The sequence below is a fragment of the Pseudomonas sp. S12(2018) genome (genome assembly GCF_024355235.1).
Classification (GTDB): domain Bacteria; phylum Pseudomonadota; class Gammaproteobacteria; order Pseudomonadales; family Pseudomonadaceae; genus Aquipseudomonas; species Aquipseudomonas palmensis.
Map to the genome: position 1 here is coordinate 423,095 of NZ_QLAD01000004.1, position 115,343 is coordinate 538,437.

Genomic DNA, 115,343 nt, shown 5'->3' on the forward strand with positions numbered 1-115,343 from the left:
CTGGTGGCTGCCCGGAGATCACCATGAGCACATTCGCAGTCTTCGGCATGACCGCCGACGTAGCGCTGGCCGAGGCCAGGAAGATCACCAAGACGACCAGGCCGAGCGGGAAAGCCGGCGCCCCCCCTGGAGCTGACCCTTGCTGAGTGGAATGAGGCCGTGGAGCAGCGCGCCGCAGCGATCATGGCCAGCGAGAAGGTGAAGCAGTTGAGCCAAATGTTCGACGCACCGCAGTACGCCCAGCAGTTCATTGAGCTGGCCAGGAAATCAGGCCAGTGCCGCGATCTGCGCATCAGGGCCAAGTGCGAGATCACCGACGCCAAAGGCAAACCGGTGATCAACCAGAAAACAAAGTTACCGAAAATTGGGTGGTCTGATTACTGCTTGGCTAGCCCGCCTCTTCAGCTTCAGCAGCCGCTACTGCAACAATTTCCATCTCAAATATGAGCGAGTTTGCCAACTCGATAACAGCGTGAACTTCTGCCAGGCTCGGCGCAACATCGTGGTGTGCATACTTGTTGCGATAGACCCCATAAAATCCGCTTAACATATTCCTGTAAGCGGTTTTCTTGGCCCCTTCTAAGTTGGTAACAGCAGAGCCACCACCAAATATATAGTTAACTAACTCATCGCCATCAATATTCTGTGAAACAAGGAATCTCTGCCGAAGATAAGTCGAGAGAATCGGGAACACCTCACGGATAGCAGCGCCTAAGTGACCACCATCTAGAAGCGGAAGAACACTTTCCCTAAACCTACCGTGAAGGTGAGACGTTTGCTCTTCCAAAGCTAGTAGCGACGTAAATCCCGATGGCAAGTCATTATAAATTATGTCTTTAATATCATCGAAACATGCGCTCTTAAATCCTTGCCGAAGCCTTAGCTCGATGAACCAGAGGTGGCGCTTTAAATTTCCGAACGCCCCAGCTTCAACTCCATCAAAGCTCAGCAGTCTTTCAACTTCAGCATCGAGAGCTTGATATTTTTCGTAAAGCTCCTGTGGCTCGGAATGCTCCCAAATTCGATGCATATCCAGTACGACCTCATACGCCACCTGGTATTGCCTTACCGCCGCCGCCATGACGCTCATGTCTATTCCCTTTGATCTGAATGGCCAATCCAGCATAACTTAAGTAGGTATCCCCATGCCCACAGAAAACCGATCCAGCAACACCGAACAGATGGTCAGCGTGTCACGAAGAATCTGCCACGTCTGCGTGTCCGAACCACGCGATACGTATTGCTCTGTATGCGACGATGCCATTGCCCAGCCAGCCGCCCAGCACCAGAGCGAGCCGGTGGCGCTACCTGAGCGAAAGTCCTACGAGGAGTCTTTCTCCGTGCATGGACAGGGGCAGATCATGGGCTGGAACGCCTACCACGACGAGGTGGCCAAGCTGGGCCCGCTGTACACCCACGCCGACGCTGGTGAGGTTGAGCGGCTGCTGTGCATTCGGGAAGTAGAAAACCGCGACCTGGCAAAGGGCAACCACACCCTGCGCGCCCAGCTAGGCGAAGCGCATGCGCTACTACGTCGCTGCCTGCTGGCAGTTCGAGAGCAGCATTGCGATGAAGGGGAAGCTGACTTCGACCTGCCAGTGCCGCTGCTGTCCGATATCGACGCCGCCCTGTCCGCCCAGGGCTGCCCCGCCGACGCTGGCGAGGCTGAGCAGGGCTACCATAACTCCGTGGTGGAGGGGCTCGTGAACCGACAAAACGAGCTGCGGGAAGAACGCGACACCCTACGAGCCCAGCTGGCCAACTGGCAGGCCCTTGCAGCAGAGCGCCTGGAGATGATTACCAGGCGGGATGCGCTACTCGGTCGCGCCCGAAGCTTCGTCGCTTTTGTCCACAAGTGCTGCCGTAAGAACAAGGAGTACGCACCACTTCACTGGCAGGAAATGGTCGAGTTAGATCGCGACCTATCCGCCAGCACAGAGCCGATCCCGTTCCCTGGCTATCCTCCCGTACCGGAAGATCGCAAGCTACCAGCAGAGCCGAGCGCTCCGGTTGAGCGGGATGAGCTGGAAGCTGAAGCGCAGCGGATTTACGAAAGCTGGTCGGATCAGCGAGGGTATGTACCATGGGTGGCCAGGGGAAATTCGCTGAAACAGGATGAGGCTCGGCGGCAAGCCCGAGCCGCCCTGGAGCGCAAGCCATAGCAGGAGAACATTTGTACTCCACCCGACGAAGCGCCATCGACGACCGCGCGAAGCGGGCACAAAATACTGTTTATTTGAACAGTACCATCTATGCACTTCCTCATCGTTCCAATGCGCGTGCGCGGCGTGCCCCGCAGCAAGAAAGAGATCAACAGCGCCGTGCCGATTCGCGGCGACGTGCACCTATGCGTCGATGCGTTCTCACCCATGGGCCGGCCTTCCAGCTCTGCGTCGATCCTGAAGATTCACCCGGGCGAGCCGCTTCTGCCGCCGCTGTATGAGGCGGTGATGACCGGCATGTCGACCATGGGCGCCACGTTCACTGGCATCGAGTTCATCGACGGCGTGGCCTACGCGCAAAGCTGGTGGGTCCGCGTTCCGTAGCAACCCCCCTACCCATCTCCTCTCTATTCACTGCCGCGATATGGCGGCCAAGGAATTCCTGTGTCCGAAAAAATTGAGTTGGACCTCGACGCGATTGAAGCAGCGGCCAAGTCTGCAACACCTCAAGACTTCGTCAGCGCTCAAGTCGCTGGGGGCGAAGAAGGCTGGATGGAATGCCCGGGGCGTGGCGGTGAAGGCGCCGTAGAGCTGACGGCCGACTACCTGAACTACGACGGGGTGGCCTTGGGTGTGCAGTTCTACGGGATCGGCGAGCCACACGTCCATGCTGAGGCTCACTACCGGGAAGCCCGCCCCGCCGTGGTGGTCGCGATGGTCGAAGAGATCCGCGATTTGCGCCGCGCCCTGGGCGGCATGCTGTTCGCCTTCGACGACGGCGTGGGCGAGGACTGGTCGCGGGGCGTGCTCGACTTTGCCCGCCAGGTCACGCCACCAGTCGAGTACAAACCATGACCCGCCTCGCCCTCTGCCTCCTGCTGCTGGCCACCACCGGCGCAAGCGCAACCGAGAACGTCATCGACGTGCAGCACGACAGCCAGCGCGGCGTCACCTGCTACCTGCTCAACGGAGTCGGCATCAGCCGCATCCCCGATAGCCAGCTGCAGGCCGGCAACGAGCGCCAGCTCTCCCCGCACGAAACACAACCCGAACCTACACCCGCACTGGCGCCTGGGCGCTGGAATAACGTGAGGTATTCGATGTGAGTGAAATGATTGAAGTCAGAGCCAGGGAGCTGACCGGGCACGCGCTCGACTACTGCACCCTGGTGGCAAACGGCAAGCAGGCTCGGATGACTGAATCCGGGGTTCGACAGGCAATTGGCGGAAGCGTTTTCAAGCGCTTCAGCCCCACATCTGACAGCCGATTGGCCAGCGAGCAAATCCTCAGCCATCGAGTGCGCTTCGATGCGCTGCTTCCCGGATTCGCGTTCTCGGCAAGGGTCGGCGACGTGGTCTGTGGCGGCGACACAATCGACATCGCCGCATGCCGCGCGATCGTCGTAGCAGAGCTTGGCGAGGCATTCGCTTTGCCTCGGAATGTGGCGCCTGGGCGCTGGATTGATGAGAGGTATCAGCTGTGAACAAAGCCCCGCGCAAAGACGTGCTCGACGAAATGACCAAGGAAGACTTGGTGGAGTGGATCAGGTCGCAGCATTTCTTCATCAAGCCCAAGATGAGTGATGTGCTGTACCTGCGCTGGAATCGGCAATCTGCCGCCGTAATCGCTGAGATGGAGAAGGAAAACCGGGCACTTGACCACCTCGACTTTGGCGAACGTGATCTCCTGGCCAAGCAGTTTAACGAGTCGAAAGACCCGAACGAGCGCCTTCGGCTGATCGAGAAGATCGAGCCGTATGACAAGGCCATAAGGGACCACCTGAGCCGCTCCGAGGCAATTAACCGAAAGCAGAAGCGAGTGGATGCTCTGTACGAGCAGATCGAGGTAGAGCGTCAGAAGGAGCGGCGGGCATGACCGACCTGATCGAAGTGAAGACGGCAGACCTGGTCGGCGAGCAGTTGGCCTGGGCGGTCGCCAAGGCCGAGGGGCTGGATGTGCATGTGGCCAAGCCGCACTACGGCGCGACGGCCAGGGTGTTCGTCCAGTACCGCGGCGAAGCAACCGAACGCTGCGAGCGGTACAACCCGCAAGAGAACTGGGTGCTTGGAGGGCCGCTGAAGACAAAGCATCAGATCGGCGATGGCCCAGTGCGGGGTGGCTGGACGGCCTACCCCAGCAGGCCGAATGAGCCCACCGACTGGCTAATGGGCCCGACTCCACTCGTCGCGATCTGCAGAGCCGTCATAACCAAGGTGAACGGTAACGTGATACAGGTGCCCGGGGAACTGATGCCAGTAACACCCGTTGAGCCCTGCTGACTACTGACGTCAGCGCAGCGAATCTGCAGACCTGGTCAACGCGCAAATCGCGTTTTCCTAGTTAAGTGCCATAATGTCCTGTTGCAACATTCACCGGCCATTAGAGGTGCCTCTCAGGAATCTATCAGTGCTTGAGTTGCGAAACATTGTTAAGGAGTAAGGATGAAAGTATGTACTAGCAAGGCTGCTATTTTTTTTATTGTCACAGCGAGCTGCGCCACTGCTGCGGCGCAGTGGCAATTCGAACCCACGACGTTCATGGGAATTACTCTAAGTGAAGATGTTTTGGCCCAAGTGAGCGAGTGCACTGAGCCCCGGCCACCGACGCTCTGCCGCCAAGCAACAGCGACAAATGGTGAGTACGTGTTGTTCGGGCTACCGTACATCGGCGTAACTGGGAATCAGAGCGCTACAGTTATCTTGGATGAAGGGAGGCTGCAATCGATGTACCTGGCGGGAGATGCAGACAGTTTCCACGGACTCGGGCAAGCTCTAACCACGCATTATGGCATGCCCACAGAACGAGAAAATCAGCTACTTGAAATGTCACCCGGGATAATGTTCGGCAGCGAAGTAATGACTTGGACGGGGCAGTCGATGAACATGCAGCTTCGGCGAGACCCTGGCGACCCGAGAAAGTACACCTTGTCGATTACCATGCTCCAAACTGCATCCGAGTTTAACGCAACGGCTGAGTCGCATCACTGAGCGCCCCGCAGCACAGCCGATACCCCGCCTGCGATAGCGATAAAGCCTAATCCAAAACTCTCCGCGCCGTAACTACACCGGCGCAGAGTTGATCCCCTGTGAGTCTCAACTTAAAGCATTTCAGTCATTACGGCAGGTTTGGCGATGCTGCGCGCCTACTGACTCGCCATTGAGCACGAGCACAAACTTTTCCACCCCCTACAACTCAAGCCCGCCGACATGCGCGGGCATGGAGAGCTATTGCCGCCAATCTGCGGCTTGGAGCCTACCCATGGAAACCGAGATCCTTTCGGACGAAGAGCTGGCTGACCTGACTGGCTACAAGGCCAGGGGCTGGCAGCGTCGCTGGCTCACTGATCGCAACTGGCACTTCGTCGAGAGCCGCGGCGGTCGCCCCCTGGTGGGCCGCCAGTACGCGCGCATGAAGCTTGGCATCACGCTCGGCGTTCTGCCTGTTACACCCCCGCCCCTGCCGACCGCGGCGTGGACACCTGACTTTTCCCGAGTGAAATGAAATGCGCCCCAGAAGTACCGAGAATCGCGACCTGCCGCCTGGTGTTTACCGGCGCAAGCGCACTAGGAAGAGCGGCAAGGAATGGGTCGGATATTACTACCGAGACCCCGTCGGTAAGGAGATTCCCCTCGGCACGGATCTGACCCAGGCCAAACTCAAATGGGCCGAGCTGGAGGCGAAAACCATACCGGCCGAACTCACGACCATGAAAGGGATCTTCGATCAGTACGAACGACACATCTTGCCTAAGAAAGCGCCCCGCACCCAGAAGGACAACATCTACGAACTGAAGCAACTGAGGATGGTGTTCGATTCGGCGCCTATCGATGCCATCACACCAGCCATGATCGCGCAGTACAGGGATAGTCGATCCGCGAAGACCAGGGCCAATCGTGAGATCGCGCTTCTGTCGCACGTATTCAACACGGCTCGCGAGTGGGGGCTGACGACGCAGCAGAATCCATGCCTGGGGGTGAGAAAAAACAAGGAGAAGCCCCGCGACTACTACGCTAACGAGGCAGTATGGCGAGCGGTGTATGAAGAGGCCCCGGTGGAGCTGAAGGACGCGATGGACCTGGCATACCTGACCGGCCAGCGGCCAGCGGACGTGCTGTCCATGCGAAAGGACGACTTGGAAGGGGCCTACCTGCTGGTCAGCCAGGGCAAAACCGGTAAGCGACTGAGGATCATCTTGGAAGTTAATGGGGTGAACAACAGCCTGGGCACACTTCTGGATCGCATCAAGCTTAGGAATCGAGAGCATCTGTCGCCATTCTTCATCCTGAGCGCCAGCGGCAAACGGCTGTCTTGGGAGATGCTGCGCAACCGGTGGCAGGAGGCACGGGAGTCTGCCCGACTGAAAGCCATCAGCGAGAAGCAGCCTGAGCTCGCCAACCGAATCGCGCAGTTTCAGTTCCGCGACATCCGCCCCAAGGCGGCTTCGGAGATCACAGATCTGGGCGATGCCAGCTTGCTGCTTGGCCACTCGAAAGAAGGCATTACCGAGCGCGTTTACCGCAGGATCGGCGCTATCGCGAAGCCTTCTAAATAGAAAAGTTTCGGAACTCCACCCTCAAAGTTTCGGAACTCAGGCCTTTTCTTTCGCCCAAAGAAAAACCCCGCAGACGTTTATCTGCGGGGCTTTCAATAATGGAGGCCGAGGTCGGAATCGAACCGGCGTAGACGGATTTGCAATCCGGAGCATAACCACTTTGCTACTCGGCCTCAAATGACTGAACCCTCTGAAGCAGCTCAATCACGTACAAACTGTAGAGATTTGCATCTCATTGAAAACGTTGAGATTTTTATTTCTCGTCGCTTTCGATGGACGCCATTATGTCCGCATTCGGGAGGGCTTGCAACCCCCTGATTTAAAAAAGATTTGGGGTGGGTTTTCGCCAACGGGGTCATGCGGCGGCAGGCTCTCCTGCCCCGCGGCTGACTTCGAACACGCCCACCAGCTTCTGCAGCTTGTTCGCATTCAAGCGCACGGTCTCGGCACTGGTGTGCAGCACCGTCACGGTCTGGCGCATTTCCAGTGACGCCTGATCGACCTCCTTGATGGTGCGCCCGTACTCGAGGCTGCGCTGGTTGAGCTGCTGGATGATGCCGAACATGTTCTCCACGGCCCGGTGCAATTGCACGTTCTCGGACGAGGCCTGCTCGGCCAGGCGCAAGCTGTCATCCACGTCCTGCACGCCGCTCTGCATGAAGCCCACGGCCTGCTGCGTCTCGCTGTGCAAACCGTCGACCATCGTACGGATATCGTCGGCCGCCCGTGCCGTGCGCGCCGCCAGGCTGCGCACCTCGTCGGCCACCACCGCAAAGCCGCGACCATGCTCGCCGGCACGCGCCGCCTCGATGGCGGCATTGAGCGCCAGCAGGTTGGTCTGGCTGGTGATGTCGCTGATCAACCCGGTGATGTTGCCGATCTCGGCCATGCGGCTGTCCAGCAGCCTGACACTGGACGATGAGCGCTGCACCACATCGCGTATCGACTGGGTGCCCGCCTGCACGGTCAGGAACTGCTCCCGCGCCCGGCTGACCACCTCGTCCATGGCCTGCTTCATCTGCTCGGCGCCAGCCGAGGCCTGCTGGATCTCGCCCAGTTGCTCCTCCACGATCACCATCATGCGGTGCACGGCATCGGCCACCTCCCCGGAGGTGAGGCTGGCGGCCTGGCTGCGCCCCAGCATCATCTGGTTGGTGGTGCCCACGCTGTGGCTGGCCTTGATCACCTGCCCCACCACCGCGTCCAGGTGGTCGATGAAGCTGTTGATCCAGCGCCCCATGTCGCCGGTCTCGTCATTGGCCATGCGCGTGGTGTCCAGGCGCTGGCGCAGGTTGCCCTCGCCTTCGGCGATGGCCCTGATCACGCCGGTCATCTCGCTCAGGCGCGCGGCGAGGCGCCGCGGCCCCAGCACGCTGAACACCAGCGCGGCCAGCAGCAGGCTCACGCCCTCGCACGCATCGATCAGGCCCTGGTCGAGGCCGCTGTAGTGCTGCACCAGGTAGTTGCTGACGAACAGGCCGAGCATGGTCGCCAGGTACGGCTTCATCAGGCCGTAGCTCAGCGAGCGCCGCCGGTACACCTCCTCCAGGTCGGCTTCGCACATCATGCCCCAGCGGTCCGGCGAGCCGGGCAACTGAAAGGTCACGCCCTTGCCCACCACGGGAATGTGGCGGTAGTCCGAATAGCCGGGGTAGCTCACGAACAGGTTGGCGCCGGTGCGGATGGTTTCGCGCACGCCGGGGTGCAATTGCCCGGTGGCCGGGTCGGTGAAGCGCAGCTCAAGCTCGGTGTGGCGCTGCACCTGCACGGTTTTCCACGGGGTGTGCACGCCGCTCTTGAGGTTCTCCCCGTGGCTGAAGGTGCCGTCCTCGAAGCGCGAGCGCGACAAGGCCACCCCCGGCTGCAGGCCGGGGTCGAAACGCGACTGCACCATGAACAGGTAGTTGTCCCCGGACTCGGCAAAGATATGCCCGGCCTCGCGCTGGATCAGGTCGCCCAGTACGTCGTTGGGCACCCGTGCACACAGGCAGCCCACCACCTGGCGGTCGACCTTGATCGGCTGGTAGAACATCAGCGTCACTTCATCATGAAAGCTGGAGGTCGACGGGCCGATCGCCAGGGTCAGCGGGTCGCTGTAGGGCCCATGCAGAAACGGCGCCTTCAGCCCCTCGGCCAGCGGCCGTGGGTCGATGCGCGGGCGCGTGCCCTGGCCGCGCCAGGTCGAGGCAAGCACCTCGCCCGCCGCATCCACCACGAACAACTCGGAAAAGTCTTCGGCCTGGGCCAGCTTCTGCTGCAATACCTGCCCATCGAGGCTGCGGATGTCGCTGCCGGCACTGGCGGCCAGCTCCGCCAGGTGCTCCCACTGCTCCTGGGCCCAGCCCTGCAGCAACTTGACGCGGGTTTGCGCAATGGCTTCGAAGGTCTGCCCGATCACCGGGTACGCCGATCGGTTGAGGCGGCAGGCCCAGCCCATGGCCAGTTTGCCGGTCTTGCCAAACCATGGCAGCCAGCGCTTTTCTGCGGCGGACAGTTGCATGCAATTGTTCGATAGCGACATTTACATCTCCCGATACGACATTCCTTTGTCCATTCGGCAGGCAACTACCAGGCCAACGCAAAAAACCACCTTGAAAACCGACGCGCAAGCCAGCCAGATAGCACTCTGCCAGCCCCTTCCATGCCCCCTGCGAACCCACCTTTTCTGCGCCCCGAAACGGCGCATGAACGCGCTTGTGTGCACCGCAGGAGTGCGCAGATGAAATGTCCTACAATCCTTGCCTTTGCTGCTCAAGCGGCCGCTCGCCACGCCGATAACCCGACCAGACGAAACAACAATTAAACGGCGTCAGCGGAGCGGATATGAACATCAAACAGAAACTCACGTGGGGCTTCGCGACCATCGCCTGCGTACCGATACTGGTCGTCGCTACGCTGGTGATACTCAACATCCGCCTGGAGGCGCGGGACAACTTCGTCGACGGCAGCGACCGCGAGATTCGACAGGTGGCCAATGCCATGCAGTTGTTCTTCGACGGCATCAGCCAGAACATCGAATTTCTCAGCAAGCTGCCCATGCTGCAGAACACCGACGCCAGCCTGAAGAAGTACATTTCGCCCGACGCCCCCACGCTGCCGATGGGGCCGCAGGACAAACCGGTGTTCGACTACTTTGCCCGCCTCGGCGCCAGCCACCCGGCCTATGGCTACATCTCCATCGGCACCACCGAGGGCGGCTACATCTCATGGCCCGAAGACCCCAGCCTGGCCAACTACGATCCGCGCCAGCGCCCCTGGTTCAAGATGGCCCAGGCCAACCCGGGCAAGACCCTGCGTACCGCCGCCTACTACTGGGCCAACGACGACGCGGTGCTGGTCAGCACCGTGCGCAGCCTGCCCAACGCGCTGGGCGCCAACGGCGGCGTGGTGAGCGTGGATGTGTCGCTCAAGCAACTGACCGAGATCATCAAGCAGCTCAAGCTGGGTGAAACCGGCTACGTGATGCTGCTGGAGCAGAGCGGCAACATCCTGGTCGACCCCAAGCAGCCGGCGCACAACTTCAAACAGCTCGACAGCCTCGGCCAGGGCTATGCGCAACTGGCCAAGACTACCCAGGGGCTGGTGGAGATCGAGCTTGACGGTGAGCGCTACATGGCCAACGTGTGGCCTTCCGAGCAACTGGGCTGGTGCTTCATCGGCCTGGTCAAGCAGAGTGAAGTGATGGCCTCGGCCACCCGCCTCACCTGGCTGATCGTCGGCATTGCCGCCGCGCTTGGGCTGCTGTTCGCCTTCGTCGGTGCCAGCTTTGCCAAGGTCATCGTGCGCCCGATCAACGACGTGTCCCACGGCCTGGAAGGCATCGCCCAGGGCGAAGGCGACCTGACCCGCAACCTGCATGTGCGCGGCAACGACGAAACGGCCCAGCTCTCGGGCTGGTTCAACCAGTTCCTGGGCGCGATCCGCAGCCTGATCCAGCACATCATGCACGCCGCCGATGGCATCCTGACCAACTCCCACAGCGCCACCAGCGTGTCCAACGAAATGGCCGACGCCGCCAGTCGCCAGCGCGAGGCCGTGGACATGGTGTCGACCGCCTTCCATGAAATGGTCGCCACCGCCAACGAGGTCGCGCGTTCGTGCAGCCAGGCCGCCGAGTCGGCCGACAACGGCCAGCGCCAGGCTTCCGAGGGCCAGCAGCAGATCGACGCCGCCGTGGGCAGCGTCGACCAGCTCAGCCAGGAAATTGCCCAGTCGGCGCAATCCATGCAGCAGCTGGAGCGCGACAGCAACGCCATCCAGTCGATCCTCAGCACCATCCGCTCGATTGCCGAGCAGACCAACCTGCTGGCCTTGAACGCGGCCATCGAGGCGGCGCGGGCCGGCGAGCAGGGTCGCGGCTTTGCCGTGGTGGCCGACGAAGTGCGTGCGCTGGCCAAGCGCACAGCCGACTCCACCGCCGAGATCGACGGCATGCTCGCCAACCTGGCCCGCGGCACCAGCCAGGTCGCAGCACAGATGAACACCAGCCTGAGCCTGTCGCAGGACTCGGTCAGCCGCATCGGCGAGGCACGCACCCGCTTTGGCCAGATCCGCGAGTCGGTGGACATGATCCGCGACATGAACACCCAGATCGCCACCGCCGCCGAAGAGCAGCACCAGGTGGCCGAAAGCATCAACCAGCACATCAGCCAGATCCACGGCGATGCGCAGCGGGTGGCGCAACTGGCCAGTGAAGCCAAGAGCGATGCGTTCAACCTGACCCAGCTGTCCAACGAAATGAACACGCTGGTACGGCGCTTCAAAACCTGAAAAAAAGGCGCTGCACGATTTATTTTGCAGCGCCTCTGTCACTTTTTGTTTCTCGTGCGGCAACAGGGTTACTGAGAACCATTCACATCAGGAACCTGACCCCATGTCCGTTGCCGCCCCTACGCCCCGCCCTCACCTGCTGGCGCTTGCGATTGCCTGCGCCGGTATCGCCACGCCGCTGCTGGCCGCCGATGAACAGGCTGTGCCCCAAGCCCGGCTGAACCTGCCGCAAACCGACGTCAACGCCACCCGCATCGCCGACGGCAGCGCCGAAGCCGGCTACCTCACCGACTCGCTGAAGAACGTCGGCGCCCTGGGCGGCATGGCCCTCAAGGACACGCCCTATTCGATCAGCGTGGTGTCCAGCGAGCTGATCCGCAACACCCAGGCCACCTCCACCGACGACATCTTCAAGCTCAGCCCCTTCACCCAGTTCACCTCGCCCTCGGGCGCCGGCTATGCCAGTTCGGTGGCGATCCGCGGTTTCAACGACCTGGGCAATCTCAACATCGCCAACGACGGCCTGCGTTTCAGCAATGGCTCCGACAGCGGCAACTTCGTCGAGGAGATGGAGCGCCTGGAGATCGTCACCGGCCTCAGCGGCTTCCTGTATGGCCCCGGCAGCCCGGGCGGGCTGGTCAACTACGTGCTCAAGCGCCCCACCTACGAGCGCTACAACAGCGTGACCCTGGGCAACGCCGGCGGCGAGAACGCCTATGTGCACGGCGACTTCGGCGGCCCGATCGACGATCAGGGCGTGCTGGCCTACCGCGTCAACGTGCTGGCCCAGGACGGCGAGACCGCCATCGACCTGCAGAACCGCCGTCGCAAGATGGTCAGCCTGGCGCTGGACTGGAACGTCAGCGACGACCTGCTGGTGCAGTTCGACGCCTCGTACAAGAAAAACCAGACCCACGGCCTGACCAGCTACTGGTACTTCGCCGACCAGCGCCTGCGCCCCGACGCCGATCAGTTGGACAACGACAAGCTCTACAGCCAGCGCTGGGCGTTCTCCGACAGCGAGCACGAGCGTGTCGGCAGCCGCTTCAACTGGCGCCTGAACGAGGTGTTCAGCCTGCGCGGCGCGGTGGCCCACGACCGCAACCGCACCCAGTACGCCTACACCGGCCCCACCGTGACCTCGCCCGGGGTCTACAGCCAACCGCTGTACGCCTTCGCCCCGGTCGAGCGCGAGGAAACCTCGGCCTACCTGTTCGCCGACGCGGCCTTCGACACCGCCAGCATCGGCCACAAGGTCACCTTCGGCTACCAGGGCAACGTGGCGCGGGTACGCGACTACACCGACTACATTCCCTTCCCGGGGCCGCAGTACCAGCCGGTGGGCGGCAACGGCTCGATCCCGCTGGATGAAACCCCGCAGTACGCCAAGCCCGACTACTCCATCGGCCACGGCGACCAGCGCCTGTCCTCGCGCACCCAGGCCGACAACCTGCTGCTGGGCGATGTGATCACCTTCAACGAACAATGGTCGACCATCCTCGGGGTCACCCGCAACCGCATCAAGACCTTCAGCGACAACTTCCTGTGGGCCGAATCGTTCGGCACCCCGAGCCAGATCGACAACTACAACCAGAGCAAGACCTCGCCCAACGTCTCGCTGATCTACAAGCCGCTGCCCTGGCTGACCACCTACGCCACCTACATCGAAGGCCTGCAGGCCGGCGGCATCGCGCCCAACACCGCACTCAACGCCGGCCAGGCCATGGCCCCGGCCATCAGCGAGCAGTACGAGGTGGGGGTCAAGGCCGAAGTGGGCGAAGCCCTGCTGACCCTGGCACTGTTCAACATCGACAAGCCCAATGGCTACACCAACCAGCAGCAGATCTACGTGCAGGACGGACGCCAGGAGAACAACGGCCTGGAGTTCGGCATCACCGGCAAGGTCACCCCGCAGCTGACCCTGGTCAGCGGCCTGACCCTGCTCGACCCCCAGGTGAAGAAGGCGGCCAACGCCAGCATCGAGGGCAACAAGCCGGTGGGCGTGGCCAGCCAGCTGGCCAAGGTGTACGCCGAATACGACCTGAACGGCGTGCCCGGATTCGCCGTGACCGGCGGCGCCTATTACACCGGCAAGCAGTACGTGGATGAGGCCAACCACTACAGCCTGCCGTCGTTCACCACCTTCGATGCCGGTGCGCGTTATCGCCTGCCGCTGGCGGAAAACGCCCTGACCCTGCGCGCCAACGTCAGCAACCTGACCAACAAGGCGTACTGGCTGAGCGACCACTTCCTGGGCGCGCCGCGTACCCTGACGTTCTCGGCACAGCTGGAGTTCTGAGCCCCTTCGCCGGCATTGCCGGCTCCTGCACGGGCGCACGCAGCCTGCAGGAGCCGGCGTTGCTGGCCAAATGCCCACCTCGCGCCGCGCAAATCCCTGAGCGCCGCCAAAATCAGTACCAAAGAACCATTGCCGTTCGCATCCGGCCCTGATATTGAGTGTGCCGCTTTGCGCACCCGCGCCTTTCGTTTCCTCTTGCCCACCCCGCTGGCTTCATCCCCACGCGATCCGAGATGCCGACATGATTGAAAACTCCGATGTAATGTATCGCCTGCTGGTACAGAGCGTGATCGATTACGCGATCTACATGCTGACCCCGGAGGGTGTGGTCAGCAACTGGAACGCCGGGGCGCAGCGGGCCAAGGGGTATACCGGCGAAGAGATCATCGGCGAGCATTTCTCGGTGTTCTACAGCGCCGAGGAGCGCGCCACGCAGTTGCCGCAGAAAAACCTGCAGACCGCCCGCGACCAGGGCCGCTTCGAGGCCGAGGGCTGGCGCCTGCGCAAGGACGGCAGTGCGTTCTGGGCGCACGTGGTGATCGACGCGGTGCATGACGACGACGGCCACCTGGTCGGCTTTGCCAAGGTTACCCGCGACTGCACCGAACAGCGCCGCGCCCTGCTCGAACAACGTGAACAGGAGCGCCACTTCCGCCTGCTGGTACAAGGCGTGAACGACTACGCCATCTACATGCTCGACCCGCTGGGCCATGTGATCAACTGGAACGCCGGCGCCGAGCGGGCCAAGGGCTACACCCACGACGAGATCGTCGGCCAGCATTTCTCGGTGTTCTACACCCCGGCGGACCGCGCCGCCGGCCTGCCCGCCCAGTGCCTGGACGCCGCACGCCAGACCGGCCGCTTCGAGGCCCAGGGCCTGCGCCAGCGCAAGGACGGCTCGCACTTCTGGACCAACGTGGTGATCGAAGCCATCCACGACGACGATGGCCAGCTGCTGGGGTTTGCCAAGATCACCCGCGACATCACCGAGCGCCGCCAGTACGAACTCGACCTGCTGGCAGCCAAGGAGCTGGCCGAGGCGCAGAGCGAGAAAATGGCCGCGCTGTCGCAGTTTCTCGACTCGGTGATCAGCAACATCCCGTCCAGCGTGATGGTGCTGGACGTGGCCTCGCGCCAGATCCTGCTGGCCAACCCGCAGGCCGAGAAGCTGTTCTCCAGCCAGCAGTGCGCCCTGGTCGGCAGTACCCCGCAGCAGAGCCTGGTGCCGGTGATGGCCGGCTACCTCGAACACCTCACCGAGCATTGCCTGAACCACAACGGCCTGCACCTGACCGAAGACCACCTCGACACCCCGCTGGGCCGACGCACCCTGCGCTCACGCACCCTGCTCAGCCGCAACCCGCAGGTGGGTGCGGGCCACTATGTGCTGCAGATCGCCGACGACGTCACCGACGAGATCGCCGCGCACGCGCAGATTCACCACATGGCGCACCACGACGAACTCACCGGCCTGCCCAACCGCACGCTGTTCCACAACTGCCTGGAAGAGGCGCTGGCCGACGGGCAGGCGCGCCAGCACATGACTGCGGCGCTGTGTCTGGACCTGGACAATTTCAAGAACATCAACGATGCCCTGGGGCATGCCTTCGGCGACCGCCTGCTGCGTGCTTTGGGCCAGCGCCTGCGCAGCGTGCTGCGCGACCAGGACACCCTGGCGCGCCTGGGCGGTGACGAGTTCGCCGTGGTGCTGCCGCACCTGGCGCGCCTCGAGGATGCCCAGCGCACCGCCACGCGCCTGATCGAGGCAGTGGCGCCGGCGTTCCTGATCGACGGCCACAGTTTCTCGGTGGGCCTGAGCGTGGGTATCGCCATCGCGCCGGTCGACCACCACAAGGCCGACCAGTTGCTGCGCTACGCCGACATGGCGCTGTACGAGGCCAAGCGCAACGGGCGCAACCGCTACGAGCTGTTCCACCCCGAGCTCGACGAAGCCGCGCGGCGCCGTCGCATCATGGAAACCGACCTGCGCACCGCGCTGCACCTGGGCCAGCTGCACATGCACTACCAGCCGATCATCGGCAACGACGGGCAGATCACCGGCTACGAGGCGCTGATGCGCTGGCAGCACCCGGTCAAGGGGCAGGTCATGCCGATGGACTTCATCCCGATTGCCGAAGAGACCGGGCTGATCCACGAGGTGGGTACGCGGGCGCTGAACCTGGCCTGCCAGGAGGCCGCCAGCTGGGCCACCGAGCAATCGGTGGCGGTCAACCTGTCGCCGGTACAGTTCAAGAACAGCGACCTGGTGGAAGTGGTGCAGCTTGCGCTGACCGACGCCAGGCTCGACCCGTCGCGCCTGGAACTGGAGATCACCGAATCGGTGCTGCTGGAGAACAGCGACGGCAACCTGCGTACCCTGCAGGCGCTCAAGGACATGGGCGTGCGTATTGCCCTGGACGACTTCGGTACCGGCTACTCCTCGCTGGGCTACCTGCGTTCGTTCCCGTTCGACCGGATCAAGATCGACAAGTCGTTCGTGCACGACATGGGCGAAAGCCGCGAGGCGATGTCGATCATCCGCGCCATTACCGGCATGAGCAGCAGCCTGCTGATCAACACCACCGCCGAGGGGGTGGAGACCGAGGCGCAGTTCAAGCAGTTGCAGGCCGAGGGTTGCTCGCATTTTCAGGGGTATCTGTTCGGGCATCCGCAGCCGGCTGACAAGCGCCAGAAGGGAGGCCGGTAGATCAGCGAGCGCGCAGGCCGTTTCGCCGGCAAGGCCGGCTCCTACACGACAGGTGCGGGAGCCGGCCCTGCCGCCACCTGATCGTACAGCCGCCGCAGCCGCTGCACCGCCGCCTCGATCTCGCCCACCTTGACCCCGCCGTACCCCAGCACCAGCAGGTTGTCGTCATCGGCGTCGGGCTCCACGCTGTAGCCGCCGCGCAGCACCAGCCCATGTGCCGGGGCCTGCGCCAGCATCTTGCGCGCCGTGCCCGGTGCACCGATGCGTACCGCCAGGTGCAACCCCGCCTGCCCCGCCGAGTACCCGATCAGCGCCCCGAAGGCCTCGTCCAGGCACTGCTGCAGGCAACTGCGGCGCTGGGCGTACTCGGCGCGCATCTTGCGGATGTGCCGGGCAAAATGCCCTTCCTGGATGAAGTCGGCCATCGCCGCCTGAATCGACAGGTACCCTGGCCGGTACAGCTGGATCAGGCCCTTGCCGAAGGCCTCGGCCAGCCCCTCGGGCACCACCAGGTAACTCAGGCGCAGCCCCGGGAACATCACCTTGCTGAAGGTGCCCAGGTAGATCACCCGGTCTTCGCCACCGAGCCCCTGCAGCGACGGCATCGGCTCGATGTCGTACCGGAACTCGCTGTCGTAGTCATCCTCCACCACCCACAGGTTGTTGGCCTGGGCATACGCCAGCCAGTCACGCCGGCGCTGCAGCGACATGATGTTGCCGGTGGGGTACTGATGCGACGGCGTGACGAACGCCAGCCGCGGCGCAGCAGCCGGCACTGCCGAGGGCAGGCAGGCGCCCTGTGCATCGATCGCCAGCGGCGCGCAGTGCAGCCCCGCCGCCGAAAACACCACCGGCGCACCCCAGTGGCAGGGGCTCTCGACCCACACGGTGTCCCCCGGGTCGCCCAGCAGCTTGGCCACCAGGTCCAGCGACTGGTGGGTGCCCTGGGTCACGATCACCTGCGCCGGGCTGCAACGGACTGCGCGGGCCGCATACAGGTAGGCACTGAGCGCCTCGCACAGCGGGCGGTAGCCGCCCTGATCCACGTAGCCGGCCAGGTGCGCCTGGCGCTTGCTCAGGTAGCGGTTGTGCAGGCGCTTCCAGATATGAAACGGAAACAGGTCGGCGTCCGATACGCCGCCCACGAAGGCGCCCTCGGCCCGCGCCACTGCGCCGAAGCGCGCGTTGATCGCCTTGCCCCGGGCCGACAGCGGCGCCTGGTCGGGCGTATCGGGGGCCGGCACGCCGGTATTCACCTGGGGCAAGGTGTCGGCCACGAAGGTGCCGCTGCCGGGCCGGGCGTACAGGTAGCCTTCATCGAGCAGACGGTCGTAGGCCAGCGACACGGTCAGGCGCGAGACCAGCAACTGCTCGGCCAGCGCCCGGGTGGAGGGCAACTTGTGGTTGACCGGCAGGCGCCGCTGCAGGATCGCCGCCTGGATCGCCTGGTACAACTGGCGCTGCAGGGTCACGCCGCCGTCGCGGTCCAGCGTGCCGACCAGCAGGTCGTGGAGAAGCGATGCCATCGGGTGCCTCACTGCAGGGGCGGGATCGGAACCGCGAGCATACAAGTGGCCTTAACAACTGATCAACTCTGGATATAACCGATATAGCCAAACAGGCCTATGTTCGAACCAGTGCTGGCCTGACACCCCAGCTTTCCCGGCAATCGACAGAGTGATGTTCAGTGACCCTTCACACACCCCCTGCCTTCGACGCATTGCTGGTCGCAGCTCCGCCCAAGGTTTCGGCCGAACAGGCGCAGGCCGTGGCAGCGCAGTACTTCGGCCTGCACGGCGCGTGCCGCCTGCTCACCGGCGAGCGTGACCTCAACTTCCAGATCACCTGCGCCGACGGCGCCCAGTACCTGCTCAAGGTCTCCAACGCGGCCGAAGACCCGCAGGTGGCCGACTTCCAGAACCAGGCGCTGCTGCACATCCAGCACTGCGACCCGACCCTGGCGGTGCAGCGCATCTACCCCAACACCAGCGGCAGCTACCAGATCCCGCTGATGTTCGATGGCCAGCCGCTGCTGGTGCGGCTGTTCTCGTTCGTCGACGGGATCTGCCTGCACCGCGTCGAACACCCCGACGTGGCGCTGCGCAGCAGCCTGGGCGAGCACCTGGCCCGCCTGGGGCTGGCCCTGCGCGGCTTCTTCCACCCCGGCGCCGGGCACGAGCTGCTGTGGGACCTCAAGCACGCCTCGCGGCTGAGCGACAAGATCGGCCTGATCCAGGACCGTGAAGAGCGCCAGCTGGCCCAGCACTTTCTGGACAACTTCGAGCGCCACGCACAACCGCACCTCAAGGGCCTGCGCGCCCAGGTGATCCACAACGACCTGAACCCGCACAACGTGATCGTCGATGCCAGCCAGCCGCACCCGGTGCGCAACATCCTCGATTTCGGCGACATGGTGCATGCCCCGCTGGTCAACGACCTGGCCGTGGGCGCCGCCTATCAACTGGGCAGCCAGGGCGACCCGCTGGAACACGCTGCACCGTTCATCCGCGCCTACCACCGCATCGCGCCGCTGGAGCCGCTGGAACAGGAACTGCTGGTGGACCTGATCGCCACCCGCCTGGTGCTGACCGTGACCATCACCAACTGGCGCGCTGCGCTGTACCCGGAAAACCGCACCTACATCCTGCGCAACGCGCCGTCTGCCTGGCGTGGCCTGAAGGCCCTGGCTGACGTGCCGCGCGAGGTCGCGCAGCAACAGATTCGTCGTATCTGCTCCGAGGAGACGCTGTAAATGACCATGATCAATGGCTTCACCGCCGAAGATGCCGCACGCCTTAGCGAAACCGAACGTGCCCTGATCGAGCGCCGTGCGCGCGTGCTGGGCCCGGCCTACCGCCTGTTCTACGAACACCCGCTGCACCTGGTCAAGGGTGAAGGCGTGTGGCTGTACGACGCCGACGGCAAGCGTTACCTGGATGCCTACAACAACGTGGCCTCCATCGGCCACTGCCACCCCAAGGTGGTCGAGGCGCTGTACGAGCAGGCCAAGGTGCTCAACACCCACACCCGCTACCTGCATGAAGGCATCCTCGACTATGCCGAGAAACTGCTGGCCACCTTCCCGCCCGAGCTGGACCAGGTGATGTTCACCTGCACCGGCAGCGAGGCCAACGACCTGGCCCTGCGCATCGCCCGTCAGTACACCGGCGGTACCGGCCTGATCGTGACCCAGCTGGCCTACCACGGCGTGACCGACCAGATCGCCGCCGCCTCGCCTTCGCTGGGTGCGGGCGTGCCGGTGGGTGACTTCGTGCGTACCGTGCGGGCTCCCGACGCCTACCGCCTGGGCGCCGAGAACGTGGCACAGATCTTCGCCGACGACGTGCGCGCCGCCATCGCCGACCTGCGCCGCTGCGGCATCAAGCCGGCAGCACTGCTGCTCGACGGCATCTTCGCCAGCGATGGCGTGCTGTCCGACCCGGCCGGCTTCCTGCAACAGGCGGTGGCCGTGGCCCGCGAAGAGGGCCTGCTGTACATCGCCGACGAGGTGCAATCGGGCTTTGGCCGTACCGGCTCGCACATGTGGGGCTACCAGCGCCATGGCGTGCAGCCCGACATCGTCACCATGGGCAAACCCATGGGCAACGGCCAGCCGATTGCCGGTGCGGTGTTCCGCGGCGAGGTGCTCGATGCGTTCGGTCGCACCGCCCGCTACTTCAACACCTTCGGCGGCAACCCGGTGTCATGTGCAGCAGCCAACGCGGTGCTCGACGTGATCCAGGGCGAAGGCCTGATGGCCAACTGCGCGGCGGTGGGCGAATACTTCAAGGCGGGTCTGCAAGGGCTTGCCGAGCGCTACCCGCTGATTGGCGACGTGCGCGGGGCCGGGCTGTTCGTGGGGGTCGAGCTGGTGACCGATCGTGCCAGCAAGGCGCCGGCCACCGAGGCAACGGCACGGGTGGTGAACGGCATGCGTGAACGTGGCGTGCTGATCAGTTCGGCGGGGCCGGCGGCCAACATCCTCAAGATCAGGCCGCAGTTGATCTTCCAGCGCGAGCATGCCGATCTGTTCGTGCAGACGCTGGAGGCGGTGCTGAAGTCGCTGAACTGACAGCGAGAGGCATTGACGGTTGTGGCCCTTTCGCCAGCAAGGCTGGCTCCTACAACGATTGGTGCAGGAGCCAGCCTTGCTGGCGAAGGGGTTCACTCACTTGGTCTTGGCAACCCAGGCATTGAAGCGCTGCTCGAGGTCTTCGCCGTTGTTGACCCAGAACTCGCTGTCCATCGGGATGGCCTGTGCCAGGTTGTCCGGCGCGGTGTTCAACTGCGCCGCCAGTGCAGGGTCAAGCAGCCCGGCGGTATGCAGGTTGGTCGACCCATAGCCCAGCTTGGTGGTGTGGATCTTCTGGTTTTCCGGGCGCAGCGAAAACGCGATGAAGTCCTCGGCCAGGGCCTTGTTCTTGCTGCCCTTGGGGATCGCCCACGAGTCGATGGCGTAGATGCTGCCATTCCATACCGTGTGCACATTGGCGCCGGCCGCCTGTGCGGCGAACACCCGGCCGTTGAACGCGGTGCTCATCACCACGTCGCCGCTGGCCAGGAACTGCATCGGCTGCGCACCGGCCTCCCACCACTGGATGTCGGGCTTGATCTGGTCCAGCTTGCGGAATGCACGCTCCACCCCTTCCGGCGTCGACAACACCTTGTACACGTCGGCATACGGCACGCCATCGGCCATCAGTGCCGCTTCCAGGGTGTACTTGGCGCCCTTGCGCAGGCTGCGCTTGCCCGGAAACTTCTTGGTGTCCCAGAAATCGCTCCAGCCGGTAGGCGCCTGCTTGAGCTTGTCGCCGTTGTAGGCCAGTGCCATCGACCATACCAGCAGGCCGCCGCCGCAGTCCGACAGGGTGCCGGGCACGAAATCCGCTTCCTTGCCGATACGGTTGAGGTCCAGGTGTTCGAACAGGCCCTCCTCGCAGCCACGGATCAGTTCGGCGCTCTCGACCTGCACCACGTCCCAGTTGACGCTGTTGGTGTCGACCATGACCTTGATCCGGCCCATTTCGCCGTTGTATTCACCCGCTACCACCTTGCTGTGGCTGGCGGCGGCAAAGGGGGCGTAGAAGGCCTCGGTCTGTACATCCTTGCTGGCACCGCCAAACGAAATCACGGTGATTTCGGCAGCAAGGGCGTTGGCGGCAAAAGCACTGAGCAACACGGCGGCAATGGTGGTTCTTTTCATGTCTACCTCTGTAATTTATTGGTTTTGGCAGAGTTGATACACGCTGGGCGTCCTTTCGGGTGGTCGCACTTCAGCTTCGGTAATCCACCTGATCACCACTGATCAGGCGCAAGGCGGCGGTCCAGGCCAACAGGTGAAGTTGCTGATCGAATTCGGCGTCGGACTGCTGCGCGGTCAGTTCGCAGACCGCTTCGTCCGGCAGGCGCAGCGGCGAGTTGCCCGCCAGTGCCTGTACCTGCGCCTGGCAGGCGCGCTCCAGGAAGTAGATCTGGTTGAAGGCTTCGGCAATGCAGCGCCCGGCGGCCAGCAGGCCATGGTTGCGCAGGATCATCGCCATGTGCGGGCCCAGGTCCCTGACCAGGCGCTCGCCTTCGGCCGGGTTCAGCGCAATGCCCTCGTAGTCGTGGTAACCCAGGCGGCGATAGAACTTCAGCGCATGCTGGGTGATCGGCAACAGCCCCTGCTCCTGGGCCGACACCGCCATGCCGGCAGCGGTATGGGTGTGCACCACACAGGCCAGGTCCGGACGTGCGGCGTGGATCGCCGAATGGATGTTGAAGCCGGCACGGTTGACGCTGCCGGCGTCATAGCCAGGGTCGATGGTGTTGCCGTGGTGGTCGATCTTGATCAGGTCCGAGGCGCGCATCTCGTGAAACAGCACGCCGTAGCGGTTGATCAGGAAATGCCCCGGCTCGCCGGGGACACGGGCCGAGATGTGCGTGTCGATCAGATCGGTCATGCGAAAGTGGGCCAGCAGCCGGTACAGCGCTGCCAGGTCGCAACGGGTCTGCCACTCTTCGGGCGAAACCTGCTGCGCGTCGATCCGCGGGGTGTTGGGGTGCATCGCGCCTCCTTGTTCATGGTATGTTTCGGGCACTTGGCCCGCCGGCATGCAGGGATGTTGCAGCAGCCCCCGGCGGCCCACCATGCACAGAACGCGCTGGTTGTGCCGGCCCTGTTATGGTGTTTTCACCAGTACACCCACCGCCACACCCTCGCCTGACGGATGTTTTCTATGATGTTGTTGGATGCCAGCTCGTCGCAGTCGCTGGTCAACCAGATCGTTGCGGGCATCACCCTCGCGATCAACGAACAGCGCTTGCGCCCGGGCACCAAGCTGCCCTCCATCCGCAAGTTCGCGCAAACCCATAAGGTCAGCCATTTCACCGCCGTCGAGGCCTATGACCGGCTGGTGGCCCTGGGTTACCTGACGGCGGTGCGCAATGCCGGCTTCTATGTACGCAGCGCCCCCGACACCCCCGCCCCGCCGCCGATGCCCAGTGCCAGCGACGATGCCTTCGACTTCGACGCCTACCTGCTGCTGCAGAAGGTGTTCCAGCCGCTGGGCATGGACCTGCGCCCGGGCATCGGCCTGCTGCCCGAGCCCTGGAGCGACGATGACGGGGTGCAACGCAGCCTGCGCGCCCTGAGCCGTCGCGACCCGAGCGAGTTCACCGGCTACGGCCATGCCAAGGGGTGCGCCAACCTGCGCGCCCGGCTGGTGGAGAAACTGCTCGATACCCGGGTCAACGCCCACCCCGAGCAGATTCTGCTGACCAGCGGCGCCAGCCATGCGCTGGACCTGCTGGTGCGCTACCTGGTGCACCGCGGCGACAGCGTGCTGGTGGACGAACCGGGCTACCACAACCTGTTCCTCAACCTGCGCCTGCAGGGGGCCCGCCTGCTGGGGGTGCCACGCACCCGCGACGGCATCGACCTGGACGTGCTCGAGGCGCAGATCCGCGAACACCGGCCCAAGGTGTTCTTCACCAACACGCGCCTGCAATGCCCCACCGGCACCAGCCTGACACTGGCGGTGGCCCACCGTCTGCTGCAACTGGCGGAAAAGTACGACTTCCTGATCGTGGAGAACGACATCTACGCCGACCTCGACCCGTCCGACCAGCAGGCGCTGGCAGGCATGGACCAGCTGGCGCGGGTGATCTACGTGGCCAGCTTCTCCAAGAGCATCGCGCCGTCGCTGCGGGTGGGGTTCGTTGCCGCGCACCGCGACCTGATCGACGAACTGGTGCCACTGAAGATGGCCAGCGGCCTGACCACCTCGGCAATTGCCGAGGAACTGGCACTGGAGGTGCTGCTGCAGGGGCGCCACCGCAAGCACGTCAAGCAGTTGCAGGCCAACCTGGCCCTGGCCCATGAACAGGTGGCGCGCAAGCTCGAGGCGGTGGGCATGGAGATCTTCGTCAAGCCCCATGCGGGGTTGTTCCTTTGGGCCCGTCACCCCCAGGTCGAAGACGCCACGGCACTGGCCATGGACGCGCGCGAACACAAGATTCTGCTCGCGCCCGGGCAACTGTTCATGCCCGATGCACGGGTGGTGCCGTGGCTGCGCTTCAATGTGGCGCACGCGCAGGATGAGCGGATCTACCGGCTGTTGGAGCAGGCCGCGCACTGACCGGATTCGACTCGCCTCTTCGCCAGTAGGCGCCGGCCTTGCCGGCGAAGAGGCCCGCCCGGGCGACACCCCCGCAGGTCCGGAGAATCAGGCATGACACGCAGAGGAATGCCGGTGGGCACGCCCGGTGCCCGCGCGGACAATGCGCCGCCTCTACCGTCATTGCTTTTGCGAGGTTCCCCCATGTACACCGCCATCGGCTACGCCGCCCAGTCGGCCACCACGCCCCTCGCCCCCATGACCTTCCAGCGCCGCAGCCCACGCCCCGACGACGTGGCCATCGAGATTCTCTACTGCGGCGTGTGCCACTCCGATATCCACCAGGCCCGCAACGAATGGGGCATCGCCGTGTACCCGCTGATGCCCGGCCACGAAATCGTGGGCAAGGTCACTGCCGTGGGCGCCAGCGTCAACCGCTATCAGGTGGGTGACCTGGTGGGTGTGGGCTGCATGGTCGACTCCTGCCGCCACTGCCAGGCCTGCGCCGCCAACCTGGAGCAGTACTGTCTCGAAGGCCCGACCATGACCTATGCCACCCCCGACCGGGTCGACGGCAGCAACACCATGGGCGGCTATTCCAGCAGTATCGTGGTCGACCAGCATTTCGTGGTGCGCATCCCGGCCGGCATGGACCTGGCCAGCGCCGCGCCGATCCTCTGCGCCGGCATCACCACCTATTCGCCGCTCAAGCACCACGGGGTCAAGGCCGGGCACAAGGTCGGCATCCTCGGCATGGGCGGCCTGGGTCACATGGGCATCAAGCTGGCCAAGGCCATGGGCGCCGAAGTCACCCTGTTCACCCGTTCGGCCAGCAAGGCCGAGGAAGCCCGCCGCCAGGGCGCCGACCATGTGGTGGTGTCCACCGATGCCGCGCAGATGGCCGCCGTGGCCGGGCACTTCGACTTTCTGCTCGACACCATCCCGGTGCAGCACGACCTCAACCCCTACCTGGAAACCCTGAAGTTCGACGGCGTGCACATCCTGGTGGGCCTGATCGAACCGGTGGAGCCGCCCCTGCACGCCGCCAACCTGGTGCTCAAGCGCCGCGTACTGGCCGGCTCGCTGATCGGCGGCATCGCCGAAACCCAGGAGGTGCTGGACTTCTGCGCCGAGCACGGCATTTGCTGCGACATCGAGATGCTCGACATCCAGCACATCAACGAGGCCTACAGCCGCATGATCGCCGGCGACGTGAAGTACCGCTTCGTGATCGACATGGCCTCGCTCAAGGCCTGAGCCCCCGCCTCACAGGTTGAAACGCCCCAGCAGGTGGTGCTGTTGCCCCACCTGCTCCACCATCACCGCACACTGGCGCACCTGCACCTGGGTGCCTGCGGCCACTTCATGACTGATGTCGCGAATGGTCGTGGTGTTGCGGTTGATCTCTTCGCTGGTGGCGCTCTGCTGCTCGGCCGCGGTGGCGATCTGGGTGTTCATGTCGTTGATGCGGGTGATCGCCTGGCGAATGCGCACGAGCCTGTCGTTGGCCGCGCCCGCCTCCTCGGCGGTCTTGCCGGCGCTGTCGCGGTTGTGCTGCATGCGCGACTCGGCGTGGCGCACCCCGGCCTGCAGCTGGTCGATCATCTGGCGGATCTCCTGGGTCGACTGCTGGGTGCGCGAGGCCAGCGTGCGCACCTCGTCGGCCACCACCGCGAAACCTCGCCCCGTCTCGCCGGCACGCGCAGCCTCGATGGCGGCATTGAGCGCCAGCAGGTTGGTCTGCTCGGCAATGCTGGTAATCACCGCCAGGATCGACTCGATGTTGTCGCTGAGGCGCGACAGGTCATTGATTGCATGGCCGGTGTCGTCCATTTCGCTGGCCAGTTGCCGGATCGCCGCGGTCGAGCGTCGCACCACGTCCTCGCCGCCGTGTGCTTCCTCGTCGGCAATCACTGCGGCCTGCGCCGCTGCCTGGGCGTTGCGCGCAACGTCTTCGGCGGTGGAGGCCATCTCCTGCATGGCCGTGGCCAGCTGGTCCAGCTCCTGCAACTGGCGCTGCAGGCGTTCATCGGTCCGGGTGGCTTCGGCCGACGTCAGGTGGGTGCTCTCGCGCACCTGGTTGGAGGTGCTCATCACCTGATGGATCAGGTTCTGCAGGTTGCCCAGAAAACCGTTGAACTCGCGCGACACCAGCGCCACCTCGTCATTGCCGCCGTCGGGCAGGCGCCGCGTCAAGTCGCCGTCGCCCTGGTTGACCTCATGGAACGAGCGGTGCAGCAGGTCCAGCGGCTTGAGCAGGCGCCCGAGCAGCAGGCCCAGCACCACGAGGCTCACCAGCACGCCGAGCAGCGTGGCCAGCACTGCACGCCAAGTCAGGCTGTCGGCCTCGGCCATCACGATGCGCTGGTCGAGCACCACGCCGATCAACCAGTCCATGCCCTCCAGGTAGGTCAGCGGGGTGAAGGACACCAGTGAATCGTGATCGCCGGTTCTAACCGTCTGCAGCTGGCTGTCCAGCGCCGGGTGCTGGCCATCGAACAGGCTGCTGTAGGGCTTGCCGTTGTACTGGCTGTCGGGGTGGGAAATGATCGTGCCGTTGCGGCTGAGCAGAAAGGCATGGCCGGCGCCGTTGAAGTCCAGGGTATTGATGGCATCGGCCACGCTCTTGAGGCGGATATCGCCGCCCAGCACGCCGGCGAAGGTAGCGCCATCGTGGAGGCGCGTGACCGCCGAAATCAGCGTTTCGCCAGTGGCCGAGTCGATGTAGGGCTCGGTGAGCACCGCCTTGTCGGCGCCCTTGGCGACGGCATACCAGGGCCGTGTGCGCCCGTCCCAGCTCGCATCGGGGCGCCAGCTGGGCGTGTTGGTGAGGGGTTTGCCGTCGCGTTGCAAGGCGCCGAATATCAGGATGAACTCGTCCTTGAGCATCGGGCTGTCGATGATGCGCTGGGTGTTTTCAGGGCTGTAGCGGCTGTCGATGACCTGCGCCACCAGGCCCATGAGCTTGAGCTTGGCGTTCAGCCAGTTCTCGATCTGCCGGGCCAGGGCACCGCTGGACTCGGCGATGCCGGCAGACACTTGCTTGTGCAGGGCCTCGCGCACCTGGCTGACCTGCGTGACCGACAGCAATCCGGTGGTAATGAACAGCAATGTGGCGGCCGCCAGGCCAGCCTTGTGAACGATCTTCATGCCTGCACTCCGTGCCGAATCGAGCAAACGGGCATGCTAGGCAGGCGTACTGGCACACTGCAATCAACGTTGCGATGATTGCCCGGTGCCGTAATGGGGATTGTTTACCGGCATCACGGCCACTGCTTGTAGGACGAACCCGGCGGGCGGCATCCGCGCCGCGGGCAGGCAAAAAAAAACCAGGGCCGTTTGCGGCCCTGGTCTTTTTCGTCATGGTGCCTGTCAGCCCTTGAGCTGCCTGGCCGCACGCACGTGCATGAACACGCCCATCAGTGCCACGATGGCCGCCGCCGCACCGGTGGAGAACACCAGTACCTGGTAGTCCGGCACAAAGGCCATGGTCACCAGGCACCCGATGATGAACACGATCACCAGGTAGGTCAGCCACGGGAACAGCCACATCTTCAGGCGGATTTCCTTGCCCTCGGCTTCCAGCTTGCGGCGCATCTTCAGTTGCGAGAACGCGATCACCAGGTACACCAGCAAGGCGATCATGCCGGTGGTGTTCATCAGCACGTCCAGCACGTCTTTCGGGCGCAGGGTGTCGCTGAAGTTGATCAGGGCGACGAACACCGCCACCGAGCACGAACCGATGATGGCGAACACCGGCACACCGGTACCGGCGCGGGTGATCTTGAAGAACGACGGTGCATCACCGCGGGTCGACAGCGAGAACAGCATGCGCGAGGCGGTGTAGTGCGCCGAGATCAGGCAGCTGCTCACCGAGGTCAGCACCACGAAGTTCATCACGAACTCAGCGCCCGGAATGCCCAGCAGCTCCAGGGTACGACGGTACGAACCGTAGCCCGACTGGCCCATCAGCGGGTCGTTCCACGGCACCAGGGCCACGATCAGGAAGATCGAACCCACATAGAACAGGCACACACGCCACACCACCGAGTTGGTGGCCTTGACGATCTGCTCGGACGGGTTCTTCGACTCGGCGGCCGCGATGGTCACGATTTCGGCGCCCAGGAAGGCGAACATCACCCCCAGCATGGCCACCACCACTGCCTCCACCCCATTGGGCATGAAGCCCTGGGCCGTGAGGTTGCTGATGCCGTGGACCTCACCGGTGGGCCACAGGTTGGCCACGGCCAGCCCGCACACCACAAGGAAGCATATGATCGCCACCACCTTTATCAGCGCGAACCAGAATTCGAACTCCCCGTAGTGCTTGACGTTGAAGAAGTTGACGCTGATCAGCACCAGGGTAGTGGCCAGCACGAACACGTTGACGCTGATGGAGGGGAACCAGCCGTGCAGGATCTTGCCCGCCACGTAGGCTTCCCAGGCCATCAGGATGACCCAGAACCACCAGTACAACCAGCCGATGGTGAAGCCTGCCCAGCGCCCGATGGCGCGCTCGGCGTAGGTGGAGAACGAGCCGGTGTCTGGCGAGGAGGTGGCCATTTCACCCAGCATGCGCATGATCAGCACCACCAGGATGCCGCCGGCCAGGTACGCCAGGATGGCGGCCGGCCCGGCGCTGTGGATCACACTCCCCGAGCCCACGAACAGCGCACCGCCGATCACCCCGGCGATGGACATCATGGTCAGGTGGCGCGATTTGAGCGAAGCGCTAAGCTTGCTCTCGGGCTCCACCTTGGAGGATGTGGAAGTCGATGTAGCGTCCATCAGTTGTCTACCCCTTGTTTTTCTTTTTCCAGCGAACACGCAAGACCGGCGAATGCCGGGCTTCATTGCTCGTCAGTGTCTGATTGTGTACGGGATGGATCGCAAACCCGGCGGGCATCCATGGCCTTGAAGGTCGGCAATCGTGCTGTGCACGCCCGGGGGCTTGCCCCTGGCGGTAGTGATCGGGCCTCTCAACATGCTTTAGCTGGCGAATACAGACCCCTAATGTAAAAATGTACGACACAGAGAGCCATGCACAGCGCCGTGAAATATGCACTGCACTGTACAGGCCGCCAATGCAGTACACCCCCGTTCCCTGCAGGCGCCAGGCGTTACGCACCCTGAAGGCACAGCCCCAACATGCTTGAATTACGACCCGACTCCGCCCCCCCGCTCGTCAACCAGATCATCAACGGGTTGCGTGAGTTGATCGAGAACCAGACCCTCAAACCCGGTGCCAAGGTACCGTCCATCCGCGCCTTCGCCGCCACCTACTCGGTCAGCACCTTCACCGTGGTCGAAGCCTACGACCGGCTGGTGGCCCAGGGCCTGCTGGTCAGCCGCGGCAATGCCGGCTTCTTCGTCAACCGCTCGGTGAACGAGCGCATCGAAAGCCAGGCCAGCGACGCCGAGCCGGGCAAGCCGGAGTTCAACTCCGAGTGGTACCTGCAGAACATCTTCGAAAGCCGTCAGCTGGCCTTCAAGCCCGGCTGTGGCTGGCTGCCCAACGAGTGGATGTTCGAGGACGGCCTGCGCCGCGGGCTGCGCCAGGTGGCCGGCAGCGTGATGGAACTGAGCGGTTACGGCGACCCCATGGGCCTGCTCGAGCTGCGCACCCTCACCGCGCAGAACCTGGAACAGGACCAGCGCATCGTGGCCAACCCCAACCAGCTGATGCTCACCCACGGCGCCAGCCAGGCGCTGGACCTGGCGGTGCGCACCCTGGTGCGCCCAGGCGATGTGGTGCTGGTGGACGACCCGGGCTACCCCAACCTGATGAGCATCCTGCGCTTTCAGGGCGCCACCCTGATCGGCGTGCCGCGCACCCCGGCCGGGTACGACCTGGAGCATCTCGAGCGGCTGCTGGCCCACCACCGGCCCACGGTGTTCTTCACCCAGCCGCACCTGCACAGCCCCACCTGCTCGCGCACCCCGCTGGCGCAACTGCACCGCCTGCTGCAACTGTCGGCGCAACACGGCTTTCGCCTGGTGGAGAACAACCTGTACGCCGACATGGTGGCCGAACCGCAACCGTGCCTGAGCAGCCTGGACCACCTGCAGCAGGTGGTGTACGTGGGCAGCTATTCCAAGAGCATCTCGCCGAACGTGCGGGTGGGCTACATGCTGGCCAACCCCGAACTGATCCAGAAGCTGCTGCAACTGAAGATGCGCTCGGGCCTGACCACCTCACAGGTGATGGAGCGCGTGGTGTATGCGGCCATCACCGACGGGCGCTGGCGCAAGCACCTCAAGCGCCTGCGCCAGCGCCTGGCCGAGGCGCAGCAGGAGGTCAGCCGTCGCCTGAACCGCCTGGGCTTCGAGATTTTCGTCGAGTCCGACGAGGGCATGTACCTGTGGACACGCCACCCGCAGATCGCCAACAGCGCAGCGCTGGTGGACGACGCCCTGGAGCGCGGCATCATGATCGGCCCCGGCCAGTTGTTCATGGTCGATGCCCAGGCCACCGGCTGGATGCGCTTCAACGTGGCGTTCAGCACCGACCCGGCCTTATGGCAGCAACTGGAAAAGCTGTTCGCCCGTCACGCCGCCTGAACCTGCGCAATTTTGTTCAATACGCCGCCCCCGGCCCCGCCACACACTTCCTGGACCCACATCCATAGAAGTGAAGGTTACATGGAGCAGTTCCTGATCATTGCAGCAGCGCACTTTCTGGCGCTGCTGTCACCCGGGCCGGATTTCTTCCTGGTGGCGCGCACCTCCCTGGCCACCAGCTGGCGCGTGGCCAGCGGAGCCTGCCTGGGCATCGCACTGGCCAACGGGGTGTTCATCGTCGCCGCCTTTACCGGCGTGTCGGTGCTGCAGCCGCACAGCACGCTGTTCATCGTGCTGCAACTGGCCGGTTGCGCCTACCTGCTGTACCTGGGCTGGCTGTTCATCCGCCATGCCGGTGCCAGCACGCTGGAGGTTGCCCCGCAGGGGTCGCCGGCACCGTCGCCCGCGGCCACCACCTGGCTGGGCGCCGCCGGCATGGGGGTGGTGTCCGGCATCCTCAACCCCAAGAACGCGCTGTTCTACGCCAGCCTGGCGGCCATGCTGAGCGGGCCGCAGGCAAGCCCTGGCTGGAAGCTGGCCTACGGCCTGTGGATGTTCGGCGTGGTGCTGGCGTGGGACCTGCTGGTGGCGGTGGTGATCGGCAACCGACACGTGCGCCGCCGCTTCGCCCGTGCCCTGCCGTGGCTGGAGCGGGCCACGGGGGCGATGCTGGTGCTGCTGGCGCTGGGCGTGATCGCGGTAATGGCGCTGGGCTAGCACCGGGGCGTGGGGTAGGCTATGAGGCTTCTTTTACCTGTTTTCAGGGATACCTATTGGCCGCTGCATGGGGCACAGTCGCCCCCACCGCGCGCCCGAGACTGCCCATGCCTATCCAGACGACTGTTCCCGAACCCACGCTGCTCGCGCCGGTACTGCTGGTGGAGGACGAGCCGCTGATCCACCGCCGCCTGGAAGCCCTGCTGCTGCAACTGGGCTACCGGCCCGAGGCCCTGCTGTTCGCCAGCTCGCTGGCCGAGGCCCGCGCCTGCCTGGCGGCGCAGCCGGTGGCGCTGGCGCTGGTAGACCTGGGCCTGCCCGACGGCAACGGCATCGAGCTGATCGAAGAGATGCACGCCACCGACCCCGGCCAGGCGATCCTGGTGATCTCGGCATGGAGCACCGAAGACACCCTGCTCGCGGCGCTGCGGGCAGGCGCCACCGGCTATGTGCTCAAGGAACGCGACGACCTGGAGATCCTGTTGTCGCTGCGCAGCGTGCTGCGCGGTGGCGCCCCCATCGACCCGTTCGTGGCCCGGCGCATCATCGAGGAACTGCGCCCGGGGGCCGCCCAGCCGGTCGACACCGCCGATGGCGAACGCCTGACCCCGCGTGAAGACCAGATCCTGCGCCTGGTGGCCGAGGGCCTGGGCAACCGCGAAATCGCCGAACAGCTGAACCTGTCGCGCTACACCGTCGAATGCCACGTCAAACGCATCTATCGCAAGCTGGCGGTGTCTTCGCGCACCCGCGCCATCCATGCGGCACGCACGCGTGGTCTGCTCGATTGAGAGGCCTGATGGCGTGCTGGCTGCTCGTCCTGTGCCTGTCGGGTGCAGCGCAGGCTGCAACGCCGGACGGTGCAAGCTGCACCGTGCAGGTGCTGTCGGTAGCCGCCGCCCAGGGTGATGACCAGGGCAACCGCCCCGAGGCCGGCCCCTGGCAGGCCGTGACCCTGCCCGACGACTGGAGCCGACGCTGGCCGCAGCACGACGGCACGGTGTGGTACCGCCTCCAGTGGCAGCGCGACTGCGCGGCCGGTCAACGCATGCCGGTGGCACTGACGCTGCGCTCGGTGATCATGGCCGGCGAAGTGTTCGTCAACGACCAGCGCCTGTGGCGTGACAGCCAGCTGAGCGAGCCGCTGTCACGCAGCTGGAACATGCCCCGCTACTGGCACCTGCCCGAAGGCCTGCTGCACGAAGGCGTCAACACGCTGTGGGTACGTGTGGTGGGCCTGGCGGTACAGTCACCCGGGCTGGGGCCGGTGTACCTGGGGGATGAGGCCTCGGCACGCCAGCTGTATGAAGAGTTGCTGTGGACCAACCGCTCGTTGTTCGTGCTCAACCTGACCGTCTCGGCGGTGCTGGGCGGGCTGTTCTTCTGTATCTGGGTGATCCGCCGCGAGCAACGGATCTTTGGCTGGTATGCGGCCATGGCCCTGTGCTGGGTGCTGTTCATCGCCAATATACTGATGACCAGCCCCTGGCCCTTCTCCACCACCCTGATGGCTGCGCGCTTCAACGGCATCGCGCTGGTGATGTACGTCACCTGTTTCTGCGTGTTTGTCTGGCGCTTTGGCGGGCAATCGCTGCCGCGCCTGGAGAAGGCACTCTGGCTGCTGACTGCCGCACTGGTGGCCTTGATGGCACTGGCCCCGGATGCCCGCGTCGGCAACGCGCAACTGGTGGCGGTGCTGAGCACGGCGACGGTGTTTTTCCTCAACTGCCTGCAGTTTCAGCTGCATGCCTTGCGCACCCGGCGGCCCGAGCATGTGTGGCTGGCCGCCAGCCTGCTGGTATTCATGCTGGCCGGGGCCCATGACCTGCTGATAATGCTGAAGCTGATCGGCGAAACGCCCGCGTGGACACCGCTCACCAGCGTGGTGACGACCCTGTGCATGTCGGTGGTGCTGGGCTTGCGCCATGCGCGCAGCGTGCGCCGCATCGAGCGCTTCAACCTGGAGCTGGCCGAAGGCATCGAGCGCGCTCGCGGGGAACTGGCCACCACCCTCGAACGCGAACACGCCCTGGCGCTGACCAACTCCCGCCTGCAGGACCGCCTGCAGATCGCCCACGACCTGCATGATGGGCTGGGCGGCTCGCTGGTGCGCATGATGGCCATGGTCGAGCAGGCCAGCACGCCGCTGCAGGGCCCGCAGTTTCTGTCGATGCTCAAATTGCTGCGTGATGACCTGCGCCAGACCATCGACAATGGCTCCAGCGCCGGCATCAAGGTGCCGGCCACGCCGCAGGAATGGATCGCCCCGCTGCGCCATCGCTTCACCCAGCTGTTCGACGAACTGGATGTGGCCTGCACCTGGCACTTCGCCGCGCAGTGGCGCACACCGCCCAGCGCCTTGCAGTGCATGGCGTTGACCCGCCTGGTGGAAGAGTCGCTGACCAATGTGGTCAAGCACAGCCGTGCCCGGCATGTGCAGGTTGAGCTGCAGCAGCCGCAGCCCGACAGCCTGGAGCTGAACATCGAGGATGACGGTATCGGCTTCGACGTGCTGGCGGTACAGCGCGCCGGGGTGAGCGTGGGCATGCGCAGCATGAATGCGCGCATCGCCCGGGTGGGCGGTCAGCTGGAGGTGGTTTCGCTGCCGGGTTGTACGCGGCTTGTTGCACGCCTTGCGCTGCAACGGGAGGTGCCGGCCAGCGTGTGAGCCGGTACTGCAGGCATTCGCTTGGCCGGCAAGGCCGGCCCCTGCAGGGGTTGTGCTGCTCTGCAGAGGCCGGCCTTGCCGGCGAACGCGCTACTTCACATCGAAACGGTCCAGATTCATCACTTTGGCCCAGGCCGCCACGAAGTCGCTGACGAACTGCTGCTGCGCATCCGCACTGGCATACACCTCGGCCACGGCCCGCAATTGCGCGTTCGAGCCGAACACCAGGTCGACCCGGGTGGCGGTCCACTTCACCTGCCCGCTTTTGCGATCACGCCCTTCGAACGCCTGAGCGGCCTCGGACACCGGCTTCCACTCCACGCCCATGTCCAGCAGGTGGGTGAAGAAGTCATTGGTCAGCGCCTGCGGCCGCTGGGTGAACACGCCATGGCTGCTCTGGCCCACATTGGCCCCCAGCACCCGCAGGCCGCCCACCAGCACCGTCATCTCCGGTGCACTGAGCGTCAGCAGTTGCGCCTTGTCGATCAGCAGCGCTTCGGCCGGCACGCGGTAGTGCCCCTTGAGGTAGTTTCGAAAACCATCGGCAATGGGTTCGAGAAAGCCGAACGACTCCACGTCCGTCTGCTCCTGGCTGGCATCGGTGCGCCCCGGCGTGAACGGCACCGTGACCGTATGCCCGGCGTTTTTCGCAGCCTGCTCGACACCGGCGTTGCCCGCCAGCACGATCAGATCGGCCAGGGAGATCTTCTTGCCACCGGCCTGCGCCCCATTGAATTCGTTCTGGATGCCTTCCAGGGTCGCGAGCACGGCGGCCAGCTGTTCGGGCTGGTTGGCCTGCCAGAACTTCTGCGGGGCCAGGCGCAGCCGCCCGCCATTGGCACCGCCGCGCTTGTCCGAACCCCTGAAGGTGGAAGCCGCCGCCCATGCGGTGGACACCAGCTGCGCCACCGACAGGCCCGAGGCCAGTACCTTGGCCTTGAGCGCGGCGATGTCGCCGTCATCGACCAGCGGGTGGTCGACCTTGGGAATCGGGTCTTGCCACAGCAGCTCCTCAGCGGGCAGTTCCGGGCCCAGGTAGCGCGACAGCGGGCCCATGTCACGGTGGATCAGCTTGTACCAGGCGCGGGCAAAGGCATCGCTCAGCTGGTCGGGGTTTTCCAGGTAGCGGCGCGAGATCTTCTCGTAGATCGGGTCGAAGCGCAGCGACAGGTCGGTGGTCAGCATGGTGGGGTTGCGCCGCTTGGACGGGTCGTGGGCGTCGGGGATGATACCGGCGCCGGCGCCGCCCTTGGGCGTCCACTGGTGGGCCCCGGCCGGGCTCTTGGTCAGCTCCCACTCGAAGCCGAACAGGTTCTCCAGGAAGTTGTTGCTCCAGCGGGTCGGGGTGGTGGTCCAGGTCACTTCCAGGCCGCTGGTGATGGTGTCCGGGCCCTTGCCGGTGCCGAAGCTGTTCTTCCAGCCCAGGCCCTGTTCCTCCAGGCCTGCCGCTTCAGGCTCGGGGCCCACGTTGTCGGCCGGGCCGGCGCCGTGGGTCTTGCCGAAGGCGTGGCCGCCGGCGATCAGGGCCACGGTTTCCTCGTCGTTCATGGCCATGCGCCCGAAGGTCTCGCGAATGTCCTTGGCGGCGGCGACCGGGTCGGGGTTGCCTTCGGGGCCTTCCGGGTTCACGTAGATCAGCCCCATCTGCACTGCGGCCAGGGGGTTCTCCAGGTTGCGGCCCTGCTCGGTACGGCTTTCTTCATTGCCGTGCTGCTCGGGTTCGGCCACCAGGGTGCCCTCGCCCGGCGGCTGCATGGCTTCAGGGTCTTTGCCGTAGCGCGTGTCGCCGCCCAGCCATTTGTTCTCCGAACCCCAGTACACGTCCTCGTCCGGCGCCCACACGTCCGGGCGACCGCCGGAAAACCCGAAGGTCTTGAAGCCCATCGACTCCAGCGCCACGTTGCCGGTGAGCACGATCAGGTCGGCCCAGGAAATCGCCCGCCCGTACTTCTGCTTGATCGGCCACAGCAGCCGCCGCGCCTTGTCGAGGCTGACGTTGTCGGGCCAGCTGTTGAGCGGCGCGAAGCGCTGCTGGCCGGAGCCGGCACCGCCGCGCCCGTCGCCGGTACGGTAGGTGCCGGCACTGTGCCAGGCCATGCGCACGAACAGTGGCCCGTAATGGCCGAAGTCGGCCGGCCACCAGTCCTGCGAGTCGGTCATCAGCGCGGTGAGGTCCTGCTTGAGGGCCTGGAAGTCCAAGCTCTTGAACGCCTGGGCATAGTCGAAGCCCTCGCCCAGCGGGTCGGCCTGGGGCGCGTGCTGATGCAGGATCTTCAGGTTGAGCTGGTTGGGCCACCAGTCACGGTTGGTGGTGCCACCGCCGGCGGCATGATTGAACGGGCATTTCGATTCAGTTGCCATGTGAGAGCTACCCTTGGTCGAGTTCATGTCGCCAGGCAGCCCTGCCAGGGCGCCGTGGCAACGTGCGAAATCAGTTACACAGGTTGCATCGTCAACGACTCGAACGGCTGAGCGCCGCGATCTTGTCTCTTCATCAGGATGGGTCGGCCAGCTGGCACCGGCACCGAACTAAGGCTAGTTCGCCGCCCCCGAGTCGGCAAATAGCCGCAGTATTGGTGGGTGATAGCCATAATCTCTTATACGGAACCCGCCAGGGAGCAGAAGGTAGGACAAACGCTCGCTGAGCCGTGCACCGATAACGCAGGCGTAGTCAGGGCGAGCGACCACCCCACGGGAGGCTCGCCCCATGGACATGCGCCCGCGTTCAACCGCCATCCACGAGGCCGGTCACGCCCTGGCCGTGTGGTGGAACGGCCAGCCCATTGCACGGGTGACCGTGCTGACCCACGCCCAGGCCGCCAGCGGCCCGCTGATCGACCTGAACGGGCGTGCGCACTTTGCCGAGGGGCTGGTGGAGGCGGACTATCTGATCGTGCACCCGGCCTTCGCCGCCCGTGGCATTGCCGAGTACCTGCCCTCCCTCGTCGAACCCATCGAGCGCGACCTGCTGCACTGCTTTGCCGGGCCCGTGGCCGAAGCCATCCACCGGCACGCACGCTATGACCGGATCTTGCGCGGCAGCGGCCGTGGCGACCGCTGCCGCGGGCATGAACTGATCAGCCTGTTGCCCGCGCACAAGCTGCTCGATGCCGAGGCCCTGGCCATTGCCCGGTCCGGCTGCCTGGTACGCCGGTACTGGGCGGGGCTGATGGCGGTGGCCGACCTCTTGCAGGCACGGGGCGTGGTGGACGGCGAGCGAGTCAGCGCGTTGCTGTGCCAGGTGACTGGTGAATCACCGGCACAAGGGCCCGCAAGCCTGCGCGAGCTTGACCCTGAGGGCGGGTCCGACCAGAGGCAGGCAACCCGGCAAAAGCGTTAGCGCTTTTTGCAATAGCGCAAAAAAGCTGAGCTACAGTCGTAAAAGGCGTATCTGATACGTATTTATCAGGAGAAACTGATCTGTATCCACGGATGTTCACATCATGCAGGGATGAGCAACGATGGATCACTGGACAACGGAGCAACTGCGTCAGCTGGTGTGCTCGAAGGACTTGGACAGCCAGTTGGCGCAATTGGAAAAGCTGCTTCGGTGCCTGGGTTTCGACTGCTACGCCTTCAGTTTCACCACCCCGACGTTTTCGATCACACAAAGCAACTGCCCCAACCCATGGGGCGAGCGCTACCGTCGCCATGAGCCTGCGGTCGTTGAGCCCCTGCTTGCGCACAGCCGGCACTCATCCTTCCCGTTGCTGTGGACACCAGAGGCTTTCACCAGCCCCCCCGAGTTGTGGGCAGGCGCGCAGGATCACGGCGTTTGCCTCGGCTGGACCCAACCCTTTCACGATGAGCACGGCAGGTTCAGCAGCTTGAGCGTGGTACGCCAACACCCGCCCGTGACCGTCAATGAGCTTTACAGCAAGGGGGCCGCGGTGCTGTGGCTGGTGCAGGTGCTGCATGCGACGGCGGCCGCTCTGGTGAATGACCCGCAGGGGCGGTCATCATCCGAGTGACCCGCAACGGGGTTCGTCAGCGCCACATGGGATATCCTCGCTACCTGGCCCGTTCAAAGATCGAGTGGAAGACCCATTGAAACTGCTGAAGGAAAACAGAGAAATCCTCCTGTCTGGAGAAGAAGCCATCCACCTTGTCGCCGATATCGAATACATGCTCATTTCCCTGAGAGACATTGCCCGCCATTACTACAGGGATGTTGATGGCGACATCAGCCCAGGCGACAGAGCGCTGTATTGCGAAGAGACGACACGGTTCATCGATGAAAACCAGATCACCCGTCGACTGGCCGCCATGCGAAGAACAATCACTGAAAAGTTCGACCTCGCGCTGGGCTGCGACGACATGGATGACATTGAAAGAGCGGTGGCCGAGATGGACTACTGGAAGCCCAAACAGGCAACGTAGCCAGCTACGTTGCTTGCACAAAGGCAGGCATGAACCCTACTCGACCATCAACCCTCGACGCACCCGCCCCGCCCTTTTGTAGGCCCTGACCACCGTGTTGGTCTCACACGAGATGATCCCCTCCAGGGATCCCATGCGGGCGGTCGAGACGGTCCATAGATCATGGATATCACGGCACAGCACATGCCAGAACAGCTGCGAGCCGCCACTGGTGCCAAACAGGCAACGCGTGTGTTCATCCTTCGCCAGTTCCTGGGCAATGCCCTCCGCCGCACCCGGTCGAGTCTGCAACGACACAATCGCCTCTACCCCATAGCCCACCAGCAACGGCTCGAGCTCCACACGAAATGTCAGGGCATTGCTGTCGACGAGCCCACTCAGCATCCGCTGAACCTTCGGCTCACTGACTCCACATGTCTCGGCAAGCACGCCCAGGCTGGCCCTTCCATCCAGGGTCAGGGCGCCGAGTAACCGCATTTCGTCAGCACTCAGGCTCACAGGCCCGGCCAGCACCGGCTCGGTAGGCACCGAACCATCAATACGCCAGCGGCTGGCTCGTCGGAACGACCTGAGCACCACCTGCGTCTGAACCTGCCTAACCCCCGGCACCAGCGGCAACTCCCGCACCACCATGTCAGAAAGCGCTTCCACGCTGGGCAGGTTGATCTCGGTGAAGATGTCGAACTCGCCCGTTGTCGCCATCACAACCTGCGTCTGTGCCCACTGCGCCAGGTGCTGCGCCACTTCGCTCTGACGACCGTCTGCTACCCGAATCCAGGCATGCAGCACCGGGCCACTCCCCACCACAACCGGGTCGAGCTCGCCGATCACCCGGATATACCCGTTGTCCATCAAGCGTTGCAGGCGACGCGAAAGCGTACGCTCCGCCACATCGCAGCCGGCGCTCAGATCCCGCCAGGTGCCGCGAGGGTTCGCCTGCAGTGCAATCAGGCAGGCCAGATCCGCGTCATCCAACGCAAAATGTCTTTTTTCATCCGAATCAACGGTTGACGAGACCATATCCTTACAATACCTTCGCTCAAGTGGCCAAATTAATACAAAACAACGCCGCATATGTCTAAAAACAATTACAACTCAAACCCAAAGGCACAAGCCAATGAATTATGCGACTCAAACGTCCGAAGCGGCAAAGCCGCAGGTATCAACCGCGCGCAAAATTGCTGCTGGCAGCATTGGCAATGCGGTGGAGTGGTTCGATTGGACGATCTATGCGTCGTTCGCGGTGTTCTTTTCCACACAATTCTTTCCAAAAAATGACGAAACGGCGTCCCTGCTGGCGACCTTCGCGATTTTCGCCGTGGGGTTCTTCATGCGCCCGATCGGTGGCTGGGCCCTGGGGATCTACTCTGATCGCTATGGCCGCAAATCGGCACTGGGGGTCACCATCCTGCTGATGGCAGGCGGGTCCCTGATGATCGGCATCACCCCCACCTACGAGAAGATCGGCCTGCTCGCGCCGGTCTTGCTGGTGATCGCGCGCCTGATGCAAGGCTTGTCGCTGGGCGGTGAATACGCTTCAGCCTCTACCTACCTTGCCGAGTTGGCGCCGGACCACCGTCGCGGGTTCTTTTCGAGCTTTGTGTTCTTCAGCTCCGCCGCGGGCATTCTGACCGCCTCGGCGATCGGTTGGGCGCTTACCACCCTCCTCACCGAGGAACAGATGAGAGAGTTCGGCTGGCGCATTCCGTTCCTGCTCGGCGCCCTGGGCGGTATCGCAGGCATCTGGCTGCGTATGTCGGTACCTGAAGCAGAAGCCTCCACGCCGCCAACCGCAGACAAGGTAGAGAAGCAACCGCTGCGCACCCTGCTGCGCGATTATCCGCGCGAGACCCTGCGGATCGTGGGCTTTTCGATCCTGAGCACCTTTGCCTTCTACCTGTTCGTCATCTACATCCCGACCTATGCCATCCGTGCGCTGCACGTGGAGTCCTCGACAGCGTTCGCTGCAAACACGGTTGCAATGGTCGCGTTCATGCTCGTGCACCCACTCTTCGGCATGCTCTCTGACAAGTTCGGGCGCAAGCCGCAACTGATCGTGTTCGCCCTGGGCTACCTGGTGTTCTTCTACCCGATCATCACCAGCATGCAGCCGACGTTCTCGTCGATCCTGATGGTGGAGCTGTTCGGCCTTATGCTCTACGCGCTCTATACCTCCATCGCCCCGGCAATCATGTCCGAACAGTTCCCCAGCCGCGTTCGCGCCGTCGGCATTGGTGCTCCCTACAACCTGATGGTGGCGCTGCTGGGCGGTACCACGCCGTATCTGCTGACCTGGCTGCAGAGCAACGGTCAGGAGAGCTGGTTCTTCTACTACGTGCTCGCAGGCGCCGCGCTCACGCTTGTGACCTTCATCAAAATGCCGGAAACAGCCGGAAAGCCACTGAAATAGTCACTGGCTCGAACAACGCCATGCAATCCCCGTCAACGAGTATCGGATACGGGGATTACCGACCCACACCGCTTAGAACCTAGAACCCATGCTCGAACGATCCGAAGCCCTATGTTTCCAGTCTGCCCTGCAGATTGCCCATCTGATCGCTACCCGGCAGATCACCTCGCGTGCCGTCACGCACTACTTTCTGGACCGCATTGCTCGCGGCAGCGAGCTCAATGCCTTTACCGCAGTGTTCGCAGAGCAAGCCCTGGCGGCAGCCGATGCCGCCGACAGTGCGCTCGAGGCAGGCCACCCATCGAGCGCTTTGCATGGCGTACCGGTCGCCATCAAGGACAACATCGAAATCGCCCATACCCCGGCATCGGCAGGTTCGTTGAGCCGCCTGAGCATTGTCAGTGCCGTGACCAGCACCGTCGCGCAACGATTGCAGGCGGCAGGAATGGTTATCCTGGGCAAGACCCAGATGACCGAATTTGCGTTCGGCCTGTCCGGGCAGAACCCGACCCGAGGCACGCCCTGGAACCCGTGGGACACAACGCTGCATCGCGCCCCGGGCGGTTCCTCTTCAGGTGCGGCGGTTGCTGTTGCCGCAGGGCTTGTACCTGTTGCAGTGGGGGGCGATACCGGCGGATCGATCCGAGCCCCCGCATCGCTCAATCATCTGGTCGGCTTCAAGCCGTCCAGCGGGGTCATCAGCGTGCACGGTGTGGTTCCGCTTGCGCCCAGCCTCGACGTGCTGGGCCCGATCGCCCGTGATGTTGGCGACGCCCATGCACTCACGGCCATCCTTGCCAGCCCGTCTACCGGCAGTGGGTCGAGCGTTCAGGCCGACCTTGCAGGTGAGCTGGTACCAGCCAAGCCGGGCACGGTGTTCGTACTGGACCAGAGCGCGTTCCCAAGTGCGCTGTCCGTGGGCGCTCGCCGGGTTTGGGATCAGGCCCTGGTCACCCTGGAAAAGGCCGGCTGGACGCTCCAGAGCTGGGTTCCAGAGGATGAGTTGAACATCGGCCGGCTGTCCGAGTGCAACTCGATGATCATTGCCTATGAGGGGTATCGCGAGTTCGGCCACCTTGCACATGACCCTGCGCAGCCGCTCTGGGGGGTGGTGCGCAATCGCATCCTGGCCGGCGCGGCCATCAGCCGTGACGACTACGAACACGCCGTTGCACAGCGTGCCCACGTCGCCGAGGCCTTCAGACGAGCGATCGGCTCATCCGGTGTTCTGCTGATGCCGGTCAGCGGTCACGGGGCCCTGCCTCTTGATGACCAGGACGCTGCTCACGTGAGCATCGGCACGTTCAGCCGCGCCAGTAACTACCTCGGCACCCCGGCAATCGCCCTACCCGCCGGATTCGATGAAGCACAGATGCCGATTGGCGTGCAGTTGCTGTCACCGGTATCTACCGACATGCACTTGCTGAACATGGCGAGCGCCATGGCGCCTGCACTGCTGCTTGACGAGCGCAAGCCCGAGCTGGGGCGGTGGGGGCTTTAAGCCCGGAACAACACTCGCGTAGCACCTGGCGCAACGTCTTCAGTGATGTTGCGCAGGTGTCATCCAGGCAGACCATCGCCGTGCGCTGCGATCGTCAGGCCGTTGCAATGCGAAGACTTTTCTACCCATCTCCGGTACTGGCGAGTGCGAAAGGCCACGGCGGCCTGTTGCAGGATCAGCGCGAACAACGGTGAAACACTCGGGTCGGGATTTTTATTGCGACTGAGTTTACGCAGTTGAAACTTCACTACAGCCATGTTCGCCAAGGCCGCCATGGCTTTGTTTTTCCAGGTGATCGGCGGCAATTGAGGGGCATTGTCGTTGCCCGCCAGCCACTGGCGAGGCAGGTGCGGGTCGATAGCAAGGGCGGTTCCGATGCCCACCATGTCCACACCGCTCTGCACGACGCTGTCGGCCACCGGGCGGCGGCGTATACCGCCAGTGACCATCACCGGCATGTTGGCGACGGTTTGGATATCACGGGCGAACTCGACGAAATAGGCTTCGCGCGCCAGGGTGCGACCATCGCGCGCATCACCCTGCATGGCGGGTACTTCGTAGCTGCCTCCCGATAACTCCACCATGTCCACGCCCAGGTCGTTGAGCAACTCAACCACCTTTTTCGCGTCATCGGCGGTGAATCCTCCGCGCTGGAAATCGGCGGAGTTCAGCTTGACCGCCACTGCAAAATCCGCAGAAACCACAGCCCTGACCGCCTTGACGATTTCTAGCAACAGGCGCGCCCGGTTTTCCAGAGGGCCACCCCACTCGTCCGTCCGCTGGTTGGTCAACGGCGAAAGGAACTGGCTCAACAAATAGCCATGGGCAGCATGAATTTCCACACCAGTGAATCCGGCCTGCTCGCCGAGGCGTGCGGTATTCGCGAAGCGCTGAACAACCTCTTCGATCACGCCTGGGGTCATCGCATGAGGTGTGGCAAATCGCCTGGACATTTTGCCGAGATCCAGCGGCACGGCTGACGGGGCCCAGGTCTTTTGCCCAAGGTTGGACTGCATCTGGCGACCGGGATGATTGATCTGCAACCAGAACTGCGCACCACCAGACCGACCTGTACGCGCCCAGTGCTTGAACTTGTGCAATTGCTGATCGTCTTGCAACACCACGCCACCCGGTCCGGTCATGGCGCGGCCGTCGACCATAACGTTGCCGGTAATGATCAGGCCGGCACCACCGTCGGCCCATGCTTGATAGAGACGCAGCAAGTCCTTGGAAGGCGCCTGATCGGCGTCCGCCATGTTCTCCTCCATGGCAGCTTTGGCGATTCGGTTCTTGATGGTTGAACCGTTGGGAAGCATCAGGGTGTCGAACACATTCATGGAGCAGCCCTCAACTGAAGAGGAGGCCACCTTAAGATTAAAGTCAACTTTAAGGTCAATACCCTTTTGCGCAGTGCAGCAATGGAGTTTGACCTTAACGCACCGCACGCTTGCCCGGCGCTTTGCCAATGCCTTCTTCACGCAGGCGATTGATCAGCATTTGCGCATTTTCCGCGCACGCCATGCTTTCGGGCTTATCCTCGATGCCCTTGATGACGAGCAGAAGCTGCGCTTTGTTGTGGGCTAGCCGTTGCTGTAGAACAGCGATTTCCTCAACCTTTTGCTTAAGCCCGCTGAGCAATTCATCGTGCTGCCAACCGCTGGCATTCATCGGCATCAACTGCCGAATTTCTTCCAATGAAAAACCCGCCGCCTGCGCTGCGGTGATGACCTCCAACACCCACTTGGTATCAGGCGCGTAGTCCCTGTAACCATTTGCTTTGCGCTCGACAGATTTGATCAAGCCGCTCGACTCGTAGAACCGGATGCGTGAGGGCGCCAAACCACTGATTTTCGCCAGTTCGCCTATTCGCATAACCCACCCTGAACACTCTGTTGACCTTGAAGTTGACTTTAAACCTAAAGCCATCGGGGCGGCCAACCATCACGCATTGAATTCAGGCTCGACCACTGTCTACGCCACTGGCATCAGCGCTTCGTCACACCACTGTTGATGCAACAGTTCTGGAACGCCAGCCATACGCCAACACCATCAGCAGCCCTAGAGCACCCATCGACGCTCCGGCCAGGGAAATGGCCGGATAACCCAACCCGGCGTTGATCACCGCTCCGCCCAGCGCTGCGCCAATCGCGTTGCCAAAATTGAAGGCGCCAATGTTCACCGCAGAGGCAAGATTGGGCGCGTCCTTCGCTGCTTCCATCACACGCATCTGTAGTGGCGGCACCAGGGCGAAACTGGCGATACCCCATATCAGGATGGCCAGAGCGGCCGGCACCGCCCAACGCATCAGCAGAGTGAACGCCAGCAAGACGAGAATCAGAACGCTTAGCGAGACGATCAAGGTGCGATCTATCGAGCGGTCGGCGGCCTTGCCGCCCCACAGGTTGCCCAGCGTCAACCCCACCCCGAAAAGAACCAGCATGCCAGTGATATAGGCGGTGGAACCATTGGTCTCGCTGCTGAGGATCGGCGCGATGTAAGTGAAGACAGTAAACATCGCGCTCGACCCGACTACGGTCAGGGCCAACGCGCCCAGCACCGGACCGCGCCCCAGTACTCGAATTTCGGCCATTACACCGACGCTTTGCGACGTCTTCAGGTTAGGCAGGGCGAACCATAATGCGGCCATGGTCACCACGCCGAGGCCGGTAATACCCCAGAAAGCGGTGCGCCAACCGAACAGTTCACCAAACCAGGTGGCCAGCGGCACACCGCCGATGGTCGCCAAGGTCAGGCCCATGAACATAGCCGCCACCGCCCCGGCACGTTTTTCCGGGGCGACCACGCTGGCGGCGACGATGGAGCCAACGCCAAAAAATGCACCATGGTTCAGTGAGGTCACCACCCTGGCGACCATGAGGCTGTAGTAATCGGTGGCCAGGGCTGACATCAGATTACCCAAGGTGAAAATCCCCATGAGCCCGATCAGCAGATAGCGTCGGGGAATCCTGCCGGTGGTCAGGGTCATCAGCGGTGCGCCGAGCAATACGCCCAGCGCATAGGCGCTGACCAGCAAACCGGCAGCGGGAATCGAAACGCCCAGATCCTGAGCGATGCCCGGCAACATGCCCATGGGGGCGAATTCTGTTACGCCGATGCCAAAGGCACCGATGGCAAGTGCGACAAGTGGTGGATTGATACGCATGGAAGGCTCCTTATCTATGCCGCCAATGCTACGATGCAGTTTTTTAACGCGGTAGATAGCATTTTTGGCAATCACCTTTGCGCAGGAGGCACAAGTGGACTTCAACGGCAGGTCAGGTGAAATGAGCGTGTTCACCACCGTGGCGCACGAAGGCAGCCTGTCGGCCGCGGCACGTGCACTGGGCGTGACACCCTCGGCAGTCAGTCGGGTCATCGCGCGTACCGAGCAACGCCTTGGCACCCGCCTGCTGTTGCGCACCACCCGAGCGATCGCCTTCACTGCCGAGGGCGAAGCGTTCCTGCGCGGCGCCCGGCGTATCCTGGCCGATATGGACGAGGTCGAAGCAGCGATCGCTGACCAGGGCGTGCCCAGGGGGCGATTGCGGGTCAGTGCCGCCCTTGGCCACGGGCGGCTGGCCATCGTCCCGCTGGTGGCAGCATTCAGCGCCCGTTACCCGAACATCGTCGTCGACCTTACCCTCGGCGACGAAGTGGTCGACATTCTCGGCGGGCAGGCCGATGTCGCGATCCGCTTCGGCCATCTGCCCGACAGCCCGCTGACCGCGCGCAGGATCGGCGACACCGGCCAGGTAGTGGTGGCATCGCCCGATTATCTGCAGCGCGAGGGCATCCCCACGGAGCCGGAAGACTTGTTTCAGCACAATTGCCTGCGCTTCAACTTCCGGCGTGCCGAACCCAACTGGCCGTTCATCCGCGATGGAAAAGAGTTTTCCCTGAAGGTCAGCGGCAACATCGAATGCAGCAGTGGTGAAGCGCTGGCACAACTTGCGCGAGTAGGCGCCGGCATTGCACGTATCGGTGAGTTCAGCGTGCGCGAGGATCTGCAGCGCGGCGCCCTGATTCCGCTGCTGGAAGCCTGGAACCCTGGGGACCAGGAACCGATCCATGCTGTGTTCGTCGGCGGGGCGGCAATGCCGGCGCGGGTGCGACTGTTCGTGGACTTCTTGCTGGAACATCACCGGATGTAAGCGCTTGATCTGAAATTCCGGGTGCTTTTGGTGTTGAAGTCTCCAAAATGTCGTTACCTCACCAGCATCAATGCTGAAACGGTAACCCCTCCAGCTTCCCCACAAGCCAGAACCTTGATGTAGTGGTCACTCCATTACTGATGAGCACAGCGCTCAGGCAGGTTTCGACCTGTCCCTTTCGAAAGACGGCCAGTAGCCCCGACTACACAACAGTCAAGGCCATGGTCTGCTTCTTACATCAGAAACTGTATTTGACCGTAAGCATCAGGTTGCGCGGGTCGCCGTAGATGTTTTCGGCGCGAGCTGGACTGTCGGTGATGCTCACGTAGTATTTTTTGTTGAACACGTTGTTGAGGTTCAGGCGTGCGTCGATATGCTCGGTGGGCTTGAAGCCGACCATCAGGTCCAGCAGGGCGTAGGCATCCTGCTCGACCTTGTAGCCACTCCCCTTGTTGTACACGGAGTTCTGACCATAAGCGGTACCGCCGATGCGCCAGCGTTCAAGATCGCCTGGCAATTGATAGCTGGTGGTGAGCTTGACCAGGTGGCGCGGCAGGTCCGTATCGAAACCGCGGCCGACGTTGGCGCGGTTGGAATCACTGAGGTACTTGACCTCGGTGTAGGTATAGCCTGCGCCAACTTGCCAGCGAGGCGTGATTGCGCCTTGCAGTTCCATATCGATACCTTGCGAGCGCACTTTACCTGCCGCTTCATAGCACGTTACGGCAGTCGGGCAGCCGTCGGCGACTCGCGCACGGTTTTCCTGATCCATCCGGAACAACGCAATGGAGCCATTAAGTGCACCGTTGAAGTATTCGCCCTTGATACCGATTTCATAGTTCTTGCCCACGATCGGGGCCAGCAGGCCGCCGCTGGCATTCAGATTATTCTGCGGTTTGAAGATATCGGTATAGCTCACGTAGATCGAGTGATTATCGTTCAGATCGTAGATCAGGCCTGCGTACTTAGTGACGTGTCGTGTGACCTTGTAGTCCACCGTCCCGTATTGAGATTCGGCGTCATAGTCGTACCAGTCCAGGCGACTGCCGAGGATCAGGTGCAATGGGTCTGCCAGGCTGAAACGCCCGGTGACGTAGGCGCTCTTCTGGTGGATATCAATGTGTTGCCAGAAGGTGGAGATCAGCGACGACGGTTTGGGGCGAAGGCTCGGATCCCAATTGTAGATGTCGATGTCGTTGTAGATGGAGTTGTCGGTGTTTTCTACCACCTTGATCTTCTCTTCCCGGGCACTGGCACCGGCCACCAGTTGGTGTTCGCGGCCCAACAGCTGGAACGAGCCGCTGGCGAACGCGTCGACGCCGGTCTGGTCGTCATCGTATTTGTAGCCACCAAAAATCTGGCGATAGACATTGTTGGTGTTGTAGACCTTGCTGGCGAGGTGATCCAGCTTTGACCAGGTCTTGTTGCCGGACAGGGTGAGCCTCCAGTCGTTGGCGAGATTGTGTTCAAGCTTGGCAAAGGCGATGGTGGTGTCTTTGTCCCAGTAATCCCAGTCGTTGCCCAGATAGGTCGAGCGGGGCAGGTTTAGGTCGCTGCCATCCGCCGCCACGGGAATGCCGCCCCATGGTACGTGGTTGTTGTCGTCCTGATAGGACGCGCCCACGGTCAACAAGGTGTCGTCGGTCAGGTCTGCCTCCAACACGCCATAGTAGACGCCGCGTTCGGTCTGGATATTGTCCTGGAAGCTGTGGTTGTTCTGGTAGGCACCCACCAAGCGTCCACGGACCGAGCCCTGCTCGCTGAGAGGACCACTGACGTCCACCTCCGAGCGATAGCGGTCCCAACTGCCGGCGCTGGCGGTAATGCTTGCCTGGGTTTGTGCGGTGGGCTTCTTGCGTACCAGGTTGATCGAGGCTGCCGGGTTACCGGAGCCCTGCATCAGGCCGGTCGCGCCACGGACAATTTCAACGTGGTCGTACATCGCCAGGTCGCCCGACGCGATGATGTCGGCGGCGTTGGCTCCGACGTTGGTCGGGATCCCGTCGTACATGATGTTGTCGACCTGGAACCCGCGGGAGTAGTAGCGCTGCCTGTCTGGGCCGAGTTTCTGTGAACTCATGCCGGGGGTATTGCGCACCACATCATCCAGGGTGTTCATCGCCTGGTCATCCATGCGCTGGCGCGTGATCACCGTGACCGATTGAGGGGTTTCGCGCACAGTCAGCGCAAGCTTGGTTGCGCTACGCATAGGGCCGGTGGTGTAGGAGCCACTGCCTTCGGTAGTCTCGCCCAGGCCTCGGCTGTTCACGGTGGTGGCATCAAGTTCCAGGCTGCTTGCTGCTGGAGTTGCAATCACCCAGACCGCGCCTTCGGTGCTCAGTACCAGGCCGCTCCCTGCCAGCGCTAGGCGTACCGCTGATTCGGTTTCATACCGCCCCTTGAGCGCTGGAGCGGATTTGCCGGCAGTCAGGCGCTCGTCGAAGGCCAGGCTGATACCGGCTTGCAAACCGATCATGCGTAGGGACTGAGACAGCGGTTGGACAGGCAGGTCGAAGTCGAAGCTTGCGCCAAGGGCCGGGATGCTCAGCACCAGGGCCGAGCCTGCGGCCAGGCTTCGGAGGGCGTTGTACAGCATGGGGTCATCTCTCGTTGATGTGGGCAGATACTCCCTGACGGAGTAGCGCCACATTTCCCTGACGTCCGATTGCAAAAAAGATCAGCGAGGCACCAACCAAATGGCGTCATCGCGACGTTGCAGGGTGGCGTTGGCCAATACCGGCAGGGTCTCGACGAAACTTTCTATGTCACCCAACTGCACCACCGCCGACAGCCGACGTTGCGACGGGCCGAGGACTTTCATGGGTAGCCGCTGGTAGCGCGACAACACCGCAGCGACCTCTGCGAGGCTCGCATCCTCGAAGTTGAGGTTGCCGTCGGCGAAGCTGAACGCCGCCGAAGCCGAGCGGGCAAGGCGGGTTAAATGGCCAGCCACATCGCAACGAATTACCTGGCCAGCTTCGAGTACCGCCTGAGCGGTATCGCTATCGACCTGTACACGTCCGCGCTCGACGCTGACCTGGATCTGCTCGGGCAGGCGCTCGACCACAAAACGTGTGCCCAGCACCCGCACCCGTGCCAATCCGGCTTCTACCAGAAATGGCCGCTGGGCATCGCGCTGTACCGAAAAAATCGCCCGCCCCCGCAAGAGCATCAGGTACCGCTCGCCGCTGGAGTAGCGCACGTGCATTAGCGAATCGGCATCGAGGGTCAGTTGGCTGCCATCGTCCAACGCCACCGACCGTTGCTCGCCGATGCCAGTGGCGTACTGCACTTCACGGCCAACCGGCCGCGACCAGGTCAGCAAGCCCCCCAGGCCCGACATCGCCAGCAGCCCCAGCAGGCTCCCGCCCAACAACCGCCGACGCCTGACGCCCTCCATGGCCCCCGCCAATGCCTGGGTCTGCGAGGTGTGGGTAAAGCCCTGCCACAGGTCGACGAAGGTCTGGTATTCCTCGACGTGCCGCGGGTCTGCTTCCAGCCATTGGTTGAAGCGCGCGCGTTCTGGGTGATCGTCGGGCAATTCGAGCATCCGGGTGAACCAGCGTGCAGCCTGCTGGCGAACATCGCTCATGACAACAGCGCCCGCGCCGCACGTAGGTCGAGCATCGCACGGATTAGATGGCGCTCGACCGCCGACAGAGATATCCCCAGCAGCTTGGCGATCTCGGGTTGGCGGCGGCCTTCGATACGCGCCAGCCAGAACACCTCCCTGCACCGTGGTGGCAGGCAATCGAGAATACGTTGCAGTGCATCCAGGCGCTGGGCCAAGTCCGCAAGGTGTTCAGTCGATGGCGAGACAGCCGCCTGCCCGGCCACGACCATCAACGGTTCAAGTGTTCCTTCACCCTCGGGCAGCCCCACATAGCGACGCGCCTCACGGTAATGGTCGATCAGCACCGAATGGGCGATGCGCCGCAGGTAGGCATTTGGTTGCTCGATTTTCCGACGCTGGGACGCCAGTACGAAGCGTATGAAGGCATCGTGCAGCACGTCACAGGCGCGTTGCATGCACTGGGTGTGCCGGCCGATCCCCAGGAGGAGGTCGGAATATGCCCACTGCAAATTGATGCCTTTCCACTCCATCCCAATGCTTCCTTTCCCAGCAAGATGGCGGATCATAGGCACCCAGAGCAGTAATGACAAATGGGAATCATTCTTTTTGATAGGTGGGATATCCAGCTTTGGACATGGAGTACACCTAAGACCAGCAACGATGGCTGCGAAAATATTCGCCTCGGGGCGCCGGCTCTGGTGACTATACGACCGCTATTCAGCCCGAAGATGTCGATGAATCCAGATGCAATTTCTGCGTGGACTCACCGGCAGCTTTGGGTCGGAAGCGGTCGTCCATAGATATCCGCTTCTGGCCGAAAGCAGCCTTCACCAAAAACCAGGTATCGATCGATAGCCCCACAGACAGCCTCAACCAACCCGCCCTTGAACATCCCCCAACACCCGCTAACCTTCGCCCATCGCTTTTTGTCTGCTGTTTCGTGTCATGGCGGCTGTGCGTGGGGCGCATTCGTGCGCGCCGGGTTCCTTGATTCCCGGTCTACCAACCTGCGTACAGCGCCACCCTTCGTCTGGTAGCGATAGGTGTCGGCTCCGCCAATCAAGGGAACTGCACAATGACAAGAATTGTCCCCGAACCCCGCGTGTTAATCCCCGCAAAACCACCTACACCGCCTTCGGCTGTTGCAACGGCCACCCTCCCCCTGTTTTCCGTCTGCGAAGGCATCGAGCTCGAACATGCGTTGGTCCATCTGTCTCTACAGATCCAATGCGCCAAGGAGATAGCGACAGGCCGAGGTCGGCCATGAGCGGAGATACGATCATTCCGCTACGTCATTACTGATATCAAGCGCAGTGTTAATTAACCAATCACATAGCTGCTGAGCCGGCGGGCTGAGCTGCCTATCTTTGGCATGAACAAGGAAATAATTTTTTCCGGTTTGCAGCGCGTATGGAAACAGCTGTATCAGACTCTCACGCTCCAAGTCATCTTCCACCAGCCAAGGGCTTGTCAACACTAGGCCATGGCTTCGTCGGGCAGCATCGATAGCCATTTCCGACCGGTCAAAAAGCAAGTCAGTTATCGTTCCATCAAAGGACATACCGGCTTGTGTCAGCCACCGCGACCAATTGGCATGAGAAGTGGTGTAAAGCAGGGTAGCCCCCCTAAGATCACCCACCCCCGTCAATTGCAGTCGATCCCGGTATTCTGGGCTGCAATAAACTTTCACCTCGTCGCGCAGCAGTAACCGTACATGGAGACTGTCATCCTGACCGTCAAAATGACGTACGGCCAGATCGAACGTGTACCCATGGAAGTCGACTGGCGTGACCGATGCGCTCAGGTGAAGCTTTAACCCGGGAGACTTACAGGTCAGGTCAGGCATGCGCCTGGCAAACCATGTGTTGGCGAAAGCCGGTGGCATGCTCAGCCGTACCAGGGATGCATCCTTACCTTGCACCATGGCGCTGGCTTCGTTGATCTGCTGTAGCGCTGGCTTGACTTGTTCCCAGTAGCGAAACGCCTCATCGGTAGGCTGTAGCTTACGCACGCTACGCACGAACAGCGATGTGCCCAGCCAATCCTCCAACTTGCGTATCTGCTGCCCGACAGCACCCGGGGTGACAAACAGTTGACGCGCCGCCAGCAATGCGCTGCCTGTTTGCATTACCGCATCGAAGCAGACAATGGCCTTGAGTGGCGTGTTGGCTCGCATGGTGCAGTTTTTCTCTTTCATAGTCTCAATACTGATGATTTGTACCCCGCCGGCGTTCTCACGACAATCAGATCATCATCCGCTCATACCTATGAAGGTTTCTGACATGAAAATTCTGATCATCCATGCCCATCCAGAGCCACATTCTTTCAACGGCGCCATGACCCAAACTGCCGTACGAACGCTTACGGCATTGGGGCACGAGGTACAGGTCAGCGACCTGTACGCGCAAAGTTGGTCAGCTGTACTCCAGCCTGGCGATTTTGCCCATCGCGACAATTCACAGTACTTCGACGCATCAAAGGAGCAGGAGCACGCTCAGGCCCATGCAAAAGTATGCCCGGATGTCCTGTGTGAACAGGCCCGCGTCGAATGGGCAGATCTGGTGATATTCCAGTTCCCGATGTGGTGGTTTTCCATGCCCGCAATCCTCAAGGGATGGGTTGACCGCGTGCTGAGTCGTGGTTTCGCATATTCGTCCGGACGCAAATACGATAGTGGGCATCTAAAGGGCAAACGAGCAATGCTGAGCTTGACCACAGGCACAGCGGACACTCTTTATACACCGAGCGGCATTGATGGCGACCTGCACCACATTCTCTGGCCCATTCATAACGGAATTCTCGCGTACACCGGCTTCACCGTGCTGCCGCCATTTGCGGCATGGATGCCGGCACAGGTTAGTCAAGAGCAACGCCAGCAGTACCTGCATGACTATGCCGAACGCTTGTCGAGTATTGATGACCTTCCACCGCTATTTTTTCACCCTCGCCAGGACTACGACGAGAATCAGCAGCTTAAGCCAGGAGTAATCGCCCGCTCCGGCGTACAGTGGAACCCGCGTGCTGGTCAGACCTTCGAAAAGTCGGCTGCAACTTTTGCCCAACGTCGTTCGTAACTTAAAGGCCCTGTCGGGCCCTTCCCACAAACTCTTACTTGTAATGGAGCGTCAGGTTGAAAGGTTACTGGATCATTTTCGGTACGGACATAATTGACTCGGCTGCACAGCACGCATATAGCCGGCTTTGGGCGCCGATCAGTGAGAAGTACAATGCCAAGATCAAGGTTCTTGAGACCGGTGCATTGGTCGAATCCCACATCAGCACGCGAGTACTTACTGTCGAATTCCCCAACTATGAACAAGCCAAAGCTTGCTACAGCGATCCCGCCTACGCCGAGGCCAAGCAATTCGCAGTACGTGCCTGTCACCGCGAAATGATCATTATTGAAGGTAACCTCGCCTAGTATTGTGTGTGTTGGAGGTTGATCCGTGAATGCCCGCTTTAGGTCGGAAGCGGTCGTCCATAGATTTCCGCTTCTGGCCGAAAGCAGCCTTCACCAAAAACCAGCTATCGATCGATAGACCCATAGACAGCCTCAATCAACCCGCCTTGAACATTCCCCAATCCCCGCTAACCTTCGCCTCGCCGCTGTCATTTCAGCGGCCGGGTCTTCTAGCCCGCCAAGTAAAAAGCGCACAGCGCCAGCTGAAAGTCATTGGCGCTTTTTTGTGCCCGTGGTTTCGATTTATGGTGGCTAGGTGTGGGAGACCTTCGGGTCTGCCGGGTTCCTTTAGCCCCGGTCTTGCAGACCCGCACGTAGCCGCCACCCTATCAACTGCAAGTGATGGCTGGCGGTTCCACTGCAAAAGGGAGCTGCACAATGACAAAAATCGTCCCCGATCCCCCGCTTGTTAATCCCCGCAAAACCGCCTACACCGCCTTCGGCTGTTGCAACGGAAACCACCCTCCCCTGTTTTCCGTCTGCGAAGGCATCGAGCTCGAAGATGCGTTGGTCCATCTGTCGCTACAGATCCAATGCGCCAAGGACACCACCGCACAAGCTTGCGAACGCGCCGACGCGCAGTTCAAGCACCTGCTGGTGGCAGCGCAGCAGTCGCTGGAGATGAGCACCGTGTTGATCGACACGGTGCTGGACGGCATGGAGGCGCAAGCGGTAGACGCGTAACGACGTGACACCCGGGCCGCAGACGCGGCTCACTGATAGGGGTGCCTATACGCCAAGTAGGAGCCGGCTTTGCCGGCGAAGCGACGCGCGGGCAGCGCGCGACCTAGAGAGCGCCATCAGATTCAAGGCATGCCCCCCAAACCCAGATGCAATTACAAGACAGGTGACTGAGGATGTCTTCAGAAAGGCCACCAAAGGATCGCGGTGAGGTTATCAGGTGCCAGTCAATGCTGTTGTGCCGGTCACAAGATCGAGCGCCGCGAGCGCGGCGCTTCGCCGGCAAAGCCGGCTCCTACATGGGCTGCCACGTGCCAACGCCTGTGAGATTCGAGTTGCCAGCCACCACAACTACACCACCAGAATCGCCTCATGCACATCAATCGTCGGAATCGGCATCACCCCGCGCCGCATGTCGAGCCACTGGCGCATCTTGCAGGCGTCGAAAATCTGGCCCTCGTCCATCATCGTCAGGATGAGCTTTTGAGACATGTGGTAACACCCACATTTCAGGCAACGCCGCCCTTCCCACCCGGCTGGGCAGTCGATGGCCTCGGCGTGGCCGGCGCAGATCAGACAGCTCATGCAACCCCCTGATTGTTTTTCTGGGCGGGAAGGAACGTGCTGGTTACACCACAAAAAACAGCGTTCGAAAAAGGCATGAAAATTCCGTGCCAAGGCACGTATCTCGACAGATGGCAGCTGTTTCGGGCACCCGCCTCACTGGCCCCTGCGAAGGTCGTCGATCAGGGTCTTGTACCCGGCCACCTGCTGCTTGACGTAGGTGCGCAATTGATCACCGGTCAGGGCGAACGGCAGCAGCCTGAAGCCGCTGCGAAGCTGGGCGAACTGTTCCGAGGCCAGTAGCTGGTCGAAGGTGTGCTTCCACCAGGCATAGTCCTCGTCGCTGACCCCGGGCCCCAGATAGAAACCCCTGACCACCGGGCAGACGATGTCGTAGCCCTGTTCCCTGGCGGTGGGTACGTCCTTGAGCTCACCGCCCAGGCGTTCTTCCGAGAGTACGGCCAGCAGGCGCATTTCTCCGCGCTGCAGGTGCGTGATGACCTCGAACGCATCGGTACTGCTGACTTCGATGTAACCGCCCAGCAACGCCGTGGCGCTTTCGCCGCCGCTTTCCAGGGCGATGTAGCGCAATTCGCCAATATCGATACCCGCGGCCTTGGCGAGCAACGCGGCCTGCACCCAGTCCTGCCCGCCGGCAGTGCCGCCGGAGCCGAACAGCACCTTGCGCGGCTGCTGCTTCAGCGCCTTGACCAGGTCGTCGAGGTTCTTGTACGGGGAGTCGCTTCTTACCGCGATGGCGCCATAGCTTTTGCCCAGGGCGGCGACCCAGCGTACCGCGCCCTCGTCGAAGCGCCCGAACTTGCCCTGGGCAAGGTTGAGCAGCGACCCGCTGGACCACGCGATCAGGGTGCCCGGCTCTGCCGGCCGTTGCGCGATGATGGTGTTGTAGGTCACCGCCCCGACCCCACCGGGCATGTAGGTGATCTGCATGGGCTGGTCGAACACCTTGTCCTGGGCCAGGGCTGTCTTTATCAACTGGCACATCAGGTCCCCACCGCCACCCGATGAACCGGGCACGATGCATTCGGGCGAAGACGGCGGCGCCGCCAGCAACGAAGTGGCGAACAGGGAGCAAGCAATCGAGCAGATACTGCGCAGGAAAAACGTCATGGCGGTCGCCTGTTATTGTTTTTGGTATGACTTGGCAGTTGCGCACCGGGCGGGTTGTCGCCAGTGCACAACTGCACGTACCAAATCTTAGGCTGTGTAGCTTTCTCCAACCTTGCAGCAAGGCAGCGTACGCTGCCCGCGCCATGACTGCAAAACCGGCACCACGGCAGTTACGCAGCGCCCGCCTGGCGGCCGACGCTCAGTTGCAACTGGGCAACGCGCCCGATCTGCTCCCAGTCGATCTGCAGGCCCAGGCCCGGTTGCTGCGACACCGTCACCTGCCCTTGCGCGTTGGTGCGGATCGGGTTGGCGGTGGCGAACTCGAACAGCTCGACCTCGCACGCCTGTTCGAAGTAGCTGCACACCGGCTGCCCCAGCATCAGGTGCAGGTTGGCCGCCTGCGCCAGCGAATGCCCCCAGCTCTGCAATTCGACCTTGAGCCCGCTGGCCGCAGCGTGGTGGATGATCTTCAGCGCGGGGGTGATGCCGCCGCAGGTCATCACATCCACCCGCACACGGCTCCAGCACTGCTGGCTGGCGGCAAACGCCACCAGTTGGCTGTCGGTGATGGCGTTGCCGGCGGCCAGCACCGGCACCTGCAGCCGCGTGCTCAAGTGTCGGTACCCGGCCAGGTCGTAGTCGTCCAGCGGCGCCTCGAACCAGGCGTAGCCCAGCTCGCCCAGCACCCGCCCGACCTTGAGCGCGGCGTCCAGGTCGTAGCGCTGCTCCACGTCCAGCATCAGCGCCAGGCCCTTGTCGCCGTGGGCCCGCTGAACCTGCTCGAGCAGTTGCAGGTCGCGCGCCGGGTCGCACCAGCAATGGAACTTGATGGCCGCAAAGCCCGCCTCGACCAGTTGCTGCACGGCGTCCACATAGGCCTGCGGCGTGGCCAGCACCGGCGTGCTGGCGTAGGCGTCGATGCGCTCGCGGTAGCCGCCCAGCAGCCTGAACAGGGGCAGGCCCGCCGCCTGCGCCGCGATGTCCCACAGCGCCACGTCGATCAGCGCCTGGGCCTGGGCCGAGCGCGCATAGGCCCTGGGCTTGAAGTGCATCCACAGCCCTTCGCGCTGCAGTGCCGAGCGCCCGAGCAGGTCGGGGATCATGTCGCGCAGCGTCTCGGCCAGTACCGCGTCGGGGTGGTGCGTGGTGTACGAATCGGTAGCCGCCACGCCGACGATGCCGTCGCAGGTGCTGATGCGGATGAAGGTGTGCGTGGTGCACGGCGCCGGTTGCTCCGGGGTCCAGGTGGAGCCGCGCAGCGGCGGCGCGCACACGAACACCTCGACCCGGTCGATGATCTGGTTGTGCATGGGGGCCTCCCGCCTCTAGGTGCGAACGCGATAACGCTCGATCATCGCCTCGTCCAGTATCACGCCAAGGCCTGGGCTGTCGGGCACGCGCACATGGCCGTCCTCCAGCGCCAGCAGGTTGCTCACCAGGCCACGGAACAACGGGCTGTCGCTTTGCGAGTATTCGATCAACTCGCCAAACTCGCTGGCCGCCAGAAAGTGCACGGTGGCTGCCAGCAGGATGCCGGTGCTGAAGCCGTGGGGTACCAGTTGCGCGCCGTGCAGTTGCGCCAGTTCATAGATGTGGCGCATCTCGCTGATGCCGCCGCAGCGGGTGATGTCGGGCTGGATGATCGCCGGGCGCGAAGCCTCCAGAAAGTGACGGAACTCGTGCCGCGTGGCCAGCCCCTCGCCGCCGGATACGCGCAGCCCAGAGCGCTCGGCCAGGTACGCCAGGCCGCGGGTGTCGTCCGAAGGCAAGGGTTCCTCGATCCAGTTGAGGTTGAACTGGCGCAGTGCATCGCATTGCACCAGCGCGTGGGAGTAGTTGCGCCAGCGCCCCACCAGGTCGATCTGCAGTTGCACGTCGTCGCCGATCTCCTCGCGCACCAGTTGCAGCAATGCCTTGTCCCTGGGCAGGTCTTCGCCAAAACCTGCGCCGCCGAGCTTGATGCTGCGCAGGCCCTGGGCCAGCAGGCCGCGTACCCGCTCGCGGTTGCCGGCCTCGTCGGGCCGCGGGATGAAGGTGCCGTAGGCGGCGATGCGCTCACGGTACTTGCCGCCGAGCAGGGTGTGCACCGGCACGCCGTAGTGCTGCCCGGCGATGTCCCACAGGGCGATGTCGAGCGCGCTGATGGCATGGATGGCCACGCCGCGCCGGCCCATGTATTCGCAGTGGCGGTACATCTTCTTCCACAGCCGGTCGATTTCCAGCGGGTTCTCGCCGACCAGGATGTCGCGCAGCCCCTGGCAGGTTTCATGGGATGCCGGGGTTTCGATCAGGGCCTTGACCACGGCCGGCGAGCTGTCGGTTTCACCGATGCCCAGCAGGCCGCTGTCGGTGTAGATGCGCACGATCAACGCATCCTCACCCCACTCGCAGGGCTGGTCGAGCGCAGGCACGCGCAACCAGATCGCTTCTACATCGACTATTTTCATTGCAGGTTTTCCAGAGTTTTCGGGGCGCCCTGGCAAGCTTGGCGAGGGGCCTGTTCGGCGTCGCATGCTGTGCCCTGGGCCAGGCGGGCGGACTGCGCTTCGATCAGGTGTGCGGGCATTGCCGCGTAGTCTTCGCGCAGCCACTTCAGCAGCCCCCAGATCTTCACCATGAGGATGAAGATGAACGGGATGGCGGTGAGGATCACGGCAGTCTTGAGGGTGTTGAGCGAGGCATTGATGTACAGCATCGCCAGCGGCAGCACGGCCAGCATCAGGCACCAGAACAGGCGCAGGCTCGGCGACGGGTCCTGGCCTTCACGCAGGTTGCGGGTGCTGGTGGCGGCCACGGTGTAGGCCACGGCGTCCAGGTGCGAGGCCAGGAACACCAGCATGAGCAGGAAGTACACCACCGACAGCAGTTTGCCGAACGGCAGGCTGGCGAGCAGCATCGACACCGCCGCTTCGCCGCCGGCACCGCTGAGCATGGCCGGGGCATTGACCACATCGGTGACGAACTGGTGAATGGCAAAGCTCTGCAGGCTGCCGAAGAAGAACCAGCAACCGCCGCAGCCGCCCAGGATCATCGCCAGTACCACCTCGCGAATCGTGCGGCCCTTGGAGACGCGGGTGACGAAAATTGCCACGCCCGGCGTGTAGGTGATCCAGTACAGCCAGTAGAACACGGTCCAGTCACGGGAGAAGCCGCCGTCCCCGGTAGGGTCGGTGAACAGGCTCATGTGGATGAAGTTCTGCAGGGTCAGGCCGATGGCGTTGGCGATGTTGCTGACGCTGAACTGGGTGGGCCCCAGCAGCAGCACGACCAGGGCGAACAGCATGGTCATGCCGCAGGCCAGCTTTGCCAGGCGCTGCATGCCGGAGCTGATGCCGATGTAGGAGCTGAGCGAGAACACCAGTGTCACCAGGATCACCAGCGACGCCTTGAGCATGAAGCCGTCGGCAAGCCCGGTGAGGTCCGACAGCCCCTTGGCCACGGTGGAGGTGGTCAGGGTGGTGGTCAGCACCAGCCCGCCGAAGGTGGCGAACAGGAAGATCAGGTCGATGACCCGCCCGACCGGGCCGTGGGCCTTGTAGCCGGTGATCGACTCGATGATGCCCGCCAGGCTCAAGCCTTTGTTCTTGCGCACATGGAAGTGATACGCCATCGCCAGCGAGGCGATGCCGTAGATGGCCCACGGGGTCACGCCCCAGTGGAAGAACGAGTAGGCGATGCTCATCTCCAGCGCCTGCTTGCTGGCGGCGGTGATGTTCAGGCCCGGGGTGAGGTAGTAGTAGGCCCATTCCATGAACGCCCAGTACATGGTCGCCGAGCCGAGGCCGGCGCAGATGAACATGAAGATCCAGCTCGTGTTCCTGTACTCGGGCTTGCCCTCGCCCAAGCGGATGTTGCCGTACTTGCTCATGCCCAGGCCGATCACCAGCACCACGCAGGCAAAGCCCAGTACCTGGACCAGCACGCCGAAGGTGGTGGTGGCACGGGTGAAGAGCTGATCGGCCAGTACCTTGGCCTGATCGGGGAACATCATCAAACCGATGACCGTCAGCGATATCACCACGATGCTGGTGAAAATCAGCGTCAGGTCTTTCTGGGTGTTCTGCTGCATAGTGAGTCCCAACTGTTGTAATTATTGGACAGACCCCCGTATTGGCAGGCTCGGCGGCTAATGTAAGCTGGTGCCCAGCGCCGAGAGAATCGCGATTTGGTAATGGACTAATAACGAAGTCTTATGAATAAATTCGCCCTGACCCGCCTGCCGCACATGACCCTGCTGCTGGCCTTCAAGACCGTTGCCGAGCACGGCAGCTTCACCCGTGCCGCCACCGCGCTGCACCTGTCGCAGTCGGCCATCAGCCAGCAGGTGGTCAAGCTGGAGGAGGCATTGGGGGTGACGCTGTTCGTGCGTTCGACCCGTACCGTGGCCCTGACCAGGGCCGGCGCCGCGCTGCTGGACGATGTTCGCGCCCCCTTCGACCAGCTGGTGGCCGCCTTCGAGAAATGCGCGCGCAAGGCCGCACCGTCGGTGCTGCACATCGAGGCCGAGCCGGTGATGAGCGCGTTCTGGCTGACCCCGCGCCTGAAGCATTTCACCCAGCGCTTCCCCGCGCTGCGCATCCAGCAACTGCTGAGCACCCAGCGCGTCGAGTTTCCCGACGAGGTAGAGCTGGCGATCAAGTGGGGCACGGCCGACTGGCCGGGTTTCGAGACGCAGTTTCTGATGGGCCTGAACTACGTGCCGATCTGCTCGCCCGCATTGCTCGAAGGGCCCGACGCGCTGCGGGTGCCGGCCGACCTGGCGCGTCACCCGCTGCTGCATGACCGGCATCATCACGACTGGGAAGCCTGGCAGGCGCTGTACCCCACGCCAGGGCTGGAGGTGCGCAGCGGGCACGTGGTCACCGACTCCAATGTGCTCGCGCAGCTGGCGATCGAGGGGCATGGTGTCGCCCTGTGTGCGATCGAGCTGACCGAACGGGCGGTGCGCAGCGGCGAACTGGTGATGCCCTTCCCCGAGCTGGTGATGCCGCATCAGCTGGCGTATTACCTGCTGACCAAGCCGCACAAGCAGATCAGCGACATGGCCCGGCAGTTCATTGCGTGGCTGAAGGAAGAGGCAGGCAACGGGGCGTAGTGCGTGACTGGGTGCCCGATCAGCCCATCAGTTCGACGGCAAGCACTCCAGCTCTTATATAGACTGGGTCTGGACGCGACTCACTCACGGGATTGCACGATGAATCACCGCTACACCCGCCTGGACAGGCTGGCCAGCAGTTCACTGCGCCTGAACATGGGGCTCGCCGTGCTCCTGGGCCTGGCGCTGCTGTTGACTGGCTTATGCTACTGGGGCGTGAATCGCGTGCTGCAGAAGCAGGAAGACACGGTGAAGTTTCACTTCGCCCGCCTGATGGAAAACATCCGCGAGCAGGAAGCCTTTCTCAGCGCCGTGTCGCGCAAAAGCGCCGAAGGCCAACTGCTGGGCGCCTCCAGTGTGCCGGTGGTGGTGCAACGGTCTTCGTCCGATGCCACCGGTGCGGTCTATGAAGAACTCGAATACGCCTTCTCCCTGCCGTTCAGCGTGAAGATCAACCCGGCCAGGATCGCAGCCTCGCAACACGCCAGCGTCTCTACCCTGGGGGCGAACCTGGCCAACTACTACAGTGCATTCTGGTCGGCTTCGCACTATCAGTCGCCCCAGGTACTGCTGTTCAACCTGCCGGACAACTTCGATATCAGCGTACCGGCCATGGGGCGCCTGCGCGGCACGGGTCGGCCCCGACAAGAGGACTTCGATCGTGTGGTGCGCCAGGTGGGCAAGAGCCTGCACGACCACGCGCCGCAGGACCACCAGGTGCAGTGGGTGCCCTATGACGCAGGCCCCGATGCCCCTGCCACTGTGCTGGGGTATGTCGACATCGACCTGTCGGCAACCCGGCTGCACATTTCAGGGGCCAGCCCCTCGGTGGTGGTGGCGTCCATGTTCACGCTGGATCAGGTCAACAACATCGAACGCATCATGCAATGGTCGATCTACGATCACTTCAGCCTGATCGCCCCCACCCGCGAGGCATTGGTGGGCGAGTTCAAGCCCGATCGGGTGCTGCATGAAGGCCTGAACCTGAACGCTGACGGGCTGGTGTTCCGTGTGACAAGCCCGGGCGAGCAGCCCTGGACCGGCATCTATGTGATCGGTTTCAACAGCTTTGTGGACTATGCCTTCTGGCCGCTGCTGGGGCTGGTTGCACTGATGCTGGCCGGATTGGGCGGCGGCTGGGCGTTCAATCGCTGGTATCGCAAGCATGTGGTGTTGCCTGCCCACCGTGCACTTGAAGACATCGCCGAGAGCGAGGCTTTCAGTCGAGCCGTCATCGACACGGCGCCAGCCGGTCTGTGTGTGCTGCGTTGCAGCGACTACGCGGTGCTGCTGGAAAACCAGCACGCCCAGCAGTCCCACGGCAGCGCCACGCTGATCAGCGCCCTGCGTCTACAGCACGACCTGGCCGAGCGGGGCTCAACCGATCTGCAGGTTGAAGGCCGCCATTGGCACGTGAGCCTTGTGCCTACCCGCTACCACGGCGAAAACGCCTGGCTGTGTGCCTTTCATGACGTTACCCGGCTTGTCGAAGATGCCGCCAGCCTTGAACAGGCGCGCTTGGCCGCCGATTCCGCCAATGAAGCCAAGACACGTTTCCTGGCCACCATGAGCCATGAGATCCGCACACCGCTGTACGGCGTACTGGGCACCCTGGAGCTGATGGGGCTGACCGCGCTCGACCCGCGCCAGCAGCACTACCTGCAGACCATCCAGCGATCATCGGCCACCCTGTTCCAGCTGATCAGCGACGTGCTGGATGTGTCGAAGATCGAATCCGGACAGATGACCATCGACGATCTGGACTTCTGTCCTCTGGAGATGATCGAGGCCACACTCGGCACCTACAGTGCATACGCCCAGGCCAAAGGCTTGCAACTGTATGCCTGCATCGATGCCGACCTGCCCGACCGGCTGCGCGGCGATCCGTTGCGCATTCGCCAGATCCTCAACAACCTGCTGAGCAATGCCATCAAGTTCACCGACAGCGGCCGGGTGGTGCTGCGGGCTCGGGTCGTGGAACAGGACAGCGAGTACAGCCAGTTGCAGTGGCAGGTCAGCGATTCGGGACTGGGCATTTCCCAGGCCCAGCAGGTGCATCTGTTCGACCCGTTCTATCAGGTGCGCGACGCCAGCAGCGAGGCCGGCGCAGGCCTGGGCCTGTCCATCTGCCGCCGGCTCTGCGAACTGATGGGCGGCCAGCTCGACGTGGTCAGCGCAATCGGGCTGGGCAGCAGTTTCACCCTGCAGTTGAAGCTGCCCCGCGCCCCCGGCGCACTCACCGACTGTCCTGAACTCGAGCCATCCACCGCCCCTGTGTACGTGCGCGCACCCGTCCCGGAACTGGCCCGGCACCTTTGCGCCTGGCTCGTTCGGCTGGGGGTCGACGCCCGTCCGCTGGCCAGCGACATGGGTTCGGGCAACGACGCGACACTGTTGGTGGACATGCTCGCGTCCGGTCAAGCGTGGGCTGGCCCCCGGATCAACGCCGTACCGGGCGGGCCCAACCCACCCGACCACGACGCTGATGGCTGGGAGGTCGATGCCTACGACGTTCGCGCGATCGCCAGGGCGGTGGGCCTGGCGCACGGCGGTCACGACACGCAGCACAGCGCCTGGCCAGCGGGCACCCGCCAGCCACTGGACCTGCGGATTCTGGTAGCTGAAGACAACCCCATCAATCAGGCAATCATCAAGGAGCAACTCGAAGCCCTGGGCTGCGTGGTCACGGTGGCGTTCAACGGTGAGCAGGCACTGGCACTCTGGGCGCCCGGGGCGTACGACCTGGTGCTCACCGACGTCAACATGCCGGTTATCAATGGCTATGAGCTGACCCAGGCATTGCGCCAGCAGGATGCCGACCTGCCCGTGATCGGCATCACAGCCAACGCCATGCGCGATGAAGGCGAGCGCTGCGCGGCCGTGGGCATGAACGCCTGGATGGTCAAGCCCCTGAACCTGCACACCTTGCGCACTCAGCTGTTGCAGCACTGCGAGCTGGTTCTGCCGCAGCCCTTCACCGAGGTCGACGACGCCGCCACCACACCCTTGAGCGACGTCGACACCGTCCACGTTCCGCCTGCGATGCGAAAACTGTTCATCACCTCGATGCGCGACGACCTGCGCAAGATCCACGTCGCACTGGACAACGCCGATGCCGGCGTCCTGGCGCAGGTACTGCACAGCCTGGGCGGCGCCCTGTGCTCGGTTCAGGCGTTCGCCCTGGCCACCTTGTGCGCCGAACTGGAATGCCAGCTTGCGGGGTCGCACATCACGCCGCAGCTGGCCCGGAAAGTACGCCAGGTGCAAACGCGCCTGGAGACCGTGCTGAACACACAGCAGGCCCTGGACGGTTGAAGCCGTCCTGTCTCACGTATTCGAAGAGGATTGTTGCGCAACGAAAAAAGGGCCACTTTTCAGTGGCCCTTCTTTCTGACGAATTACAGACCTTTCGATCTGTAGCTCCAAATACTGGAGCGGGAAACGAGACTCGAACTCGCGACCCCGACCTTGGCAAGGTCGTGCTCTACCAACTGAGCTATTCCCGCGTCGTGTTGATGGGGGCCATTCTAGCGATTTTAAAAACGCCGTCAACCCCTTGATTCAAAAAAGTTTATTTTATTTCAGAGCCTTCACGCAGGTGCGGCCAGGCTGCACGCAGGTAGTGCACCATCGACCACAGGGTCAGCCCCGCCGCCACCAGCAGCAGCGCATAACCCAGGCCTACCCAGAACCCCCACACCGGCGGATTGCCCAGCAGGATCACCAGCGCCAGCATCTGCGCCGCGGTCTTCCACTTGCCCAGGTTGGACACCGCCACATGGGCACGTGCGCCCATCTCGGCCATCCATTCACGCAGCGCCGACACCACGATCTCGCGACCGATGATGACCGCCGCCGGCAGCGTGAGCCACAGGTTGGCATGCACCTGCACCAGCAGCACCAGGGCCACGGCCACCATCAGCTTGTCCGCGACCGGGTCGAGGAAGGCGCCAAACGGAGTGCTCTGCTGCCACCGACGAGCCAGGTAACCGTCCAGCCAGTCGGTGGCGGCGGCAACGGCAAACACGCTGCTGGCGGCTATGTAGCTCCAGTGATACGGCACATAGAACAGCAGTATGAAGATCGGTATGAGCAGAACGCGTAGTACGGTAAGCAGATTCGGGATATTCATCGGCACAACTGGCTGCGAGGTGAGCGGGCATTCTACTCGCTATGCAGGCTGTCATAAATCGACTCGGCAAGCTTTTTACTGATTCCGGGTGCTTTGGCGATTTCTTCGACGCTGGCACGGCTCAGTTCCTGCAGCCCGCCAAAGTGTTTTAGCAGGTCGCGCCGGCGCTTGGGCCCTACCCCGGCGACGCCTTCCAGGGTCGAGGTGCGCCGCGTCTTGCCGCGCCGCGCGCGGTGACCGGTGATGGCGAAACGGTGCGCTTCGTCGCGGATCTGCTGGATCAGGTGCAGCGCCGGCGAGTCGCCCTTGAGGGTGAACTCGTGGGCCACATCGTTGAGGTACAAGGTTTCGAAACCGGCCTTGCGCGTGGTGCCCTTGGCCACGCCCAGCAGAATCAGGTCGGGCACGGCCAGTTCCTGCAGCACGTCGCGGGCCATGTTCAGCTGGCCCTTGCCGCCATCCACCAGCAGCACGTCCGGCAGTTTGCCCTCGCCGTCCTTGATCCGCGAGAAGCGCCGGGTCAGGGCCTGGTGCATGGCCGCGTAGTCATCGCCGGCGGTCACGCCCTCGATGTTGTAGCGCCGGTAGTCGGACTTGATCGGGCCCTCGGGGCCGAACACCACGCAGGAGGCCACGGTGGCCTCGCCGCTGGAGTGACTGATGTCGTAGCACTCCAGGCGCTGAGGGGTTTCATCCAGGTCCAGCACCTGGGCCAGCGCATCGAAGCGCGCGGCCATGTGCTGGCGGTTGGCAAGACGCGCCATCAGCGCCTGCTCGGCGTTGGTCACGGCCAGTTGCTGCCAGCGCGCGCGGGTGCCGCGCACCCGATGGCTGATGGTCAGCTCGCGACCCCGCAGGGCCTCGACGGCGGCGCACAGGGCTTCGAAGTCTTCGTGCACCACGTTGACGATCAGCTCGGCAGGCAGTTCGCGCTCGGCGTTGCCCACGTAGTACTGGGCCAGGAACGCCGACAGCACCTCGGCCACGTCTTCCTCGATGCCCACCTGCGGAAAGAAGTTCTTGCTGCCCAGCACCCGCCCGCCGCGCACGCTGATAAGGTGCACGCACGCCCCGCCCGGGTTGACGAAGGCGGCCACCACATCCACGTCGCCGCTGCCGCCCTCCATGCTCTGCTGATCCTGCACGCGACGCAGCAAGGCGATCTGGTCGCGCAGCTCGGCGGCACGCTCGAACTCCAGGGCCATCGCGGCGCGCTCCATCTCTTCGTTGAGCTCGTTGGTCAACTGGTGGCTGCGCCCCTCCAGGAACATCACCGAGTGGCGCACGTCGGCGGCGTACTCCTGTGGCTCGACCAGGCCGACGCACGGCGCCTTGCAGCGCTTGATCTGGTACTGCAGGCACGGCCGGGTGCGGTTGGCGTAATAGCTGTCTTCGCACTGGCGCACGAAGAAGGTCTTCTGCAGCAGGCTCAGGCTTTCGCGAATGGCACCGGCACTGGGGTAAGGGCCGAAGTACCTGCCCTTGGCCTTCTTGGCCCCGCGATGGATGCCCAGGCGCGGGTAGTCGCCATCACTGAGGAACACATAGGGGTAGGACTTGTCGTCGCGCAACAGGATGTTGTACGGCGGGCGCCATTCCTTGATCAGGGTCTGCTCGAGCAGCAGCGCCTCGGTCTCGTTGGCGGTAATGGTGGTTTCGACCTGGGCGATGCGCGCCACCAGCGCGGCTGTCTTGGGCGCCAGGCCCGCCTTGCGAAAATAGCTCGCCAGGCGCTTCTTGAGGTTTTTGGCCTTGCCTACATACAGCAGGCGCGCGCCTTCATCGAACATCCGGTAGACACCCGGACGTCCGCTGCAGGTCGCCAGAAAGGCACTTGAATCAAACGCTGGGGTCATATCAGAGGTTGGCGTCAACCATACCGTGGCGCACGGCCAGCAACGTCAGTTCCACGTCGCTGGTAACGGAAAGTTTCTCGAAGATCCGGTAACGGTACGTATTCACCGTCTTCGGCGACAAGCACAGCTTGTCGGAAATGATCTGCACCTTCTGGCAACCGACGATCATCAGGGCGATCTGGATCTCCCGCTCCGACAGGCTGTCGAACGGCGAGGCATTCTGCGGTTCGAACGACTTGAGTGCCAGCTGCTGGGCTATCTGCGGGCTGATGTAGCGCTGCCCGGCAAACACCAGGCGAATGGCCTGGACCATTTCACCCAGCCCGGCGCCCTTGGTCAGGTAGCCGGCCGCACCGGCCTGCAGCAGGCGGGTGGGAAACGGGTCTTCCTCGCACACGGTCACGGCCACCACCTTGATGTCGGGGTGGCTGCGCAGCAGCTTGCGGGTCGCCTCCAGGCCACCGATGCCGGGCATCTTGACGTCCATCAGGACCACGTCGGGCTTGAGTTCGCGGGTGAGTTTCAGTGCTGCCTCGCCGGAATCGGCTTCCCCTACCACCTGCAGGCCGTCGATGTCGGCCAGCATGCGGGTAATGCCCGTACGCACCAAATCGTGGTCATCGACCACCAGGACCCTGATCAAGCAGACACCTCGCGTTACGGTGTGAATTGTATCCGGCCACCTTAGCAAAAAATCGACCCGGTGAGCTAACTGTAAACGCCATCCGGCTGACGTCAATTTCCCAGCCTTCCTACGTGGCTTCCTACGCGGCTCATCGTCACTGCAGCTTGGCTTCTGCCTGGATGAGCAGACCTGCCTGTACAGGCACAGGCCACGCATGAAACTGAAACTATGCCCGGCTCGCCACGCGGAGCACAAGCGGTGGCGAATGCAAAAAAAAGCAACGCCAATAAAACAGGCTGTTCACGCTCGCGATGCACTCATCAACACAACTAACCCGTCGCCCGAGTGGAACTTTCAAAACATTAAGCCGAAACGGTTTACCTAATTAAATGAAGGCGATTTGCCACCATTAAAAGTTATGTAAAACCCCGTGGAAGCATTTTTTTGGCGCCATTAAAACACACCCAATACACATATCAATTTTTTGACGTCGAACTTTCTACAAACTATATGTCATTGTTTTTAAACGGTTTTTTAACTTTCACAAAACAAACTATATTTTTTTCTAGTTAATTTGATATGAAGTGTTGCCGTTCCAAAATTAAACGCTATAGGATGAAAAAAAGAGAGATAAGCCGCCGACGAACATCAACGTTCGCCGCGTTTCAGTTTGCGCCTGCCGCCTGAACATTTATCAACTACACAAGGGTTCGCTCAGGCGAACAGTGCTAAAGGGATCTCTATGAACATCAGTATTTTCGGGCTCGGATATGTAGGTGCCGTGTGCGCCGGGTGCCTCTCGGCACGTGGCCACAATGTGGTGGGGGTGGATATCTCCCCGGCCAAGATCGACATGATCAACCAGGGCAAGTCGCCCATCGTCGAGCCGGGGCTCGAGCAGCTGTTGCAACAGGCCGTGCAGCAAGGGCGCCTGTACGGCACCACCGACGTACAACGCGCCGTGCTCGACACCGAACTGTCGCTGCTGTGCGTGGGCACGCCCAGCAAGAAGAACGGCGACCTCGACCTGGTGTACATGGAGGCCGTATGCCGCCAGATCGGCGAAGCCCTGCGTGACAAGGCTGGCCGTCACACCGTGGTGGTGCGCAGCACCGTGCTGCCAGGCACGGTCAACAACGTGGTCATCCCGCTGCTCGAGCAAGCCTCGGGCAAGAAGGCCGGCGTCGATTTCGGCGTGGCGGTCAACCCCGAGTTCCTGCGTGAAAGCACGGCCATCAAGGACTACGACTTCCCGGCCATGACCGTGATCGGCGAACTCGACACCCAGTCGGGCGACATCCTGCAATCGCTGTACGAGGGCCTGGACGCCCCGGTGATCCGCAAGTCGATCGAAGTGGCCGAGATGATCAAGTACACCTGCAACGTGTGGCACGCCACCAAGGTGAGCTTCGCCAACGAGATCGGCAACATCGCCAAGGCCTCCGGGGTGGACGGACGCGAGGTAATGGACGTGGTATGCCAGGACCACAAGCTCAATCTGTCGCGCTACTACCTGCGCCCCGGCTTCGCCTTCGGCGGCTCGTGCCTGCCCAAGGACGTGCGCGCCCTCACCTACCGCGCCGGCCAGCTGGACGTCGAGCACCCGCTGCTGGCCTCGATCATGTCCAGCAACCGCAGCCAGGTGCAGAACGCATTCGACCTGGTCAGCGGTTTCAACAAGCGCCGTATCGGCCTGCTGGGGCTGAGCTTCAAGGCCGGCAGCGACGACCTGCGCGAAAGCCCGCTGGTGGAGCTGGCCGAAATGCTGATCGGCAAGGGTTACGAGCTGCGCATCTTCGACGCCAACGTCGAGTATGCCCGGGTGTTCGGCGCCAACCGCGACTACATCGAGTCGAAGATCCCGCACGTGTCGTCGCTGCTGTGCAACGACCTCGACCAGGTGATCGACGGCGCCGAGATCATCGTGCTGGGCAACAACGACCCGCGTTTCGCCCAGGCTCTGGAAGGCAATGGCGACAAGCAGATCGTCGACCTGGTCGGTTTCATGCCCAACGCCAGCAACGCCACCCAGGAAGGGATCTGCTGGTAAGGCCACAGGCTCCGTCAAGAGAGCCCAAGGCGTTCGACTCCACGCGTCACCCGACTGTTTACCTGCCTGAGTGCCGCCTCCTTCGGAGCGCCGGCGAACCTCATGTGCGTGAACGGCCGGGTGCGCGCTGCCCGTACCAAGGAGAAACGGCACCATGAAACCACAGCAACAGCGGCCCGAGGGCCGACCCGGCTACCTGCAGGCAGGCGCCAGCTTCTGTGCCTGGGCCTGCCTGTTCGGCCTGGTCGCGCTGGCGTCGCAGATGATCGCGCCGCAGTACCTGGACCCCAGCCACCACACGTTCATCTTCATCATCGGTACCCTGGGCATGTGGCGCTACGGCAATGCCATCGTCCACTACATCCGCGGCATGTACTTCCTGCACTGGAAGTTCCCGCGCATCCGCAAGGCGGTCGAGCGCATGGGCGACGATGCCCTGCCCTCGCACATGTTCATGGTGGTGACCAGCTTTCGCATCCCCACCCACACCACCTTCAAGGTGTACCAGTCGGTATTCCAGGAAGTGCAGCGGCTGAACGTGCCGTGCACGGTGATCGCCTCGATCGTGGAAAAAGGCGACGAGCAGTTCATCAAGACCATCATGCGCAACGAGGTGGTCGATCGCGACGACATCAAGCTGGTGATCGTGCGCGCCCGTGGCACCGGCAAGCGTGACGGCCTGGCCCATGCCTTCCGTGCCCTGTCGCGGCAGATGCCGCTGCAGGACGCGGTGGTCGGCGTGGTCGACGGCGACACCATGATGCTGCCCGGCTGCGTCGAGCGCGCGGTCAAGCTGTTCGCCTACCTGCCCAATGTCGGTGGCCTGACCACCAACGAGTTCTGCGAGGTCGAAGGCAGCCCGCTGATGCGCCAGTGGCACTCGATGCGCTTCGTGCAGCGGCACATCAACATGTGCTCGATGGCCCTGTCGCACCGGGTGCTGACCCTGACCGGCCGGCTGTCGTTCTTTCGCGCCAGCGTGATGACCGACCCCGAATTCATCCGCGACGTGGAAGCCGACTTTCTCGAACACTGGCGCCTGGGCCGCTTCCAGTTTCTCACCGGCGACGACAAGTCCTCGTGGCTGAGCCTGATGCGCGCCGGCTGGGACACCTTCTACGTGCCCGACAGCAACACCCTGACCGTGGAGCATCCACCAGACAACAGCTTCTGGCGCGCCACCCGCCAGCTGATGTTCCGCTGGTACGGCAACTCGCTGCGCCAGAACTTTCGCGCCACCCACCTGCTGGGCCGCGCCCGCCTGGGCCTGTTCACCCTGTACGTGCTACTCGACCAGCGCGTGTCGATGTGGACCTGCCTGATGGGCCTGACCGCCTCGGTAGTGGCCGGCGTGGTGTTCGGCATCGAGTACCTGCTGGTGTACCTGTTCTGGGTACTGCTCTCGCGCAGCCTGGTGACGGTGCTGTTCCTGTTCGCCGGTCACCCGGTCAGCCCGGTGTACCCGTTCGTTCTCTATTACAACCAGATCGTGGGCTCGCTGATGAAGGTGTACGCACTGTTCCACATGGACCAGCAGAGCTGGACCCGGCAAAAAACCACGCTAAGCAACGGCACTGTCGATTTCGACACGGCCCTGAACCGCTGGTCATCGAAGGCGATGCTGTTTTCATCCATCGCGATTTTCTTCGGTGCCATCTCGGTACTTCTCGAACTCACGCAACGTTAAGGAAAGGCGCCTGCCATGAGTAGCTCGAACATCCCAGCAGCCCCCGGCACCACTGCAGCCAACGTGGTCCACGAGGCCATCGACGAACGCCAGTACGTGCGCACCAAGCTCAATGCCCGGGTCAGGCTCAGCGCCCCCGGCCAGGCGCCCATCGACAGCACCCTGCAGGACATCTCCCTGGGCGGCCTGGGCCTGGTGCACAGCGCCCCGCTGAAGATCGGCAGCCTGTACAACGCCTCGATCCAGCTGCGCCTGAACCAGGTCGACCTGAACATCGACAGCCAGATCAAGATCGTCTCGCAGCGCGGCGCCGAAGTCGGCGCGCAGTTCGTCGACCTCGACGCCCAGAAGCGCGACATCCTGCGCTACATCATCAGCGCCTACCTGTCGGGCGAAATTGCCGACGTCAACGGCCTGTTCAACGTGATGCAGCGCGAGAACTACATCAAGGAGCGCAAGCACAAGTACGCCAGCGCACGCAATGCAGGCGATCGCCTGCGCGCCATCGGCGGCACCCTGCTGTTCACCGCCGCCGGCATCGCCGCGCTGAGCTTCGTGGCCTACAAGAGCTACCTGCTGTTCTTCCGCATTCCGGCCGTGCAGGCCCAGGTCAGTGCCGATGCGCAGATCATCAGCATGCCCGACAACGGCTACGTGAAGTTCCTGCTGCAGCCTGGGCAGAGCGAGGTCAAGGCCGGCGAGCCGCTGGCCAACATCTCCACCCAGCTGGCCACCAGTTTCACCAGCCCGGCCGACATGAAGGCGCTGGCCGACCTCGCGCCCGGCGACCTGCAGACCCTGCTGGGGCGCGCCACCATCGAGACCGTGATCAACAGCCCGTGCGACTGCCAGGTGTACTTCCCCAGCACGCCCATGAACGGCTACGGCTACAAGCAGGCGCCGCTGCTGCACCTGCTGCCCAAGGACCAGCCGCTGTACGTCAGCGCCAACGTGCCGTTCGACAAGCTGAGCGACATCAGCCGGGTCAGATCCGTGGACCTGCAGGTGTTCGGCCTGGACGAACGCTTCGGCGGCACCGTGGTGGACTCGCGGGTCGACGCACTGAACAAGAACCTCGCCCTGACCATCCGGCCGGACCGTCCGCTGCCACTGGCGGCCTACCAGAAACCGGTGGCGGTGGACCTGTACCTGGGCCTGCCGGCCTTGCCGTCGCTGTCGCGCTGAAGGGCCCCCAGATGAAACCGATGACGCCCGCCTGGCTGCTGTTCACTGCCCTCGCCTGCACCGGCCCTGCCCTTGCCGGGCAAAGCCTGGAGCAGATCCGCTACGCGCTGTACAAGGACCCGCAAGCCGATGTGAGCGCCGATTTGCGCGTGCTCGCCGAGCGCGGTGACCTGGCGTCCAAGCAGTTGCTGGGCGATGTGCTGGCCAGCAGCGACAGCGCCAACCGCCAGGAGGCGATCCGCCTGTACCAGGAAGCGTTTGCCGAGGGTCGCGGCCTGGTGCCGGCGCTGGCCTCGCTGGCCCGCCTGCTTGACCGCAGCCCCGGCCTGCGCCAGCAGCAGCGCGCCTGGGTGGCCCAGGCGCTGACCCGCTACCCGGCCACCCTGGACCCGCGCAACACCAATGCCACGCTGGAAGTGTTCCTGACCTACCCGGACCTGGTGCCCACCGCCGAGGCCGCGCAGCTGCTGGCGCTGTACGAGCAGTCCTGCCTGCTCGACTGCCACCCCGAGCTGTACCGCGCGGTGGTCGCCGAGCGCCAGGGCGACCGCGCCGCTGCCGAGCACTGGTACCAGCAGGCGGTACGCGTCGACCCGCGTGGCGTCGACCGCTACTACGCCTTCCTCGGCGAGCGCCAGGACACCGCGTTCCCCGCCTTCGCCCGCACCCTGGAGCCCCGGATGGCGCAGTTGCCGGTGGAGATCGTGCACCGTATCGGCTCGTTGCTCGACACCATCAGCACCGTGCAGCGTGCCGACCAGCAGGCCGAACAGGATGAGCAGCTGGGCAACGCCATGGGTGCCCCAAGGCCCGCGCCCACCCCCGAACAGCAGGCCCGTGCAAAGGCCCTGGCCGATGAATGGGCGGCCGCCATGGCCGAGGTCCAGCGCTGGTTCGACAACGCCGCGCAGCGCGGTTTCGTGCCGGCGCTAGTGTCCAAGGCCAACTTCATGATCTCCAACCCCACCGAGCACAACGCCGACCAGGTACAGGCGCTGATTGCCCAGGTGCAGGCCAAGGACCCGACCCGGGCCAAGGCGCTCAATGCCTCGCTGTACATGGTCACCAACTGGCTGACCCTGGACCCGCAAAAGGCCCAGGTGCTGATCGACGAACTGATCGCCAGCAACTTTCGCGACGCGCACCTGCTGCTGGCCGACCTGTACAGCAAGGGCGGCCTCGACCAGCCCGACCAGGAGCGTGCCCTGGCGATCTACCAGGAACAGGCCGAGCGCGGCGCCACTGCCGCCTGGTACCGCATGGCCACCATCTACGCGAGCGGCCGCGCCATCTGCCACGACCCGGTCAAGGCCTACACCTACGCGCGCCTTGCCCTGGACCTGGGCGAGCGCCGCGCCCGCGGGCTGCTCAAGCGCCTGGACAAAACCCTGAAAACGGCTGACATCGAGCGCGCCATGGCGGCACGCAATGACCTGCTCAAGGAGACCACCCTGTGAAAGCGCATCCGTCCCTGTTTGGCGCCCTGCTCATGCTCGCGCCGCTGTACACCGCGTTCGCCGCCGAAGAAATCACCGGCCCCGAGGCCGACAGCAGCGAGCCGGTGCGGGTAGACGCCGACGCCAGCACGCCGGTGATCACCTCCGAATTCTTCAACAAGCTCACCGTGCAGACCGGCTACGGCCCCGAAGACTCCCAGGTGGGGCGCAGCCGCGAGAGCTTCTACAGCCTGCGCTACGAACCCTCGTTCGCCTGGTACTCGCCGGAAAAACGCTGGGCCAAGTGGATGGTCTACGGTCGCCTGTGGCTCAACTACGACTCCAGCCAGACGGCCAACAGCCAGAACGAAAGCACCAACGCCTTCGACCGCGAGCAGCCCGAAGGCTGGTACGCCGAGCTGCGCGAGCTGTACGTCAAGCGCAACCTGCTGGGCGACGACCCACGCTTCTCGCTGTCGGCCGGACGCCAGCGCTTTGCCGACGACTACGGCATCTGGTGGGACGACAGCATCGAATCGCTGCGTTTCGATTACAAGGACACCTTCGCCAAGGGCTTCTTCGCCGTGGCGCAGAAGTTCTACAACTACAACAGCGACGTCAACCGCCTGGCCGACAGCGAAGAACGCACCACCTACCTGATGGGCGAGTACGCCTACCGCTGGAGCGAGAACAACTGGGCCGGCACGCGCGTGATGTACGAAGACGACCACAGCGGGCACGACCCGCGTGACCGCTACGACTTCACCGGCATGCGCTACGGGCTGTTCTTCAAGGCCGACAACCTGCAGGTCAGCCCGTTGTTCAGCGACTACCACCTGGAGCTGGCCGCACTCGACGGCAAGGTCGACAACACCGACGGCAACGGCCTGACCACCACCGGCCACAACGCCAGCGGCTGGGCGGCGCTGGGCGAGATCGGCAAACGCTTCGACGACCTGCCCTGGACCCCGCGCCTGGCCTTGCGCGGCGGGCTGACCGACAAGCCGAGCAACGAGAACGACGGCTTTCGTCTCAACACCATCCAGTCCGACCGCATCACCCGCCAGGGCTCCTACAGCACCCGCCTGGCCAGCTCGTTCGTCAGCCTCGACCTGCGCAACCTGAGCTACTACGGCTTTGCCGTGGAAACCCGGCCCACGCCGCGCAGCGCCCTGGATTTTCGCCTCACCGAACTCAAGCTGCGCGATGCCAGTGGCACCCTGCCGATCCGCGTCGACGGCGACCAGCGCAGCGCGCGCAACCAGGCCATCGCCCAGGGCAGCAACGGCAACGGCAAGCACGTGGGGCAGATGCTCGACCTCAACTACTACTGGAAGATGTTTCCGGTCGCCCTCGACGGCAAGCACCTGGACGTCAACACCCTGGTCAGCGCCAGCTACCTCAATGCCGGCAACGCGCTGGATACCGGTGACGACTACCAGCTGACGGTCGGCGTCGTGATCAGTTACTAAGGGCGGGCCCCGCGATGATTTTCGCCTCAAACGTGTTCCTGTTCCTCTACCTGCCGCTGTTCCTGGCGGTGTACTTCCTGGCGCGTGCGCCGTGGCGCTCCACGGTGATCGTCGCCGCCAGCTACATCTTCTATGCCTGGTGGCGCCCGGACTTCCTGCTGCTGTTCGTCGGCATCACCTACTGGAACTACTGGTTCGGCCTGCGCATCAAGGCGCGCCTGGACGCCGGCGACAAGCGCTGGGCGTTCCGCCTGCTGTGGATCGGCATCATCGGCAACCTGTCGACCCTGGGCTATTTCAAGTACGCCAACTTCGGCGCCGAGGTGCTGGGCGCACTGCTGGCGCCGCTGGGCATCAACACCTTCACCCTGGAGACGATCTTCCTGCCGCTGGGCATCTCGTTCTACGTGTTCCATGCCCTGAGCTATATCGTCGACATCTACCGCAAGGACGCCACGCCCACCAACAACTTCATCGACTTCGCCGCATTCGTCGCGCTGTTCCCGCACCTGGTGGCCGGCCCGATCCTGCGCTACAGCCAACTGGCCCCGCAGCTGCGCCAGCGTACCCACTCGCTGGAGATGTTCTCGCTGGGGGTTTGCCGGTTCATGCTCGGTTTCATCATGAAGGTGCTGATCGCCGACCAGCTGGCGCCGATCAACGTGCTGTTCATCAGCGAGGGCAGCCTGCAGCTGAGCGATGCCTGGTTCGGCCTGGTGGTGTCGACCCTGCAGCTGTACTTCGACTTCGCCGGCTACAGCCACATGGCCCTGGGCCTGGCGCTGATGATGGGCTTTCGCTTCCCGGAGAACTTCAACCAGCCCTACGTCTCGCAGAGCATCACCGAGTTCTGGAGCCGCTGGCACATGACCCTGGCGCACTTTCTGCGCGACTACGTGTACATGCCGCTGGTGCGCAAGCGCATCGCCGGGGCCATGCCGGCGCTGGTGTACACCATGCTGCTGTCGGGGCTGTGGCACGGCGCAAGCTTCGCCTTCATCTGCTGGGGGCTGTTCTTCGGCCTGGGCATGGTGATCGAGCGCAAGTTCAACCTGGCCACCAAGGTCACCACGCCCTACCGCCTGGGGCGCAACCTGCGCACCGGGTTGCTGATCATCCTGAGCATGCCGCTGTTCTTCACCAACGACCTGCGCCACAGCCTGGACATCTACCAGGCGCTGTTCGGCTTCAACGGCCTGGGCTCGCTGGAGCTCTACGTGCTGGGCGCCTCGAAGATGGCCATGTCGTTCGTGGCGGTGGCGCTGTGCTGGCTGATCCTGGCCGGCAGCAACAACGTGCGCTACTACGCCGGCAACAAGCAGCACTTCTTCATGGCCCATGTCGGCGGGCTCAAGGCCGTGCTGCTGTGGGCCGGCTTCGCGCTGGCGCTGAGCAGCCTGGCTGCGCACTCGTTCTCCCCCTTCCTCTACTTCCAGTTCTAGGAGACTGTCATGTACCCGGTGATGAACTCGGCAAGCAAGGTCAACGGCATTCTGTTCTGCCTGGTGCTGGCGGGGATGTTCGTCTACTCCCTGCCACCGGTTTTCAGTTTCGCGAAAAACCAGAGTGACGCCTGGAACCTGTTCGTCGACGGCAAGCTGCTGCGCAAGTTCGAGCAGGCCTACGACAAGCGCTTCTTCCTGCGTGAGCCCTCGGTGCAGCTGTGGGCCGACGCGCAGTACCTGCTGTTCAGGGAGGGCACCAAGGGCGTGGTACTGGGCAAGGACGGCTGGCTCTATACCTCCCAGGAATACCGTGTGCCCAATGACCTGGAGGCCAACCTGCAAGGCCAGCTGGCACAGATCGACGCCGTGCAGGCGCAACTGGCGCAGCACGGCAAGCGCCTGGTGCTGCTGCCGTTGCCGATGAAGCTGGACATCTATGCCGCGCATGCCGAGCACCCGTTCGATCCGCGCGCCATCAGCCTGTACGACCGCTTCGTGGCGCAGCTGCAGGCACGCAACGTCACGGTGACGCCGCTGCGCTCGGCGTTTCTGGACAACCTCGGCGGCCCGCCGCTGTTTCTCAAGTCCGACACCCACTGGAGCCCCGATGGCGCACGCCTGGCCGCCTTCGAACTGGCGCGCCAGCACCCGGAGCTGCTGGGCCAGGAGCGCTATGTGTCGCACCAGGTCGCGCAAAAGACCGTCAAGGGCGACCTGATGAACTACATCCAGTTCGACCAGAGCCGGCTGATGCCGGACTTTGGCGCCAACCAGATCGCCGTGTACGAAACCCTGAAGGCCGAACAGAGCAGCGATGAGCTGTTCGCCGACCAGGCCCAAAGCCTGCTGCTGGTAGGTACCAGCTACAGCAAGATCGACGACTGGAACTTCGTCGGTTTTCTCAAGGAAGCCCTCAACCGTGACCTGCTGAGCATTGCCGTGGAGGCCCGCGGGCCGTTCGAGGCAATGAACCAGTTTCTGGCCAGCGATGAGCTGGGCAACCCTGACATCGACACCGTGGTCTGGGAATTCCCGCTGCGCACCCTGCTGGCCCATCGGGTCAGCGGCCAGCGTCAGATGAACCAGACCCAACACTTCTAAGGAGATACACCATGACCCGTTCGCCACGCCAACTGCTCGCCGCCACCGCCCTGCTGCTGGTCAGCACCGCCAGCCTCGCCAACGACGGCAATGCCGACCTCTACGACGCCGTGGCCCCGGCCGACTCGGCCTTCGTGCGCGTGCTCAACCTGAGCGATCGCAGCATCGACGTGACCCTGAGCGGCAAGGTCAACCCACAGAAGGTCGCCCCCGGCCAGCTCAGCGGCTACCGCTTCACCCCTGCCGGCAGCCACAAGATCGCGGTCGACAAGCAGGCCATCGAGCCGCAGCTCAAGGCCAACGCCGCCAGCACCGTGGTGTATGACGGCAAGGGCCTGACCCTGATCGCCGACAAATACGTCAACGAACCGAAAAAGGCCCAGATCGCCTTCTACAACCTGACCCCCGCGCAGGCCGCCCTCAAGACCTCCGACGGCAAGACCTCGGTCATCGACCCGCTGGGCAAGGACCAGACCGGCAGCCGCCTGGTCAACGAAATCAAGATCGGCTTCGCCGCCTATGTCGATCAGCGCAACGTCGCCCAGTTCGACGACCTGTTCCTCAAGAAAGGCCGCTCGTACAGCTACGTGCTGCTGCCCGCCGCCAATGGCTACAAGAGCATCAGCGTGGCCAACAGCATCGACCCCACGCTGTAACCGCAGGCTGGCCTTGAACACAGGATGATGAACCGCGCATGAAGATCCTTACCTCCCTCGGCCTGATGGCCGTACTCGCTGCCGCCAGCCAGGCCGGCCAGGCCGCCGAGGCGCCCAGCCCCGGCTGCACCAGCCTTGAGTGCATGGTCTGCCCGGCCCTGAGCGATCCGCAGAAATACGCCGAAGGGCGGATGAAACTGATGCGCGAGATCGTCCCGGGCAAGGACCGCTGGCTGTTCCGTTCGGCCGTCGACCTGACCAACGACTTCGGCATCCCCGCACCCATGCGCCCGGAGTTCGCGCGCCTGATGGCCGCGTTCCGCCAGCAGGGTATCCACGTGGCCATGGCCGTGCAGCCCACCCGCGGGCTGATGCACCGCGACAAGCTCTACCCCGGGCAGTTGCACGGGTTCGACTTCGAGCGCGCCAGCAACAACCTGGCCAGCTACCTGCAGCAGTTGCGCAGCGGCGGCGCGGTGGTGCCCGACCTGATGCAACTGGTGCGCACCCCGCCGGCGGGCGAGTACTTCTTTCGCCGCGACCACCACTGGACCCCCAGCGGTGCCGAGGCCACCGCACGCCTGGTGGCCGATGAGGTGCGCCGCCAGCCGTTCTATGCCGACCTGACCAAGAAGCACTACCGCACCGAGCCCGGCGTGATGGTGCCAAAGGACGGCACCATGAACCTGGCGATGAGCAGCATCTGCGGCAACAACTACGGCTTCCAGTACGTGCGCGGCTACCAGACCATCCCGGTGGCCGACGATGCCGACGCACTGTTCGACGAAGCCCCCGACCCACAGGTGATCCTGGTGGGCGACAGTAACGCCGCAGCCCGTGAGGACGAGAGCAAGCAGTTCAACTTCGACGGCTACCTCAAGCAGTACCTGGATGTCGACATCCTCAACTACGCCCTGCCCGGCGTTGGCCAGGACGGCTCGCTGCTCGAATACCTGCTGTCCGAGAACTACAAGCCCGACGCACCGCCCAGACTGATCATCTGGGAGCTGCCGGCCAACTACCAGCTGGAGTCCGACCAGATGTACCGCCAGCTGATTCCGGCGGTCAAGGGCGGTTGCAGCACCTCTACACCGGTGCTGGGCAACCGCCTGCAGCGCCCGGCGCTGCGCGTCAACGACCGCATCGAACTGCTGAGCAACGCCGGCGAAAGCCGCAAGGCACTGGGCAGCGGCCAGGGCTTTCTGGACATCCGCATCAGCGACAAGAACGTCAAGGACTTCTACGTGATCGTGTATTACGACAACGGTGCCCGCGACAAGGTGTGGTTTCGCCGCGAGGCGGCCGTCAGCGGTGGCCAGTACTACCTGGAGCTGAGCAAGGCCAAGGAGTTCGCCGGGGCCAACCTGCTCTCGGTGTTCCTCGAACCGACCAAGCCGAGCCAGGCCGCCACCCAGGTGGAAACCCGTCTATGCCTCTGAAGCCCTGGCTGGTCGCCACCCTGGGCTTGTGCGCCGGGTTGCAGCTGGGCAGCAGCCTGGCCGCGCAATCGATCTGGCCGGCGCGGGCCACCGCCCAGTCGGCGATGATCGCCGACTACCGCACCCTGCAGTGCAGCAAACAGCCGCCGCCACCGTACACCGCCAGCCTGCGCATGCAGAGCAAGTACGACCAGCGCGATGCCAGCAAGTCGACCCTGCGCAGCCGCCCCGATGCCGACACCGAGGCGGCGAGCAAGCAGGTCAAGCAGTTCATCGCCGGGCTGATCTTCGCCAGCAAGCGCTTCCAGCGCGCCAAGACCCCGCAGCAGGCCAACATGGCCCTGGCCTGCCAGGACCAGTGGCTGGAGCACTGGGCGCAGGCCGGTGCCCTGCTCAACCCGGATGCCAGCAGCACCGGCATGGCGGCGCGCAAGTGGGCGGTGGCGGCCATGGCCTCGACGCTGCTGCTGACCCAGGCCGCCAGCAACGGCCAGGTGCAGCTGTCGCCGGCCCAGACGCGCTGGTTCGAACAGCTCGGCGAACTGATCATCCGCGAGTACCAGCCACGCCAGGCCGCCAGCTTCACCTGGTTCAACAACCACGACTACTGGGCCGCCTGGGCCGTGGCCGCCAGCGGCATGCTGGTGCAGCGCGACGACTTCATCCGCTGGGCCGACGGCAATCTGCGTCGCGGCCTGCAGCAGGCGGTGCGCAGCGGGGACGGCAGCTATGCCTACCTGCCACTGGAAGTGGCGCGGGCCCGGCTTGCCGCCACCTACAGCCAGTACGCGCTGGTGCCGCTGGTGCTGCTGGCCGAGTCGGCGCGGGCCAATGGCCTGCCCTGGAGCGAACACGACCAGCAGACCCTGGAGCTGCTGGGCAACTTCGCCGCACGCACGGTGCTCGACCCCGGCCCGCTGCCCGAACTGATGGGCCAGGCCCAGACCGAGGTAGCCCCCTACAAGCTGGCCTGGCTGATCCCGTTCCTGTACCGCGCGCCCAACAACCGCCTGGCCCGCCAGCTGTACGAAAGCGAGGACGGCAACGTCGACAACTACAGTCAGATCGGCGGCCCGCTCAAGCCCTTCTACCCCCCTTTGCCGTAACCCAAGGACGAATCGCCATGGCCCAGCCTGCCCGCATTTTCCGCTTTACCCGACTGGCCGGCCTGCTGCTGGCCGGCCTCGCCGGCGTGGCCCACGCCGCCCCCCAGGGCCTGCCGATGCAGCAGGCACTGCGCGTGGTCAGCCCCAACGACTACCAGGCGCAGGTGCAACAGGTGCAGGCCAGCACCCGCGAAGCAGTGAGCTTCACCCTGCAGGAACGCCCGCGCCCCGGCGGGCGTGCCACTGTCAGCCTGCAACCGATGTTCTCGGCCCAGGGCGGCAGCTGGCCGTTCGAGCCGTTCGTCAACAACGGCCTGTTCCGCGCCGTGGCCGGCTACCAGGCGCACCACCCGCAGGCGGTGCTGATCCAGGGTGGCAGCATCACCCTGGCGCAGTTGGCCGACACCCTGAACAACCCGCAGGTACTCAAGCGCTACAAGGACGGCTACCTGCTCAGCTACCCGCTGATGATCGCCGCCGATGGCGGGCTGGTGCTGGAGGGCACCAGCCTGTACCTCTACAGCTATTCGGGCACGGCCCTGATCAACCAGGGCTGGCTGGGCCTGAACCAGTCGCGCCTGGAAAGCGTGGCCGGCGACAAGGCCGGCAACACCGAGCGCGCCTGGCGCCCGTTCGTGGTGGCCTGGGCCGGCAGCCATACCCAGCTGATCGGCGCCACCCTCAACCGCCTGGGCTACAACGCCAACCTGTCGCGGGGCCTGACCACTGCCCTGAGCAGCCAGCAATCGCCGGCCACCCGGCCGGCCAGCGTGCTGATACGCGACAGCCAGTTCAGCGAGCTGTCGGCGGTGGAGCTGCAGCACAGCCGTGGGGTGATCGAGGGCAGCCGCTTCGAAAGTGCCCAGCAGTATGGCGTGGACGTGCGCGACAGCCAGATGCGCATGGCGCACAACCAGATTCGCGGGGTCGACAACAACAGCGGCATCCGCCTGCGCGGGCAGACCCGCGCCTGGCTCGACGACAACCTGATCCTGGGCACGCACAAGGCCGCCATCGAGGTCAGCGACCAGCAAGGCGCCCTGCTGCTGAGCGGCAACCGCATCGGCGCCAGCCGCGGCAACGGCGTGCTGCTGCGCAACCTCAAGGGCGAGATGCCGGTGCTGATCGAAGGCAACTTCATCGGCAACAGCCAGGGCAGCGCGGTGGACGCCAGCGACGTGGCTGGCGCGGTCATGCTGGAAAACCACATCGGCAACACCCCCGAGTACGCCATCAGCCTGCGCAACACCCAGCCACTGGCCGGGCCGCTGATTCTGGGCGGCAACACCCTGGGCCGGGTGGGCAAGGCGGTGGTTCGGGTGGAAGGCATGGACCAGGTGCTGCTGGGCAGCAACCGTTTCGAGGGCAAGCCATTGCTGCAGAACCTGCTGATCGGCGACCTGCTGCCGGTGCAGGGCCCGTTGCTCGACGCCACCGTGCGCCAGGGCTGCGTGGTGCAGGTACGCCGGGTGGCCGCCGGTACCCCGCAGCCGGGGCTGACCTGCGTGCAGAGTGCTAGCCGATAACCCGCTGCATGCGCACGAAGCATTCGTCCTCACCCTGCGCGACGAAGCCGTGGCGCAGGTACAGGGCCTGGGCCGGATTGCTCTTGAACACGGTCAGGCGCAGCAGCGGCAGATGGCGCCTGCCGGCCCATTCGGCCAGTTGCTCCAGCACCCAGCCGCCGATGCCCTTGCCGCGGGCGGCCTCGACCAGGTGCAGTTCGCGGATGTACAGCGCACGGCTGTCCTGGCTGAGGCTGCAGAAGCCCAGGGGCTGTTCGGCGTCGACAATCAGCCATTGCTCGCGCCAGCCCCAGGCCTGGTCGAAGGCTTCTTCCAGCCAGAGCAGATCGAATTCGCGGTAGTACGCCAGCATGGCGCGGCGCGTGAGGTCGCGGGCGAAGGTTCGGTGCAGGTCGGTGGCGGGGGTCAGGGTTGGGGTCATTTGGGTGCCCGTCAGGGGATTTTCGGCGCGGCCATCGCGGGTCAAGCCCGCTGCCACAGGTAAGGCGGGGGCCTTGTGGGAGCGGGCTTGACCCGCGATGGCCGTAACGCAGATTCAGAGAGTCACACTTTAGGCCCCAGCTCATCGGCATAGCAAACCGGCGAACTCCCGGGCCCCTGGCGATCCAGCTCATCCTCCAGCCACTGGGCCAGCACCCGCGCATTGTTGTGCTGTTCATCCTTGAACGCATACACCAGGGTCAGGGTGCCGCCACGGGCCTTGTCCAGCAGCCCCCACCAATGCTGCGGCCGGTCGGCCAGCTCCTGGCGATACCGCTGGCAGAACCCGTCGTAGTCCACCTCACCGCGGTGAAAGGCCTGGCGCAAGGCCGACGACGGCGCCACCTCCGGTAGCCAGGCACTCAGGTGCAACTGATCCTTGCGCCGGTTGCGCGGCCACATCCGATCCACCAGCACCCGCTCGCCATCCTGCGGCGCAGGCGCCTCATAGGCCCGTTTGCACTGAATCATCGGCACGTTCCTCCCACTGCCTGGGTACAAGCGTAGCTGGGCAACCCGCGTTTTTGTTGATCGAAGTCACTATGCCATCACTCAGGGTTTTTATCCTTGATGCGCCAGGCACGACTTCCACCCTACCGGACCCGTCTAATGACAACCCCGATCAGCACCACCCTTGACTCCGCGGGTGGCCGCCCCTCCCTTGCACAACTGGCCACCCGCCCCGGCCGCGCCTCCGTCACCCTGTTCGTCTGCCTGTTGCTGGGGGGCCTGGTGTACACCGCCTGGAGCCTGTTCCGCGACATCGATGCCGCCGGTACCGTGGTCACCACCTGGACGCCCTTTCTGCTACTGGGCCTGGCACTGCTGATTGCCCTGGGTTTCGAATTCGTCAACGGTTTCCACGACACCGCCAACGCCGTGGCCACCGTGATCTACACCAACTCGCTGCCGGCGCAGTTCGCCGTGGTGTGGTCGGGGTGCTGGAATTTCATCGGGGTGCTGCTGTCCAGCGGCGCGGTGGCCTTCGGCATCATTGCCCTGCTGCCGGTGGAGCTGATTCTGCAGGTGGGTTCGGCCACCGGCTTTGCCATGGTCTTCGCCCTGCTGCTGGCCGCGATCATCTGGAACCTGGGCACCTGGTGGCTGGGGCTGCCGGCCTCCTCCTCGCACACCCTGATCGGCTCGATCATCGGCGTGGGCGTGGCCAATGCGCTGATGAACGGACGCGACGGCACCAGCGGCGTGGACTGGACCCAGGCCAGCAAGGTGGGCTACGCGCTGCTGTTCTCGCCCCTGGTGGGCTTTGCCTGTGCGGCGCTGCTGCTGGTGGGCCTGCGCATGCTGGTCAAGCGCCGCGAGCTGTACCAGGCGCCGGTCGGCGACGCCCCGCCGCCCTGGTGGATTCGCGGCCTGCTGATCGCCACCTGCACCGGGGTGTCGTTCGCCCACGGCTCCAACGACGGGCAGAAGGGCATGGGCCTGATCATGCTGATTCTGGTGGGTACCCTGCCGATGGCCTACGCGCTTAACCGCACCATGCCGGCCGACCAGTCGCTGCAGTTTGCCGCCGTGGCCCAGGCCACCCAGCAGCAGTTGCTCGGCCAGTCGGCGCAGCCTCATGTCGGCGACCCGCGCGCCACCCTCACCCTGTACCTGCGCGAGCGGCAACCGAGCGCCGAGCTGGTACCGGCCCTGGCGGCACTGGCCGGCCTGATCGGCGCGGAAGTCGCAGGCTACGGCTCGCTGACCCACGTACCGGCCGAGGCCATGGCCAACGTGCGCAACGACATGTACCTGACCAGCGAAGCCATCCGCCTGATGCAAAAGCACCAGCACGGCGGGCTCGACGCGGCCGCCACCGCGCAGGTGCAGTTGTTCAAGAGCCGCATCGACGACGCCACCCGGTTCATTCCGTTGTGGGTCAAGGTGGCGGTGGCGATTGCCCTGGGGCTGGGCACGATGGTCGGCTGGCGGCGCATCGTGGTCACGGTGGGCGAAAAGATCGGCAAGACCCACCTCACCTACGCCCAGGGGGCTTCGGCGGAGCTGGTGGCGATGTGCACCATCGGTGCGGCGGACATGTACGGGCTGCCGGTGTCGACCACCCACGTGCTGTCGTCCGGGGTGGCCGGCACCATGGTGGCCAACGGTTCGGGCCTGCAATTGCGCACCATCGCCAACCTGGCGATGGCCTGGGTACTGACCCTGCCCGCAGCGATCATGCTGTCGGGCGGGCTGTACTGGCTGCTGACCCGGCTGCTGTAGGCCTCAGCGCTGGCCGACGGCAGCATTGCCGTGGGAGATGATCACTTCGACGCGGCGGTTGAGCTGACGCGACTGCGCGTCGGCGTTGGAGGCCACCGGGTACTCCTTGCCATAGCCGGCACTGATGATCCGCCCGGCGTCCACCCCGTTGCGGCGCAGGGCGTTGGTCACAGCCGCTGCGCGACGCTCTGACAGCTGCTGGTTGAGGCTGTCGCTGCCGGTCGAGTCGGTGAAGCCCTCGACCCGCACCTTGCGCTCCGGGTTGGCACGCAGGTACTCGGCCAACTGGTCGATGTTGCGCTGGCTGCCAGCCTTGAGTTCGGCACGCCCGGTGTCGAACAGTACATCGCCGAAGGTCACCACGGTGCCACGCTCGGTCTGCTTGGCCTTGAGCTGCTGCAGGGCCTTGAGCTGCGCGGTACGCACGTCCAGGCGGGCCTGGGTGCGCTGCGCCTCGATGCCCTGCAGGCCGGCTTCGGCCTGGCGCAGGGCAATGGTCTGCTCGGCGACGGCGATCTTCTGGTTGGCCAGGTAAGCCAGCTGCTCGATCTGCGGGGCCTTGCGGTCCTTGATCGAAGCCAGCTCGGCCTTGCCCAGGGCATTGAACGCATCCTTGGTTTCCAGTGCCGCCAGGCGGCTGGACTCCGGCTTGCTCTGCAGCACGCTGAAGTGCTCGCGGGCTTGCAGCAGGCCAGGGTTTTCGGCGGTAGTGCTGCAACCGGCGAGCAACAGGCCCATCACGGAAACGGCAGGCAACAGGTATTTGACGGACATGACGGGCATCCTTACGGCGTGATCGTGGGGGTGATGGCGTCGGGCGACTGGAGCATTTCCTGCTTCAGCACTTCAATGCCCTGCTGCGCGCTGCGCAGTTGCTGCTGGGCCTTGGCGGCACGCGCCTTGCGCTCGGCCAGGTTGGCATCGGCCTCGGCCTGCTCGGCCAGGGTGCGGGCCGCGACAAGGTTCCGTTCGCCCAGGGCGCGTTCGACGGCGTACAGCTTGTCCTGGGCGGCCTTCATTTCGGCTGGCGCGTACTGGGTGGCGTCGGCGGTCACGGCGCGGCTGACCGCGTTGCGGGTCAGTTCGACCTGCTCGGTGGGCACGGGCACGCCGGCACAACCGGCCAGCACCATCAGCAGGCTGCTGGCGGCCAGGTAGTTCGTGGTGCGTTTAGCAACCATTGAAAGACTCCATAACATGAGAAAGACAGACCGTTGTTCAAGCCGCGTAAGGCTATTCCCGGTCATGCCCCGCCCCTATCAGGGGGCATCCTGCTGTCAGGTAGGAAACTTCTCCGGCATTGCCACGATTCGTGCCTGCCCTTCGTCAGTGCGCAGTGAACCTGACGAGCAAAAAATGGTCTGTGGGTTTCATTTTTTCCGTTTTCAAGAAGATCACCATGCCCCCATCTTTTCAGCTTCGCGCACGGCGCTCTCTTATCCCCGGCCTGCTCGGCAGCCTGGTCATCCTGTGTGGCCCGGCCCACGCCGAGGAAGGCAGCGGCAATGAACGCTGGGTCAGCGACAGCCTCAGCACCTACGTGCGCAGCGGCCCTACCGACGGGCACCGGATCGTCGGCAACCTCAAATCCGGCCAGAAGGTCACCCTGCTGACCAGCCAGGGCAACTACAGCCAGGTACGTGGCGAGTCGGGCGATACCGTGTGGATCAACAGCAGCGACCTGCAGACGGTGCCCGGCCAGGCCGAGCGCGTGCCGCAACTGAGCGAACAGGTGAGCCAGTTGAGCGAGCAGCTCAAGACCATCGACGACAGCTGGAAGACCCGGGTGCAGGGCATGCAGGAGACACTGGATTCACGCAAGGCGCTGATCGACGAACTGGAGGCGCGCAGCACCGCGCTCAATGCCGAGCTGGGCGATGCGCAATCGCAACTGCGCGCTACCCAGGCGCAGCTGGGCGACGAGAACAAGCAGGTGCTGATGCGCTACATGGTGTACGGCGGCGGCATTGCCGGGGCCGGCTTGCTGGCGGGGCTGATCCTGCCGATGCTCAGCCGCGGGCGCAAGCGCAGCGACCGCTGGTTCTGAGGCCCCGGCCTTCGCCCGCAGGGTGCAGGCGCCAGCCTTGCTGGCGAAGGCCGCCCCACTACTGCCCCGCCCTTCCCCCAGCCAGCGCATAGGGCCCCTGCGCCAGTTGCTCACGCAGAAACGCCACGCAACTGCGCACCTTGGCCGAACTTGACGAGCGCACCGCCGTCACCGCCCAGATGTCCGCCGGCTGGTGATACCCCGGCAGCACCTGCACCAGCGCCCCGCTGGTCAGGCTGGCCGCCACGTCCCAGCGCGATGCCATGATGATGCCGTGCCCGTCATGGGCCCACTGGCGCACGATGTCGCTGTGGTTGGAGGCCATCGGCCCGGTCACCTTCACCGTCTCGGCGCCATTGGGCCCCACCAGGCGCCATACCCCGAAACGGTCGTCGCGGCTGCGAAACAGCAGGCAGTCATGCTGCGCCAGGTCGGCCGGCACCCGCGGCTGGCCGCGCCGCGCCAGGTAGTCCGGGGCGGCCGCCAGCACCCGCGAGCTGCTGGCGATGCGGTGCGCGATCAGGTGTTTTTCCTGCACCTCGCCCACCCGCACATCGATATCGAAGTTGTCGGCAATCAGGTCCACGCGCCGGTCCAGCAGCTCCACCCACACCTCCAGCGCCGGGTACTGGCGCCGCAGCAGCGACAGGATCGGCGCCACGTGCTCGCGCCCCAGGCGCAGGCTGGTGCACACGCGCAAGGTGCCTTGCGGCTCGCGCTGCCCGCCGGACAACGCATCGAACATCGCGCCCACGTCCTCGAGGATCTTCTGCGCCCACACGAACGTCGCCTCGCCATCGCTGGTGATGTTGACCCGCCGCGTGGTGCGGTTGAACAGCTTGACCCCGAGCATCGTCTCCAGGGTGGCGATGCGCTTGCTCACATGCGCCGGCGACAGCCCGGTCTCGGTGGCTGCCGCGATGAAGCTGGAGCGCCGCGCCACCTCGCAGAACAACTGAAGGTCACGCAGCAACGGCTCATTATTCGCTATCAGCGCATTCTGATTCTTCATCTGGCCCGATTATCTCCTGGCGCTTTTTTATTAGCCTCTCACAAACGCGCTTCGACCCAGAACAAGAAAGTGAGAACCATGACTGCATTACGCCTTGCCGTGGCCGGGGCCGGCCTGATCGGCCGCCGCCATATCGAACTGATCCAGGCCAGCGCCGAGTGCCAGCTGGCCGCCATCGTCGACCCCTCGCCCGCCGCCGCCGAACTGGCCAACGCCTGCGGCGTACCGTTGTACCCGGGGCTGGCCGAACTGTTCGGCGCGCAGCGCCCGGACGGGGTGATCCTGGCCACGCCCAACCACCTGCATGTCGACGGCGCACTGGCCTGCGTGGAGCACGGCATACCGGCACTGATCGAAAAGCCAGTGGCGCATACCCTGGAAGACGGCAAGCGCCTGCTGGCCATCGCCGAGCAGCGTGATGCACGCCTGCTGGTGGGCCACCACCGCGCCCACAGTGCGATCCTGCACAAGGCCCGCGAAGTGATTGCCGAAGGGGTACTGGGCAACCTGGTGGCGGTGATGGGCAGCGCGCTGTTCTACAAGCCCGACGACTACTTCGACGCCGCCCCCTGGCGCCGCGAAGCCGGCGGTGGCCCGGTGCTGATCAACCTGATCCACGAGATCGGCAACCTGCGTTCGCTGTGCGGCGAGATCGTCGCGGTGCAGGCCCAGGCGTCCAACGCCACCCGCGGCTTTGCCGTGGAAGACAGCATCGCCATCAGCCTGCGCTTTGCCAGCGGCGCGCTGGGCACCTTCATGCTCTCCGACACCGCCGCCTGCGCGCGCAGCTGGGAGCAGACCGCCCGCGAGAACCTCGACTACCCAAGCTACGCCGACGAGGACTGCTACGTACTGGCCGGCACCCAGGGCTCGCTGTCGATACCGACCATGCGCCTCAAGTACTACGCCCGCGACGAGCAGCGCTCGTGGTGGCGGCCGTTCCAGTGCGCCACCGCCAGCCTCGACGAGGCCGACCCGCTGGCCCGCCAGCTGGCGCACTTCTGCCAGGTGATCCGTGGCCAGGCCCGGCCGCTGGTGAGCGTGCGCGACGGCCTGCACAACCTGCAGGTCATCGACGCCATTGGCCAAGCCGCCCGCTGCGGCCACACGGTAATGATCGACAGCCTCTGAACATCGGTGCCCCGGCCCTGCGCCGGGACGCCTGCGTGCCCCCAATAAAAACAACAAACGGAGAATTGCGATGGCCACACATGACGCCGCGCACAGTGCGCGCCAAACCCGCAAAGCCACCGCCAGCGGTTGGGTGGGCTCTGCGCTGGAGTACTACGACTTCTTCATCTATGCCCAGGCCGCGGCGCTGATCTTCCCGCAGATCTTCTTCCCCAGCACCGACCCCAAGCTGGCCATCTTCGCCTCCCTGGCCACCTATGGCGTGGGCTACCTGGCGCGCCCGGTCGGGGCCTTCGTGCTCGGCCACTGGGGCGACACCCGCGGGCGCAAGAACGTGTTGCTGCTGTGCATGTTTCTGATGGGCATCGCGACCATGGCCGTGGGCCTGCTGCCGACCTTCGAGCAGATCGGCTACTGGGCGCCGGCACTGCTGGTGGTGCTGCGCCTGGTGCAGGGCTTTGCGGTGGCCGGCGAGATCGCCGGGGCCAGCTCGATGATTCTCGAACACGCACCGCCCGGGCGCCGCGGCTTCTTTGCCAGCTTCACCCTGCAGGGCGTACAGGCCGGCCAGGTGATGGCAGCGGCGGTGTTCCTGCCGCTGGCGTACTTCATGCCCAGCGACGCCTTCAACAGCTGGGGCTGGCGCATCCCGTTCCTGCTCAGCGCCGCGGTGCTGATCGCCGCCTACATCATTCGCCGCGAGGTCAAGGAGCCCGAGGCCTTCAAGGTGGCCGCCAAGCAGACCGCGCGTTCGCCGATCCGCGATGCCTTCACCTACAGCTGGCGCGGCATGCTGGTGGTGTTCGGCGTGTCGCTGATGAACGTGATCCCGGTGGTGACCACCATCTTCGGCGCCGCCTACGCGGTGCAGCCGGCCTATGGCGTGGGCTTCGACAAGAGCGTGTACCTGTGGATTCCGGTGGTGGGCAACATCGTCGCGGTGCTGGTGATCCCGTTCGTGGGCAACCTCTCCGACCGCATCGGCCGGCGCCCGCTGATCATCGGCAGCGCACTGGGCTGCGGGCTGATGTCGTTCGTCTACCTGTATGCCATCAGCCTGCACAACCTGCCGCTGGCGTTCGGCGCCTCGCTGCTGATGTGGGGCATGGTCTACCAGGGCTACAACGCGATCTTCCCCAGCTTCTTCCCCGAACAGTTCCAGACCCACTACCGCGTGTCGGCCATGGCCATCGCGCAGAACGTCGGCTACATGATCACCGCCCTGCTTCCGGCGCTGTTCACCGCCGTGGCCCCGCCCGGCTCGAACAACGTGCCGCTGCTGATCGGCGCCATCACCTGCGCGGTCACCGCCATTTCGGCCGTGGCTGCCTGGAGCGCTCCGGAAACCTACCGCACGCCCCTGGACCAGCTCGGCAAGCCGGACGCCGTGGCCCTCGACAAACCCGTGTATGACGCGCTGCGGGCCAAGGCCCTGCGCACCACCCCTGCTACGGAAACCGCCCAATGAAGACCCTGCTCGTGCTCAATGGCCCCAACCTGAACATGCTCGGCCTGCGCCAGCCCGAGGTGTACGGCCGCGAAACCCTGGCCGATGTGCAGGCGCTGTGCCACAGCGCCGGCCAACGCCTGGACCTGGACATCGAGTTCCACCAGACCAACCACGAGGGCCAGATGATCGACTGGATTCACCAGGCCCGTGGCCGCGTGGCCGGCATCGTGATCAACCCCGGTGCCTGGACCCATACCTCGGTGGCGATCCACGACGCGCTGATCGCCGCCGAGGTGCCGGTGATCGAGGTGCACATTTCCAACGTGCACAAGCGTGAAGCCTTCCGCCACCACTCCTATGTGTCGCTGGTGGCCCAGGCGGTACTGGCCGGGTTCGGCACCCATGGCTACGTGCTGGCCATCAACCACTTCGCCCACCTGCAGCGCACCGCGCAAGGAGCCGCGCAATGAAAACCGTAGCCAACCCCAGCCAGCGCCTGCGCCTGGGTTTTGTCGGCGGCGGCCTGGAGTCGTCGATCGGCGCCACCCACCGCTACGCCGCGCAACTGGACGGGCACTTCGAACTGGTGGCCGGGGTCTTCGCCCGCGACCCGGCACGCAACCGCGCCGCTGCCCAGGCCTACGGCGTAGCGCCGGAGCGGGTGTACCCGGACTTCCAGCGCATGGCCGTGGCCGAAGCCGCCCGTACCGATGGCGTGCAGGCGGTGGCGATCATGGCGCCCAACGCGGTGCACGTGCCGGCCAGCCTGGCGTTTCTCGACCAGGGCATCGACGTGATCTGCGACAAGCCGCTGGCCTCGAGCCTGGCCCAGGCGCAGCAACTGCTTGAACGCGCACGCAAGGGCCCGGCGCTGCACCTGCTGACCCACAACTACAGTGGCTACCCATTGGTGCGCGAAGCCCGCGAACTGATCGCGCGCGGCGCCATCGGCGAGGTGCGCCTGGTGCAGGTGGAGCACGCCAGCGCCTTCGGCACCCATCCGCTTGAGCAGCAAGGGGTCAAGGCGCTGGCCTGGCGCACCGACCCGGCCCAGGCCGGGGCCTCATCGGTGCTGGCAGATGTGGGCGTGCATGCCCACCAGTTGCTGCGCTTTGTCACCGGGCAGGAGGTCAGCGAAGTGTCGGCCGAGCTGAGCACCCTGGTGCCGGGGCGCCAGTCGGACGACAACGCACACGTGAAGCTGCGCCTGCATAATGGCGCGCGCGGCATGCTGTGGGCCAGCTTCGTGGCGGCCGGGCACCGGCATGGCCTGCAGTTGCGCGTGTTCGGCTCCACCGGATCGCTGTACTGGCATCAAGAGGAACCCGACCGGCTGGAGCTGCGTCATCAGGACCAGCCGCACCAGGTCCTGCGCCGCGGCGAGGCCTGGCTGAGCGAGTCGGCCAGGTTGTCGACGCGAATCAAGGCGGGCCAGCCGGAGGGGCTGCTGGAGGCGTTCGCCAACATCTACAGCGAGGCGGCCGAGCGGATCATGGCGCGCCGCGAGCACCGTGCGCCGAGCGCGCAGTCGCTGCTGTGCCCGACGGCCGAGGATGGGGTACGCGGCATGCGCTTCATTGATGCCTGCGTGCGCTCGGATGCGGCGGATGGGCGCTGGACGCAGGCCTGAACGCCAGAAGCTGCACTTATGCAGGCCCAGCAGAATTGATTTTGCTGATCAACAATCGGCTGCCAGACTGGCGGCCGATTTCTTTTGCAGGGGCACGATCATGTCGGGTGAAACAAGTCTGGCCGCGCTGTTGCGCAGCATGCGGCCGCAGTTGAATGAAGGCAGCTACGTGTTCTGCACGCTGGCCGACTGGTCGGGGCTGCAGCCTGACGAGGTGATCGGCAGTTTTCGCGAGCAGGAGGGGCTGACGGTGATCGTGTCGCGTGCGCGGGCCGAGGCGCTGAAACTGCCTTTCAGCTACGAGGCCTCGTGGATCACCCTGACGGTGCATTCGTCGCTGGAGGCGGTGGGCCTGACCGCGGCGTTCGCCACGGCGCTGGGCCAGGCCGGCATCAGCTGCAACGTGGTGGCCGCGTTCTACCATGACCATATCTTCGTCGCGCAGGCCGATGCGCAGCGGGCGATGGCGGTGCTGGAAGGGTTGGCGGCGGGGGCCTGATGATAGCGGGGGCCTTGCCGGCGCCAGGGCCATCGGCCACGATGCACCTCCCCCCGCCCTACACGGAACGTCAGCATGGCCCAGATCAAGATCTATGGATTGCGCACCACCCTCGACCAGCACCGCCCTGCCCTTGCCGAAGCCATCCATGGCGCAGTGATGAGCGCCCTGCAGTACCCGCCGGAAAAACGCTTCCAGCGCTACCTGGCCCTGGACCCCGCCGACTTCCTCTACCCCGACGACCGCAGCGAACACTACCTGATCATCGAGATCAGCCTGTTCGAAGGCCGCTCCAGCGCCGCAAAGAAAGACCTCATCCGCCAACTGTTCCAGCGCATCGGCGAGCACACCGGCATCGGCGCCCAGGACATCGAGATCACCCTGTTCGAGACCCCCCGCGAAAACTGGGGCATACGCGGCCTGCCCGGCGACGAGCTGGGCCTGAACTACACCGTGGAGGTCTGAACACACGCGCCGATCGGTAGCAGCAGCCGTGCATTCTTCTGCTTAACTGGAAGAACCCGGGCCACAGGCTGCCCGCCTTTTGCACAGGTGAACGACCATGGCGCGCACCACCCCCATCGAGCTGTACCGCAATATCGGCATTGTCGCCCACGTCGACGCGGGCAAGACCACCACCACCGAACGCATCCTGTTCTACACCGGGGTCAACCACAAGATGGGCGAAGTGCACGACGGCGCCGCGACCATGGACTGGATGGCCCAGGAACAGGAACGCGGCATCACCATCACCTCCGCCGCCACCACCGCCTTCTGGCAGGGCTCGACCAAGCAGTTCCCCGAAAAATTCCGCTTCAACATCATCGATACCCCCGGCCACGTCGACTTCACCATCGAGGTGGAGCGCTCGCTGCGCGTGCTCGATGGCGCGGTGGTGGTGTTCAGCGGCGCCGACGGGGTCGAGCCGCAGTCCGAGACGGTGTGGCGCCAGGCCAACAAGTACCATGTGCCGCGCCTGGCCTACGTCAACAAGATGGACCGCCAGGGCGCGGACTTCCTGCGCGTGGTCAAACAGATCGACAAGCGCCTGGGCCACCACCCGGTGCCGATCCAGCTGGCCATCGGCGCCGAGGAACACTTCATCGGCCAGATCGACCTGGTGAAGATGAAGGCCATCTACTGGAACGAGGCCGACAACGGCACCAGCTACCGCGAAGAGGCGATACCGGCCGACATGCTGGAGCTGGCCACCGAGTGGCGTGCACACATGATCGAGGCCGCCGCCGAGGCCAACGACGAGTTCATGGAGCTGTACCTCAACGGCACCGAACTCGACAACGAGCAGATCAAGGCCGGGCTGCGCCAGCGCACCCTCAACAACGAGATCGTGCCGGCCATCTGCGGGTCGTCGTTCAAGAACAAGGGCGTGCCGCTGATGCTCGACGCGGTGATCGACTACCTGCCCGCCCCGTCCGAGATCCCCTCCATCAACGGCACCGACCCGGATCATGAAGACCGGCACCTGGAGCGCCATGCCGACGACAGCGAGCCGTTCTCGGCGCTGGCCTTCAAGATTGCCACCGACCCCTTTGTCGGCACCCTGACCTTCGCCCGGGTGTACTCCGGGGTACTGAACTCGGGCGATGCGGTCCTCAACTCGGTCAAGGGCAAGAAGGAGCGCGTGGGCCGCATGGTGCAGATGCACGCCAACCAGCGCGCCGAGATCAAGGCGGTGTGCGCCGGCGACATTGCCGCACTGATCGGCATGAAGGACGTGACCACCGGCGACACCCTGTGCGACATCAACCAGCCGATCATCCTCGAACGCATGGACTTCCCCGACCCGGTGATCTCGGTGGCCGTGGAACCCAGGACCAAGGCCGACCAGGAGAAGATGGGCATCGCCCTGAGCAAGCTGGCCCAGGAAGACCCGTCATTTCGCGTGCGCACCGATGAAGAAACCGCGCAGACGATCATCTCCGGCATGGGCGAGTTGCACCTGGACATCATCGTCGACCGCATGCGCCGCGAATTCGGCGTCGAGGCCAATGTGGGCAAGCCGCAGGTGGCCTACCGCGAGAAGATCCGCAACACCTGCGAGATCGAAGGCAAGTTCGTGCGCCAGTCTGGCGGGCGCGGCCAGTACGGGCACTGCTGGATCCGCTTCGCCCCGGCCGAGGAAGGCAAGGAAGGCCTGGAGTTCGTCAACGAGGTGGTCGGCGGCGTGATACCGCGCGAGTACATCCCGGCGATCCAGAAAGGCATCGAGGAGCAGATGAAGAACGGTGTGCTGGCCGGCTACCCGCTGATCGGCCTGAAGGCCACGGTGTTCGACGGCTCGTACCACAACGTCGACTCCAACGAGATGGCGTTCAAGGTGGCGGCGTCGATGGCCACCAAGCAACTGGCGCAGAAAGGCGGCGCGGTGCTGCTGGAGCCGGTGATGAAGGTCGAGGTGGTGACCCCCGAGGAGTACCAGGGCGACATCCTCGGCGACCTCAGCCGGCGCCGCGGGCTGATCCAGGAAGGCGAAGACACCCCGGCCGGCAAGGTGATCCGCGCCGACGTGCCGCTGGGCGAGATGTTCGGCTATTCGACGCAGATGCGCTCGATGACCCAGGGCCGCGCCAGCTACACCATGGAGTTCACCAAGTATGCCGAGGCGCCGGCGAGCGTGGCCGATGCCATCATCAAAAAGCAGGGCTAGGTCGTCGCGCGATTACTGCACGGTCGACGCCCCGCCGACCCGGTCGCTGGGTGCAGGGATGTGCTGATTGCTGACCACCAGCTGCAGCAGGTGTGCACTTGGCCGGTAAAAGGGGCGCCTGCTCAGTGTGTGGTCAAGCCAGGCATTGAGCTCGTACAGGCGCACCGGTGCTTCACCCGGGTAGTCCGCCAGTACGGCGAGGACCATGTTCCACACCGCAGGGCTGGAACGCAGGCAACGGCTGTCGATGTACTGCCCTATGAACTGGCGAACATCCGCTGTCTCGCTGTGTGAAATGAAGATTGTCCGCACGCTGTCGGGGCATCGCTGCTCAAGATCGGGCGCCATGATTGCCTCCTGTGGAATGCTGCCGTCGCTTGGCGCCATTGAACGATACAGCCGGGCCCCGTGCCATCAGGCAAACCTGAAAACGCGGGCACACCTACTGGAACAGGTTGGCCTCCAGGCAGTACGAGATCAGCTCCTGGTCGCTGCGCACATCCAGCTTGCGCATGGCCGCGATCTTTTGCGTGCTGATGGTCTTGGGGCTGCGATTCTGATTGATCGCGATGTCGCGCAGGCTCATGCCCGCCACGAACAGACGCAGGATCTCCACTTCGCGGGTGGAAAGCGAAGCCATGCGCTCGTCGATCTGGTAGCCGTTGTCGATCACCGAGTTCCGGTTCGCCGGCGCCAGCTTGTAGATGCGGTTCTGGCTCAAGGCTTCCAGTGCGCGCAGCAACTCTTCGTTCACCGTGCGCTTGTCGATCACGCCCGCCACGCCCAGATTGTACAGCCGCGTGAGAATGAGGCTGTTGGACACCATCGTCAGCACCAGCACGCGCAGCGCGGGGAAGTTGCGCGTCAGGTAGGTGATCAGCCGCAGGCCGTCGCCATACTGGGAACTCTCCGGCATGTTGTAGTCGGTGATCAGGATCTGGGGCTGCTTGTCGTGCAGCACGTTGATCAGTTCGGTGGAGCTGCCCGCTTCGCCAACCACCTCGAAGCGCGGGTCGGACTTGATGAGTTCGCGTACGCCAAACAGCACGATCGGGTGGTCATCGGCGATGACTACGGTGATTTTATGCATGATCGCTCCGGTGTGCACAAAGTGTGGCAAGTCTCGGCCCGGGTCATACCGACCTCATCAAGTCGCAGAGCCGGTCGAGCGCCTGGTGAATATCGTCAATCAAGGTGAGCTGCAGGCTGGGCGCGCGCAGGCGGTGCTCAAGCTCACCGAACAGCCTGGCCAGCGCGTGCGCCTGCACCACCGACAGTGCGCCACTGACACCATGCACTTTGTGCAGGACGTCGGTTTGCTCGCCGGCCGCCAGGGCCAGGCGAATGGCGCGGATGTCCTTCTCCATGGTACTCAAAAACAGGTCGCGCATGGCCGGCGACAACACGATGCCCGCTGCCGATGACTCCGCCTCGGCCAACTGCACCGACAGCTCTAGCGACGGCTGGCGCCGGGCCTCCTCGTGCGCCCGCGCCGGGGTGACATTGAGCAGCAGGTTGCGCAAGGTGGTCAGGCTCAGCGGCTTGACCACCCAGCAGGTCATGCCCGCTGCCTGGCAACGATCGCCCTCGTCGCGCATGGCATTGGCGGTAACGCCGATGATCGGCGCCTTGGCGTTCTGCAGGCGTATCGCGCGCGCCAGCTCGTAGCCGTTCATGACCGGCATGTTGACATCGGTCAGCAGCACGTCGAAGCGGTACTTGCGCCACTGCTGCAGCGCCTGCTGGCCATCGCTGGCCAGTTCCACGGTGCAACCCAGGGCTTCGAGTTGTTCCTTGAGAATGGCCTGGTTGATCAGGTTGTCCTCGGCCACCAGCACCTGCAGGCCAAGCGCCGGCAAGGCAGGGGCTGCGCCAGGCGGCGCGGGCTCGGTGACGCCGTTCTTTTCCATCAGCACGGCGCCGGCAATCGCCCGCACATGATTGGCGCTGACGCGCCAGCCCGCCTCCATCGGCTCGGGAACCTGCGGGCCGTCGTAGTCGCACAACAGGCGCCGGCCGTTCCAGTCCGGCAGCCACTTGCCGTTGCCCAGTACCTCGACCAGCAGCGCCCCGCTGTGCACCTCGTGCTGCGCGGCGCTGAGCACCGTAACCGTGGCATGCCAGCGCAGCAGCCAGCTGCCGATGTTCTCGGCCAGCTCCAGCACGGGCGCACGCACGTACACCTGCACGCCGCCGAGGTCGATGCCAGGTTCTGCCGGCAACGGCGTGTCCGGCAGCACGAATGGCAGGCGCACCGTGAAACTGCTGCCCAACCCCTGTTCGCTGACCACCTTCACCTCGCCGCCCATCAACGCACTGAAGCGGCTGCAGATCGACAGGCCAAGCCCGGTGCCGCTGACAAGGTTGCTCGCGCGGGCCTGGTAGAACGGCTCGAACAGGTGCAGCTGCTGCTCCGGGGAAATGCCGATGCCGGTGTCGGTGACCTGAAGTTCCAGCATGATGTCTTGCCCTTCGCCCCTGGCCACGCGACAGCGCAGCACAACCCGCCCGATGTCGGTGAACTTGATCGCGTTGCCCAGGAGGTTGTTGAGGATCTGCCAGATGCGCACCTCGTCCCCGACCAGCTGGTCGGGTATTTCCGGTGCCACGCAGGCATAGATCTGCAGGCCCTTGGCGCGCGCGTTGGCGATGTGCGCGGACATCACGTCCTCGATCAGGCCCAATGGCGAAAAGGCCACCGACTCAAGGGTGAGTTGACCCGACTCGATCCTGGACACGTCCAGCACATCGCTGATCAGTTGCAACAATGTGGAGGACGAGCGCTGGATGATGCTGAGGTAATCCATCTGGCGCTGGTCGAGGCCGGTCAGGCCGAGCAGCTCCAGGGTGCCCAATACGCCGTACAGCGGGGTGCGGATCTCGTGGCTCATGGTCGCCAGGAAGAGGGTCTTGGCTTCACTGGCCTTGTCGGCCATGGACTTGGCCTGGCTCAAGGCCACCGCGCGTTCCAGGTGTTCGGTGACGTCGGTGAACGCGCACAGCAGCACCTGCTGGTCCTGGTAGCGGGTCGAGGAGAAACTGAGCCGGAAACAGCGACCCTGCAGCACCATGCTCGCCTCGCCGCACAGTTCGATGCCGGGTTGGCGCGCCATCTCGACGATGGACTGCGCCACTTCGCGACTGTCCTTGGCACGCTGATTTTCCACTACCACCTGGTGGTCGTGCAGGCGGATGACAATCAGCCCGGCAGGTGCACTTTCGATCACCGCCAGGCTGAACGCCTGGCTGTCGAGCAGCTCGCTCCGGGCCTGGCGAGCCGGCGCGATGACCTGCCGGCGATAGTGGTAGTACAGCCACCCCAGCAGGGCGCTGAGCAACGCAAATGCCAGCACGATGCGCAGCAGCGGTAAATTCGCCCCACGGATGAAGCTGACGCAATCGACGCAGTACTGCGCCGCCCATTGCTCGTGGGTCATCGCCAGCAGGAAGATCAGGGCGACGCCAAGCAGCAAGCCGATACCGAGGCGTAGGTAGCTTCTGGCCAACGACGTCACGCTCGCCTCTCTTCACGCTGGCAGTGCTGCAGGCAGGTGAACAGCGCACCGAGGCCGAAGGGTTTGACCAGCAGCTGCTGCATGCCTACCGCCAGGCACCGATCGCCCTCGTCGCGCATGGCATTGGCCGTGGCACCGATGATGGGCACCACGCAGCCTTGACGACGAAGGGCCTTGGCCAGGTCATAGCCGTTCATGCGTGGCATGTTGATGTCGGTGAGCACCACGTCGAACACCTCGTTCTGCCACAGCGCCAGGGCCTCATGCCCATCGCGGGCCAGGCCCACGCTGCACCCCAGCTCTTCCAGCTGGTCCTTGACGATCAGCTGGTTGATCACATTGTCTTCGGCGACCAGTACCCTCAGGTCCAGTTGCCGGGTGATCTCGTGCTCGATCCGGCCAGGCGCCGGGGGGGCGATGCCCTGGGCCTGGCTGACGGCCGCCAGCAGCCCGTTCAGGTCGTTGAGCTTGACCCGCCAGTAGCGTTGCTGCGACGGCGGCTCGCACTCCTGCGGGCATATCACTACACGCGGCCCGCTCCACTCCAGCAGGACGGGGTGCGCGGTGTGCGGGTGGGCCTCCACCAGCAGCACGTCATGCGCGGCCTGGATCTCGGGTGGCAGCCCGATATGGGTCTGCGCGCCCCAGCGCCGCAGCCAGCCACTCACGTACTCGGCCATTTCCAGCACCGGGGAATGCACGTAGATCATCTCGTCGGCCAGGCGCGGCGTATCGCTCGCCGGCATCGGGTACGAACGCCCCAGCGGAATGCTCAAGGTAAAGCTGCTGCCCAGGCCCACGGCGCTGACCACGCGGATGCTGCCGTTCATCAAGGCGGCCAGGCGCTGGCAGATGGACAGGCCCAGGCCGGTGCCGGGCACCACGTTGGTCTTGGTCGAGGACTGGTAGAACGGCTCGAACAGCAAGGCCTGGTCGTCCGGGGCAATGCCCGGGCCGCTGTCGCTGACCTGCCAGAGGATGTCGGCCCGTTCCTCGGTCATCGAGCCGACCTTGGCACGCAGTACGATCTGCCCGCTCTCGGTGAACTTTACCGCATTGTTGAGCAGGTTGTTCAGCACCTGGCGAATGCGCGTTATGTCGCCGCGCAACAGCGCCGGCATGTACGGGTCGACGAAGGCATACAGATACAACCCCTTGCTGCGCGCAGCACCGGCGTAGCTCTGGGTCACGTCGTGGATGAGCTCCAGCGGCGAGAACTCGCTGGCCTCCAGGGCCAACTGACCGGCTTCGATCTTGGCCACATCGAGAACATCGCACACCAGGTTGAGCAGCGCTGCCGAGGAACTCTCGATGGCGTGCAGATAGTCTTTCTGCGGCCCCCTCAGCTCGGTACGGGCCAGCAGCTCCAGGGTTCCGAGCACGCCATACAACGGCGTGCGTATCTCGTGACTCATGGTCGCCAGGAACAGTGTCTTGGCTTCGTTGGCGGCATCGGCCATCTGCTTGGCCATGGTCATCGCGGCCTCGGCCTGCTTGCGCGTACTGATATCGCTGAAGGCGCAGAACAGCACATCCTCGCCGTTGTAGCGGGTGCGCACGAAGCTCAGGTGCAGGTGGCGACCGTCGCCGGCCTGGAACTCGTCGGACTGGACAATTTCGCGGTCGCTGAAGGCTTGTTCGATCCAGCCATGGCACAGGCGCTCGCGCTCCTTGCACTCGCCCAGCCACTGCTGCGACAAGGTGTTCTCCAGTACCACCTGGCCATCCGCGCGGCGCAGCACGCACAGCGCCACCGGGGCGGTCTGGATGATCGCGCGGTTGAACGCTTCACTTTCGATCAGTGCATCGATGCGCTGGGTCGCCGGGGTGATCAGGCGCCGTTCGACGCGCGTCACCAGGCGCCCCACCAGCACGCCGATCAGCAGGATCAGGGCGCTGGCAGCCAGCAACGGCCACCACAACACCTTGAGCAAGGCCTCCAGCCCAATGGCATAGAACAGCTTCCAATCCGAGTAGCCCAGCTTCTTGCGCATCACCAGCTGGTCGGGCCAGAAGCCTTCCCCGGAGAAGCCGAAGTCATGGCCTGTCTCCAGCTTCGGCAAGGGCAGCGACGGGTACACGCTCGACACGCTGCGCATCATCACATCGCCTCTGGGGTTGAGCATCATGAACTGCCCTGCCGCGTCATCGTGCAGCGTGCTGGCCACGTCGCTGGCATCCATCTCCATGCCGAGCCAGCCCGATCGGGGCTGGTGGAAATCCACCCGCACGAACAGATACAGCCGCGGCGTCGACGCCTGCTGATCGCTGAGCCAGACCGCCTGGTCCGCCTCGGGCAGGGTGGGATCAATACGCTGCAGGCGGCTCAGCACCGCGCCAGGGATCGGCGTATCGAAGCTGACCGTGCGGTTCAGGTACACCACGCGGGCCGCCACCTGATCGGCGACGTACAGCAGGTTGATGCGGTTTGTCGTGAGGAAATCCACCATGCGCCCGGACAACTGCAGGTCCCAGCGGAGATCGTCACCGGGCTGTCGGTGGCCGACCTGCTGCGCCACCGCGAACTGTTGCCCAGGTGGCTTCGCCACCGCCGACAGCGCGAGGCTCTTGAGCAGCGCCTCGCGCTGGGTGAAGAACACCCGTGCATTGGCGATGGCATCGCTCATGAGCCCCTGACGACGGGAGACTTCGTTTCTGAGAATCGAGCTCAGGGAAATGATCGCACCCACCACCATGCCCAGCACCAGCAACTGGGCGAACAATCGCAGCAGCCGGCGCACGGCCTTGGGGGTGGAGAAGAACGAGTCGGTGGGTTGCAGGAAATGCTTCAATTTCATGGCGCCAGCTTAAGTGCCCTTTGCTGCGCAGCACTATCAGGCAAGCCTTAAAAATGCGCCCCAGCACAGCCAGGGCGCTTGGCTCAGCTCGATGTACCGCCGCGAATGCGCATGTCGGCTGGTGCACCGGCGCGGTTTCACGTGGTGAAACGCCGGGTCAGGTCGGCCATGGCAATCGCCAGCCTGGACAGCTCGTTGCTTGCAGTGGCCGTCTGGCTGGCGCCGTCGGAGGTCTGCACCGAGTGATCGCGAATGCTCACCAGGTTGTGGTCCACCGAACGTGCCACCTGCGCCTGCTCTTCGGAAGCGGTTGCAATCAGGAAGTTGCGGTCGTTGATCTCGGTGATCGAACGGGCAATCGCATCCAGTGCGGCGCCGGCTTCCTGCGCGATCCCCAGGGTGTCCTGTGCATTGACGCGGCTTTGCGACATCGCCGTTACCGCCTGCTCGGCCCCCGCCTGGATGTCGGCGATCATGGTCTCGATTTCCTTGGTGGACTCCTGGGTGCGGTGGGCCAGTGCCCTCACCTCGTCGGCCACCACGGCGAACCCGCGCCCCTGGTCACCGGCCCTGGCAGCCTCGATGGCAGCATTGAGGGCCAGCAGGTTGGTCTGCTCGGCAATCGCGCGAATCACGTCCAGCACCTTGCTGATGTTCTGTGCCCTGTTCGCAAGGCCTTCGACTTCCCCGCTGGTGGACTCGACAATCGTTGTCAGGTTCTGGATGGCGACAACCGCCTGGGTCACCCGCTCGGAACCGGTGCGGGTCGAACTGGCGGATTGCTGGGTGACTTCCGACGCGGAGGCTGCGTTGCGCGCCACCTCTTCGACCGCAACCGTCATCTCGTTCACGGCGGTGGCGGCCTGTTCGATTTCATCGCTCTGCTGCTGCAGCCCGCGGCTCGATTCCTCGGCCACCGAATGCATCTGTTCGGCCGCTGCGGCCAACTGGTTCGACGAGTCGCCCATCAGACGAATGGTGTCACGCAGGCTGGCCTGCATGCTCGCGGTCGAGGCCATCAGGTCGGTCAGCTCGTCCTTGCCGGACATCGGCACGACACTGCGCAGGTCGCCTTCGGCAATCCGCTGGTTGATCCCCAGCACCGCCAGCAACGGCACGGTGATGCTGCGCGCGAACAGAACCCCCATCAGGATGCTCAACACCACGACCACGCTGATGATCACGATCACGGTCTTCACCGAGCTCTGATAGATGGCCTCGGACTCGATCCCCGATTGGCGGGCACCTTCGCGGTTGATGTCCATCATCTTGCCGATAACGACCTGCAGGCTGTTCGCCAGCGGCCGAGTCGTCTGGTTGAGGTACTCGGTGGCTTCGGCGGCGTGGTCGGCCTGCACCCGTTCCAGAAAGCTGTCCAGCTGCCCTATGTAGTTGGCGATCCCTGTCTTGACATCGTCGTAGGCCGCTTGTTCGTCCGGGCTGGACACCTGGTGACGATAGTCGGTGACCGCCTTGTCGAGCTCGCTGCGTGCACCGGTGATGGTCTCGATGGACATCTTCCTGATCGCTGGGTCATCGGTACTGAGGAGGCGATAGCTTTCAAGCCGCAGGCGCAGCACCAGCGCGTCGATCGCGCCTCCCTGGCGCACACTTTCCATCCAGTTCTTCTCGATTTCCAGGGCAGCGGCACGCACTCGGCCCATTTGCATGATGGAAACCACACCCAGGACAATGACCAGCACGTTCAATACGAAAAACACCAGTATTGCTCGATGGCCCAGCCTGAAATTTCTAAGCAGCATGTTCAATCCCTCATAGAAACAAGCAGAAAATCGGAGGCACCCGACTCCGCGTCGTTGCTGGTGGGGACTTTAATGAGGGCGTTTGAAATAGCCTATCAGGCAAGCCTGAAAACGGGCCTGCACACCGCCCTCCGATGATCGGCGATCGAGGTACGCCCACACTCCGAGCGGCCAGGCTCCCTTGCGTGGCGGTGGCAGCCGCTAGTTGAACAGGCGTTGCAACTCCGTCGGCGGCAAGGGCCGGCTGAGCAGGTAACCCTGCGCGTAATGGCAGCCCTGGCCCACGATGAAGTCCAGGTGGTCAGCCTCCTCGACGCCTTCGGCAACCACTTCGAAGCCCAGCTCGCACCCCAGCCCGATGATTGCACGACAGATCGCGTGCAGCTTGCCGCTCTGGGGCTGGCCGCTGACGAAGCTCCTGTCGACCTTGAGGATGCTCAATGGAAAACGCAGCAGGCAACTCAGGGCTGAGTAGCCGGTGCCAAAGTCATCCAGCGCCAGCCGCACGCCCATGCTCACCAGTTCATCGAGGCAGGCCTTGACCTGGGCACTGTCGCTGACCCACTGGCTTTCGGTGATTTCCAGGATCAGGCTCGCCGGCGGCAGCCCGCAGGCCTGCAGAACGCGCCGCACCGAGGCGGCGAAGCCGACCTGCTCCAGCTGCAGGCTGGAGACGTTGACCGAACAGTGCAGCTGCCCCTGCCCGGCCAACTGCCAGTCGCGGACCTGTCGACAGGCGCGCTGCAGCACCCACTCGCCAACCGGTACGATCTGCCCGGTGGCTTCAAGGGTGGGGATGAACGACAGCGGCGGCACCAGTTGCCCGGCAGATCGCCAGCGCAGCAGCGCCTCGACACCCGCGATGTAGGGGCGACCCTGATCGACGCGGTAGAGCGGTTGATAATGCAGTTCGAACTGATCCCGCTCCAGGGCCCTTCCGAGGTCCGACTGCAACGACGTACTCGCGACGGGCGTCGAGACCACGTAAAGCGCCGACTGATTCATCACTCACCCCTCCCACGCAGGCGTGCCATAGCCCATCCACCGCTTCGAAAGACTCCTCCAATCAACAGGCTTGCCGTCAGAGAACGTCACTCCCGTGACAGGCCAATGTTCAGGCACATGCCGCAGCGCGGACCATCAGCAGATCCTTAAAAATGCGCGTGGGCTCAGGCGGTGTGCTGCTCCCCCGCGCGCCTGAGCAGTTGCTTGCAGCGCTCGGTCAGGTGCACCACGCGCAGGTGCTTGCCGGCCTTGGCATAGCGCTCGCGCAGGGTCTTGATGGCAGCGATCGCCGAGTAGTCGACCACCCGCAGGTGGGCGCAGTCCAGGGTCACCTCGGCCGGGTCGTCGGCCGGGGTGAACTGGTTCAGAAAGGTGGTGACCGACGCAAAGAACAGGGTGCCGTGCACGCGGTACAGCTTGCTGCCGTCGGCGTGCACGTCGCTGTCGGCGTACAGCTCGCGGGCCTGCTGCCAGGCAAAGTTCAGGGCGGCGATGATGATGCCGAACATCACGGCAGCCGCCAGGTCGGTGAACACCGTGACCACGGTGACCGCCACGATGGTCAGCACGTCGTTCACCGGCACCTTGTGCAGCACCCGCAGCGATGCCCAGGCGAAGGTCTGCTGCGCCACCACGAACATCACCCCCACCAGTGCCGCCAGCGGAATGCGCTCGATCAGCGGCGCGAGAAACAGCACGAACATCAGGATCATCACCCCGGCCACGACGCCCGACAGCCGGCCGCGCCCGCCGGAGCCGAGGTTGATCACGGTCTGCCCGATCATCGCGCAGCCGCCCATGCCGCCGCACAGGCCCGAGACCATGTTGGCCGCGCCCAGCGCCACGCATTCGCGGTCGGGGTGGCCGCGGCTCTCGGTGATTTCGTCGGTGAGGTTGAGGGTGAGCAGGGTTTCGAGCAGGCCGACCATGGCCATCAGTACTGCATATGGCGCGATGATGCGCAGGGTGTCGAGGGTCCATGGCACCTCGGGCAGGGCCAGGCCCGGCAGGCCTCCGGCAATGTGCGCCATGTCGCCCAGGGTGCGGGTGGGCAGGTCGAACAGGTACACCAGCAGGCCCACGCCGAGAATCGCCACCAGCGCCGGCGGCACGGCGCGGGTCAGGCGTGGCAGCACGTAGACGATGGCCATGGTCAGTGCCACCAGGCCGAGCATCAGGTACAGCGCATTGCCGGCAAGCCAGGCCTGGCCGGACTTGAAGTGTTCGAGCTGGGCCAGGGCAATCACGATGGCCAGGCCGTTGACGAAGCCGAGCATCACCGGGTACGGCACCAGGCGCACCAGCTTGCCCAGGCGCAGCAGGCCGAACAGCAGCATCACCAGCCCGCCCAGCAGCACCGTGGCCAGCAGGTATTGCACGCCGTGCTGCACCACCAGCGCGACGATCACCACCGCCATCGAGCCGGCGGCGCCGGAAACCATGCCCGGGCGCCCGCCGAACAGTGCGGTCAGGGTGCAGATGATGAAGGCGCCGTACAGGCCCATCAGCGGGTTCAGGTGCGCGACCAGGGCGAAGGCGATGCACTCGGGCACCAGGGCGAAGGCGGTGGTGAGGCCGGCGAGCACGTCGGCGCGCACGGGGGCGAGTCGGAAGGGTTTGCGTGTGGGCTGCATCGGGGTTCCAATCGGCAGGGCATCGCCTGCGGGGGTGACAGGGTATCGAGGGGGTGCAAAAGGTTGGCTAGCTTACCTCAAACACAAACGGCGTCGCAGCCATCGCGGGGCAAGCCCGCTCCCACAGGACTGTGCAGAGCGGGCTGGAGCCGCGATGAAGGCGACACCCTCATCGCACCCGGTCGCGGCTCTGCACCGCCAGGTCCAGGGCCTTGTGCATGTCCAGCCGCGCCGAGCGGCCGACGTCCTTGTCATTGAGCTGGTAGTTGCGCTCGGACGGCAGGATCGGCGCGGTCAGGTCTTCGGCGTCCATCGGCTCGAAGTCGCCCTCGCCGCCCAGGGTCATGGCGCTGCGGCGCAGCAACAGGCGCAGTTGCTCGGGCTGCAGGCGCGGGTTGATCGAGAGCATGGCCGCCACCACCCCGGCCACCATCGGCGTGGCATAGGAGGTACCGCAGTGCACCTCGCCGCGCTGGTCGGCCTGCGCAGTGGACGCCTGCACGCAGGCGGCGGCGGTGATGTCCACGCGCGCGTCGATGTTGGAGGCGGCGCGCTTGACCACATAGGCCGGATCATCCACCGCCACCGGGCGCTCGCTGCGCTGGTGCCCGCCCACCACCAGCAACTGCTCGGTGACGAACGAGGACGGCAGGCGGTACTCGTCGGTACCCGAGTACGACGCGCCATTGCCCGCCGAGTTGATCACCACCACGTCCGGGTGCTCCTTGCGCAGCCACAGGAAGAACTCCTCCAGCAGCTCTTCATAGCCGCTCATGGCCAGGCCCGAGCGCACCAGCGAGTCGACCTCGTCGCCCTCGACGTTCTTCGCCCCCACCCGGTGGATGCCCCAGCTCCAGTTCAGCACCCGCACGCCATCCTCCACCAGGTTGACCGAGGCGGCGATGTTGGCGGTGATGCCAGCGTCGGAATTGCGCTCCACGATCACCTCGAAGCCGGGGCTGGCCGGGTCGAGCCCGCGCAGAAAACCGGTGTTGCCGCCCTGCTCCCAGCGCGCGGCGAGCACCCCGGCCACCGTGCTGCCATGCCCGTCGGGCTTGTCGGCGTCACGCGCGTACAGGCAAGTGCGTGGTCGCTCGCCACGGCACGGGCCCAGGTAATCGGCGAAATCGGGGGCGTCGAAATCCACGTCGCGCTCGATCACGCCGATGCGAACCGGGCTGACCGGTACCGCCGCATCGCGGGCAGGGATGCGCCGCTGGTAGAAGTTGACCGCGTCCATGAAACGGTTGGCGGCCCACTCCTCGCCGCCGGGCCGGGCCTGCGCATCTGCGGGTTCGCGCTCCTCGCCCTTTTCCGGCGCGGACTCCTCGATCACCACGGCGTCCACGCTGACCTCGCTGCCCAGGCGCAACACCATGGCATCGCGCTGCACCAGGTCACTGACCGGCAGGCGCAGCTGGTAGACGTTCAGCGGCGCGATCGCCCCCACCACCTTGGCGCCGTACTTGTCGGCCAGGCGCCGGGCCTCCTGCAGGCCGTCGTGGCGCTCTTCGATCAGCAGGCTGACCAGGTCGACATAGGTGGTCAGGCCGTCCATGTTCTTCGCCACCTCGCCCGGCCCGGCGGGCACCACATGGCTGGCCTTGAGCGACAGCCACACCGGGTTGCTGGCCTGGCCGCCCGCGTCCTGCAGCCACAACGGGCCGCTGTCCAACCGCGCCGTATCGAGGTTCAGGCGCAGCGTATCGCCATCGCGGGTGACACGGGCGGCGGGCAGCACGTGCCCGTCCAGATGCACCCCGGGCGTGCCCTGCGCCAGGCCGCGGGTGCTCACGCACCACTGCTGCTGCACCGCGCTCAGCACATCGCCACAGCGCTGCAGGCCGGTGATGCGCAAGGGCTCGGCGGCGATGGCCAGGGTGCTGGCCAGGGCCAGCAGGGCGAAACCGGGTGCAATCAGGTGGGGCAGCATGGGCGACTCCGTTGCAGGGTGGCAGGCAATGACCATCCGACCGGCTGGCGCAGGTCATCGTTCAGCGGGGCAAGGCTTGACCCCGCGTTTGCGCGCCGCGCATGCTTCGGCCTCCACGACTTTCAAGGAACGACTGCATCATGAAGCTGGAAACCTTGGCGATCCATGCGGGCTTCAGCCCCGATCCGACCACCAAAGCGGTTGCGGTGCCGATCTACCAGACCACCTCGTTCGCCTTCGATGACACCCAGCATGGTGCCGACCTGTTCGACCTCAAGGTGGCCGGCAACATCTACAGCCGCATCATGAACCCCACCAACGATGTGCTGGAACAGCGCATGGCCGCGCTGGAAGGCGGCGTGGGCGCACTGGCGGTGGCCTCGGGCATGGCGGCGATCACCTACGCCATCCAGACCGTGGCAGAGGCCGGCGACAACATCGTCTCGGTGGCCAAGCTGTATGGCGGCACCTACAACCTGCTGGCCCATACCCTGCCGCGCTTCGGCATCCAGACCCGCTTCGCCGCCCATGACGACATCGCCGCCCTCGAGGCGCTGATCGACGACAAGACCAAGGCGGTGTTCTGCGAGTCGATCGGCAACCCGGCCGGCAACATCGTCGACCTGCGCGCGCTGGCCGATGCCGCGCACCGCCATGGCGTGCCGCTGATCGTCGACAACACCGTGGCCACGCCGATCCTGTGCCGCCCGTTCGAGCACGGCGCCGACGTGGTGGTGCACTCGCTGACCAAGTACATCGGCGGCCACGGCACCAGCATCGGCGGCATCGTGATCGACTCGGGCAACTTCCCGTGGGCCGACCACAAGCAGCGCTTCGCCCTGCTCAACACCCCCGACCCGTCCTACCACGGCGTGACCTACACCGAGGCCTTCGGCCCGGCGGCGTTCATCGGGCGCTGCCGCGTGGTGCCGCTGCGCAACACCGGCGCGGCGCTGTCGCCGTTCAACGCCTTCCTGATCCTGCAGGGGCTGGAGACCCTGGCCCTGCGCATGGAGCGTCACACCGAGAACGCCCTGAAGGTGGCCCACTACCTCCAGGGTCACGAGCAGGTGGCGTGGGTCAAGTACGCCGGCCTGCCAGACCACCCCGAGCACGCGCTGGCGCTGCGCTACACCGAGGGCAAGCCGGCGTCGATCCTGTCGTTCGGGATCAAGGGCGGCCAGGAGGCCGGTGCACGCTTCATCGACGCACTCAAGCTGGTGGTGCGCCTGGTGAACATCGGCGATGCCAAGTCGCTGGCCTGCCACCCGGCCTCCACCACCCATCGCCAGTTGAACGACGAAGAGCTGGAAAAGGCCGGCGTGCCGCGTGACATGGTGCGCCTGTCGATCGGCATCGAGCACAGCGACGACATCCTGGCCGACCTGGCCCAGGCACTGGAAGCGTCGCGCGGCTGAGGCATCGGCGGGCAGGCAAGCGCTACACATTCATCTGTATATCCATACAGATAAACCTTGCCTGCATCGCCAATCCTGCGCATTCTAGGGCCCATCACAGCCCGACCAAGAGCTCACCCGGCCATGCGCCTGTACCTCTGCGAAAAACCCTCCCAGGCCAAGGACATCGCCAAGGTCCTTGGCGCCAGCCGCCGCGGCGACGGTTGCTGGGTCGGCACGGGCGTCACGGTGACCTGGTGCATCGGCCACCTGCTCGAAACCGCCCCGCCCGACGCCTACGATGCCCGTTACAAGCGCTGGTCGCTGGCCGACCTGCCGATCATCCCGGCGCAATGGAAAATGCTGGTAAAACCCAGGACGGCCGCCCAGTTCAAGGCGGTCAAGCGCCTGCTCGGCGAGGCGGCCGAACTGGTGATTGCCACCGACGCCGACCGCGAGGGCGAAATGATCGCCCGCGAGCTGGTGGAGCACTGCCGCTATCGCGGGCCGATCCAGCGCCTGTGGCTGTCGGCGCTGGACGACGCCTCGATCCGCAAGGCCCTGGCCGCCCTCAGGCCCGGCGCCGCCACCTTCAACCTGTACCACTCGGCCCTGGGCCGCTCGCGTGCCGACTGGCTGATCGGCATGAACATGAGCCGGCTGTTCACCCTGCTCGGCCGCCAGTCCGGCTATCAGGGCGTGTTGCCGGTGGGCCGGGTGCAAACCCCGACACTGCGCCTGGTGGTGGACCGCGACCGCAGCATCGCCGATTTCGTGCCGGTGCCGTTCTGGGCCATCGATGTGCAGTTGCGCAGCGCCGGCGAGGTGTTCAATGCCCAGTGGCGTGCGCCCGACGAGCTGTGCGACGACCAGGGCCGCTGCCTGAACCAGGCGTTCGCGCAGCAGGCGGCTGCGGCCATCCAGGCGGCGCCCACGGCGCGCCTTTTGACGCTGACCACCGAGCGCGTGCGCGAGGCAGCGCCGCTGCCCTTCGACCTGGGCACCCTGCAGGAGCTGTGCTCGAAGAAATTCGGCCTGGGCGCCCAGGAAACCCTCGACATCGCCCAGGCGCTGTACGAAACCCACAAGGTCATCACCTACCCGCGCAGCGACTGTGGCTACCTGCCCCTGAGCCAGCACGCCGAGGCGCCGGCGATTCTTGCCGCGCTGGGGCGCGCCGACCCGAGCCTGGCGCCCTTGCAGCCGCACCTGCAGGCGCAACGCCGCTCACGCGCGTGGAACGACGCCAAGGTCAGCGCCCACCACGGCATCATCCCCACCGCCGCCGCGCTCGACCCGGCGCGCCTGCCGCCCAAGCACAAGTCGGTGTACGTGCTGATTCGTGCCCGCTACCTGGCGCAGTTTCTGCCCAACCATGAATACGACCGCACCCAGGCCGACTTCGATTGCGCCGGGCAGGCGCTGCGTGCGGTGGGCAAGCAGATCGTCGAGCCGGGCTGGCGGCGCGCGCTGCCCGAAGCCCTGACCCCGCCCAAGGGCCGCGAGGCGCCGGTGGCGCAAGTGCTGCCGGCATTGAACGAGGGTCAGCTGTGCGAGGTGGCCGGGGTCAACCTCAAGGACCTGTGGACCCCACCGCCCAAGCCCTTCACCGAAGGCGACCTGATCAAGGCGATGAAGAACGTCGCCAAGCTGGTGGACGACCCGCGCCTTAAACAGAAGCTCAAGGACACTACCGGCATCGGCACCGAAGCGACCCGCGCCGGGATCATCCAGGGCCTGCTCGACCGGGGCTACCTGGTCAAGCAGGGCAAGGCGCTGTCGGCCACGCCGGCGGCGTTCAGCCTGATCGACGCGGTGCCAAGGGCGATTGCCGACCCTGGCACCACGGCGATCTGGGAGCAGGCGCTGGACATGGTGCAGAGCGGCGAAATGAGCCTGGAAGCGTTCGTGGCCAAGCAGTCGGCGTGGATGAGCAAGCAGGTGGAGCGCTGCTCGGGCATGAGCCTGCGCATTTCAGGGCCGCCGGTGCCGGCCGGGCGCGGCGGCGCGCCGTGGAAGAAGAAGCGCAAGAGCAGCGCCACGGCCGGCAAGCGACCCCGTGCCACCAAGGCGAAAAAAACCGGGGCTTAGGCCCGTGCCGGCTGCTTCGCCGGCAAGGCCGGCCCCTACAGCAAACACCGACAAGGAATGTGTATGAAACTGGGCTACACCATCGTTTATGTACCCGATGTCGAGGCATCGTTGAGCTTCTTCGAGAATGCCTTCGGCCTGAAGCGTCGTTTTCTGCATGAGTCCGGCGATTACGGCGAGCTGGACACCGGGCCAACCACCCTGGCCTTCGCGTCGCTGGAACTGGGCGAGTCGAATTTCCCGGAAGGTTTCGTTGCCGCCAGCAACAGCCAGAAGCCCCTGGGCATGGAGATCGCGCTGGTGACCGAGAAGGTCGTGGCGGCCCACGCCAATGCCCTGGTCAACGGCGCCGAGGAAATCAGGGCGCCGCAGAGCAAGCCCTGGGGCCAGACGGTTTCCTACTTGCGCTGCCCGGCCGGGGTGCTGGTGGAGCTGTGCTCGCCAATGGGTTGAAAGCGCTTGGCCAGCAAGGCTGGCGCCTACAAGGGCCGTACTTGCTGGCAAAGCCTTTGGCTCAAGCGCGAATCACCGCCTTGAGCACCGTCTTGAACGTCTCGATCTGCTCGTCGCTGAACGCGGCAAACACCGTGTCCTGCTGCTCGCGCGCAATCGTCCACAGGGCCTCGGTCTGGTCGATGCCGGCCACGCTCAGGCGCACATGCCCGGCCGCCTCGCTGTCGCACACCAGCCCCTTGCGCTTGAGGTTGGCCACCGCCTCGTCGATCTCTCGCGCCGGCATCGCCACCTCGCGCTGCAGGTCGGCCAGGTTCAACCCCGCATCGTTCTCCAGCACCATCAGCATGCGCGCCTCGCTGGTGCGCAAGCCACTGGACAGCTGGCGCGGCTGGTAACTGGCTTGGTAGGCACGCAGCGCCTGGGTCATCAGGTAGTACAGGTTGTGGCTCAGGCGCCCCTGAAAATGGCTGCTGGGGGCCTGCCCCTCTTCGCGTCGGGTCATGCGGGTGTGCGGCAGCACCATCGAGTACGCACCCTGGTGGTAGAGCAACGGCGAACGCCCGCCATCGTCGAACGCTACCACCTTGCCCAGCATGATCCAGTGGTCACCGCCGTCGAGCAACTGATGGCGTTCGCACTGGAAGCACGCGGCGCAATCGGCCAGCAGCGGTGCGCCCCCCTCGCCCGCCCGATGCTCGATGCCGGCAAAGCGGTCCTCCCGTGGCTTGGCGAAGTTGTTCGACAGCTCGATCTGGTCGGCGGCCAGGATATTCACCGCAAAGTGGCTGGCGGCCTCGAACACCGCGAGGCTGCTGGAGCGCTTGTCCAGGCTCCAGAGGATCAGCGGCGGGTCCAGCGAGACCGAATTGAAGCTGTTGGCCGTGACCCCGACCTTGTTGCCCGCGGCATCGGCGGCGGTGACCACGGTGACGCCGGTGGCGAAGTTGCCCAGGGCGCGGCGGAACGCGCGGCTGTCGAAGGCCACGGCAGGTTCAGTAGACATGCAAGACTCCCCGGCTGCCGCCAGGGCAGCCGTACGTTGTTGTTATGGGCAGGGCGCGGTGTTCACACCATGTTCGGGTCGGGCTCCAGGCCCATCAGCTCGCGACCGAGGATCTGCGCGCAGACGTCGTAGTCGGTGTAGGCATGGGCGCCGGTCATGTGCGAGTCGCGCCACAGGCGCTGCATCTCGTTGGCCTCGAACCAGGCGGTGCCGCCCGCGGCTTCGAACAGGCGATCCACGGCCTGGATGCACATCTTCACCGCATAGCCCTGGTTGGTGCGCCAGAACGCCAGGGTCTCGCGGCTGGGGTACTGGTGGCGGGCGCTGTGGTCGGCGTGCTCCTGCCAGGTTTTTTCGAGAAAGGCCCGCGCGGCGGCCACCTGGTGGGTGGACTCGGCCAGGCGCATCAATGCGGGGGTGGCTGCGCCAACCGCGGCGCCGGTGTAGGCGCGCACGCGGTTGGCGGTCTTCTCGCGGAAGGCCTGGAGCATGCGCTCGGCCACCCCCAGGCTGACCGTGGAAAAGCCACTGGCGAAGTACGGCCGGTACGGCGAATAGAACACCTTGCTGTCCGGGTACAGGCCGAAGCCGGCGGACTTGCCTTCCATCATGTCCTTGGCTTTCTGGATGCGGTACTCGGGCACGAAGGCCTTGTCGATGAGCAGGGTCTTGGTGCCGCTGCCCTTCATGCCCGCAGCGTGCCAGTCGTCGCGGATCACGTAGTCGCTGCGCGGCAGCACGGCGAAGCAGTAGTCCTGGGTGCCTTCGGCGTTGGCGCGGCGACAGCCGACGATGGCCCATTCGGCATGGTCGCTGCCGCTGCTCCAGCCCATCTCGCCGCTGAACAGCAGGCCGCCCTCGACCTCCTCGATACGCCCGAACGGCGCGATGCTGCTGCTGGCAGTGGCGTCGCGGTCGGTGCCCCAGATCTCTTCCTGCAACCGGGCCGGGAACATCGCCAGCTGGTGGCTGTGGGTGCACAGCAGGCTCATGGCCCAGGCGGTACTGGCACAGGCACCGGCCAGCGCGGCGATGCAGTCGGCGAATTCGGGCAGGGAAATTTCCAGGCCGCCATACAGCTTGGGCTGGAAGGCGCGGTGCAGGCCGATGCCCTTGAGCAGCGCGATGTTTTCGGCGGGTACCTGGCGATCCTGCTCGGCACGGGCGGCGTTGGCAGCGATGGTCGGCAACAGTGGCTTGAGGTCTTCAAGCAGCGGGTTTGGCTTTTTCATGGAGGGCCCTGCTTATTATTGGATGTCCGGGCCGGGCTGCGAGGTGGGCAGCTGGCGGCGGATGCAGCGCCAGTATGGGATGGGTGTGACGGGGGGAAAATGCACCTTCCAGAGGCAAGGTTGTACTTTTCATGGGCCCCTTCGCCGGCAAGGCCGGCGCCTGCTATCGGTAGGAGCCGGCCTTGCCGGCGAAGGGGCCGCAGGGATCAGCCCTTGACCACCTGCTGCAACCCCTCCCACAGCCTTGCCACATGCTCGCGCTCGGTGGGCAACGCGCCCACCGACACCCGCACCATCCACTGCCCGTTCAACGTCGCCGGGGTCACATACGCCGCGCCCGACGCATTGAGCCGGTCGGCCCAGGCGCGGGTGTGGCGGTCCAGTGCCTCGCCTTCCAGCCCGCCAGGCTGGTGACGAATGCACAGGGTCTGCAACTGCACCGGCGCCAGCACCTCCCAGCCCGGCGCCGCACCTACCTGCTGTTCAAGCCAGCGAGCATTGCCCAGGTCGCGGCGCAGGCGTTGCTGCAAGCCTTCCACGCCTTCGCTGCGCAACATGAACCACAGCTTCAACGCACGAAACCTGCGCCCCAGCGGGATGCCCCAGTCGCGCAGGTTCTTCACTTCGCCATCGACCGCCGACTGCAGGTAGCTGGGGTTGGTGCTCATCACACGGA

Annotated in this window: 95 protein-coding genes, 2 tRNA genes and 1 pseudogene (1 of these 98 cut by a window edge); 56 read left to right on the plus strand and 42 right to left on the minus strand. The window is 64.3% G+C overall.

The genetic code is table 11. The features are described from left to right. Nucleotides 1-159: 159 nt before the first annotated feature. A complete protein-coding gene (locus DN388_RS12300; protein WP_254999953.1) occupies nt 160-447 on the plus strand; it encodes a hypothetical protein in 288 nt (95 codons plus the stop codon). Here the strand turns inward: DN388_RS12300 and DN388_RS12305 are convergent. Further along, a complete protein-coding gene (locus DN388_RS12305) occupies nt 389-1,090 on the minus strand; it encodes a TIGR02391 family protein (protein ID WP_254999955.1) in 702 nt (233 codons plus the stop codon). The genes DN388_RS12300 and DN388_RS12305 overlap by 59 nt on opposite strands. Before the next feature lie 55 nt (nt 1,091-1,145). On the opposite strand from DN388_RS12305, the gene DN388_RS12310 reads away from it, so the two are divergent. From DN388_RS12310 to DN388_RS12355, 10 genes are all read left to right on the plus strand, one after another. Beyond that, nucleotides 1,146-2,162 carry a hypothetical protein gene (locus DN388_RS12310; protein WP_254999956.1) on the plus strand — a complete coding sequence of 339 codons (1,017 nt, stop codon included), beginning with the start codon at nt 1,146-1,148 and terminating at the stop codon, nt 2,160-2,162. A gap of 90 nt (nt 2,163-2,252) precedes the next feature. Then, a complete protein-coding gene (locus tag DN388_RS12315) occupies nt 2,253-2,546 on the plus strand; it encodes a hypothetical protein (protein WP_210014789.1) in 294 nt (97 codons plus the stop codon). Between the two features lie 60 nt (nt 2,547-2,606). Beyond that, nucleotides 2,607-3,017 carry a hypothetical protein gene (locus DN388_RS12320; RefSeq protein ID WP_254999959.1) on the plus strand — a complete coding sequence of 137 codons (411 nt, stop codon included), beginning with the start codon at nt 2,607-2,609 and terminating at the stop codon, nt 3,015-3,017. After that, complete coding sequence (locus DN388_RS12325) at nt 3,014-3,268, plus strand: hypothetical protein (RefSeq protein ID WP_254999961.1); 255 nt, start codon at nt 3,014-3,016, stop codon at nt 3,266-3,268. Before DN388_RS12320 ends, DN388_RS12325 begins: the two co-directional genes overlap by 4 nt. Then, nucleotides 3,265-3,645, plus strand: coding sequence for a hypothetical protein (locus tag DN388_RS12330; protein ID WP_254999963.1), 381 nt, complete (start codon nt 3,265-3,267; stop codon nt 3,643-3,645). Before DN388_RS12325 ends, DN388_RS12330 begins: the two co-directional genes overlap by 4 nt. Further along, nucleotides 3,642-4,037, plus strand: a complete 396-nt coding sequence (locus tag DN388_RS12335) for a hypothetical protein (RefSeq protein ID WP_254999964.1) — start codon at nt 3,642-3,644, stop codon at nt 4,035-4,037. The genes DN388_RS12330 and DN388_RS12335 overlap by 4 nt, the downstream gene beginning before the upstream one ends. Beyond that, nucleotides 4,034-4,441, plus strand: a complete 408-nt coding sequence (locus DN388_RS12340) for a phage protein NinX family protein (RefSeq protein WP_254999965.1) — start codon at nt 4,034-4,036, stop codon at nt 4,439-4,441. The genes DN388_RS12335 and DN388_RS12340 overlap by 4 nt, the downstream gene beginning before the upstream one ends. 162 nt (nt 4,442-4,603) lie before the next feature. Continuing rightward, the gene (locus DN388_RS12345; RefSeq protein WP_254999966.1) at nt 4,604-5,149 is read left to right on the plus strand and encodes a hypothetical protein; all 546 of its coding nucleotides are present in this window, start codon (nt 4,604-4,606) and stop codon (nt 5,147-5,149) included. A gap of 271 nt (nt 5,150-5,420) precedes the next feature. Next, nucleotides 5,421-5,663, plus strand: a complete 243-nt coding sequence (locus DN388_RS12350; protein WP_088514779.1) for a DUF4224 domain-containing protein — start codon at nt 5,421-5,423, stop codon at nt 5,661-5,663. Nucleotide 5,664: 1 nt separating this feature from the next. After that, nucleotides 5,665-6,714 carry a tyrosine-type recombinase/integrase gene (locus DN388_RS12355; RefSeq protein ID WP_254999969.1) on the plus strand — a complete coding sequence of 350 codons (1,050 nt, stop codon included), beginning with the start codon at nt 5,665-5,667 and terminating at the stop codon, nt 6,712-6,714. A gap of 99 nt (nt 6,715-6,813) precedes the next feature. Here DN388_RS12355 and DN388_RS12360 read toward each other — a convergent pair. Then, nucleotides 6,814-6,887: transfer RNA gene (locus tag DN388_RS12360), tRNA-Cys, on the minus strand. Nucleotides 6,888-7,069: 182 nt separating this feature from the next. After that, nucleotides 7,070-9,235, minus strand: a complete 2,166-nt coding sequence (locus tag DN388_RS12365; protein ID WP_254999970.1) for a methyl-accepting chemotaxis protein — start codon at nt 9,233-9,235, stop codon at nt 7,070-7,072. A 302-nt stretch (nt 9,236-9,537) separates the two neighbouring features. Between DN388_RS12365 and DN388_RS12370 the strand changes: the two genes are divergently transcribed. The 3 genes and pseudogenes from DN388_RS12370 to DN388_RS12380 all read left to right on the plus strand — a co-directional run bounded on the left by DN388_RS12370 (nt 9,538) and on the right by DN388_RS12380 (nt 16,490). Then, on the plus strand, nt 9,538-11,484 hold the full coding sequence (locus DN388_RS12370; protein ID WP_254999971.1) for a methyl-accepting chemotaxis protein: 1,947 nt from the start codon (nt 9,538-9,540) through the stop codon (nt 11,482-11,484). 154 nt (nt 11,485-11,638) lie between these two features. Next, a pseudogene (locus DN388_RS12375) lies at nt 11,639-13,783 on the plus strand (TonB-dependent receptor); the annotation flags it as partial. Between the two features lie 241 nt (nt 13,784-14,024). Next, on the plus strand, nt 14,025-16,490 hold the full coding sequence (locus tag DN388_RS12380; protein WP_058540378.1) for an EAL domain-containing protein: 2,466 nt from the start codon (nt 14,025-14,027) through the stop codon (nt 16,488-16,490). A gap of 41 nt (nt 16,491-16,531) precedes the next feature. Here DN388_RS12380 and DN388_RS12385 read toward each other — a convergent pair whose 3' ends face one another. After that, nucleotides 16,532-18,016: a PLP-dependent aminotransferase family protein gene (locus tag DN388_RS12385; RefSeq protein WP_229590225.1), complete on the minus strand. Its 1,485-nt coding sequence runs from the start codon at nt 18,014-18,016 to the stop codon at nt 16,532-16,534. Nucleotides 18,017-18,177: 161 nt separating this feature from the next. Here DN388_RS12385 and DN388_RS12390 point away from each other — a divergent pair, with 161 nt between their 5' ends. Beyond that, complete coding sequence (locus DN388_RS12390; RefSeq protein ID WP_116053598.1) at nt 18,178-19,242, plus strand: phosphotransferase; 1,065 nt, start codon at nt 18,178-18,180, stop codon at nt 19,240-19,242. After that, nucleotides 19,243-20,562 (plus strand): aspartate aminotransferase family protein, encoded by a 1,320-nt coding sequence (locus DN388_RS12395; RefSeq protein ID WP_043861696.1) that lies wholly within the window; start codon nt 19,243-19,245, stop codon nt 20,560-20,562. Between the two features lie 96 nt (nt 20,563-20,658). Here DN388_RS12395 and DN388_RS12400 read toward each other — a convergent pair whose 3' ends face one another. Then, on the minus strand, nt 20,659-21,693 hold the full coding sequence (locus DN388_RS12400; protein ID WP_043861695.1) for an ABC transporter substrate-binding protein: 1,035 nt from the start codon (nt 21,691-21,693) through the stop codon (nt 20,659-20,661). Nucleotides 21,694-21,763: 70 nt separating this feature from the next. Beyond that, a complete protein-coding gene (locus tag DN388_RS12405; RefSeq protein WP_078481037.1) occupies nt 21,764-22,537 on the minus strand; it encodes a class II aldolase/adducin family protein in 774 nt (257 codons plus the stop codon). A gap of 171 nt (nt 22,538-22,708) precedes the next feature. Here DN388_RS12405 and DN388_RS12410 point away from each other — a divergent pair, with 171 nt between their 5' ends. Together DN388_RS12410 and DN388_RS12415 are read left to right on the plus strand one after the other, a co-directional pair. Next, nucleotides 22,709-24,109 (plus strand): PLP-dependent aminotransferase family protein, encoded by a 1,401-nt coding sequence (locus DN388_RS12410; RefSeq protein WP_043861693.1) that lies wholly within the window; start codon nt 22,709-22,711, stop codon nt 24,107-24,109. 183 nt (nt 24,110-24,292) lie between these two features. After that, the gene (locus DN388_RS12415) at nt 24,293-25,345 is read left to right on the plus strand and encodes an NAD(P)-dependent alcohol dehydrogenase (protein ID WP_116053593.1); all 1,053 of its coding nucleotides are present in this window, start codon (nt 24,293-24,295) and stop codon (nt 25,343-25,345) included. Between the two features lie 9 nt (nt 25,346-25,354). On the opposite strand, the gene DN388_RS12420 is transcribed toward DN388_RS12415, so the two are convergent. Further along, nucleotides 25,355-27,238, minus strand: coding sequence for a methyl-accepting chemotaxis protein (locus DN388_RS12420; RefSeq protein WP_229590226.1), 1,884 nt, complete (start codon nt 27,236-27,238; stop codon nt 25,355-25,357). A 222-nt stretch (nt 27,239-27,460) separates the two neighbouring features. Beyond that, nucleotides 27,461-28,876, minus strand: coding sequence for an amino acid permease (locus DN388_RS12425; protein WP_043861690.1), 1,416 nt, complete (start codon nt 28,874-28,876; stop codon nt 27,461-27,463). Nucleotides 28,877-29,236: 360 nt separating this feature from the next. On the opposite strand from DN388_RS12425, the gene DN388_RS12430 reads away from it, so the two are divergent. The 4 genes from DN388_RS12430 (at nt 29,237) to DN388_RS12445 (ending at nt 34,034) form a co-directional block, all read left to right on the plus strand. After that, nucleotides 29,237-30,649, plus strand: coding sequence for a PLP-dependent aminotransferase family protein (locus DN388_RS12430; RefSeq protein WP_043861689.1), 1,413 nt, complete (start codon nt 29,237-29,239; stop codon nt 30,647-30,649). A gap of 81 nt (nt 30,650-30,730) precedes the next feature. Further along, nucleotides 30,731-31,366, plus strand: a complete 636-nt coding sequence (locus DN388_RS12435; protein ID WP_043861688.1) for a LysE family translocator — start codon at nt 30,731-30,733, stop codon at nt 31,364-31,366. A 107-nt stretch (nt 31,367-31,473) separates the two neighbouring features. Continuing rightward, complete coding sequence (locus DN388_RS12440) at nt 31,474-32,157, plus strand: response regulator transcription factor (protein WP_043861687.1); 684 nt, start codon at nt 31,474-31,476, stop codon at nt 32,155-32,157. Between the two features lie 8 nt (nt 32,158-32,165). After that, nucleotides 32,166-34,034, plus strand: coding sequence for an ATP-binding protein (locus DN388_RS12445; protein ID WP_254999978.1), 1,869 nt, complete (start codon nt 32,166-32,168; stop codon nt 34,032-34,034). Between the two features lie 90 nt (nt 34,035-34,124). Here DN388_RS12445 and katG read toward each other — a convergent pair whose 3' ends face one another. Then, a complete protein-coding gene (gene katG, locus DN388_RS12450) occupies nt 34,125-36,395 on the minus strand; it encodes a catalase/peroxidase HPI (RefSeq protein ID WP_104572593.1) in 2,271 nt (756 codons plus the stop codon). Between the two features lie 346 nt (nt 36,396-36,741). On the opposite strand from katG, the gene DN388_RS12455 reads away from it, so the two are divergent. The 3 genes from DN388_RS12455 (at nt 36,742) to DN388_RS12465 (ending at nt 38,414) form a co-directional block, all read left to right on the plus strand. Then, nucleotides 36,742-37,374, plus strand: a complete 633-nt coding sequence (locus DN388_RS12455; RefSeq protein ID WP_254999979.1) for a hypothetical protein — start codon at nt 36,742-36,744, stop codon at nt 37,372-37,374. A gap of 121 nt (nt 37,375-37,495) precedes the next feature. Further along, the gene (locus tag DN388_RS12460) at nt 37,496-38,005 is read left to right on the plus strand and encodes an autoinducer binding domain-containing protein (RefSeq protein ID WP_254999980.1); all 510 of its coding nucleotides are present in this window, start codon (nt 37,496-37,498) and stop codon (nt 38,003-38,005) included. 76 nt (nt 38,006-38,081) lie between these two features. Next, nucleotides 38,082-38,414 (plus strand): hypothetical protein, encoded by a 333-nt coding sequence (locus DN388_RS12465; protein WP_058540389.1) that lies wholly within the window; start codon nt 38,082-38,084, stop codon nt 38,412-38,414. Between the two features lie 36 nt (nt 38,415-38,450). Here the strand turns inward: DN388_RS12465 and DN388_RS12470 are convergent, their stop codons facing one another. After that, entirely contained in the window at nt 38,451-39,434 is a 984-nt protein-coding gene (locus DN388_RS12470; RefSeq protein ID WP_054914269.1) for an Lrp/AsnC family transcriptional regulator, read from the minus strand. A gap of 97 nt (nt 39,435-39,531) precedes the next feature. Here DN388_RS12470 and DN388_RS12475 point away from each other — a divergent pair, with 97 nt between their 5' ends. Both DN388_RS12475 and DN388_RS12480 read left to right on the plus strand, forming a co-directional pair. Continuing rightward, entirely contained in the window at nt 39,532-40,824 is a 1,293-nt protein-coding gene (locus DN388_RS12475) for an MFS transporter (protein ID WP_043861683.1), read from the plus strand. An 88-nt stretch (nt 40,825-40,912) separates the two neighbouring features. Beyond that, nucleotides 40,913-42,325 (plus strand): amidase, encoded by a 1,413-nt coding sequence (locus DN388_RS12480; protein WP_254999983.1) that lies wholly within the window; start codon nt 40,913-40,915, stop codon nt 42,323-42,325. 59 nt (nt 42,326-42,384) lie between these two features. On the opposite strand, the gene DN388_RS12485 is transcribed toward DN388_RS12480, so the two are convergent. The 3 genes from DN388_RS12485 to DN388_RS12495 form a co-directional block, all read right to left on the minus strand. Continuing rightward, a complete protein-coding gene (locus tag DN388_RS12485; RefSeq protein ID WP_254999984.1) occupies nt 42,385-43,662 on the minus strand; it encodes an NADH:flavin oxidoreductase/NADH oxidase family protein in 1,278 nt (425 codons plus the stop codon). A 94-nt stretch (nt 43,663-43,756) separates the two neighbouring features. Next, the gene (locus DN388_RS12490) at nt 43,757-44,197 is read right to left on the minus strand and encodes a MerR family transcriptional regulator (protein WP_043861680.1); all 441 of its coding nucleotides are present in this window, start codon (nt 44,195-44,197) and stop codon (nt 43,757-43,759) included. A 124-nt stretch (nt 44,198-44,321) separates the two neighbouring features. Beyond that, nucleotides 44,322-45,488, minus strand: coding sequence for an MFS transporter (locus DN388_RS12495; RefSeq protein WP_043861679.1), 1,167 nt, complete (start codon nt 45,486-45,488; stop codon nt 44,322-44,324). A 94-nt stretch (nt 45,489-45,582) separates the two neighbouring features. Between DN388_RS12495 and DN388_RS12500 the strand changes: the two genes are divergently transcribed. Beyond that, the gene (locus DN388_RS12500) at nt 45,583-46,476 is read left to right on the plus strand and encodes a LysR family transcriptional regulator (RefSeq protein ID WP_100632500.1); all 894 of its coding nucleotides are present in this window, start codon (nt 45,583-45,585) and stop codon (nt 46,474-46,476) included. A gap of 238 nt (nt 46,477-46,714) precedes the next feature. On the opposite strand, the gene DN388_RS12505 is transcribed toward DN388_RS12500, so the two are convergent. The 4 genes from DN388_RS12505 to DN388_RS12520 form a co-directional block, all read right to left on the minus strand. Further along, nucleotides 46,715-49,072: a TonB-dependent receptor gene (locus DN388_RS12505; protein ID WP_254999990.1), complete on the minus strand. Its 2,358-nt coding sequence runs from the start codon at nt 49,070-49,072 to the stop codon at nt 46,715-46,717. Between the two features lie 81 nt (nt 49,073-49,153). Continuing rightward, nucleotides 49,154-50,068, minus strand: a complete 915-nt coding sequence (locus DN388_RS12510) for a FecR domain-containing protein (protein WP_254999993.1) — start codon at nt 50,066-50,068, stop codon at nt 49,154-49,156. After that, nucleotides 50,065-50,580 (minus strand): RNA polymerase sigma factor, encoded by a 516-nt coding sequence (locus tag DN388_RS12515; RefSeq protein ID WP_254999995.1) that lies wholly within the window; start codon nt 50,578-50,580, stop codon nt 50,065-50,067. The genes DN388_RS12510 and DN388_RS12515 overlap by 4 nt, the downstream gene beginning before the upstream one ends. Nucleotides 50,581-51,329: 749 nt before the next feature. Next, nucleotides 51,330-52,247 carry a LysR substrate-binding domain-containing protein gene (locus DN388_RS12520; protein WP_052504262.1) on the minus strand — a complete coding sequence of 306 codons (918 nt, stop codon included), beginning with the start codon at nt 52,245-52,247 and terminating at the stop codon, nt 51,330-51,332. 85 nt (nt 52,248-52,332) lie between these two features. On the opposite strand from DN388_RS12520, the gene DN388_RS12525 reads away from it, so the two are divergent. The 3 genes from DN388_RS12525 to DN388_RS12535 all read left to right on the plus strand — a co-directional run bounded on the left by DN388_RS12525 (nt 52,333) and on the right by DN388_RS12535 (nt 54,194). Continuing rightward, nucleotides 52,333-53,124, plus strand: a complete 792-nt coding sequence (locus DN388_RS12525; protein WP_254999998.1) for an NAD(P)H-dependent oxidoreductase — start codon at nt 52,333-52,335, stop codon at nt 53,122-53,124. 56 nt (nt 53,125-53,180) lie between these two features. Continuing rightward, nucleotides 53,181-53,471: a DUF1330 domain-containing protein gene (locus DN388_RS12530; RefSeq protein WP_255000000.1), complete on the plus strand. Its 291-nt coding sequence runs from the start codon at nt 53,181-53,183 to the stop codon at nt 53,469-53,471. Nucleotides 53,472-53,888: 417 nt separating this feature from the next. Beyond that, nucleotides 53,889-54,194 (plus strand): DUF3077 domain-containing protein, encoded by a 306-nt coding sequence (locus tag DN388_RS12535; protein ID WP_058540395.1) that lies wholly within the window; start codon nt 53,889-53,891, stop codon nt 54,192-54,194. A 348-nt stretch (nt 54,195-54,542) separates the two neighbouring features. On the opposite strand, the gene DN388_RS12540 is transcribed toward DN388_RS12535, so the two are convergent. The 5 genes from DN388_RS12540 to DN388_RS12560 form a co-directional block, all read right to left on the minus strand. After that, complete coding sequence (locus DN388_RS12540) at nt 54,543-54,683, minus strand: hypothetical protein (protein WP_177333018.1); 141 nt, start codon at nt 54,681-54,683, stop codon at nt 54,543-54,545. Nucleotides 54,684-54,911: 228 nt separating this feature from the next. Next, the gene (locus DN388_RS12545) at nt 54,912-55,886 is read right to left on the minus strand and encodes a tripartite tricarboxylate transporter substrate binding protein (RefSeq protein WP_104572603.1); all 975 of its coding nucleotides are present in this window, start codon (nt 55,884-55,886) and stop codon (nt 54,912-54,914) included. A gap of 170 nt (nt 55,887-56,056) precedes the next feature. Continuing rightward, on the minus strand, nt 56,057-57,196 hold the full coding sequence (locus DN388_RS12550) for a mandelate racemase/muconate lactonizing enzyme family protein (protein ID WP_054916483.1): 1,140 nt from the start codon (nt 57,194-57,196) through the stop codon (nt 56,057-56,059). Between the two features lie 15 nt (nt 57,197-57,211). After that, complete coding sequence (locus DN388_RS12555) at nt 57,212-58,333, minus strand: mandelate racemase/muconate lactonizing enzyme family protein (RefSeq protein WP_043860271.1); 1,122 nt, start codon at nt 58,331-58,333, stop codon at nt 57,212-57,214. Continuing rightward, nucleotides 58,330-59,955 carry a BCCT family transporter gene (locus tag DN388_RS12560; protein WP_054916484.1) on the minus strand — a complete coding sequence of 542 codons (1,626 nt, stop codon included), beginning with the start codon at nt 59,953-59,955 and terminating at the stop codon, nt 58,330-58,332. The genes DN388_RS12555 and DN388_RS12560 overlap by 4 nt, the downstream gene beginning before the upstream one ends. Nucleotides 59,956-60,078: 123 nt before the next feature. On the opposite strand from DN388_RS12560, the gene DN388_RS12565 reads away from it, so the two are divergent. Both DN388_RS12565 and DN388_RS12570 read left to right on the plus strand, forming a co-directional pair. Further along, nucleotides 60,079-60,981, plus strand: coding sequence for a LysR substrate-binding domain-containing protein (locus tag DN388_RS12565; protein ID WP_054916485.1), 903 nt, complete (start codon nt 60,079-60,081; stop codon nt 60,979-60,981). A gap of 99 nt (nt 60,982-61,080) precedes the next feature. Continuing rightward, the gene (locus DN388_RS12570) at nt 61,081-64,296 is read left to right on the plus strand and encodes a hybrid sensor histidine kinase/response regulator (RefSeq protein WP_255000016.1); all 3,216 of its coding nucleotides are present in this window, start codon (nt 61,081-61,083) and stop codon (nt 64,294-64,296) included. Between the two features lie 115 nt (nt 64,297-64,411). On the opposite strand, the gene DN388_RS12575 is transcribed toward DN388_RS12570, so the two are convergent. The 4 genes from DN388_RS12575 to uvrY all read right to left on the minus strand — a co-directional run bounded on the left by DN388_RS12575 (nt 64,412) and on the right by uvrY (nt 67,612). Beyond that, nucleotides 64,412-64,487: transfer RNA gene (locus tag DN388_RS12575), tRNA-Gly, on the minus strand. 65 nt (nt 64,488-64,552) lie between these two features. After that, nucleotides 64,553-65,113 (minus strand): CDP-diacylglycerol--glycerol-3-phosphate 3-phosphatidyltransferase, encoded by a 561-nt coding sequence (pgsA, locus tag DN388_RS12580; RefSeq protein WP_043860267.1) that lies wholly within the window; start codon nt 65,111-65,113, stop codon nt 64,553-64,555. Nucleotides 65,114-65,145: 32 nt separating this feature from the next. Further along, nucleotides 65,146-66,969 carry an excinuclease ABC subunit UvrC gene (gene uvrC / locus DN388_RS12585; RefSeq protein ID WP_043860266.1) on the minus strand — a complete coding sequence of 608 codons (1,824 nt, stop codon included), beginning with the start codon at nt 66,967-66,969 and terminating at the stop codon, nt 65,146-65,148. A 1-nt stretch (nt 66,970) separates the two neighbouring features. Beyond that, the gene (gene uvrY / locus DN388_RS12590; RefSeq protein WP_043860265.1) at nt 66,971-67,612 is read right to left on the minus strand and encodes a UvrY/SirA/GacA family response regulator transcription factor; all 642 of its coding nucleotides are present in this window, start codon (nt 67,610-67,612) and stop codon (nt 66,971-66,973) included. Nucleotides 67,613-68,336: 724 nt separating this feature from the next. On the opposite strand from uvrY, the gene DN388_RS12595 reads away from it, so the two are divergent. From DN388_RS12595 to DN388_RS12645, 11 genes are all read left to right on the plus strand, one after another. Then, the gene (locus DN388_RS12595) at nt 68,337-69,644 is read left to right on the plus strand and encodes a nucleotide sugar dehydrogenase (protein ID WP_043860264.1); all 1,308 of its coding nucleotides are present in this window, start codon (nt 68,337-68,339) and stop codon (nt 69,642-69,644) included. Between the two features lie 154 nt (nt 69,645-69,798). Continuing rightward, a complete protein-coding gene (locus tag DN388_RS12600; protein WP_173925053.1) occupies nt 69,799-71,331 on the plus strand; it encodes a glycosyltransferase in 1,533 nt (510 codons plus the stop codon). A gap of 15 nt (nt 71,332-71,346) precedes the next feature. After that, the gene (locus DN388_RS12605) at nt 71,347-72,516 is read left to right on the plus strand and encodes a PilZ domain-containing protein (RefSeq protein ID WP_043860263.1); all 1,170 of its coding nucleotides are present in this window, start codon (nt 71,347-71,349) and stop codon (nt 72,514-72,516) included. Between the two features lie 11 nt (nt 72,517-72,527). Beyond that, entirely contained in the window at nt 72,528-73,973 is a 1,446-nt protein-coding gene (locus DN388_RS12610) for a sel1 repeat family protein (protein WP_052504205.1), read from the plus strand. Next, nucleotides 73,970-75,424 (plus strand): alginate biosynthesis protein AlgE, encoded by a 1,455-nt coding sequence (locus DN388_RS12615; RefSeq protein WP_043860261.1) that lies wholly within the window; start codon nt 73,970-73,972, stop codon nt 75,422-75,424. Before DN388_RS12610 ends, DN388_RS12615 begins: the two co-directional genes overlap by 4 nt. A gap of 14 nt (nt 75,425-75,438) precedes the next feature. Continuing rightward, on the plus strand, nt 75,439-76,866 hold the full coding sequence (locus DN388_RS12620; protein WP_043860260.1) for an MBOAT family protein: 1,428 nt from the start codon (nt 75,439-75,441) through the stop codon (nt 76,864-76,866). A 9-nt stretch (nt 76,867-76,875) separates the two neighbouring features. Next, the gene (locus DN388_RS12625) at nt 76,876-77,970 is read left to right on the plus strand and encodes an alginate O-acetyltransferase (RefSeq protein WP_043860259.1); all 1,095 of its coding nucleotides are present in this window, start codon (nt 76,876-76,878) and stop codon (nt 77,968-77,970) included. Nucleotides 77,971-77,981: 11 nt separating this feature from the next. Beyond that, entirely contained in the window at nt 77,982-78,626 is a 645-nt protein-coding gene (locus DN388_RS12630; RefSeq protein ID WP_043860258.1) for an alginate O-acetyltransferase AlgF, read from the plus strand. A gap of 38 nt (nt 78,627-78,664) precedes the next feature. Further along, nucleotides 78,665-80,065 carry an alginate biosynthesis protein AlgX gene (locus tag DN388_RS12635; RefSeq protein ID WP_043860257.1) on the plus strand — a complete coding sequence of 467 codons (1,401 nt, stop codon included), beginning with the start codon at nt 78,665-78,667 and terminating at the stop codon, nt 80,063-80,065. Then, complete coding sequence (locus DN388_RS12640; RefSeq protein WP_043860256.1) at nt 80,056-81,171, plus strand: polysaccharide lyase; 1,116 nt, start codon at nt 80,056-80,058, stop codon at nt 81,169-81,171. The genes DN388_RS12635 and DN388_RS12640 overlap by 10 nt, the downstream gene beginning before the upstream one ends. 17 nt (nt 81,172-81,188) lie before the next feature. Beyond that, entirely contained in the window at nt 81,189-82,697 is a 1,509-nt protein-coding gene (locus DN388_RS12645) for a right-handed parallel beta-helix repeat-containing protein (RefSeq protein WP_255000040.1), read from the plus strand. Here the strand turns inward: DN388_RS12645 and DN388_RS12650 are convergent. Together DN388_RS12650 and DN388_RS12655 are read right to left on the minus strand one after the other, a co-directional pair. Then, nucleotides 82,687-83,118, minus strand: coding sequence for a GNAT family N-acetyltransferase (locus DN388_RS12650; RefSeq protein WP_043860275.1), 432 nt, complete (start codon nt 83,116-83,118; stop codon nt 82,687-82,689). The two genes, DN388_RS12645 and DN388_RS12650, sit on opposite strands and share 11 nt — an antisense overlap. Nucleotides 83,119-83,240: 122 nt before the next feature. Further along, nucleotides 83,241-83,648 (minus strand): DUF488 domain-containing protein, encoded by a 408-nt coding sequence (locus tag DN388_RS12655; RefSeq protein ID WP_054916493.1) that lies wholly within the window; start codon nt 83,646-83,648, stop codon nt 83,241-83,243. A 138-nt stretch (nt 83,649-83,786) separates the two neighbouring features. Here DN388_RS12655 and DN388_RS12660 point away from each other — a divergent pair, with 138 nt between their 5' ends. After that, nucleotides 83,787-85,403 carry an inorganic phosphate transporter gene (locus DN388_RS12660; protein ID WP_078481067.1) on the plus strand — a complete coding sequence of 539 codons (1,617 nt, stop codon included), beginning with the start codon at nt 83,787-83,789 and terminating at the stop codon, nt 85,401-85,403. Between the two features lie 3 nt (nt 85,404-85,406). On the opposite strand, the gene DN388_RS12665 is transcribed toward DN388_RS12660, so the two are convergent. Both DN388_RS12665 and DN388_RS12670 read right to left on the minus strand, forming a co-directional pair. Beyond that, complete coding sequence (locus DN388_RS12665; protein ID WP_043861092.1) at nt 85,407-86,177, minus strand: OmpA family protein; 771 nt, start codon at nt 86,175-86,177, stop codon at nt 85,407-85,409. Nucleotides 86,178-86,188: 11 nt separating this feature from the next. Further along, nucleotides 86,189-86,584 (minus strand): DUF4398 domain-containing protein, encoded by a 396-nt coding sequence (locus DN388_RS12670; protein ID WP_052504235.1) that lies wholly within the window; start codon nt 86,582-86,584, stop codon nt 86,189-86,191. 218 nt (nt 86,585-86,802) lie between these two features. Here DN388_RS12670 and DN388_RS12675 point away from each other — a divergent pair, with 218 nt between their 5' ends. Next, on the plus strand, nt 86,803-87,450 hold the full coding sequence (locus DN388_RS12675) for a TIGR04211 family SH3 domain-containing protein (protein ID WP_054916521.1): 648 nt from the start codon (nt 86,803-86,805) through the stop codon (nt 87,448-87,450). 58 nt (nt 87,451-87,508) lie between these two features. Here the strand turns inward: DN388_RS12675 and DN388_RS12680 are convergent, their stop codons facing one another. Further along, nucleotides 87,509-88,462 (minus strand): LysR family transcriptional regulator, encoded by a 954-nt coding sequence (locus DN388_RS12680; protein ID WP_043861094.1) that lies wholly within the window; start codon nt 88,460-88,462, stop codon nt 87,509-87,511. 78 nt (nt 88,463-88,540) lie between these two features. Between DN388_RS12680 and DN388_RS12685 the strand changes: the two genes are divergently transcribed. From DN388_RS12685 to fusA, 7 genes are all read left to right on the plus strand, one after another. After that, the gene (locus tag DN388_RS12685; RefSeq protein WP_255000048.1) at nt 88,541-89,593 is read left to right on the plus strand and encodes a Gfo/Idh/MocA family protein; all 1,053 of its coding nucleotides are present in this window, start codon (nt 88,541-88,543) and stop codon (nt 89,591-89,593) included. Between the two features lie 70 nt (nt 89,594-89,663). Further along, entirely contained in the window at nt 89,664-91,061 is a 1,398-nt protein-coding gene (locus DN388_RS12690) for an MFS transporter (RefSeq protein ID WP_043861096.1), read from the plus strand. Continuing rightward, the gene (gene aroQ / locus DN388_RS12695) at nt 91,058-91,513 is read left to right on the plus strand and encodes a type II 3-dehydroquinate dehydratase (protein WP_043861097.1); all 456 of its coding nucleotides are present in this window, start codon (nt 91,058-91,060) and stop codon (nt 91,511-91,513) included. Before DN388_RS12690 ends, aroQ begins: the two co-directional genes overlap by 4 nt. After that, complete coding sequence (locus DN388_RS12700) at nt 91,510-92,673, plus strand: Gfo/Idh/MocA family protein (protein WP_255000052.1); 1,164 nt, start codon at nt 91,510-91,512, stop codon at nt 92,671-92,673. The genes aroQ and DN388_RS12700 overlap by 4 nt, the downstream gene beginning before the upstream one ends. A gap of 100 nt (nt 92,674-92,773) precedes the next feature. Then, nucleotides 92,774-93,172, plus strand: coding sequence for an ACT domain-containing protein (locus DN388_RS12705; protein WP_255000053.1), 399 nt, complete (start codon nt 92,774-92,776; stop codon nt 93,170-93,172). A 75-nt stretch (nt 93,173-93,247) separates the two neighbouring features. Beyond that, nucleotides 93,248-93,637, plus strand: coding sequence for a tautomerase family protein (locus tag DN388_RS12710; RefSeq protein ID WP_058540411.1), 390 nt, complete (start codon nt 93,248-93,250; stop codon nt 93,635-93,637). A 97-nt stretch (nt 93,638-93,734) separates the two neighbouring features. After that, complete coding sequence (gene fusA, locus DN388_RS12715; RefSeq protein ID WP_255000054.1) at nt 93,735-95,840, plus strand: elongation factor G; 2,106 nt, start codon at nt 93,735-93,737, stop codon at nt 95,838-95,840. A gap of 12 nt (nt 95,841-95,852) precedes the next feature. On the opposite strand, the gene DN388_RS12720 is transcribed toward fusA, so the two are convergent. The 8 genes from DN388_RS12720 to DN388_RS12755 all read right to left on the minus strand — a co-directional run bounded on the left by DN388_RS12720 (nt 95,853) and on the right by DN388_RS12755 (nt 108,488). Next, nucleotides 95,853-96,188, minus strand: coding sequence for a hypothetical protein (locus tag DN388_RS12720; RefSeq protein ID WP_255000057.1), 336 nt, complete (start codon nt 96,186-96,188; stop codon nt 95,853-95,855). Nucleotides 96,189-96,282: 94 nt separating this feature from the next. After that, nucleotides 96,283-96,930 carry a response regulator gene (locus DN388_RS12725; RefSeq protein WP_043861102.1) on the minus strand — a complete coding sequence of 216 codons (648 nt, stop codon included), beginning with the start codon at nt 96,928-96,930 and terminating at the stop codon, nt 96,283-96,285. Nucleotides 96,931-96,973: 43 nt separating this feature from the next. Continuing rightward, entirely contained in the window at nt 96,974-99,355 is a 2,382-nt protein-coding gene (locus tag DN388_RS12730) for an ATP-binding protein (RefSeq protein ID WP_255000060.1), read from the minus strand. Continuing rightward, complete coding sequence (locus tag DN388_RS12735; RefSeq protein ID WP_058540417.1) at nt 99,352-102,153, minus strand: ATP-binding protein; 2,802 nt, start codon at nt 102,151-102,153, stop codon at nt 99,352-99,354. The genes DN388_RS12730 and DN388_RS12735 overlap by 4 nt, the downstream gene beginning before the upstream one ends. Before the next feature lie 137 nt (nt 102,154-102,290). Next, the gene (locus DN388_RS12740; RefSeq protein ID WP_043861104.1) at nt 102,291-103,916 is read right to left on the minus strand and encodes a methyl-accepting chemotaxis protein; all 1,626 of its coding nucleotides are present in this window, start codon (nt 103,914-103,916) and stop codon (nt 102,291-102,293) included. Nucleotides 103,917-104,117: 201 nt separating this feature from the next. Continuing rightward, entirely contained in the window at nt 104,118-104,921 is an 804-nt protein-coding gene (locus DN388_RS12745; protein ID WP_104572609.1) for a bifunctional diguanylate cyclase/phosphodiesterase, read from the minus strand. Nucleotides 104,922-105,085: 164 nt separating this feature from the next. After that, nucleotides 105,086-106,555, minus strand: coding sequence for a SulP family inorganic anion transporter (locus DN388_RS12750; protein ID WP_043861106.1), 1,470 nt, complete (start codon nt 106,553-106,555; stop codon nt 105,086-105,088). Nucleotides 106,556-106,724: 169 nt separating this feature from the next. Continuing rightward, entirely contained in the window at nt 106,725-108,488 is a 1,764-nt protein-coding gene (locus DN388_RS12755; protein ID WP_043861107.1) for a S8/S53 family peptidase, read from the minus strand. Between the two features lie 140 nt (nt 108,489-108,628). Here DN388_RS12755 and DN388_RS12760 point away from each other — a divergent pair, with 140 nt between their 5' ends. From DN388_RS12760 to DN388_RS12770, 3 genes are all read left to right on the plus strand, one after another. Then, nucleotides 108,629-109,906 (plus strand): bifunctional O-acetylhomoserine aminocarboxypropyltransferase/cysteine synthase, encoded by a 1,278-nt coding sequence (locus DN388_RS12760; RefSeq protein WP_054916502.1) that lies wholly within the window; start codon nt 108,629-108,631, stop codon nt 109,904-109,906. Nucleotides 109,907-110,029: 123 nt separating this feature from the next. Further along, nucleotides 110,030-111,976, plus strand: a complete 1,947-nt coding sequence (locus tag DN388_RS12765; protein WP_255000064.1) for a DNA topoisomerase III — start codon at nt 110,030-110,032, stop codon at nt 111,974-111,976. A gap of 63 nt (nt 111,977-112,039) precedes the next feature. Continuing rightward, the gene (locus DN388_RS12770) at nt 112,040-112,429 is read left to right on the plus strand and encodes a VOC family protein (RefSeq protein WP_255000067.1); all 390 of its coding nucleotides are present in this window, start codon (nt 112,040-112,042) and stop codon (nt 112,427-112,429) included. 61 nt (nt 112,430-112,490) lie between these two features. On the opposite strand, the gene DN388_RS12775 is transcribed toward DN388_RS12770, so the two are convergent. From DN388_RS12775 to DN388_RS12785, 3 genes are all read right to left on the minus strand, one after another. After that, nucleotides 112,491-113,435 carry a p-hydroxyphenylacetate 3-hydroxylase reductase component gene (locus DN388_RS12775; RefSeq protein ID WP_043861111.1) on the minus strand — a complete coding sequence of 315 codons (945 nt, stop codon included), beginning with the start codon at nt 113,433-113,435 and terminating at the stop codon, nt 112,491-112,493. A 62-nt stretch (nt 113,436-113,497) separates the two neighbouring features. Beyond that, a complete protein-coding gene (locus DN388_RS12780) occupies nt 113,498-114,667 on the minus strand; it encodes a p-hydroxyphenylacetate 3-hydroxylase oxygenase component (RefSeq protein ID WP_255000069.1) in 1,170 nt (389 codons plus the stop codon). 206 nt (nt 114,668-114,873) lie between these two features. Then, a protein-coding gene (locus tag DN388_RS12785) for a DOPA decarboxylase (RefSeq protein ID WP_255000071.1) crosses the window boundary here: on the minus strand, nt 114,874-115,343 show its 3' portion. Its footprint extends 943 nt past the window's final position; the window shows 470 of its 1,413 coding nt (coding positions 944-1,413); its start codon lies off the right edge, out of view; it ends in the stop codon at nt 114,874-114,876.

Excerpts from the sequence above, each read along its gene's own strand:
- DN388_RS12645 (WP_255000040.1), top strand. The coding sequence starts at position 81,189 with ATGGCCCAGCCTGCCCGCATTTTCCGCTTTACCCGACTGGCCGGCCTG.
- DN388_RS12365 (WP_254999970.1), bottom strand. The coding sequence starts at position 9,235 with ATGTCGCTATCGAACAATTGCATGCAACTGTCCGCCGCAGAAAAGCGC.
- DN388_RS12410 (WP_043861693.1), top strand. The coding sequence starts at position 22,709 with ATGATGTTGTTGGATGCCAGCTCGTCGCAGTCGCTGGTCAACCAGATC.
- DN388_RS12595 (WP_043860264.1), top strand. The coding sequence starts at position 68,337 with ATGAACATCAGTATTTTCGGGCTCGGATATGTAGGTGCCGTGTGCGCC.
- DN388_RS12630 (WP_043860258.1), top strand. The coding sequence starts at position 77,982 with ATGACCCGTTCGCCACGCCAACTGCTCGCCGCCACCGCCCTGCTGCTG.
- DN388_RS12545 (WP_104572603.1), bottom strand. The coding sequence starts at position 55,886 with ATGACGTTTTTCCTGCGCAGTATCTGCTCGATTGCTTGCTCCCTGTTC.
- DN388_RS12445 (WP_254999978.1), top strand. The coding sequence starts at position 32,166 with ATGGCGTGCTGGCTGCTCGTCCTGTGCCTGTCGGGTGCAGCGCAGGCT.
- DN388_RS12430 (WP_043861689.1), top strand. The coding sequence starts at position 29,237 with ATGCTTGAATTACGACCCGACTCCGCCCCCCCGCTCGTCAACCAGATC.
- DN388_RS12745 (WP_104572609.1), bottom strand. The coding sequence starts at position 104,921 with ATGAATCAGTCGGCGCTTTACGTGGTCTCGACGCCCGTCGCGAGTACG.
- DN388_RS12440 (WP_043861687.1), top strand. The coding sequence starts at position 31,474 with ATGCCTATCCAGACGACTGTTCCCGAACCCACGCTGCTCGCGCCGGTA.
- DN388_RS12315 (WP_210014789.1), top strand. The coding sequence starts at position 2,253 with ATGCACTTCCTCATCGTTCCAATGCGCGTGCGCGGCGTGCCCCGCAGC.
- DN388_RS12460 (WP_254999980.1), top strand. The coding sequence starts at position 37,496 with ATGGATCACTGGACAACGGAGCAACTGCGTCAGCTGGTGTGCTCGAAG.
- DN388_RS12355 (WP_254999969.1), top strand. The coding sequence starts at position 5,665 with ATGCGCCCCAGAAGTACCGAGAATCGCGACCTGCCGCCTGGTGTTTAC.
- DN388_RS12725 (WP_043861102.1), bottom strand. The coding sequence starts at position 96,930 with ATGCATAAAATCACCGTAGTCATCGCCGATGACCACCCGATCGTGCTG.
- DN388_RS12710 (WP_058540411.1), top strand. The coding sequence starts at position 93,248 with ATGGCCCAGATCAAGATCTATGGATTGCGCACCACCCTCGACCAGCAC.
- DN388_RS12420 (WP_229590226.1), bottom strand. The coding sequence starts at position 27,238 with ATGAAGATCGTTCACAAGGCTGGCCTGGCGGCCGCCACATTGCTGTTC.
- DN388_RS12750 (WP_043861106.1), bottom strand. The coding sequence starts at position 106,555 with ATGCAGCCCACACGCAAACCCTTCCGACTCGCCCCCGTGCGCGCCGAC.
- DN388_RS12740 (WP_043861104.1), bottom strand. The coding sequence starts at position 103,916 with ATGCTGCTTAGAAATTTCAGGCTGGGCCATCGAGCAATACTGGTGTTT.
- DN388_RS12610 (WP_052504205.1), top strand. The coding sequence starts at position 72,528 with ATGAAACCGATGACGCCCGCCTGGCTGCTGTTCACTGCCCTCGCCTGC.
- DN388_RS12705 (WP_255000053.1), top strand. The coding sequence starts at position 92,774 with ATGTCGGGTGAAACAAGTCTGGCCGCGCTGTTGCGCAGCATGCGGCCG.
- DN388_RS12665 (WP_043861092.1), bottom strand. The coding sequence starts at position 86,177 with ATGTCCGTCAAATACCTGTTGCCTGCCGTTTCCGTGATGGGCCTGTTG.
- DN388_RS12520 (WP_052504262.1), bottom strand. The coding sequence starts at position 52,247 with ATGAAAGAGAAAAACTGCACCATGCGAGCCAACACGCCACTCAAGGCC.
- DN388_RS12400 (WP_043861695.1), bottom strand. The coding sequence starts at position 21,693 with ATGAAAAGAACCACCATTGCCGCCGTGTTGCTCAGTGCTTTTGCCGCC.
- DN388_RS12670 (WP_052504235.1), bottom strand. The coding sequence starts at position 86,584 with ATGGTTGCTAAACGCACCACGAACTACCTGGCCGCCAGCAGCCTGCTG.
- DN388_RS12675 (WP_054916521.1), top strand. The coding sequence starts at position 86,803 with ATGCCCCCATCTTTTCAGCTTCGCGCACGGCGCTCTCTTATCCCCGGC.
- DN388_RS12760 (WP_054916502.1), top strand. The coding sequence starts at position 108,629 with ATGAAGCTGGAAACCTTGGCGATCCATGCGGGCTTCAGCCCCGATCCG.
- katG (WP_104572593.1), bottom strand. The coding sequence starts at position 36,395 with ATGGCAACTGAATCGAAATGCCCGTTCAATCATGCCGCCGGCGGTGGC.
- DN388_RS12540 (WP_177333018.1), bottom strand. The coding sequence starts at position 54,683 with ATGTCTCAAAAGCTCATCCTGACGATGATGGACGAGGGCCAGATTTTC.
- DN388_RS12550 (WP_054916483.1), bottom strand. The coding sequence starts at position 57,196 with ATGCACAACCAGATCATCGACCGGGTCGAGGTGTTCGTGTGCGCGCCG.
- DN388_RS12565 (WP_054916485.1), top strand. The coding sequence starts at position 60,079 with ATGAATAAATTCGCCCTGACCCGCCTGCCGCACATGACCCTGCTGCTG.
- DN388_RS12720 (WP_255000057.1), bottom strand. The coding sequence starts at position 96,188 with ATGGCGCCCGATCTTGAGCAGCGATGCCCCGACAGCGTGCGGACAATC.
- uvrC (WP_043860266.1), bottom strand. The coding sequence starts at position 66,969 with ATGACCCCAGCGTTTGATTCAAGTGCCTTTCTGGCGACCTGCAGCGGA.
- DN388_RS12350 (WP_088514779.1), top strand. The coding sequence starts at position 5,421 with ATGGAAACCGAGATCCTTTCGGACGAAGAGCTGGCTGACCTGACTGGC.
- DN388_RS12535 (WP_058540395.1), top strand. The coding sequence starts at position 53,889 with ATGACAAAAATCGTCCCCGATCCCCCGCTTGTTAATCCCCGCAAAACC.
- pgsA (WP_043860267.1), bottom strand. The coding sequence starts at position 65,113 with ATGAATATCCCGAATCTGCTTACCGTACTACGCGTTCTGCTCATACCG.
- DN388_RS12435 (WP_043861688.1), top strand. The coding sequence starts at position 30,731 with ATGGAGCAGTTCCTGATCATTGCAGCAGCGCACTTTCTGGCGCTGCTG.
- DN388_RS12475 (WP_043861683.1), top strand. The coding sequence starts at position 39,532 with ATGAATTATGCGACTCAAACGTCCGAAGCGGCAAAGCCGCAGGTATCA.
- DN388_RS12505 (WP_254999990.1), bottom strand. The coding sequence starts at position 49,072 with ATGCTGTACAACGCCCTCCGAAGCCTGGCCGCAGGCTCGGCCCTGGTG.
- DN388_RS12340 (WP_254999965.1), top strand. The coding sequence starts at position 4,034 with ATGACCGACCTGATCGAAGTGAAGACGGCAGACCTGGTCGGCGAGCAG.
- aroQ (WP_043861097.1), top strand. The coding sequence starts at position 91,058 with ATGAAGACCCTGCTCGTGCTCAATGGCCCCAACCTGAACATGCTCGGC.
- DN388_RS12625 (WP_043860259.1), top strand. The coding sequence starts at position 76,876 with ATGTACCCGGTGATGAACTCGGCAAGCAAGGTCAACGGCATTCTGTTC.
- DN388_RS12765 (WP_255000064.1), top strand. The coding sequence starts at position 110,030 with ATGCGCCTGTACCTCTGCGAAAAACCCTCCCAGGCCAAGGACATCGCC.
- DN388_RS12775 (WP_043861111.1), bottom strand. The coding sequence starts at position 113,435 with ATGTCTACTGAACCTGCCGTGGCCTTCGACAGCCGCGCGTTCCGCCGC.
- DN388_RS12370 (WP_254999971.1), top strand. The coding sequence starts at position 9,538 with ATGAACATCAAACAGAAACTCACGTGGGGCTTCGCGACCATCGCCTGC.
- DN388_RS12485 (WP_254999984.1), bottom strand. The coding sequence starts at position 43,662 with ATGAATGTGTTCGACACCCTGATGCTTCCCAACGGTTCAACCATCAAG.
- DN388_RS12635 (WP_043860257.1), top strand. The coding sequence starts at position 78,665 with ATGAAGATCCTTACCTCCCTCGGCCTGATGGCCGTACTCGCTGCCGCC.
- DN388_RS12325 (WP_254999961.1), top strand. The coding sequence starts at position 3,014 with ATGACCCGCCTCGCCCTCTGCCTCCTGCTGCTGGCCACCACCGGCGCA.
- DN388_RS12780 (WP_255000069.1), bottom strand. The coding sequence starts at position 114,667 with ATGAAAAAGCCAAACCCGCTGCTTGAAGACCTCAAGCCACTGTTGCCG.
- DN388_RS12455 (WP_254999979.1), top strand. The coding sequence starts at position 36,742 with ATGGACATGCGCCCGCGTTCAACCGCCATCCACGAGGCCGGTCACGCC.
- DN388_RS12560 (WP_054916484.1), bottom strand. The coding sequence starts at position 59,955 with ATGCAGCAGAACACCCAGAAAGACCTGACGCTGATTTTCACCAGCATC.
- DN388_RS12660 (WP_078481067.1), top strand. The coding sequence starts at position 83,787 with ATGACAACCCCGATCAGCACCACCCTTGACTCCGCGGGTGGCCGCCCC.
- DN388_RS12495 (WP_043861679.1), bottom strand. The coding sequence starts at position 45,488 with ATGCGTATCAATCCACCACTTGTCGCACTTGCCATCGGTGCCTTTGGC.
- DN388_RS12510 (WP_254999993.1), bottom strand. The coding sequence starts at position 50,068 with ATGAGCGATGTTCGCCAGCAGGCTGCACGCTGGTTCACCCGGATGCTC.
- DN388_RS12305 (WP_254999955.1), bottom strand. The coding sequence starts at position 1,090 with ATGAGCGTCATGGCGGCGGCGGTAAGGCAATACCAGGTGGCGTATGAG.
- DN388_RS12735 (WP_058540417.1), bottom strand. The coding sequence starts at position 102,153 with ATGAAATTGAAGCATTTCCTGCAACCCACCGACTCGTTCTTCTCCACC.
- DN388_RS12555 (WP_043860271.1), bottom strand. The coding sequence starts at position 58,333 with ATGAAAATAGTCGATGTAGAAGCGATCTGGTTGCGCGTGCCTGCGCTC.
- DN388_RS12490 (WP_043861680.1), bottom strand. The coding sequence starts at position 44,197 with ATGCGAATAGGCGAACTGGCGAAAATCAGTGGTTTGGCGCCCTCACGC.
- DN388_RS12700 (WP_255000052.1), top strand. The coding sequence starts at position 91,510 with ATGAAAACCGTAGCCAACCCCAGCCAGCGCCTGCGCCTGGGTTTTGTC.
- DN388_RS12380 (WP_058540378.1), top strand. The coding sequence starts at position 14,025 with ATGATTGAAAACTCCGATGTAATGTATCGCCTGCTGGTACAGAGCGTG.
- DN388_RS12685 (WP_255000048.1), top strand. The coding sequence starts at position 88,541 with ATGACTGCATTACGCCTTGCCGTGGCCGGGGCCGGCCTGATCGGCCGC.
- DN388_RS12620 (WP_043860260.1), top strand. The coding sequence starts at position 75,439 with ATGATTTTCGCCTCAAACGTGTTCCTGTTCCTCTACCTGCCGCTGTTC.
- DN388_RS12655 (WP_054916493.1), bottom strand. The coding sequence starts at position 83,648 with ATGATTCAGTGCAAACGGGCCTATGAGGCGCCTGCGCCGCAGGATGGC.
- DN388_RS12425 (WP_043861690.1), bottom strand. The coding sequence starts at position 28,876 with ATGGACGCTACATCGACTTCCACATCCTCCAAGGTGGAGCCCGAGAGC.
- DN388_RS12480 (WP_254999983.1), top strand. The coding sequence starts at position 40,913 with ATGCTCGAACGATCCGAAGCCCTATGTTTCCAGTCTGCCCTGCAGATT.
- DN388_RS12415 (WP_116053593.1), top strand. The coding sequence starts at position 24,293 with ATGTACACCGCCATCGGCTACGCCGCCCAGTCGGCCACCACGCCCCTC.
- DN388_RS12600 (WP_173925053.1), top strand. The coding sequence starts at position 69,799 with ATGAAACCACAGCAACAGCGGCCCGAGGGCCGACCCGGCTACCTGCAG.
- DN388_RS12680 (WP_043861094.1), bottom strand. The coding sequence starts at position 88,462 with ATGAAGAATCAGAATGCGCTGATAGCGAATAATGAGCCGTTGCTGCGT.
- DN388_RS12570 (WP_255000016.1), top strand. The coding sequence starts at position 61,081 with ATGAATCACCGCTACACCCGCCTGGACAGGCTGGCCAGCAGTTCACTG.
- fusA (WP_255000054.1), top strand. The coding sequence starts at position 93,735 with ATGGCGCGCACCACCCCCATCGAGCTGTACCGCAATATCGGCATTGTC.
- DN388_RS12515 (WP_254999995.1), bottom strand. The coding sequence starts at position 50,580 with ATGGAGTGGAAAGGCATCAATTTGCAGTGGGCATATTCCGACCTCCTC.
- DN388_RS12770 (WP_255000067.1), top strand. The coding sequence starts at position 112,040 with ATGAAACTGGGCTACACCATCGTTTATGTACCCGATGTCGAGGCATCG.
- DN388_RS12310 (WP_254999956.1), top strand. The coding sequence starts at position 1,146 with ATGCCCACAGAAAACCGATCCAGCAACACCGAACAGATGGTCAGCGTG.
- DN388_RS12470 (WP_054914269.1), bottom strand. The coding sequence starts at position 39,434 with ATGGTCTCGTCAACCGTTGATTCGGATGAAAAAAGACATTTTGCGTTG.
- DN388_RS12385 (WP_229590225.1), bottom strand. The coding sequence starts at position 18,016 with ATGGCATCGCTTCTCCACGACCTGCTGGTCGGCACGCTGGACCGCGAC.
- DN388_RS12650 (WP_043860275.1), bottom strand. The coding sequence starts at position 83,118 with ATGACCCCAACCCTGACCCCCGCCACCGACCTGCACCGAACCTTCGCC.
- DN388_RS12405 (WP_078481037.1), bottom strand. The coding sequence starts at position 22,537 with ATGCACCCCAACACCCCGCGGATCGACGCGCAGCAGGTTTCGCCCGAA.
- DN388_RS12345 (WP_254999966.1), top strand. The coding sequence starts at position 4,604 with ATGAAAGTATGTACTAGCAAGGCTGCTATTTTTTTTATTGTCACAGCG.
- DN388_RS12640 (WP_043860256.1), top strand. The coding sequence starts at position 80,056 with ATGCCTCTGAAGCCCTGGCTGGTCGCCACCCTGGGCTTGTGCGCCGGG.
- DN388_RS12690 (WP_043861096.1), top strand. The coding sequence starts at position 89,664 with ATGGCCACACATGACGCCGCGCACAGTGCGCGCCAAACCCGCAAAGCC.
- DN388_RS12755 (WP_043861107.1), bottom strand. The coding sequence starts at position 108,488 with ATGCTGCCCCACCTGATTGCACCCGGTTTCGCCCTGCTGGCCCTGGCC.
- DN388_RS12605 (WP_043860263.1), top strand. The coding sequence starts at position 71,347 with ATGAGTAGCTCGAACATCCCAGCAGCCCCCGGCACCACTGCAGCCAAC.
- DN388_RS12525 (WP_254999998.1), top strand. The coding sequence starts at position 52,333 with ATGAAAATTCTGATCATCCATGCCCATCCAGAGCCACATTCTTTCAAC.
- DN388_RS12395 (WP_043861696.1), top strand. The coding sequence starts at position 19,243 with ATGACCATGATCAATGGCTTCACCGCCGAAGATGCCGCACGCCTTAGC.